Origin of the sequence: Corallococcus sp. bb12-1, assembly GCF_026626765.1 — a bacterium.
GTDB lineage: Bacteria > Myxococcota > Myxococcia > Myxococcales > Myxococcaceae > Corallococcus > Corallococcus terminator.
In genome coordinates, this window is record NZ_JAPNJZ010000036.1 from 1 (window position 1) to 115343 (window position 115343).

The window sequence follows — 115343 nt, forward strand, 5'->3', positions numbered from 1 at the left end:
GTCTTGCCGAAGACGTTGAGGAGGACGGCACGCTGCAGGCGCTCGCGGTACGCGTCGTCTTCCTCGGCGTGGTACTTCGGCAGGTAGGTGCGCCCCGCCTCGCGCATGGCAGTGGTGCCGCCCAGGAGGGCGAGGACGAGGGCCCACGCGGGCTGCATGTTCCGGTAGGCGCTGCTGGGGGTGCTGACGTCGGCGGTGGCGCTCATCCGGACACCTCACCGGGCGTGGCCGGCACCATGCGGCGGATGGAGTCCTCACCGCGCACCACGGTGAAGAGGCTCGCCACCACGTGGCCCTGCATGGCGGACGGGCCGGACAGCAGCAGGTGCACGAGGTACCCGTCGGAGACGTAGAGGGCCGGTGCGCTCGCGGCCGGCATGGGGCAGGCCATCACCGGTAGCTCCTCACCTGGAAGGTGGGCGTGCCGTCACCCAGCATCAGCTCCGTCAGCGCCCACACTGCCGCGTCCATGCGGTTGGGGCTCCACGTCGACTCGCCCGGCACCCACGTCGTCTGCTCGTCCTCCAGGGCGGCGAGGCGGCCGACGTGGTGGGCCATCCCGCGCTCGTAGAGGGCCGCCACCGGCTCCGCGCGCTTCGCCTTGCCACGCGAGGCCGTCACCACCTTCACGTTGACGTGCTTCCGCGTCTCGCGCGCCTTGCTGCGGATGGTGGTTTCCACCATGTCGCCGCCGTAGTTCTTCTCGCCGACAATGGCGTCCGCGCTCTCCTTCTCGTAGACGGCCAGGGACTTCGCGGCCCAGCCCTCGGCGGAGTACTTCCCGCTGGAGTCCAGCCACACGTAGGCGTGGCCGTTGCTGGCCTTGCCTGCGCAGATGATGCCCACCTCGTCGTTGGCCGGGCCGTCGCCACCGGCCGGGTCCACCGCCACCACCACGCGCACCATGGGCAGCGGGTTGCCCTCCGCGTCCTTGGGCTTCTCGGAGACGCGGGTGTTGTCCAACACCTCCTGCGTCCACAGCGCGCCCACCGCGGCGGCCTTGAAGGCCTCCTCCACCGTCGCCGGGTACTCGCGGCGGAAGTCGTGGATGCCCTTCTCGTAGACGGAAATCTTCGCCCGGCGCCAGGCGAGCTGCTCGTCGTCCAGATCGAAGCCGTGGGCCGTACGGCAGAGGTCCGCGTACCGCACCTCCTCGCTGGTGCGCTCGAAGCCCTCTGGCACCTGGCGCCGGTACTCTTCCTGCCAGAACCACGGCACGAAGATGAGCTCGAAGTCGTTCTCCCCCTTCCGCGCCGCCTCGCACAGGTGGTGGAAGAGGCCGTGGGGCCCGTCGCTGGTGCTCTCCAGGATGATTTCTGTGCCGCGCGCGGTGGGCACGCCCTCCAGCACGCCGCGCATGTGCGTCTCGGCGTTCGGCCAGAAGGCGACTTCCGAGCCGTGGAAGTACTGGATGGTGCTGCTGCGCCCCGTCCCCTTCGCCCCTGCGGTGCCCACCTTGTAGCCGGAGGAGAGCTTGTCGAAGAGGAGCTCCTTCGCGTTGGAGGCGCTCGTCGAGGGCTTCACCAGGGCCGGCACGTGGTCGTGGTACCGCTTCGCCATGTCGAAGAGGTTCACCGTCGCCGCGTCCTCGTGCGTGAGGATGTAGGCGCGCACGCCCTTCAGGTGGCTCACCTTCCAGTAGAAGCGGGCCTCCACGTACGTGCTGCACCCCTGCTGGCGCCCCTTCAGGACGATGGCCCGCACGAAGCCCCGGCGCTTCAGCTGCGCCTCCAGCTTCTCGTGGATGTACAGCTGGGCGCGGTTGAGCTTCAGGCACGGCAGATCGCCGCCCGTCACCTCCTTGGTGCGAATCTTCAGACACCGCGAGGCGTAGTGCGGGAAGTCGTCCTTCAGCCGCTGGCGGATGGCCTTCTCCCGCGGGGAGAGGGGCGCTGGCTTCGCGCCCTGGTGAGCGGCCGCAGCGGGCGCGCGGCGTCGGGCCGTGGCGCTCATTCCAGTGCCCCCAGCGCGTCCTCGTGCTGGTGCTGGACGACGGCCTCCACCTTGTCGACGAAGAGGCGCAGGTGCTTGCCCAGCAGCTCCAGGGACTTCGGCTTGTCCCAGAGCTTCACCTTCGCCACGGTGCCGATGGCGGCCCCGTCCACGGCGAGCTGCTCCACCTCGATGCTGGAGATGGCCCTACGCAGGTGGGCGGGCATCTCCTTCAGCGGCAGCAGGGCACCGTCCTGGTTGAAGGCGTCGCCGATGTCCGTCCGGGCGATGAGGAGCAGCTCACGGAGGACGTCGTCCGCCTTCACCTCGACGCGCTCGGCCCGGGCGGCCTTGGCGGCATCCACCACCGCCCGGACCTTGGGATTCGTTAGCAACTTCGAGGCCGTCACCTCGGCGCCGCGCTCGGAGTAGCCGGCGCGCATGGCGGCCTGCTTCCCGTTCAGGTCGACCAGGTACTCCTGCGCGAAGCGCTCCTGCTTCGGCGTCAGCGCCTGGGCGCGCGACTCACCCGCCGGCTTCTTCCGGCTGGGGCGCGAGCTGGGCTTCCGAGGAGGCGTGCTTCCCACGGCACCGAGTCTCCGGTGTCGCGTGGACAACGTCCGGCGCGGGCGCGGGGCGTCGGCCCTTCTTCATCAGCACCGGGGGCTCTTCCCCGGCCCCACCACGGAGAAACCGTGTCCCACATTCCGCGCTACTGCCCCGCCTGCCGCACCCACAACCCCGCCGATGAGCGCCACTGGTGCCCCGGGCTCGATGAGCTGCGCCGGCGCGCCGAGCGTCTCAAGTCCTGCGAGCACACCAACGCGTCGCCGCGCCCGGGCCGCAAGGAGTGGTACTGCCCCGACTGCGACTACCTGGGCCCGCGCCCTGACGGAGCCGCTTGGCCCGGCTGAAGCTGCTCAGCCCTCGCGGTTCGCGTCGTCGGACCAGAGCGGGAGCTGCGCCCCTGCCTCCACCCTCCGTTGCTGGGGGCGAGGGATGGGGGCCGGCGCGGGCTGCTCCCGCTGCACGTACGCCTGGGCCGCCTTCCGGAGCCGGTCCTGGGCGCGGGAGAACTCCTCCTCGCCCCCGTCGTCCGCCTCGGCGTAGGCCAGGGCCGCGGCCGTCAGCCGCTCCCAGGGCGTGGCGTAGGGCTCGCGCAGGGGCTCCGACATGGGCTGCTTGCGCCGCTGCCGCATGAGGTGCCCGAAACACCGTCGGTGCCGGGGCGCAGCGTCACGGGTACATCCGTCTTCGCAGCACAGGACTGGTGGGCGACAGGAGGCCATGGATGCCTCTACTGTGCCGCAGTCCAGGGCAGCCTGCGAGAGAAGCACAAGGAGCGATTGGGGTGTGCATCAAGGCGGTACGCGATGCGAGGGGTCGCCTCCCCATGCCTCGCGGCTACTGGCACTCCTCCCGTCTTGTCGTCAGGAAGCCCGTGAAAGCGCGGCGCGCGGCCTGTGCCCGTTGCTAGAGTTGATTCCCACACCTGATTTGGGGGGTACCTGGATGATCTGGAAGCGAATCACGAGGGCGGGAAAGCCGATTCCCAAGGGTCTCGATCCGCGATACCCGGAGCTGCTCGTCGTGCAGGTCAATCTCAGCGAGACGCCGCCACCCGAATGGCAGAAATACTTCCTCGACAGCGTGAATGTCCCCTTCACCTCCAACCAGCGAAACCATGAGCTGTTCGGCACAGAGGTGACGCTCTATCCCCGAGACCACGAGCTTGAGGCGTACGTTCGAAACGTCGATGAGCGAATCCAGGCGTCCAACACGCTCTATGAGCAGGTGAACCTTCCCCGAGTTCTGGCTGAGGAAGAACGACGGAAGCGCGAGGAGGCGGAGCAGAAGCGTCGCTTGGACGAGGCTCGGGAGCGCGCGAGCAAGCTGTAGACGCCTGGGTCACCCCAACCCTGCGGGGTCTACGAGCGAGTCGCTGTGGATAACCTGGGTGCCGACGGCCACTCCGTTCACAGTGAGTTGCTCCTCCTTAATGGAGGCGATGGCCTGGCACAGGGCCACGGACATCGCCTTCAGCGGGCGCAGGGCGCCGTGCTCGTCGAAGGCCTCGGCCAGGTCGGGGAGCGGCCGATGCGCAGCAACTTCAACTCGCTGCTATGGCCTACCCCACCTCGCCAGGGGCGGCAGGCGCAGGGCGCTGTCCCCGGGCGTCCTCGGTGCGCGCCTGGCCCAGTTCGGCTTCGGTGAGCCAGGCCTCCACCGTCTTGCGGTGCAGGCCTCAGGCGCTCCGCGATGTCTGCAGTGAGCAGGTTGGGGTTCGCTTCTCAGATGGCGATGGCGCGCTGTCTCTTCGCCTCGCGCCGCCCCTTCGTCAGGCACGGCATGGGGCCTCCCCTCCCCGCGCGGAATGTCCCCGGCAGCGGGTATGGGTGGTGGCCCGAGCGGTGCTTTCGCTGATGCTCCTGGACTCCGCGGGCCCGACCACTGGCGCGGCTGGCCCGCTTCCCCTCTACCTCCGACGGGTGCGCCCGGCCACTCGGGCGCACCGGCGCCGTCCCCATGCCTCACGGCGTATGCGACCATGCGCCGTTCCTCTGCGCCGAGAGCCACCACGTGACGAAGAAGCTCCACTCTCCCCTTCGAGCTGTCCCGCCCAGCGGATTACCAGCTGACACGCCCAAAGCGGCGCTCCAGCGCCAACGAGACGGGGCCCAACGGGCCATCACCCAACTTCGTGAGGCACTGCGCCACGCGGAAGAAGCCCAGCACCTCTTCGACGAGGCCCGCCGCACTGTGGAGCAGATGCAGCTCCCGGGTGTAGAACTGATGGAGCATCCCAACGGCCCCGAAGCAGGAGAGCGCCCGTGGCTTGGCGCCCTCGCCCTCCCCTACAAAACGTGGTGGGACAGGGAGGAGCGACGCCGAACCCTCCGCGAGGACATCCGGAAGCTCAAGTTCGCCCTGCACCGGTTCATGCGGAGGCAGCCTCCAGCTGACCTCCTATGACGGCGGCCCGCTCGCCAGCCACCGCCCGTGGCAGCGTCACCCCGGCTCGCGGCGCCAGCTTCCTCAACCCCGCGTAGGTGAGCCTGGGGAAGCGCTCCAGGACGGCGCTGTGGTGCACCCCCTCGCAGAGCAGTTCCAGCGCCTTCGCCCGCTGCTGGCGCCGGAGCTGGGCGGGCATCAGCCCCTCCGGACGGTCCGGGCCGAGGTCTCGCGGATCCGCACCCTCGCCCTCTGGCAGCGGTGGCTTGCGACAGCAGGCCATGCTCCTTCACCGTGCCTCATCCCGGGCCCGTCCGCACGGAACGCGTCGATGAGAACCCCGTGACAGCGGCAGCCATGTCAGCCCTGACGGGTAGGCTCTTTTCGCACCACAAACGCCACATCACTACACAGGAGGAAGCAACATGGCCGAGTCGACCATCGAAGAGACCGCCGCCAGGAACTGCGTGCACAAGCGCTTCAGCAAGGAGCGCATCATGGGGTCTCACACCGGAGACTACGAGTGCGACCACTGCGATAAGACCTTCTCCCTCGCCGAGAAGACGAGGATCGAGGAGGCCCATAAGCAGAACCAGAAGTAGCCGTCATCACGACGCACAGACACTACGACCGCCAGCCCGCTTAGCGCTGGCGGTCCCGGTTCTGGTCTGAACGTCCGCGGGGCATGTCTTGCGACCCCGACTACTCAGGCGGCGTCAGGGTTTGTTCATGTAGAGCCTGTAGGCGCCGAACAGGAGGTTGAACAGCACGGATGCCGTGCCAAGCCCCCAGTAGAGCAGCGCCCTCAAGTTCGGGTCGTCCATGGACGCACCCTTCCCTTTCTGCCGGAAGAGAGCTTCGACACGACGATTGCGAGTCGTGGAATGCCGAAGTACCTCTGCCGACGTTTGCTGATCGATTTGCTGCGATTTCAACGGATGCCGTCGTCGCTCTTTCTTCATCATGTACTCCTTGGTCATGTACTCCTTGGTCATGTACTCCTTGGTCATGCAGTACTTCTTCATGCAGTCCTTCTTGATTTAGTTCTACAGACGCGCGACTGTTGTCGTGCGAGTCGTGGAGTGCCGAAGCACCTCCGCGAGAAAGGGCGTCCACCTGGCAGGGTGGGTGCCCTTTCTTTTTGGCTGGCTACGACCTCCGCGACAGAATTCACCGTATGAGGGGTCCCAATCGTAGTCAACCTCGTGGGATTACCTTCCAAATCGGCACCAAGCTCAGAGGGAAAAAGGGCCAAATACATACGAAACCCCCTTATGAGCGGACTGGACCTAGCGAAGCTTTTGGGATGGGTCCTTGTAACCGCCTGAATTTACGAGTCAGTGCCCGCACGCAGCCGCTGAGCATCATGTGGAGCGTGTTGCGACGGACGCCCATCTCCGTGTGTACAGCATCACGTTGCCCTCTGCGCAGCAGCCTGTGGGCGAACTCGGCCAAGCACCGGGCCTTGCAAGCATCCTCGCCCCCTGGCCCGTGCAGGGGCACGCCGTCCTCGGCGTTCCGGCGCATCCAGGACGTCACCACCTCCAGCGGCAACAGGGATTACTCCGGCACGCGGCAAGCCACGACCTACCTCCCCTCCCGCTTCGCATCAGGTGGGTCTGGGAAGAACGGCAGATCCTTGTAGGCGTGCCCGTCGCGAATCTCCTGGATGCTCCTCCGGTCGCAGCCGTACAGCCGTGCTAGGTGGGCGACGGTTTAGCCGGCGGCGAGCGCCTCGCGGATGCGTCTCACCTCCTCGCGCAGGTCTCCCTTCCTGCACGTCACGGCCGCCTTTTGGCCGGCCCTGCCGGCGTGGCCAGTGCAGCGAGTCCGCGCTGCGCCGGCATCCGGGATGCCTTCGGCTTCTTCGGCCCCGCCTTCCTGAGCGCGCGGGGAGCGGCGGGCGCTGGAGGCACTGGGGGCGGAGGCGGCGCCAGTGCGTCCTGGGCGCGGACGGCTGCGGCGAGCGGGTCATCCCCCCAGGACAGCTCTACCAGTACGGAGGGCATACCCTGGGCCTGGGCGTACACCCAGCGCACCAGAGGCGAGGCATCATCCAGGCGTAGTTGCCGCGCCACCTCGTCGCGGATGCTCTTGAGGGCGGCGGGCAGGTTGTCCCCGCCATCGAGCTGACCCGGGGACACGCGCGTGAGGCGCACCACCAGCAGTGCGGGCCCGCTCCAGCCAGGCCACAGCAGGTGGGTGGCGTCACGCTGCCCCTTGGCGCGCTTATGCGTCTCCATGTGGTGCTCGCGGCGGTTGGTGATGTTGACGGTGCGCACGGGCACCTCGAACCGGATGCAGCTCACGTCCGGACCTCCTGCACGAGCTGCCCGTCCCGGCCCAGGATGAGCACGCGGCTTGGCCAACCCTCGTCGCGGCAGAGCGACACCATGTGCGCCGTCCCCTTCCCTAGGCTCGGGTCCGTGTGCGCGGCCACCCAGCCTACCCGGTGGCCCTCGGCGGCGAGCGCGCGGAGGGCATCGCGCATCGTCTCGTTGCGCCGTGGGCCGGCGCTGGCGCCCACGTGCTTCCAGTCCGCAGGGAAGCGCTCCACGTCGTGGACCTTGAACCAGGGCCACTCCAGGTGGGCCGCCACCTCCCAGAGCCGGTCCGCACCGAAGGCCTCGGGCTCGTCCGTCTTCCGCGCGTCGCCAGCCCCGTGGATGAGCCGCGTCCCGGGGTGCACCGCGAAGCGCCGCATGTACTCGCGCAGCACCGGCAGGTGCGCGAGGGTGAGTCCGCTGCTGCCGCAGGCCAGGAGCACCGTCATGCCGTCCCCGCTTCCTCGATGGCGATCAACCCAGCCCGGGTAAGCGTCCGCAAGAGGGGCGGCGGCACCGCGGCGAGCGCCTGCACCATGGCGACACGCGCGTGGCCTTCGGGGACAGGGGCGTCCCAGGCCAGCTTCCCGTGGCGGGCGGACAGGCCCTCCTCCACGGCGTAGAGCTTCTCCGCGTACGCCTTCGCCTTGCTCACCCGGAGCGCTGCCGCAACGGAGAGGAGCGCGTGGGCGAAGACGCGCGGGTCATTCCGGGCGATGTCGAGGGGAGCGCTCACGAGTGGACCTCCAGGGTGACTCGAATACGCCACAGCCCTGACGCGCCCCGCTTCTGGGCCAGGAGGGGCGCGAGCACGAGCGCCTTCCACTCCTCCGACGACACCCAGCCCCCGGAGTCGCCCGCGTTGACGTCGTAGACGACGAGGGCCGGGCCGGTGCGCTTCAGGCCCACCCAGTGCGTGTGGCGGTACTGGGCGCGCTCCGGCGCGGTGTCCCAGGTGCCGCGGAACTGGACGAACGCCAGGCCCAGCAGGTCGCCGGCCGGGAAGCCCTGGTGGACTTCGAAGCGCCGGGCGTTCGCCACCAGTGCGGCCTGCATCACCGTCGGCGTCGTCCAGGGCTTCGGGAAGTGCGGCCGCAGGCCCATGACGGGGACGCCGAGCACCGCAGCGAGGGCGCCCGGGCCGCAGTTGGCGCCCCAGGAGGCATGGGCTTCCAGCAGATCCGCCGGGGTGAAGAGCGAAGGGCAGCTCATCGCCGGCCGCCCTTCCCCGCCCACAGCTCCTCGCCCGCGCGGGAGAGGCTGGGCTTCTTCCCGCCCACCTGGAGGACGAAGGCGGACTCCTTCAGCCGGCGCTCCAGCCGTCCCGGCTTCGCCCGCTCCGCGTCCAGGTCCTTGCCGCGGTGACGCGGGCAGTGGAGCCACCCGGGCTCGGCCTCCGTCTCGCACCGGACACCTCCTGGCAGCGCGACGTCGCAGCGGGAGGGCCGCCAGCCGTCGAAGCGGGCCAGGAAGTCCCAGCGGCCCAGGTGGGTGGTGATGACGGTGCGGCGCTTCTCCCGGTACCGGGCGTCCAGCACGTCGTGGAGCAGGCCCAGGGACACGTCCCCCGCCCGCTCCGAGCCCAGGTCGTCCAGTACCAGCAGGTGGGTGCGGCGCAGGTCCTCCAGGCGCTCGCGGCCGGCGGAGGTGAAGGCCTCCATGCCTGCCAGCTCCGCCGCGGGTACGAAGAGGGCTGGGGGCACCTGCCGCCCGCCCCCGGCCTGCTGGCCCCAGGGGTAGTGGCGCGCGAAGTCAGCCAGGGCCACCACCGCCGCCTGTGTCTTCCCCGCGTCCGGCGGGCCCATAAGGAGGAGCCACGGGTACGGCGCGGGCCCGAGCCGGGCCTCCGGGTGGTGGGCGTCCGGCGGCAGCAGCGGGCGCGGCTGGGCGAGCCACTCGCGGGCGGCGCGCAGCGTGGGGCGCTCCTCGTCCAACTGGCGTAGGGGCTGGATGTGCCGGGTGCCCACACCCATCCGCGCGAGGTGCGCGGGCACGTCCACGTGGGCCTGCTCCTCCCGGCCCTCCCGCGCGCGGCGCAGCTGGCACTCGTATTCGGCGGCCTCGCGCAGGCGCCACATGTCCCACCACGTGTGGGCGTGCTCCACGCCGCGGTGCGCGCCCGGGCAATCCGGCGGGCACAGGACGAGGTCGCGGCCAGCGGTGGCCAACTCCCTGTCCTGGGCGCGCCGGGCGAGCGCGGCCGCGCGCACCGTCTCGCGCAGGCTGGTGTGCATGGGGGCTTCGGGGGACTCGGCTTCGGGGCGGCAAAGGGACATGAGGCCTCAGAAGGGCTGGGGGTACTCCTCGGGTGGGGAAGCAGGGGCGGGGCCGGCGGAGGCGCGACGCCCGGGTGGGCCGGTGCCGGCGCGCGCCTCGGGCTGGGCATTGGCCTCCCAGCGCTGGACGAGGTCCGCCAGGGTGTCGCAGCGCTGCCGGAAGGTGGCCGTCAGGCCGTGGCGCCAGCGGCGCAGCACCTCCGGCACCCCGCCCTGCCCGGCCAGCGACAGCAGCGTGCGCGACGCCGTGTCGTCCCGGCCTGGACGCCACGTGTAGGCAGCGCCCTTCACCTCGCGGAAGAGGCGGTCCACGCCGTCCTGCAGCGGCTCCACGGGCGCGTCGGCCTCCGGGGGCAGCTCGAAGGGAAGCGGCTCCGGCGCGGCGGCGGGCACCGGGGCGGGCGGAGCCAACGGCGGGGGCAGCCCCGGGGGCGCCTCAACTTCCCGGAGACGCACGCCCGCGTGGCCCAGGACTACGAGCGTCTGCCGCACCAACTCGAGGGCGCCCTCCGCCAGCCAGGCGGGCGCGTAGCGGTCGGCGCACGCGAGCACCAGGTGGCCGTCCTCTATCGCCTCCGGGCTCACGCGCAGGCGCAGCTGCCCGACGATGTGGTGTCGGCCGTCGGAGCCCAGCATGTCCAGCACCTGCCGCCACGCGCGCGCCGCGGGCGCCTCCGGAAGCATTTCCTGGGAGGGCGGAGCATCCCCGCCTGCGGACGGCAGTGGCTCCACGCTCCACGCGCCGGAGAGGAGCTGCTCGGCCACCTCGTAGCCGGCGTGCGTCTGGCCCTTCAGCACGTACACGAGGCACGCGCGCTGGCGGCTTCCCAGTTCGCCACGGCACACCGGGGAGCGCGGCACCCGGGCGAACACCTCCCGCCACTCCTCCAGCGGACGGCGCTCCAGGGCAGCCAGGGCATCCGCCAGGAGCACCCGGGACGTGCGCTCCCGCCAGGGCTCAAAGCCATGGGGGGCGGCCAGCTCGTTCCACGCCGCGCGCAGCGCCTGCACCAGAGCCGGCAGGGTGTCCGGCGTGCGGTGGTCACGCAAGCCAGCGGCGGCAGCGTCACGCAGGGCCGTAACGCTGGGCTGCGTGACGGCGGGGGCCCTCGTGCCCCTTTCTTCCCTGGCAGAGGGAGAAGGAGGAGAAGACTTCTTCTCCAGCGTCACGCTGCCTTCCAGCGTCACGGCGTTACGGTCACGCTGCCGAATCCGCCAGTCACGCTGCCGGGCTGCTGCAAGTTCCCGTTTTCTCTCCTCCCTCCCCTTCTCCCCCTCCTCCTGCGTAACGCTGGCCGTCACGCTGTCACGCTGGGGCGTCACGCTGGCCAGCGTTACGGGCTGCGTGACGGAGGTGTCCACCGGGCGCGCCGGGCGAGAGGGCGCCTCCATGGGGCGGGCCGCTAGGACGCTGGCGAGGACGCGCTCGTACGCGGCGCGCTCGCCCTCCGCGAAGGCTTCTGCGCGGATGCGCCCCTCGCGCTCGCGGGCCACCTCGGCGCGCAGGGCGTCCAGCTCGTCGTGGAGGGACGTCGGGTCGAAGGTGTGGGCGCAGCAGTCCCCTGCGGGCTCGCGGCGGTAGGTGGGCGCGTCGTCGGAGGCACCGTCACGTGCCGGCGCTGGTGTACCGGGTGGCCGAGCGCGGGGAAGTACCTGCTGGGCGTCCTCCACGGTGACGAGCTGGCCGGACAGCAGCCGCACCATGCCGGCAGGCGCGGGCGCGACTTCGTCCGGCTTGGGGGAGGAAGGCGCGGGGCTGGAGCGGCCGCGCTTCCCCGGCTGAGCGGGGCGGGGCTTCGCGCCGGTGCCCTCGGTAGGCTGGGGGCAGGTGCTCATGGCGCGCTCACCTGCTGCCCGCAGGCATGCGGCGGGCAGGTTGGTGCGGTGCAGCGCCAGGCACGGCAGCCCGGGCACTTCGTCATTGCCCTCTCGCACGTGCACTTCCGGAGGACGCGGGCCTTCAACGTGGCGGCCTCGCGCCCTCCGTGGCTCGCGGCGAGCGCCTCGTAGACGCGCCAGCGCGCCTCGCGGCTCTGGGCGACGGCGGCGAAGCCCAGACGCACCTGGGCCAGCACCAACGCCGGGAGCTCCCACAGCGTGTCCGCGGGCCCGGGCGTGCAGGCCACCGGCTCGGGCAGGGCCACCACGTCCTCCAGCCACAGGCCCACCGGCCCGACGTGCCACCGCGACTCGCGCGCGGTGTCAGGCCACAACAGGGAGACAGCGGAGAGGCGGCCCACCGCCACCACCGCGCACATCGGCAGGTCCTCGGCGCGCGGCGCGCCAACGCCGGGGCCGCCCGCCATCCAAGAGGCGTCGTCCTGCGAGTACTTCGCCGCCGCGCAGACGGCGATGTAGCAGCCCAGCACTCCCGGGGGCGGGGGGCGCTGGAGATTGAGCACGGGAGCGTTGCGGACCTCCACGGCCCAGGCCCACGGTTGAGGCGCCGTCACACCGAAGAGGCGGGCCCGCGTGGGTGCGTCGCAAGCGCTCACGCCGCCCTCCGGTTCTTCAGGAAGGACTCGGCCAGCTTCCGCACACGGCCCTCGTCCGTCTCCAGGCGCTCCATGAAGCTGGCCTGCGGGTCGCGCACGCCCTCCATCTGGTCGCGCTTGATGCCCAGCACGTCCGCCACCACCGGGTCCGAGCCGGAGTCCGACGTCAGGAAGTAGGCCATGACAGGGTCCGGCTGCCCGTCGCGGTGGACGCGGCCGATGGCCTGCTCATGGACGCCGGGGCTCCAGTCCAGCTCGCCGAATACCACCGTGCGGCAGCAGTGCTGGAGGCCGTCGAGCCCCGCCCCCGCGCGCAGCGACATGATGAGGATGGGCGTCTGCCCGGACTTGAAGCGCTGGGCCTGCTCCTCCTTCTGCGTCGGACTCTCCTGCCCGGTGAAGATGGCCGGCGAGTACTCCGCGAGGCGCTCCCGCCAGAGGGCGTAGACTTCGTGGTGCCAGCCGTACAGCAGCACCCGCTCGCCGTTCTCCACCAGCATGCGGACGAACTCCGCGACGAAGGGCGCCTTCGCGATGCCGGTGGCCTGGCGCAGCCGCCAGGACAACTCCCCCGAGGCCTGCATCCGCTCCTCGGGCTTCACCCCGCCCTGCGCGAGGATGATGCGGGCGAGTTCCGCCGCCTTGTCCTGCACCTCGTCGAGGACCTTGGTGTCCGACTCCACCGTGTGGATGTCGCGGGTGAGGGACGGCAGCTCCCGCCCGACGTCCTGCCGCGTGCGGCGCAGCATGAGGCCCGCGTCGCGCAGGTACGTGCCGAAGGCGCGCGGGTCCTTGAAGTTGAGCTTGTCGTCCACGCCGGTGCACCACTCCCGGCTGAACTCCTCGCGCGTCCCCAGCACCCCGGGCTTCAGGGCTTCGAGGACGTGAAACATCTCCCCGCCGTAGTTGTAGATGGGGGTGGCGGACAGGCCGATGGCGAAGGGCACGCGCTCGGCCAGGTAGTGCGCGGCCTTGTACTTCTCCGACTCCGGCCCGCGCCGCAGCTCCTGGCACTCGTCGAAGACGACGGCGCGCACGCCCGCGGAGACGAGCGTGTCCGCCCAGCCGGAAAGCTTGTGGTAGTTGAGGATGAGGACGTCGGGCCAGGGCAGCTTCTGCCCGCCACGCCCCCGGGTGACGTCCTCCGGCGTGGCGCGCTTCGCCACGTGGACGCGCAGGCGCGGGAGGAAGCGCGCCAGCTCGCGCTGCCACTGCCGGGGCAGGTGCGTCAGCGTCACCACCACCGCCGGCAGGGTGCGCTTGTCCGTGAAGCCCGTCAGCGCGGACGCCGTCTTGCCCAGGCCCACGTCGTCGGCCAGCAGCAGCCGCTGCAGGCGCAGCCACATGTCCGCGGCGCGGCGCTGGTAGTCGCGCGGCGGCACATTCATCTCGAAGTCCGGCGCCTGGTACTCAGCGGACAGCAGGTTGACTACCTGCTCCTCGCGCCGGGCGTGCTCGCGCGCACCGCGCCGGAGGAAAGCCTTCGCCTCCTGGCCCACCACCTCTAGCGGGTACCTCTCCAGGAACCACTCCAGCTCCCGGGCCGTCTCCTCGGTGGCCGCCAGCAGCACCTCCCCGACGTCGCTCTTGTTGACGCGCTCGAAGATGCGCTTCAGCCGCACGGCCACGTGGGGCTCCGCCTGCACCACCCACGCGGGCCTCTCCCCTCCCCGGTTGCCCAGCTTCCGCGCCTCCAGGCGCACCGTGCCGAACGTCTTCACAGCAGGCCTCCCCTCAACACGGCGACGCGCACGGGCTTGCCCTGCATGAGCGCGGGCAGGCAGTCGTGGCGGGCGCGGGTGGTGATGAGCGGGAGGGCGTGGACTTCCTCCCGCTCCGCGTAGCGCAGCAACTGGCGGGTGACTTCCGACAGGCCCCCGTCCACCTTCACTTCGAGGCCCACGTGGGCCTCCGTCAGCAGGAAGTCGATGCGGCCCGCTTCGCCCAGCGTCACCTCCCGCTGGAAGGCGATGCCGGCTTCCGTCAGCACCTGGGCGAGCGCGCCTTGAAGCAGGGCCTCACCGGCGCAGCGGAACCGGTGGCGGGTGACGAGGGCGCGGACCTGGTCCAGCACCGCGAGGGTGTCCGTGGGCGCGCTCATGCCGCGTACCCCTCGCGGCCCGGGCGGAACCAGAAGTCGCTCACGAGGGACCAGCCGTGGCCCAGCTTCGACTTCAGCGCGGCGCGCAGCTGCTCCTCCTGCCACACGAGCGCGCCGCCCGCGGGGATGCCGTCGCCCACCATGCTGCGCACCCGCGCGTCCGAGGAGGAGACAAACTCCAGGGGCCGGCCGTGCACCACGGGCGGCAGGCCCTGAAGCACCGCCAGCTCCAGCGTCGTCAGCGGCCGGTGCCAGCAGCCCGACAGCGGGGAGAGGATGGCCGGCGCCAGCAGGCCCTTCGGCGGCTCCCACCCCTCGGCGAGGAGCGCGAGGGCCAGGTGGATGCTGATGACGGCGCGGGGTGCCGGGCGCGGATCCGCGATGCTCGCCGGCCCGTTGTCGAGCTGCATGCTGCCCGTCACCGTTCGGGCGGGCTCGCCCCACTCCAACACGCCGTAGAAGCCGTTGCGGCAGTTGACGCCCACGCCCAGCGCTTCGAGGGCTGCGGCCGCACGCGAGTCCGCGAGGGCCGCCGGGGTGTTGCTGCCGCTCACCGCCGCAGAGCCGGAGACGGTGGGCGCCGGCTCGCGCTCGTCCAGCACCCCGAAGAGCCCCGGGCGCCCGGCGTAGGTGCCGGAGCCCTTCGCCGTCTGGCCCAGGCCGACGAGCTCCAGGACGCGCTGGTCGGCCACGGCGGGCGCGCCGCTGCCCGGGCGCGTGGCGGCCGTCACCGTGCCCGCCGGCTGGGCCCAGCCGCCCACCGCGTACTTGTTCCGGTGGCGCAGGGGGTTGTCAGTCCCCATGGCGATGCCGTCCAGGGCGCGCGGGTCCGCCACCGAGACGGGCATGCTGCCTCCGGAGACGTACGGCATGCCGATGACGGTACCGGCGGGCTTCTCCCATTCGATGACGCCGCACGTCCCGGCCCGGCCGTCCGCGCGCAGCGCCAGGGCGTCCAGCGGGCGCGCATCGGCAACCACGGCGGCACCAGCCTGGACGTCCGTGGTGCCCGTCACCGTCTTCCCCGGGCTGCCCCAATCCTGCACCCGGTACTGGTCGGTGAAGCGCTCGCCGCGGGCGTGGGTGAGCGCCACGCCCTCCAGCACCCGCGCGTCAGCGACGGCGGCCCCACCGTTCTGATGCTTGGCCACACCACGCACGGTAGGGCTGGGCTTGTCCCAGGCCGTGACTCCCGAGGCACCTGGGCGTGGAGAGTGCCCGAGCGCGAGCCCTGCCAGCCCGCGTGGGTCTTCCACTGCGCACATGCCCGCCCCACCAGGGCCGGACACCGTCGGCGCTGGCTCGCCCCACGCCTGGACGGGGTGCCGGCGGTGCACCTCGCGGCGCTGCTGGCCGGCAGCCACGGGGTTGCCTAGCTCCTGCTCCACCCTCTCGCGGAACGGGGCCGTGTCCATGCCCGTCGGCCACAGCCCGCGCGCCTCCAGCCAGGCCACCACGCCCCCGCGCGGCGGCAGGTCGCGCCAGTCCCCACCCGGCGGCACCAGCGCCAGGCGGACCGCGTTCAGCCACTCGATGCGCGGCAGCTTGTGGTGCTTGCCCGCGGCCGGGTCATCCGGCCAGGGCAGAGGCCCGAGCACCTCGCCCACGCCGCGCAGGCGCTTCTTCGAGGGCATCCCCACCGGCACCGGGCAGCGCTTCGCGTCGCGCCAGCAGATGGTCAACCGCTGGCGCTTCTGGGCGAGCCCCGCTTCCTCGCCCAGGTCGTGCTCCACCACCGACACCTCGTAGCCCGCGCGGCGGCCCAGGCGGACGACCTCCGCCAGGTTCTCCGGGCAGCGGTGCCGGTACGCGGGCACGTTCTCGATGACGACCATCACCGGCCTCGCGTCGCCCTTCCACGCCGCCAGCACCTTGCGCGAGGCCTTCACCGCGAGCCGGTTCATGTCCTGGTACTTCTTCGTGGCGGCGCGCTCCTTCGAGGTGAGCCGGCTCGCGCCCTTGCATGGGGGGCTCCACTTCATGAAGTACGGCGCCGTCTCCCCGAAGAAGGCGCGCAGCTCACGCGGACGCATCCGGCCGATGTCCGCGCAGAGGGAGCGCGCCCCGCTGAGCTTCGTGAACGTGTCGCAGCGCTCCTGCTCGAAGTCGACGCCGCCCACGTTGCGGACGGTGGCGCGGTGGCCGTCCACCACCACCTCGGCGCAGTCCGCGCCGTACGCGCCGACGCCCGCCCCACAGAAGAGGTACCCGACGGTGAACTCGTGCTCCTGTTGAATGCAACTGCTCATGGACGAACCCGGAGGACGACGGCAGCGCCAAGCGCCGCGAAGAGGGAGAGGAAGGAGAGGAGGAGGACGCCTACGCGCAGCTCAGCGCGGGCGAGGAGGTAGCCAGCGAGGGCGCCAGCCAGGAGGAGGCGAGCGGGGCTCACGGCAAGACCTCCCCGTAGACCTGCGGCCGCAGGTGCCCGGCGAGGTACAGCGGGTGCCTGGGCTCCCCGGCGGCGGTGAGCGCGAGGGCGTGCACCGGGCGGTACCGGCGCAGCAGGGCCAGCACGGCGGGGGCGCGCTGGGGCACCAAGCGGTGCGCCCCCCATGCCCCGACGACGAGGGCAGCCTCGCTCGCGGCGCGCTCCAGGGCCGCGTCGTTGAGCGGGCCCACCGCGTCCTTCGCCGGCATCAGGTCCGCCGGGTCGGTGGCGCGCAGCGCGAAGAGGTTGCAGAGCGTGAGCGCGCCAAAGCCCCACGCCTGGGCGAAGCCCACGCAGCGGCGCAGCGTCGGGTCATCCTGCTGGCCGTCGGCGATGGACGGATTGAGCATGACGAAGAGGACGCGCGGCGCATTCTCGTCCGTGGTCCAGCGGCGCCAGAGGCGGTACCGGTACAGGCCACACTCGCTCAGCTCGGCGCCAGCATCCAGGTAGCGAGGCGTCATGAGATGCCCTCCCCGCTGCCCGGCAACGGGAACATCAGCCGGGCCACCTGCTCCAGCTTCGCCACGTCCTCTGCGGAGAGCCCGTGCGCGTGGATGAAGCTCACCAACGGCTGGGACAGCGCGTCTTCACCCGCGCGGGGTTCCGACACCAGATCCGCCACCGTCGTGCCAAGGGCACGAGCGAGGGCCTCCAGCATGGGCAGGCGGGGGTGCCGCTCGCCGCGCTCCACCATTGAGACGAAGGACACGCTGATGCCCGCCACCTCGGCCAGTTCCTCCTGCGTCATGCCCCGGCCACCGCGCGACTGCGCGCGCAGCTGCCGCACGCGCGGGCCCACCAACGAGTTGGCGGCGCTCATCGCGACACCTCGACCCGGCGGAACTCCACGCGCCAGCACCAGGGGTTGGCGTCCCAGGACTCGGGGCCGTTGAGCGAGCGCCAGAGCGAGGCGAACGACTCCCGGGCCGTCAGGTGGTAGGAGACGCTCTCGAAGGGTGGGGAGGGCTCGTAGTTGAGCCATCCACACGACTCCGGATGGCGCTCCACGCCCTCCGCTTGCGCGTCCTCCTCGGTGATGTCGTGCAGCCGCTCGACGCGCACGCTCCCCACTTCCAGCGTCAGGCGCGAGGCCCAGCGGGGCATGAAGAGCGGCGTGACGTTGCCGCGCTCCGCCGCCCGCGGCATGGTCCACTCGTTGGGGACGTCGCGGTCCGCGAAGAAGCGCTCAGCGCCATCGGCGCGGTAGGTGATGGAGACGTCCCCACAGTCGCAGGCGTCCATCCCGTGCGAGTGGGCTACGCAAGGACGCCACGCCTCCTTCACCCAGAGCCGCTCCCCGGGCTGCCCGTAGGGGCATCGCAGGCCCATCTTCTCCGCGACGGTCAGGTGCCCCACCGTGCCGCAGGGGACGTGCAGACCGTTGTCGGGACGGAACTCCCACACCGTTCCGCCATCGTGCGGCGCGTTCGGTGCCGGCTGGGGCTTGAGCAGCCTCCGCGTGACCGTCTTCCGGCCGTCCAGCAGCGCGCGGACCATGTCGGCAGAGAAGAGGATGGGCCGCTCTCGGACGGCGGACGCGCTCACCACAGAGGCCGCGCTACCCACGGGACACCTCCGGCATCTCGTCCCAGGTGCGCCCATCGAGGACCCGGCCAGCGGCCTTCTTTCCCAGCGCGAAGAGCGTGTGGACCTCACCACCCACGGGCAGCGGCTCCGTGGGGAAGGCCACCTCCGGCACCCGGCACTGGCGCGTGCTGTCGGGCGGCATGCCCTCGGGCACCGTCTCGTACAGCGCATCCGCCTCCTGCTCCGTCATCGCGCAGTAGGGCTTCCACGCGCCCCACTGCTTGAAGAAGAAGCACGTACCGGCGGCGACGCACTGGTCGCGCAGCCGCCGCGCCCAGACGGGGTGCATGGGCCGTGCACCAGGGCCGGACTCACCGCCGCCAACGACCCAGGCGATGCCCCATGCCCACCGGCCACCTTCGTGCGGGATGCGCGGGTCGGGGTGTTGGAGTTGTTCCCCACGGTTCGTGTGGAGGGTCGGCTTGAGGTATTGCGACAGTTCCAGCGGGCCCAGGAGCGGTTCACACGACAGCCACCGCACCGCCGCGGGCGTGCGCAGCAACTCCGGGATGCGCTCGTCCGCGCGCTGCTGGTCCTCCACTGACACGCCCAGCCACACGTTAGGCAGCGGCCAGCGCAGTTCGCCGGGCTCCAGCTCGAGCCCGCGCCGCGTGGCCTCCATCGACGCGATGGACAGCACGAGCCCCTTGAAGTCCTCGCTGCCCACGGTGCGCGCCATGACGGCTGCGCGCTTCGTCAGGACCTGGAAGGTGTGCCGGCGCGCGAGCGCCATCGCCGCGAACACCCGGGCGATGTCCTTCACCTGGAGCGACTCGTGGAAGAGGTCGCTCATGCTGTTGACGAAGACGCGCCGGGGCTTCCGCCAGCGGAGCGGCTCGGCCAGCTTCTCCGCGTCGAGCACCACCTTGCCCGTCCACCGCGGGCCAGCTGGAGTGCTCTTCACCAAGTTCTCGTAGGGCTGGCCCGGGCCGGCGAGCCGGATGGCCATGCGCTCCGCGTAGCAGCCACCCTTGCGGTTGCCGGAGGTGCCGCCACCGCAACCGGGAGAGACGCGGGAGCAGCCACGCGTTGGGTTCCACACAACGTCCGTCCACTCGATGCTCGTGTCACCCATGGCGCTGCACCTCGTGCTTCGTGGAGAGACCGCCGGGCAGGACGCGCAGCTCGGGCCGGCCGGTGGTGGGCGTGGGGCGGGACTGGTGGCGCTCCAGCAGGTTCAGGAGCGCGGTCGCAGCGCGGATCAGCGCGGTGGCGCAGAGGACGCCAAGGGCCCGGAGGACGTCACGCATGGCACGCCCCCTCTCCCCCTGAGAACGCGTCCACCAGCGCGGCCTTCGCGCGCTCGTGGAGGGACCACTCCCGCTTCAGCGCCTTCCGCCAGAGGCGCCAGCAGAGCTTGTCCTTGCAGGTGGCGACGGGCCGGTCCTGCAGCTCGTTGAGGACCTCGCGCCGCGTGCGCGGCGCCCAGCACACCGCGCAGCGCGCCTTCAGGCTGGCCTCCGGCACGTCCCCGGGGCCCGGCGGCGTCTCGCGGAAGAGCCGCGTGCGCAGCAGCCCGCGCTCGTGAGGGGGGCAGTCGCGCAGCAGGGCGCGGACGTGCTCGCGGCGCTGCTCCGGCGTGGGCAGGCGGCTACCCATGGGGCACCTCCGCGAGCTCCGGGTGCGCACGGAGGTACGCCTCGGCCACGGCCTCGCCCGACGCGGTGAGGCAGGAGGAGCGGTGCACGAACGGGGTGCGCGTCAGCAGCCGGGCCTGCTCCAGCCTGTCGAAGTAGTCGTAAGCGGCCGCGGTGTTCGACCAGCCGAAGCGCTCACACAGGTCGCGCGCGGTCGGCGCGATGCCGTTGCGCTGCCTGTAGACATGGACGTAGGCCAGCACCTCCCGCTGGCGCTGCGTCGGGGAGCCCCCGGAGGGGCCATGCTCGGGAGGGGGACGAGGGCAGCTCATGCGGCACCAGCCTTTCGGGTGCGCCGATGGGGTTTGGCCGCGCGGCGCGCGCGGTAGAGGGCACCCAGGTGCGTCGCGAGCTGGGCCACCTCCTTGGGGGTGTTCTGCACGTCCTTCCAGCGCCGGGCGCCGGAGGGGAAAGCCCACTCTCCGGACGTCCAGGCACAGGCATCCGCGACCAGCGACAGCTCGCCCTCGAAGTCACGCTGCGTGGGCGAGGCGTTGCCCTCCTGCGCGAGGAACTGGCAGGCGGCGTCCATGAGCAGACTCAGCGCGCGCACTCCGGCGCCGTGGGACAGGCGCGACTCCTTCGGCTGCCGCGCCCACGCGTCCGGCCAGGTGCTGGCGACGGCGGCCCACCACAGGGAGACGCGCGCCACCATGGCGTCCACGCCTTCACCGGCACGCTCCATGTCGAAGAGGGCGCCGTCGGCCAGGCTGTCCTCCAGCGCCTGCATCATCGACGTGTCCTTGATGACGGCTGTGTGCCCCCCCTTGCCCTCCTTCCCCTTCGCCGCCGGGCACGTCTGGGTGATGAGGAGACCCTTGAGGCTGCTGCCCTCGTCCAGGTTGAGCCGCGCGACGAGCTGCGCCGGCAGGCGCTTGCGCTCCAACGCAGCGGGAAGAGCACCGTGCGTCGACGGGAGCAGTTCGTGGATGAGTCCCTTGGGCAGCGGCTTCGTGGAGTTGACCAGGATGAACTGCTCCGCCTGCTGGCCCACGTCGTCGGTGATGAAGCCGGTGCACGCCAACGGGAAGGACTCCACCGCCGCGTCGCGCACGGCGGCCAGGCGCTGCTGGCCGTCTACGATGAAGCCCGGGGCGTCCGGCGCGTCCGGCCCCACCGCGCGCGGGATGATGAGGTGTCCGTGCCGAGCGCCCCCGGTGGCCTCGGACAGCGGCTCGAAGCGCGCGCGCGAGTCGAAGGCGAACACCACCGCGTTCGGCACCAGTGCCGCAGCGCTCTCCATGTACGAGCGGATGGCAGCCACATGGGACAGCACCTCGGGGCGCTGGTAGCCCTCCAGCACGCCCGCGCGCCGCCGCACGCGTGACACCGTGGCGAATGCTGGCACCTGCTTCCCGTCCACGGCGAAGAGGTAGAGGCGACGCCCTGCCGTCTGCTCCACCTCCAGGGCGGGGAGGCGAAGCGGAGCACGGGCGGCAGCGCGCACGCGCCGCGCTTCGCAGAGGATGCGCAGCCGGGCACCCTGGCCAGCGCCCTTGAGGGGCTCCTTCACCGTCCAGCCCGCGAGCGACGACTCGGCGAGCGCGTCGTGCAGCGGCTCCGCGTACGAGCGGCCAGCGTAGACGAGGACGTCCACGGCGCCCGCCGGGTAGAGCCGCGTCAGGGACTCCAGGAGGAGGCGTCCCCAGGCGGCGGAATAGTCCCGGCCCTGCCCGCGGAAGGTGAAGTCGTAGGGCTCCACCCGCGCGGCCAGCGGCAGCAGCCCGTGCAGTGCGGACACCACGTACACGTGGCTCGTGGTGGCCTCCGCCTCCGCGAAGTGCGCGCGGAACAGCGGGCCCGTGTAGAGGTCCCGCGCGGGCGCGGGGTGCGTCAGCTTCGCCTTGCCGCAGCCCACCAGGGCCACCTGGATGGGAGCGCTCATCGCGTGGGCCTCCGGGTGATGACGGTGTTGCAGCTCGCCGCGAGCGCGCGGAGCCGCCGCTCCAGGTCGTCGGCATTGAGCCAGGCCGCACGCCGGTCCGGATCCCAGACGCTGACAACGGGCCCGCTGCGGTCGCACAGCGTCACGCGGACGCCAGGGCCACTCCCAAGCGAGGTGCGCGTCATCACCGCGGGGTGGCTGGTGGTGGTGCTCACGCAGCACCTCGCACCGTCTCCGGGGCATCCCCGGCCACGCGCGCCACGAGGGCGGTGCAGTTGTCGCGGCTTCCGCTGGCGAGCGCGGCGTGCACCAGGGCCTCGGCGGCCACCTGGGCGGAGGCTGCGTCCTCCAACACCGCAGCGAGTTGCGCGTGCGACAGCGTGTCGTGCACGCCGTCGGTGGAGAGGAGGAACACGTCCCCGGGGAGCACCGTCGTCGCCAGCACGTCCGGCTCCGCGTCGTCGCCCAGGCCGAACGCGCCCAGGTAGCGGACGAGGACGTGCCGGTGGATGCGGTGATCCTGGGTGAGCTGCGTCAGGCGGCCCGCACGCAGCAGGTACACCCGCGAGTCGCCCACGTGCGCCACCACCGCCACGCCCGACGCCGCCAACAGCACCATGGTGAGCGTCGTGCTGCCGTTGTAGTGGCGGGCCACTTGGTCCCGCACCACCTCCGACGCAGCCTCGGCAACGGCCGCGCGCGCCACGTGCCCCAGCTCCGTGGCGGACGAGGCGCTTGCCTCCAGCACGGCCACACGCAGCACCGTCGCGACCGCCGCCTGGGCGGACTTGTCGCTACCCTCGTGCGAGCCCACGCCGTCCGCGACGGCGGCCACCAGCCCCCCGCCGTCCACACGATGCCCGACGGCGTCCTGCTGGTAGTCCCGCAGCCCCTTCTCGGAGCATGAGCCCACGTCGAAGGCGGGGCTCATCGGCCACCGCCCTTCTTGCCGCGCCGAGCCTTGGCGTTCGGCGCGGTGGACGAGGGGTTCTTCGCGGCGACCGCCTGCGTTGGCAGCCGGCAGAACGCGTCGCAGAACGCCTCGTACGCGTAGTTCCCCTTCCCTGTTGAGGATCCAGAAACGACCCATCCACCGGGGACGCGCTGGAAGTGCAACGTGAAGTTGTCGGGAAGACGGGACTGCTTGGGTGTCGCCGCTTTGCGGTTGGATGGCATGACGTGCTTCTCCTGGTCGCGCCCGGAGGTGCGGCCGGAATGAATGGGTTCGGGGCTACGGGTGGGCGGTGCCGGCCGCGCGGTGGAGTGCGCCAACGGCGAGATGGGCGGGGTTGACGCTGCGGGCAGCAGGGGCTGCAGGTCCTGCTACGACTTGGCTGGGAAGAGCCGTCGCGCCACGCGCCACAAGGCCACGGCAGCGCTACTGAGGGCTCGCCCTCATGGCATCCAGGCACGCGGTGCAGTGCGTCCAGGGATGGGGGCCATGTCCGGCCTGCATGTGGAGGTAGTTAGCGAGCCGCTCCAAGACGTCCACAGCGGCGAACGCGGCGGCCTTGGCCGCATCGCGCTCTGCTCGCCCGGAGCCCCTCGTCATGATGCCCAGTGACTGCCGGATGACATGGGCCGGCCCGACGGGCCCGGAACTCCCATCGGACTCCCACGCCGCTGACCCACCCCCCGTCACCTCACGGTCGTTGCGAGGTGATTTCGCCCTGATATAAGGGGCTTGCAGCGCTTCGACCCCGTAGCTCAGTTGGATAGAGCGGCGGTTTCCTAAACCGCAGGCCACAGGTTCGATTCCTGTCGGGGTCGCTGTCCACCCCCCCCGGACCCACTGAGGAAATCAGGGGTCCGGGGGGAGCGGACACTCAAGCTGTAGGGCCGTGGGAGTTCTGGCGGGGTTTCGTCTCCCGGCCGTCTCCCCGAAAACCTTCACCCGCACTTTCCACCGCACGGTTGGCGGGTGGACGGCGCGACCACCGGCAGTGGGCTCTACGCCTACAAGGCGTTCCGCGACGCCTTGGTGAGCCTCGCGGAACAGGACGTCGCCGCCACCGGGCAGGCATCCACGCCGCCGGATGCATCCAGTCAGAAGAGAGGTGCCCGGTGAAGGCCCGCCGGCAACGACTCCTCACCACGCCCTCCTCCCGCTGCGCCGCCCACCTCACCAGGCACCTGCCGTGCGTCTGTCCATGTCAGGGCAGGAGGGCATCGGGCGCCGACCTTCGGCAAGACCGACGGTCGGGCGCGGACCGGACCGATGGGGCCATCCACTCCGGGCTCATCGAAACTCCGGGGATTCTTGGAGTGGTTCTTGCCCTCATTCGAGGGGGCAAAACCGGAAACGTTCCTCAGAGTCGAGGAGCGCTCAGGCTGCGCGTCGGAGCGCGACGCAACCCGCCTCCAGCCGGCGTGCGGCGGCCTCGCAGTAGCGCTCCTCCCGTTCCACTTCCACGGCCCGGCGACCGAGCTGCTGCGCCGCCGGTGCCATGACACACCAGGACGCCCTGCCCGCCCTGAATGATTCAATCAGCCATCAACGACCAATCACAATCCGAACGTCCATGAGCGTGCCCCGATTCGTATAGTGTTTCCCACCATCATGCGCCCTCTACACATCACCACCCCCCTGCTCCCGCACGACGCGCTCTCAGCTGCGCTCGGCAAGGCCGTACTCCTCAAGATGGAGAGCCTGCAGCCTTCCGGTTCTTTCAAGCTGCGCGGCATCGGAAGGCTTTGCCAGCGGGCGGTGGAGACCGGCGCGCGACAGTTCATCTGTCCCTCCGGTGGCAATGCCGGCTTCGCCGCAGCGGTTGCCGGGCGTGCCCTGGGAGTGCCCACCACCATCCTGGTCCCCCATTCGACACCGGAGTCGGTGCGTCGGCGGATTGCCGCACTCGACGCGGCGGTGGTCGTGCACGGCTCCGTCTGGGACGAGGCCAACGAAGAGGCCCTGCGCCGATGTGGCACCGGGGAAGCCGTCTACGTGCCGCCGTTCGACCACCCGGACATCTGGGACGGCAACGCCACGCTTATCGACGAGGCGGTGGCCCAGGCCGAGGATGGCTTCGACGTGGTGGTCTGCGCGGTAGGAGGCGGCGGACTCATGTGCGGGGTGCTGGAGGGGCTACACCGCAACAAGCTGGCGCACGTGCCGGTCATCGCCGTGGAGACCGAGGGTGCCGCTTCACTGCACGCCGCTGTGAACGCCGGCAAGCTCGTCACCCTGCCGGCCATTACCTCCATCGCCACCACGCTTGGCGCCAAGCGCGTGGCACCCGCGGCCTTCGAATGGACGCGCCGCCACCCGGTCCACAGCGTGACCGTGAGCGATACGCAGGCGCTCGATGCGTGCCTGCAGTTCGCCGATGACCTGCGCATCCTCGTCGAACCCGCCTGTGGCGCCGCGCTCGCGGTTGCGTACCAGGGGCTCGACGTACTGACCCCCTATCGCCGGCCCCTCCTCGTGGTTTGCGGCGGGATTGCAGTGGACCTGACGAAGCTCGTGGCGTGGCGCGAGGAGCAGGCCTCCCGCCGAGCGATTGCCAAGGATGTGCCGGCGGGCCCCTGAACTGCATGGCGAGCAGCACGGCGCAGATGGACTTCTTCACGGCGCCGCGCCCCGGACTTGCCCTCCTCCAGCACCTGCTTCACCACCCGGGCTTTGAACTCCGGCGCGTACTCCCTGCGCTCTCTTCTCGGCATCGTCGTGGACATCCTCCGGTGTCCACAAACCCGGCTCTCCCGCCCTTTGATCTTGCCCGGGCTGCTCCCGCTACGGACGCACGGCCGCCAGGATGTAGCGGGGCAGCAGCTCTTCCCGGAATGTCTTCCAGATGTTGAACTGGCCGTAGTTGCCCCCTGTGAACATCACCGTGAGCTCCAGCTCCGGGATGACCATGACGTACTGGCCGCCGTTGCCGCCCGCCTCATACTCCGCGTAGACGCGCTCACCGACACGCACTTCGTGGCGCCACCACGCATACCCGTAGGTCCGGTCCGGGCTCATGACGGAGTGGCGCGCCACGGAACGCTCGACCCAGCGCTTGCTGACCACGCGTCTTCCATTCCACACGCCGCCCGCGAGATAGAGCTGGCCCAGCTTCAGCGCGTCGCGAGGGCGCGCGTAGAGGCCACCGCCCAGGTACGCCTCACCATCGGGCATCAGGTTCATCGCATAGCGACGGAACTGGAGGGGCGCGGCCACGGTGCGCTCGAAGTGCTCGGGCAGCCACGTCCCCGTCGCGTTGCGCACCATGCCGCCCACCAGGTTGATGCCCGCCGAGCAGTACACCGCCTCCGCGCCTCCTGGCGCCCGCCCCATGGGCAGGTCCAGCGTGTACGTGTACCAATCCATCTCCTGGTCCTGGAGGCGGTTCTCGCTGCCCGGGGAGTCGTCGTTGTTGTCGTCGCAGTCGAGCCCCGACGTCATCGTCATCAGGTGCTCCAGCGTGAGCTGTGACTTGCGCGGGTCCATGGGCGCGGCGCTCTTGTAGGTGGGGAACAGCGAGTAGACGGGCGTCTGCGGTGACAGCTTCGCGCCCTGCTCCATCGCCGTGCCCACCAGCACCGGCGCCAGCGTCTTGGACGCGGAGCGCAGGTCATGCAGGCGCTCCTTGTCGAAGCCTTGGAAGTACTCCTCCACGACGAGCTTGCCCTTCCGGGAGATGAGCAGGCCCTGGATGAGCGGCCCCGGCGTGGGGCCCGGCTCCGTGTCGAGGATGCGCTGCACCAGGGCGGCAATGGGCGCCAGGTCCATGCCCACGTCCGCGAGGGACGCCGTCGCCCAGCCGTCCTGCTCCGCGAGGGGCTGACGGTAGGCGTAGGGCCCCGACGCGGGCGTGCGCGAATAGAGCCCCACGGCCTGGTTCCGCTCCCGCTTCGTGAAATGGATGGGTCCCAGGAAGAGGATGGGCACCGTCAGCCGACCGAAGCGCTCGTCCAGGGTGCCCTCGAGGGTCGTCGGCCCCCGGGGGTCCACCAGCTTCACGGCGCTGCCCGTCATGGAGACGTTGAAGGCGAATTGCCGACCGAAGCCCTTCTCCGGGTCTCTCAAGTACGCGCCGAGGGAGCCATCCGGCCGCGCATGCACGACCAGGTAGAGCGTGAGCCGGTCCGCCCACGGAGTCACCGTGCCCCGCCACACGCCCTTACGCACTGCGCGCAGCTCCACTGGCGTGGCGTACTGCACGCCACCAACGACGACACGGGGCTGCACCCAGTGGCCCCGGACGAGCTTCCCATCGGCGCTCGGCGTTCCACGAAACGTCCCCTGCCCTCCCGGCAGGCTCAGCGTGAGCGTGTTCTTCTCCAGCCGCCCGGCGCCCTCGAAGCCGGCGATGTTCGCCCGCCACACGTCGCCCTCCTTGAACACCGTGAGCTCGCCCTGGACCTCGGGGCCGTAGGCGGCCTCCCCCACCCAGACGCCCACCAGCCGCTTCGCGGCGTCCTCCGGGGACGGGATGGGAGCATCCGCCGCGTGGGCGAAAGAGGAGACCCAGAGCAGGGCCAGCAGAGCTCCCAGCGGGACGTGGGACGTGGGGGACATGGTGGGAGTTCCTGGTGGAGGAGCGAGGGGGGTCGCCGCGTCCTCGCCCTACGGGGAGCCCTGGAGATCATTGCCACCCACCTGCACGAATCCTCGAGGAAGCGGACCGCGGCACGAAGCCCGGTGCGGGGGGAGCGCTGCTGCGCCGCGAGGGGCTGTAGTCCTCGCGTGGCTACGTCAGCCCCGTCGAGTTCGAGAAGGCCGCCTCACAGGTGCCGTTGGCTGCGTAACCCACCTGTCCACGAAGCCCGGGCAAGCTCAGTCCTCCACGCCACGGTGTCAGTGCACCTCCGCCTGATACGCAGCGACGCCCAAGTGAGCACATCTTGCACTTCAGGAGCGCGCTGAGTACCGCCAGGTCCAGACGTGAGTCGCAGCGAGCCATGGGACCGCCTGGAGCCTGCCCTGTGGAGAAGCGCTGGCACGCCAGACAAGGACAAGACAGTCGTCCATCGTAGGAGAACAGCCATGTACGCGACGGCCATTCGGATCCCGGTCTTCGGGGAAGCGGAATCCAAAACCATCATTGGTGGCCTCACCCGGATCCGCGAAGAGATGCGGCCGGAATTCGTGCCAGGCCTCATCCAGGCCCTGCTGTTCCGTGATGAGGGCAAGGGCGCCATGCTCATGACCTTCTGGCGCACCCGGCTGGACATGGACGAATTCATGCAGACACCCGCCGGAAAGTCCTCCTCCGAAGCCATGACCCGGCTCCTCACCCAGCAGGGCGTGCAGCTTGAGTCCTATTACGCGACATGGCAGGCCGTTTCGGGCGAACCGATGCCTGCCGCTTCGATGCGCCGTTAGCGAGCGGACAGGAGAGCCGAATGAGCAGCGTACTCAAGGGCGAGTGGAGCGGCGTCCTCAGCGACGCCGAGGGATTTCAGGCCAGGGCCACCCTGGTCCTGGACGGCGACACATCCATCCAGGGAACGGTCAGCTATACCCTCATCGGGACACACGAGCCCGGTCCCGAACAGCGGGGCACGGTCCAGGGCAAATCGGCCGGCGACCAGGTCCAACTGGAGCTGAAGCTGGAAGGCAGGGGCGCCGTGCAGTTCCGCGGCGAGGTGGCGAAGGTGAAGCATCACGCCAGGGCCGCGCTGCTGGGCACCTATCACGTCGCTGGAACCCAGGACGAGCCGGTGTCAGCCGGCGTCGCCATCTTCTGGCAGTACGCCAGCGAGAACCGGGGGGGCTGATGGCGACATTCAAAACTCACACCGAAGGAGGAAGCTGGACGGGCGGCGGCACCGAGGTCCCGAACTGCAACACCGCTCAGCAGGCAGTCCTCAACACCGCCATGCTCCGCATCGCGCGGGTGCTGGGAGGCTGGAACCTGCCGTGCCTGATCGCTGTTCGTGATCGGCTCCAGGACCGGCTGAACTGCAGCCTGGTGATCGACTGCCCCGGCTGCACGAACCTGGACGGGTTCACCGACAGCATCGGGTCGGCCAACGTCTCGCTGTGCAACACGGCGCTGGGGGGCACCCAGGCGCGCGCGACCGCCGTGCTGTTCCACGAAATGGTCCACTCGGTCGGAGGCACCGAGCTCGATGCCGAGGCGCTGGAGAACCACTTCTTCGGTGGCAATGGAGCCACGTTCCCGACCAGCGATGACTTTCCAAAATTCCGCGGGGAAGGAGGGGCGTTCGTCATATGGGACGAGGCGACCGGCAACGTCTTCGAGCGGTGCGTCGAGGGAGGCTCGTGGAACAGCTCGCCGACAATCACCCAGGGCGCGCAGCTCAACGTGAACTTCCCGGCGCCCCCCTCCACGGGCGGTGGCGGCGGCAGTTGGATCTAGCGGCCGACTACTTCGCGCGGCACCAGAGCGCCGATGGATACTGGCGTGACTTCCAGACCCTCGCGGGTGAGAGCACCGAGTGGGTGACGGGCTACTGCGCGGCGATTCTCGCGCACCTGCGGCTGGCACCCGAGCCGCTGGAGCGTGCGACCCGGGCCCTGGTGGGCAGCGCCCGGCGGAATGGCGGCTGGGGTTACCATGCCGGTGTCCCCACCGACGCGGACTCCACCGCCTACGTGCTTCACTTCCTGGGAACGCGCCTTCCCCACCATGCCGTGGTGACGTCCGGCCTGGACTCGCTGGTTCGCGCGCAGGCCCCCGCCACCGGCGGCGTGCCGACGTACTGCTCGGCGGCGCCCATCCGCCAGTTCATGGGCCTGCCCGACCACTTTGAAATCCAGGGTTGGTGCTCGCCGCACGTCGAAGTCACGGCCGCGGCGGGGCTGGCCTTCGCGCAATCCTCCAATCATGCCGCGCATGCCAGCCGGGCCTGGAGCTTCCTGGCGTCCCGGCAGCGCGGCGACGGCCTGTGGCACTCCTATTGGTGGAATACGCCTTTGTACCCTACGAGCCTGGCGTGCCGGCTGGGGCTCGCCCTGGGCGCGATTCCAGCCGTGCGGCGCGCGGCGGCCAGCGTGGCCGCGTGGCAGGCCCGGGAGGGTGGCTTTGGCCTGCGAGCAGGTGACCCTCCCTGCCCGTTCGCCACGGCGCTGGCCGTCCAGGTCCTCCGGTCCGCCGGGGCCCACGATGGAGCGCTCGCGCGGGGATGCAGGTGGCTCGCGGACCATCAGCAGCCCGATGGGGCTTGGGACAGCGAGCCGGTGCTGTGCATCCCGCACCCCGAGCGGCTCGAGCCAGGCCCCGGAGATCCCTGGCGTGTCGACGCGCTGGGAACCGGCGTGGTGCTCCGAGATCAGCATCGCCTGTACACGACCGCGACGTGCGTTGCCGCGCTGGGAACGGAGCCGGTCGCATGACGGTCGCACCGGACGATGAGCGCGCCACGGCGTATGTCTCCCGCCTGCGAGCAGCGCTGTCGGCCGAACTCCGCCCAAGCGGGCTCCTGCTCGACCCCGGCCGCTACACCCGGCTCCGGCAGGACCTCATGGTGGACGGGGGTCGACTGTGGCACGACCTGACACTCCGGACCGACCCTCACGTGAACCTGGACACGCTCTATCGCGGCCTTCCCGCCGCGGGCGTGTCGCCACTGGCGCTGCCACGGGTGCTGGGGTTCGGCTACGCGCAGGGCCTGGCCCTGTCCGAGTGGCTGCTGGGCACGCCGGACGCCGCAGCGGCGACGCGCGCAGCCTGGTTCAACTTCGGCATCGTCCTGTTCGACGCGGTGTGCGACCACCTGCCTGCCGAAGCGCGACAGCTTTCGGACCTGATGGGCCCCGGCGGGATGGAGCAGCTCCTGTGCGGCCGCCGCCCTGAATTCCAGCCGGCGGAGCACGTCATCGTCCGGTTCCTGCAGGGCATCGTGCTCCGCTACTTCACCGAGTTGGAGCTGGGCTCGGCGAGCGCGGCGTTCCGCCAGGAGTTCGCCACGGCGATACAGCGGATGCATGAGGCGGAGACCTGGCTCACGCTCCGCGCCACCGAGCCCACGTCCCTGGCCCGCCTGTGGGCGAGGCTCCGCGCCAAGAGCGCGCTGCCGATGTGGACCATGGCCCTGACATGTGCCCGCCATGATGACGGAGCATGGAACAGATTGATGGCGGAGCGGGCTTCGGTGCTGGCCGCCGGGCGGGCGCTGTGGATTCTAGACGACCTGATCGATGCCCATGAGGACCGTCAGGCCGGCGCCTGGAGCCGTCCATGGCTGCTGCTGCGCCGCGAGTCCGGCAGCGACGCGAGGGACTGGGCCCGGCTGCTCGCGAGCGGGATCATCGAGGCAGAAGCACGCCAGCTCAAGCGGGCGTTGCTCCGTGCCCCGGCCGCGATGCGCGAGGTGCTGCAGGCCACCGTCCACTCCTGGCTGTGCACCCTCCCCGAAAGCGCATGATGCGGAGCTCAACCCTGCGTCGCAGCCTGGGGTGAGCCAGCCCGGATAAGGAACCTGGGGCTACGCATGCACCCGGGGCCGCTTGGGCCAGTAGACGTGGAACGTCGCCCCCGCACCGGGCTCCGATTCCACCGCCACCCGCCCTCCCCGCGTCTCAACGATCTTCTTCACCACCGAGAGCCCGATCCCCGTCCCCTCCACCTTGTCGCGCGCCTCCAGCGTCTGGAAGATGCCCCAGATGCGCTCGTGGAAGCGGGGGTCGATCCCCGGCCCGTTGTCCTTCAGCGTGAAGTCGTAGAAGGCATCCGCGTCCGCGCAGGCAATCTCGATCCTCGCGTCCACCCGGCCCGCATGCTTGAGCGCGTTGCTCATCAGGTTCAGGAACACCTGCTGCAACGGCACCCGCTCCACCTGGAGCGTGGGCATCCCGGCTCCAATCACGATGCTCGCTTCGGGATGCGGCGCGAGCAGGTCCCGGCTCTCCACGAGCAGCCCCCCCACGTCCACCGTCTCCACCTTCTCCCGGGTCCGGCTGACGCGCGAATAGCTCAGGATGCCGTTGATCAGCGCCTCCAGCCGGTGCACCCGTCCCCGGAGCAACCCCATCTGCTGGCGAGTCTCGTCGCTCATCTTGTCCGCCATCCCCTCCTCGATCCACTCCGACAGGCTCGCGATGCCTCGCAGCGGCGCCTTGAGATCGTGGGACGCGACATAGGCGAACTGATCCAGATCCTGGTTCGTCGCCTCCAACTCCTGGGTGAGCCGCTCCGACCGCTGGCGCGCGTGGACCTGCTCGGTCACCTCGAAGGAGATGACGGAGATGCCTTCAATGGTTCCTGACGGGTCGTAGATGGGCTGGTAGATGAAGTTGAAGAAGTAGTCCTGGACCTGCTCTGTACGACGCAGCGGCACCTGGAGCTCGTTGCCGAAGAACGGCTCACCCGTGGCGTACACCCGGTCCAGCAACGGAACGATGACCTCCTTCAACTCCGGCAGCGCTTCACGCAGGGGCTTGCCCACGACGTCCCGATCGCCGACGAGCTCGATGTAGCGCGGGTTCGCGAACTCGAAGACATGGTCGGTCCCCCGCAGCACGCAGATGCCCGCCGGGGCCTGCTGGAAGAGTATCTCCAGCCGCGAGCGCTGCCGTTCGGCCTCCGCGAGCGCCGCCTGCTCGCGGGCCAGCAACCGCGTCCGCTCCTCGAACACCCGCGCGCTGGAGAGCGTCGTCGCGACATGGCCTGCCGCCAGTTCGAAGAAGTCCCGGTACGCGTCATCCAGCGAACGCCGCGGGTTGACCCCCATCACCAGGAAGCCCTGCAGCGTGCTCTCCCCTGAACGGAACAGCGGGAGCACGACCGCCTCCCGGGACGGCTCGGGCCACGCACCTCCGGGCCAGGGGACCTGCGCGTCCGGAAGGTTCACGCGGACGGGACGCTGCGTGCGGACAATCTCAGCGAAGGGCCAGGCGTTCCTCTCCCCCATCCCGAGCTGCTCGGCGCCCGCCGAGAACCCCGTGGAGGCCGCCAGCCGGACTCCGGTGTCGCCGGGCCCCAGCTCGTACAGCAGCGCGAACGACACGTCCGCGACGCCTCCCGCGAGCGACTTCATCACATGCGCACTGGCCTCGTGCACCGTGGCCGTGGCCGTCTGCGCGCCCAGGTCGCGCAGGAGCCGGAGCCGCCGCTCGCTGAGCAGACGCGGGGTCGTCTCCGCGCAGGCGCAGAAGATGCCGCCCACCGTGCCGTCCTCGTTCCAGAGCGGCGCGTAGGAGAACGTGAAGTAGGTCTCCTCCAGATATCCGTTGCGCCACATCATCAACGGGAAGTCTTCCGACCACGTCGCCTTGCCGGTGGCGCGGACGCCTTCGAGCATCGGGCCGATGACGTCCCAGATCTCTCCCCAGCACTCCCATCCGGGTCGCCCCAGGAACTGCGGGTGCTTGTGCGCGCCGAGGAAGGGGCGGTACGCGTCGTTGTAGAGGCGCGCGAACTGCGGTCCCCACCAGATTTCGATGGGGTGCCTGGACGACAGGCAGATGCTGACCGCCGTGCGCAGGCTCTGGGGCCACTGATCCACCGGCCCCACCGGGCAGCTCGCCCAGTCGAACTCCCGCATGCGCCGCGCCATCTCTCCGTCCCCGGCGAGGAAGGGTGCATCCTGGAGGGAGCTTCCGTCCGCGGGGGCGCTGCCTTGATTCACGTCTCGCATGGCACCGCTCAGGGCATCTCCACCAGGGTCCAGTACTTGTTGAGCGTGGCCATCACCTCCACGAAGCTCAGGAACGTCACCGGCTTGAGCAGATAGCCAGCGACGTTGAGATCGTAGGCGTCGATCTTGTCGCGCTCGTTGGCGGAGGTGGTGAGCACCACCACCGACGTCGTCCTCAACTGGGGATCCGCTCGCAGGGCGCGCAGGAACTCAATGCCGTTCATCTTCGGCAGGTTGAGATCCAACAGCACCAGCCGGCGTCCCTCGGGCACCGTCCCGTTGCGCAGCGCCTCCAGCCCTTCCAAACCGTTGGAGGCCACGTAGAGCGGGTTGGCGATGTGGTTCTTGCTGAAGGCACGGCGGACGTTCATCACGTCCACCTCGTCGTCCTCGATGAGCAGGATGTTCAGGGTCTTGTCGCTCTTGTCGCCAACCATGGGAGCGGTCATCCGGATCCTTGAGCTTGTGAGGGCCACGTCTCAAACGCCGCCCTTCTAGCGTTCACATTCCTGCTCCTGGCAACGGATGGGTGCCCCGTGTTCCCTTCCCGACACGCGACAGGACGCCTGCCCGGTCCCACTCCAAGCCAGCACGGCAGGCCTCTGTTCTCCAACCAACCGGAGCCCTGAATGAAGCCCGCAGCGCCGGCCCAGGCTCTGCCTCTACTGGGCACCCCTCTTCATGGACGACACCCAGAAGCCGAAGGAAGTCCTCATCGCCGAAGTCCACGCGCTCCGCGAAGCCTTGCGAAGGAACAACGCCGACCTCGATCAATTCGCGTACGTGGCCAGCCACGACCTCAAAGCCCCCCTGCGAGGCATCGCCAACCTGTCGCAGTGGATCGAGGAGGATCTGGGCCCCCGGCTCGGGGAAGAGTCGCGCCGGCAATTGGAGTTGCTGCGCGGGCGGGTGCACCGGATGGAGTCCATGCTCGAAGGGCTGCTCGAATACAGCCGCGCGGGCCGCGCCTCGCACGCCCCCGAACCCGTGGACGTTGGCGCCCTGGTCCACACCGTGATGGCGCGGCTTCCGGGTGGCGACACCGCGCGGCTCGAAGTCGGCCCCGGCATGCCGACCCTCCTCACCGAGCACCTTCCGCTTCAGCAGGTATTCATGAACCTTCTTTCCAACGCCTTGAAACATGCCCATGGCAAGGACCTCCGGGTGCGCGTCGAGGCGCGAGACACGCAGGGCTTCCACCACTTCTCGGTGGCGGACAACGGTCCTGGCATCGCGTCCGCGTACCACGAGAAGATCTTCGCCCCCTTCCAGACGCTCGTCGCGCGCGACAAGGTCGAAGGCTCCGGCATGGGCCTGTGCGTGGTGAAGAAGCTGGTGGAAGGCCGGGGCGGTCGGGTGTGGGTCGAATCCTCCGAGGGCGCGATCTTCCACTTCACCTGGCCCCGGAACGAAGCGGGGCGCTCGTGAGTAATGCTCCAGCGCCTTCGCGCCCCGTGGACGGTCCGGACACGGAGGAACGCCTCAAGCTGTTGCTCGTCGACGACGACGAGGTCGACCGGCTCATGGTCCAGCGGCTCCTGCGTCAGGGAGGCATCGCCGCGGAGGTGGTGGAAGCCACCAGTGGCGCGGAAGCGCTCGCGCACCTGGGTGGACAGTCCTTCGACATCATCCTCCTGGACTTCCTGCTGCCTGGAGAAGATGGGCTCCAGGTCCTGCGGGAGCTGGGGCGGCGCGGGCCGCGCTCCCCCATCATCGTGCTCACGGGCCAGGGGAACGAACAGACCGCCGTGGACCTGATGAAGGCGGGCGCCTCCGACTACCTGTCGAAGACGAAGCTGACCGCCGAACACCTGGGACAGAGCCTGCGTCAGTCGATGCGGCTGCACCTGGCGGAGCAGCAGCACCGGGCGCTCGCGGAGGCGCTTCCGCAGATCGTCTGGACCGCCGGCCCCGACGGTCGCCCCGACTACTTCAACCAGCGCTGGTACGACTACACCGGCCTGCGCGCCAGGCAGTCACGGGAGGAGACGTCGAAGGAGCGCCATGTGGCTCGCGAAGTGCTCCACCTGGACGACATCCCCCGCTGTCTTGGACGGTGGAGCGAGTGCCGCCAGTCGGGAACGCCCTTCGAATGCGAGGGCCGCATCCGCCGCCATGCGGACGGCGCGTACCGCTGGCACCTCATCCAGGCCCTGCCCCTGCGCAATGCCCACGGTCGCCTCATCCAGTGGCTGGGCACGTGCACGGACATCGATGATCAGAAGCGCGCGGCGGAGACGCTCAGCTTCATGGCGGAGGCGAGCACCATGCTCACCGCCTCGCTGGAGATGTCCGCCACCCTGGAGCAACTCGCCGCGCTGATCCTCCCCCGGCTGGGAGACTGGTGCGCTGTCTACCTCCTGGAGGATGACGCCCCCGTACGCCAGGCGATGGTGGCCCACGCCGACCCCTCGCGGGTGCCACTCCTGCGGGAGCAGCACCGCGCGTTCCCTCCGCCCGCCAACGCCCTCCGAGGCATCTCCCAGGTGCTGCGCACGGGCGAGGCCGAGCTGGAGCCCGAGCTCACCGACGAGCACCTCCAGGAGGCCCTGGGCTCCGTGGAGGCCCTGGGCTCCGACGGACAGCTCCGGCCGGGTTCATGGCTCGTGGTTCCGCTCTGGGCCCAGCGGAGGGTGTTCGGCGTGCTCCAGGTGTGCGCATCGCGCTCGGGTCGCCGTTACACCGCGCGCGACCTGGAGCTGGTGCAGGAGCTGGGGCGGCGGGCGGAGATCGCCATCGACAACGCCCGGCTGTTCGAGATGGCCAAGGCCGAGCATCTGGTCGCCGAACAGGCCAACCGCGCCAAGGACGAGTTCCTCGCCGCCGTCTCCCACGAGCTGCGCACGCCGCTGATGGCCATGCTGGGCTGGACGCGGATGCTGCGCTCCGGACAACTGGCGCCGGAGAAGCACGCGCGGGCCCTGGAAGCGGTGGAGCGCAACACGCAGGTGCAGACCCAGCTCATCGAGGACCTGCTCGACGTGTCGCGGATCATCACCGGCAAGCTGCGGCTGGAGATCCAGGCGGTGAAGCCCTGCGACTGCATCGAAGCCGCGCTGGATTCGGTGCGCCACGCGGCCGAGGCGAAGGGTGTGGCGCTGCAGTTCGACCGGCCACCGGACATCGGCTCCATCCACGGGGATGCGGACCGGATCCAACAGATGGTCTGGAACCTGCTCTCCAACGCCATCAAGTTCACGCCCAAGGGCGGACAGGTCACCGTGCGCCTGCGCCGGGAGGAAGGCACCGTCCGCATCGACGTGGAGGACACCGGCCAGGGCATTCCCCAGGCCTATCTGTCGCAGATCTTCGAGCGGTTCTGGCAGGTCGATGGAAGCTCCACGCGCAAGCACGGGGGCCTGGGCCTGGGGTTGGCCATCGTGCGGCACCTCACCGACCTGCATGGAGGCGTCATCGAGGCCTTCAGCGAGGGAGAAGGCCAGGGCACGCGCTTCACCCTGACCCTGCCCCTGGCGAAGACCGCGACCGGGATGATGGAGCTGCCCGTGCCGGCCACGGCGCGCCTGGACGTTCCGCACCTGCCGATGACGGTCCTGCAAGGCCTCCAGGTGCTGGTGGTGGACGACGAACCCGATGCGCGGGAGCTGCTCTCCGTGGTGCTGGAGAGCCGTGGGGCGCTGGTCGTCACCGCGGCCAGTGCCCGGGAGGGCTTCGACAAGCTGCGGCTCTTCCGCCCCCAGGTGGTGCTCTCCGACATCGGGATGCCTGGCGAGGATGGCTATTCCTTCATCCGCCGGCTGCGCGCGCTGCCCGAGGATCAGGGAGGACACACGCCGGCCATCGCGCTCACGGCCTTCGCCCGGATGGAGGACCGCACCCGGGCGCTGCTCGCGGGCTTCCAGATGCATGTGCCCAAGCCCATCGATCCCGCGGAGCTGGTGAGCGTGCTGGCCACGGTCACCGGCCGCGATCCCCGCGAGGAAGCGCGCAGGCGGGGCACCTCCGCCTGAGCGATTGAGCCGTCTGTCCGGCACCGGGCTCGCCATGTCGGTGGCGAGCCCGGCCCTCCGCGCTACTTCGGCGCGGCTTCTTCCAGGGCCTCCGCGATGCGCTTGCGGAGCTCCTCCGCCAGGAGCGTGACCTGGGGGGCCCGGAGGATCGAGTAGTGGTCGCCCTCCAGTTCGAGCAGCGTCACGCCCCCCAGGCCCAGGGCGGCCCATCCGCGATCCCGGCCGAGCGGCGCGGCATCCACGCTCCGGCTGGCGCGGAACACGGTGATGCGGCCCTCGTGCGGAGTGGGGGTGTACTGAAGGGTCGCCTTGCGGTTGAGCTCGAAGACGCGCATCAGGAGGCGGAAGTCCTTCAGCTCCACGTCCGGCGTCACCGCTCCGGCCTTCTTCGCCTCGTCCAGCAGTCGCGCCAGGAGCGCGTCGTTCGAAGGCGGGTCGCCGGCCCCAGGGGCCTCCTCGAAGAGCGCCGCCAGCTCCTGGTTGATCTGCTCGCCTTCCGTGCCCGTGCCGCCGGTCTGGCTCACGGAGCCCGGATCCAGCAGCGCCAGCAGCGCCACGGTCTGTCCCGCCGCTCGCAGTTGGCGGGCCATCTCGTACGCGACGGCTCCACCCATGGACCAACCCGCGAGCAGGTAGGGCCCTTCGGGCTGCTGCGTGCGCACGGCTTCGACGTAGGTGGTCGCCATCGCCTCGATGGTTTTCAGCGGCTCCTGCTCTCCTTCGACGCCGAGGGAGCGCAGGCCGTAGAACGGCTGATCCCGTCCCAGTTGCCGCGACAGCTCCACGTAGCCGAGGACGTTGCCGCCGGCCGGGTGGACGCAGAACAACGGAGGACGGCTGCCTTCCGGCTGGATGGGCACCAGCGGCGACAGCGACGGAGCAGCGTCGTGACGCAGGAGTGCCGCCAGTCGCTCCACCGTCGGACTCAGGAAGAGCGCCGCCAGCGGCAGGCCCTTGCCCAGACGCTTGCGGATCGCCGTCATCAACCGGACCGCCAGGAGTGAGTGGCCTCCCAGTTCGAAGAAGTCCGCATCGACGCTGATCGGCTGCATCCCCAGCAGGTCCTCCCAGATCGACACCAACTGCAACTCCGTCGTGTCACGGGGCGCGATGACCTTGCCTGTGACGCTCGTTCCCACCGCGGGCATCGGCAGGGCCTTGCGGTCCACCTTCCCGTTCGCGTTGAGCGGCAGCGCCTCCAGCACCACGAACGCCGACGGCACCATGTACTCCGGCAACCGCCCCTTCAGCTCGCTTCGCAGCGTCGCCACGTCCACGCGATGGTTCGGTTGAGGCACCACGTACGCCACCAGCCGCTTGTCTCCCGGTGCATCCTCACGCACCACCACCACCACGTCGCGGATGGAAGGCTGCGCTCCCAGCGCTGCTTCCACTTCTCCCAGCTCGATGCGGAAGCCTCGCACCTTCACCTGGAAGTCCATTCGTCCCAGGTACTCCAGCGTCCCGTCTCGGCCCCACCGCACCTTGTCTCCCGTGCGGTACAGCCTCGCTCCTGCCTTCTCGCTGAAGCCGTCCGGCACGAAGCGCTCCGCCGTCAACCCCGGCTGGCCCAGGTAGCCTCGCGCAAGGCCCTCGCCTCCCAGGTACAGCTCGCCCGGCACTCCCACCGGCACCGGCCGCCCCTTCCCGTCCAGCACGTACGCCTGCGTGCCTTCCAGCGGCCGGCCAATCCTCGGCTCCGTCTTCGCCCCGCGCTCCACTCGCGCGTGCGTCGAGTACGTCGTGTCTTCCGTCGGGCCGTAGAGGTTGTTGACTTCCTTCACCTGCGGCAGCGCGTACAGCGCCTGCACCAGTCGGTTCGGCAGCGCTTCACCCGCCAGGTTCACCGTCGCAACCGTCGACGGGATGCCTCCGCTTCTCACCAGCTCCGCCACCGCCGACGGCACCGTGTTCAGCAACGTCACCCGGTGCGCTTCCTTCAACCCCGCCAGCGCCAGCGCGTTCTGCGCCACCACCACCGTCCCGCCACTCACCAACGGCGCGAAGACTTCGAACACCGACAAGTCGAAGTTCAGCGACGTCGCCGCCAGCACTCCCTTCAACTGCTCCGCATTGAACGTCCCCGTCGCCCACTTCAGGAACGCCACCGCGCTCGCGTGCGTCACCGCCACGCCCTTCGGACGGCCCGTGCTTCCTGACGTGTACAGCACGTACGCCAGCTGCTGCGCCGCTCCCGTGTTGCCCAGGCTCTCCACCGGGTAGCCGTTCAGCACCGGTGCGTCCGTGTCCAACCTCACGCGCTGGCCCGTGTACTCCGGTAGCACGTCCTCCAGGCCCGCCTGCGTCACCACCACTGGCGCGCCTGTCCCCTCCAGCATGTAGGCCAGTCGCTCCTTCGGGTACGTCGCGTCCAGCGGCACGTACGACGCTCCCGCCTTCAGCACCCCCAGCAGCGCCACCACCATCGCTTCCGTGCGCTCCACGCACACGCCCACCCGGCTCTCCTCGCCCACTCCCAACGTCCGCAGGTGACGCGCCAACTGGTTCGCTCGCGCTTCCACCTGCGCGTACGTCAGCTCCGCTCCCGCGTGCACCACCGCCACCGCGCCCGGCGTCTTCGCCACTTGCGCCGCGAAGAGGCTGTGGATCGTTTCCGCTTCCTCACGCTCCGGAGCCACCGGACCCGCGAACTGCTTCAGCACCTGCTGCCGCTCCTGCGCCTCCAGCAGCGGTACGTCCCAGATGCTCGCATCCGCGTCCTTCGCGATGCCTTCCAGCAGCACCGTCAGGTGCCCCAGCATCCGTTGGGCCGTCTCCGCGTCGTACAGGCCGGTGTTGTATTCGAGCGACGTCGCGAGGCCGCGGCCTGTCTCCGCCATGGCCAGCGACAACTCGAACTTCGCGGCTCCGCTCCCGGTATCGACTTCGCGCAAGGCCAGCGATTCGTTACCGGACGAGCCTCCCTCCTGCCCGTTCGCGTTGTTCTGGAGCGTGAACATCACCTGGAACAGCGGTGAGCGGCTCAGGTCGCGCTCCGGATTCAACTCCTCCACCAGCTTCTCGAACGGCACCTCCTGGTGCGCGTACGCGCCCAGCGTCGTCTCCTTCACCTGACGCAGCACCTGCCGGAAGCTCGCGCCCTCCTCCAGCTTCGTGCGCAGCACCAGCGTGTTCACGAAGAAGCCGATGAGCCCTTCCAGCTCCGTGCGGTTACGACCCGCGATGGGCGTTCCCACGCTGATGTCCTGCTGACCGCTGTAGCGCGCCAGCACCACCTGCCATGCCGCCAGCAACACCATGAAGGACGTCGCTCCTTCCTGACGGGCCAGCGTCGACACGGCCTCCTCCAGCGACCTCGGCAACATCACCGCCGCGTTCGCGCCCACGAAGGTCTGCACGGCAGGCCTCGGATGATCCGTCGGCAGCTCGATGGCCCGTGGTGCGCCTTCCAGTTGCTGACGCCACCAGGAGAGCTGCGTCTCCAGCACGTCGCCCTGCAGCCATCCGCGCTGCCAGGACGCGTAGTCCGCGTACTGCACCTCCAGCTCCGGCAACGGCGAGGGACGGCCCTCCGCGTACGCGGCGTAGAGCGCGGCCACTTCGCGCACCAGCACCCGCATCGACCAGCCGTCCGACACGATGTGGTGCATCACCAGCACAACCACGTGCTCCTCCTCCGACACGGAGAGCAGCGCCGCGCGGAAGAGCGGGCCCTGGCTCAAGTCGAAGGGACGCGCGGCTTCGGCTTCCGCGAAGCGACGTGCCTCCGCCCTTCGCTCCTCGGCCCCTTGCGCGGAGAGCGGGATGCGCTTCAGCGTCTCCGTCGCCCGTGGCGTGATGACCTGGATCGGTTCGCCTTCGATCCCCTGGAACGTGGTCCGCAGGGCTTCGTGCCGACGCACCAACTCCGTGAACGTGCGCTCCAGTGCCGACACGTCCAGCCGCCCCGTCAGCCGGACCGCCGACGGCAGGTTGTAGAGCGCGCTGCCCGGCTGCAGTTGATCCAGGAACCACAGGCGCTGCTGCGCGAAGGACAACGGTTCGCGGCCCGTGCGCGGACGGGCAACCAGCGGGGGCTGCTTCGTGCCCTTTCCTCCCGCCACCTCCGAGTCGATCCGCTCCGCCAACGCATGCAACACGGGCGCTTCGAAGAGGGCCCTCAGCGGCACCTCCACCCCGAAGGCCGTGCGGAGACGTGACACCACCTGCGTCGCCAGCAACGAGTGTCCACCCAACTCGAAGAAGTCGTCCCGAGCGCCCACCTGTCGCACGCCCAGGACCTGCGCCCAGAGGGCCGCCAGCACTTCCTCCGTCGCCGTGCTCGGCGCCTCGTACCGGCCTGCCTGCGACAGACCCACCTCCGGGGCCGGGAGGGCCTTGCGGTCCACCTTGCCGTTGACGTTGAGCGGCAGCGCTTCCAGCACCACCAGCGCCGACGGCACCAGGTACTCCGGCAACCGCTGCTTCAGCGCCGCGCGCAGCGCCTGCGACTCCACCGCTTCGCCCGGCTTCGCCACCACGTACGCCACCAGCCGCTTGCCCGTCGCGGCGTCTTCCCGCACCACCGCCACGGCCTCGCGGACTCCGGCCTGCGCCACCAGCGCCGCTTCCACTTCGCCCAGTTCGATGCGGTAGCCCCGCACCTTCACCTGGAAGTCCAACCGGCCCAGGTACTCCAGCGTTCCGTCCTCCCGCCAGCGGGCCTTGTCGCCCGTGCGGTACAGCCTCGCCCCCGCACGGCCGCTCAGCCCGTCCGGGATGAAGCGCTCCGCCGTCAGGTCCGCGCGGCCCAGGTATCCCCGCGCCAGGCCCTCTCCGCCCACCAGCAGTTCGCCCGCCACGCCCACCGGGACCGCGCGGCCGGCTTCGTCCACCACGTACACGTCCGTGTTCGCGATGGGCCGACCGAGCGGCACCACCTCCACCGCCTCGCGCGGCGTCTCCCACGCCACGCAGTCGATGCACGCTTCCGTCGGGCCGTACTGGTGCACCAGCGTCGCGCCCAGCTTCTTCATGAAGCGCCGGTGCAGCCCCGCTCCCAACGCTTCACCGCCGCAGAAGACGTACCGCAGGCCCGCGCAACCCTCCACGCCCGCCGTGTCCAGGAAGGCACCCAGGGGCGCCGGCCCGAAGTGCACGTGCGTCACGCCGTGCTCCGCCACCGTCTTCACCAGGTACTCCGTGTCGCGCTGGCCTCCCGGCTTCGCGAGCACCAGCCGCGCTCCACTCACCAGCGGGGCCCAGACCTCCCACACCGAGATGTCGAAGCTGCTGGAGGCCTTCGCCAGGAACGCGTCGCCTCCCGCCATCGGGAAGCGCTCCTGCCGCCAGTGCAGGTGGTTGACGACGGCGCGGTGTCCCACGCCCACGCCCTTCGGCTTGCCGGTGCTGCCCGACGTGTAGATGACGTACGCCAGGGCTTCGGCATCCCGGGCTTCGTCGCGGGCGAGGCCCTGCACGGAGGCCACGGAGGAGAGCGCTTCCTCCACGTGGACCACGCGCGCGGACGTCGCGGGCAGCTCATGCGCCCGCGCCGCGTGCGCCAGCACCAACGTCGCGCCGCTGTCCTCCAGCATGAAGCCCAGCCGCTCCGCCGGATACTCCACGTCCAGCGGCACCCAGGCGCCTCCCGCCTTCAGCGTGGCCACCTGCGCCACCACCAGCGCCGCGGAACGCTCCAGCGCCAGGCCCACCTTCACCTCCGGGCCCACGCCCCAGGCGCGCAGCTTCGCCGCCAGTGTTTCAGCGGCTTCGTCCAATTGCCGGTAGCTGAGCGTCCCTTCTTCGCTGACGAGCGCCACTGCCCCTGGCGTCTTCCGCGCCTGCGCTTCGAAGAGGCCGTGCAGCGTCGCCTCCCGTGGGAAGAGCGCCTGCGTCTGGTTCCACTCCATCAGCACCCGCTGCGCCTCGGCGCCTCGCAGCAGGACCCCCTCCTCGATGCGGGTGTCGGGACGGACCGTCACTTCTTCCAGGAGGGCGCCCAGGTGCTTGAGCAACCGCTTCGCGGTCCCTTCCTCGAAGAGGTCCGTGTTGTACGTCAGCGTCGCCGCGAGTCCCTGGCCCGTCTCCGACATGGACAGCGTCAGGTCGAACTTCGCCGTCGATCCTTCCGTCTCCACCGCGCGCAGGGTCAGCCCGCCCGGCAGGGACTGGCCTTCGCCCACCGGCGCGGTGTTCAGCGTGAAGGACACCTGGAACAGCGGCGTACGGCTCAGGTCGCGCTCCGGCTTCAGCTCCTCCACCAGCTTTTCGAACGGCACCTCCTGGTGCGCGTACGCGCCCAGCGTCATCTCACGCACCTGGGCCAGCACCTGCCGGAAGGACTGCTGCCCCTGCACCTTCGTGCGCAGGACCAGCGTATTGACGAAGAAGCCGATGAGGCCCTCCAGCTCCGTCTGGTTGCGACCCGCGATGGGCGTTCCCACGCTGATGTCCTGCTGCCCGCTGTAGCGCGCCAGTACCACCTGCCAGGCCGCCAGCAGGAGCATGAAGGACGTGACGCCCTCCCGCTGTGCCAGCGCCTTCACCTGCTCCTCCAGCGAGCGCGGCAGGGCCACCGAGTGGTTCGCGCCCCGGAAGCGCTGCACCGCCGGACGCGGCTTGTCCGTCGGCAGCTCCAACGCGGGCGGCGCGCCTTCCAGTTGCTGACGCCACCAGCCGAGCTGCGCCTCCAGCACCTCGCCCTTCAGCCATCCCCGCTGCCACGTCGAGTAGTCCGCGTACTGCACCGGCAGCTCCGGCAGCGGAGACACGTGGCCTTGCGTGAAGGCGCCGTAGAGAGCGCCCACTTCCTTCACCAACACGCCCATCGACCAGCCATCCGACACTACATGGTGCATCACCAGCACCAGGACGTGCTCGGTGGCGCTCAGTCGCAGCAGCTTCGCTCGGAAGAGCGGGCTCTGGCTCAGGTCGAACGGACGCTGGGACTCCCACTGCGCCCGACGCTGGGCTTCGGCTTCGCGCTCGGTGGCGGGCAGCGTTTCGAGGTCCACCGACTCCAGCACCGACTTCGACGACGGCGCGACCACCTGCGCGGGCTGACCGTCACGCACCTGGAAGGTCGTGCGCAGGGATTCGTGACGCCGCACCAGTTCATCGAAGGTGCGACGCAGGGCCTCCACATCCAACGGCCCCGACAGCCGGACGGCCGCGGGCAAGTTGTAGAAGGCACTGCCCGGCTGGAGCTGATCCAGGAACCACAGGCGCTGCTGCGCGAAGGACAGCGGCTCCTCTCCCGTGCGCTCCTGCTTCACGAGCGCGGGCATCGTCGCGCGACGACCCGACTGCTGAGCCGACTCCACCTTCTGGGCCAGCTCCGCGACGGTGGGGGCTTCGAAGAGGGCTCGCAGCGGCAGCTCGACGTTGAACGCCGTGCGGATGCGCGACACCGCCTGCGTCGCCAGCAGCGAGTGCCCACCCAGTTCGAAGAAGCTGTCCTGGATGCCCACCTGCTTCACGCCCAGCACCGCTTCCCACAGCGAGGCGAGCACCTGCTCCGTCTGGCTGCGCGGCGCCACGTAGACGTGCGCGCGCTCCGCTCCGGCCTCCGGCTTCGGCAGGGCCTTGCGGTCCACCTTCCCGTTCGCGTTGAGCGGCAGGGCCTCCAGCACCACGAACGCCGACGGCACCATGTACTCCGGCAACCGGCCCTTCAGGGCGCTTCGCAGACTCGCCGCGTCCGCCGTGTGGCCCGACTGCGCCACCACGTACGCCACCAGCCGCTTGTCTCCCGGTGCATCCTCTCGCACCACCACCACCACGTCGCGCACTTGCGGCTGCGCTCCCAGCGCTGCTTCCACTTCTCCCAGCTCGATGCGGAAGCCTCGCACCTTCACCTGGAAGTCCATTCGTCCCAGGTACTCAAGGCTGCCGTCCCGGCCCCACCGCACCTTGTCTCCCGTGCGGTACAGCCTCGCTCCTGCCTTCTCGCTGAAGCCGTCCGGTACGAAGCGCTCCGCCGTCAACCCAGGCTGCCCCAGGTAGCCTCGCGCAAGGCCCTCTCCGCCCAGGTACAGCTCGCCCGGCACTCCCACCGGCACCGGCTGCCCCTTCGCGTCCAGCACGTACGCCTGCGTGCCTTCCAGCGGGCGTCCAATCCTCGGCTCCGTCTTCGCTCCGCGCTCCACTCGCGCGTGCGTCGAGTACGTCGTGTCTTCCGTCGGGCCGTAGAGGTTGTTGACTTCCTTCACCTGCGGCAGCGCGTACAGCGCCTGCACCAGCCGGTTCGGCAGCGCCTCTCCGGCCAGGTTCACCGTCGCAACCGTCGACGGGATTCCTCCGCTTCTCACCAGCTCCGCCACCGCCGACGGCACCGTGTTCAGCAACGTCACCCGGTGCGCTTCCTTCAACCCCGCCAGCGCCAGCGCGTTCTGCGCCACCACCACCGTCCCGCCACTCACCAACGGCGCGAAGACTTCGAACACCGACAAGTCGAAGTTCAGCGACGTCGCCGCCAGCACTCCCTTCAACTGCTCCGCATTGAACGTCCCCGTCGCCCACTTCAGGAACGCCACCGCGCTCGCGTGCGTCACCGCCACGCCCTTCGGACGGCCCGTGCTTCCTGACGTGTACAGCACGTACGCCAGCTGCTGCGCCGCTCCCGTGTTGCCCAGGCTCTCCACCGGGTAGCCGTTCAGCACCGGTGCGTCCGTGTCCAACCTCACGCGCTGGCCCGTGTACTCCGGTAGCACGTCCTCCAGGCCCGCCTGCGTCACCACCACTGGCGCGCCTGTCCCCTCCAGCATGTAGGCCAGTCGCTCCTTCGGGTACGTCGCGTCCAGCGGCACGTACGACGCCCCCGCCTTCAGCACGCCCAGCAGCGCCACCACCATCGCTTCCGTGCGCTCCACGCACACGCCCACCCGGCTCTCCTCGCCCACTCCCAACGTCCGCAGGTGACGCGCCAACTGGTTCGCTCGCGCTTCCACCTGCGCGTATGTCAGGTGCGTTCCCTCGTGCACCACCGCCACCGCGCCCGGCGTCTTCTCTGCCTGCGCCGCGAAGAGACCGTGGAGGGTTTCCGCGGCCTCTCGCTCCGGAGCCACCGGGCCCGCGAACTGCTTCAGCACCTGCTGACGCTCCTGCGCCTCCAGCAGCGGCAGGTCCCAGATGCTGGCATCCGCGTCCTTCGCGATGCCTTCCAGCAGTACGCCCAGGTGCCCGAGCAACCGCTGTGCGGTCTCCGCGTCGTACAGGTCGGTGTTGTACTCGAGCGATGCCGACAGGCCTCGGCCCGTTTCCGTCATCCCCAGCGTCAGGTCGAACTTCGCCGTGGTTCCTTCCGTATCCACGGGACGCAACTCGAGCCCGGACGGAAGCGTCTCGCCCGCTCGGGTCGACACGTTCTGCAAGGTGAACATCACCTGGAAGAGCGGCGTGCGGCTCAGGTCGCGCTCCGGCTTCAGCTCCTCCACCAGCTTTTCGAACGGCACCTCCTGGTGCGCGTACGCGCCCAGCGTCGTCTCTCGCACCTGGCGCAGCACCTGACGGAAGCTCGCGCCCTCCTCCAGCTTCGTGCGCAGCACCAGCGTGTTCACGAAGAAGCCGATGAGGCCTTCCAGCTCCGTCCGGTTGCGGCCCGCGATGGGCGTTCCCACGCTGATGTCCTGCTGCCCGCTGTAGCGCGCCAGCAGCACCTGCCATGCCGCCAGCAGCACCATGAAGGGCGTCGCGCCCTCCTGGCGTGCCAGGGACTTGACGGCCTCCTCCAGCGCCTTCGGGAGCACATGGGACGCATTGGCGCCGTGGAAGGTCTGGACCGCGGGCCTCGTCCGGTCCGTCGGCAACTCCAGCGCGTGCGGCGCGCCTTCCAGTTGCTGACGCCACCAGCCGAGCTGCGCCTCCAGCACCTCGCCCTTCAGCCACCCACGCTGCCACGCCGCGTAGTCCGCGTACTGCACTTCCAGCTCCGGCAGCGGTGACGCGCGGCCCTCCGCGTACGCGCTGTAGAGCGCGGCCACTTCGCGCACCAGCACGTCCATCGACCAGCCGTCCGACACGATGTGGTGCATCGCCAGCACCAGCACGTGCTCCGACGCCGCCAACCGCACCAGCGTCACTCGGAAGAGCGGGCCCTGGCTCAGGTCGAACGGACGAAGAACCTCGGTGCTCACCTGCTTGCGGAGTTCCGTCTCACGCAGGGCTTCCGGTACGCCGTCCAGCACCGTGAGGTTCCAGGCCACTGCCGGGTCTGGAGCGATCTCCTGGAAGGGCTGGCCGTCATGCACCCGGAACGTCGTGCGCAGGGACTCGTGACGCCGCACGAGTTCATTGAACGTGCGATGGAGTGCCCCCACATCCAGTGCGCCGGAAAGACGCACCACCATGGGGAGGTTGTAGGAGGTCCCCCCAGGCTGGAGCTGATCCAGCAACCAGAGGCGCTGCTGGGCGAAGGACAACGGCTCCCGCCCCGTCCGCGCCACGGCTTCCAACGTCGGCGCCGTCAACGCCTGTCCCGCGTTCCGGGCCGCTTCGACCTTGAGGGCCAGCCCGGCCACTGTCGGAGCCTCGAAGAGGGCTCGCAGCGGCAGCTCGACGTTGAACGCCGTGCGGATGCGTGACATCGCCTGCGTCGCCAGCAGGGAGTGCCCACCCAGTTCGAAGAAGCTGTCCTGGATGCCCACCTGCTTCACGCCGAGCAATCGCGCCCACAGGAGCGTGAGCACTTCCTCGGTCTCCGTGCGCGGCGCCACGTACTCATGGCTGCGTTCCGCGCCGGCCTCCGGCTTCGGCAGCGCCTTGCGGTCCACCTTCCCGCTCGCGTTGAGCGGCAGCGCCTCCAGCACCACGAACGCCGACGGCACCATGTACTCCGGCAATCGGCCCTTCAGCGCGCTTCGCAGACTCGCCGCGTCCGCCGTGTGGCCCGACTGCGCCACCACGTACGCCACCAGCCGCTTGTCTCCCGGCGCGTCCTCACGCACCACCACCACCACGTCGCGGATGGCGGGCTGCGCTCCCAGCGCTGCTTCCACTTCTCCCAGCTCGATGCGGAAGCCTCGCACCTTCACCTGGAAGTCCATTCGTCCCAGGTACTCCAGCGTCCCGTCTCGGCCCCACCGCACCTTGTCGCCCGTGCGGTACAGCCTCGCTCCTGCCTCCTCGCTGAATCCGTCCGGCACGAAGCGTTCCGCCGTCAGCCCGGGCTGGCCCAGGTAGCCTCGCGCAAGGCCCTCGCCTCCCAGGTACAGCTCGCCCGGCACTCCCACCGGCACCGGCTGCCCCTTCCCGTCCAGCACGTACGTCCTCACGTTGTGCAGCGGCACACCCACCGTCGGCTGCGTGCCTCGCTCCACCGCGAACGCCGTCGCGTCCACCGTGCACTCCGTCGGGCCGTACACGTTGAAGGTGCGCGTTCCCTTCGCGGACCCCAGCACCTCCCACATCGCCGCGTCGATGGCCTCACCGCCCGAAACCACCAGCGCAGGCGCGCCCTCTCCTTCCAGCAGGCCCTCCACCAGCAGCAGCTTCAGCAGCGACGGCGTGCAGTCCAGCGCCACCACGGCGTTGCTCCGCTGCCACGCCACCAGCGCTTGCGCGTCCTTGCGCGTCGCTTCCGGCACGATGCACAGGCGGTGGCCGTCCAGCAGTTGCACCCACTGCTGCACCGACGCGTCGAATACCAACGGCGCGTTGAGGCTCACCCGCGAGCCCGCGGGCAGCCCCTGGTACACCGTCCGCTTCAGTCCTTCCTGCAGGTTGAGCACCGAGCCGTGGCGCACCATCACGCCCTTCGGCTGGCCCGTGCTTCCTGACGTGTACAGCACGTACGCCAGTTGCTCCGCCCCGCTCGTGTTGCCCAAGCCCTCTTCCGGATACGTGGCCAACAGGCTCGCGTCCGTGTCCAGCCGCACGCGCTGGCCGCTGACTTCCGGCAGCACGTCTTCCAGGCCCGCCTGTGTCACCACCACCCGCGCGCCCGTGGCCTCCAGCATGTAGGCCAGTCGTTCCTTCGGGTACATCCCATCCATCGGCACGTATGCCGCCCCGGCCTTCAGCACGCCCAGCACCGCCACCACCAACTCCACCGAGCGCTCCACGCACACGCCCACCCGGCTCTCCTCACCCACCCCCAGCGTCCTCAGGTGACGCGCCAGTTGGTTCGCACGCGCCTCCACCTGCGCGTACGTCAGCCGCGTCCCTTCGTGCTCCACCGCCACCGCGTCCGGCGTCCGCTTCACCTGCTCCGCGAAGCGTCCGTGAATCGTCTCCGTGCCCCCGGACACTTCAGGGGCCACCGTGCCCACGAAGCGCTTCAGCACCTGCTGACGCTCTTCGGCTGCCAGCAGCGGCAGGTCCCAGATGCTCGTCTCCGCGTCCTGCGTGAGCCCAACCAGCAACGTCCCGAAGTGCCCCAGCAGTCGCTGCGCCGTCTCCGCGTCGTACAGGTCCGTGTTGTATTCGAGCGACGCCGCGAACCCCTGGCCCGTCTCCGACATCGCCAGGGTCAGGTCGAACTTCGCCGTCGCACCGTCCGTCTCCTCGGGGCGCACCGACAGGCCGGCGCCTGAGGGCAGGGCTTCCTCTGAACCCCTGGCGCTGTTCTGGAGCGTGAACATCATCTGGAACAGCGGCGAGCGGCTCAGGTCGCGTTCCGGCTTCAGCTCTTCCACCAGCTTCTCGAACGGCACCTCCTGGTGCGCATACGCACCCAGCGTCGTCTCCTTCACCTGACGAAGCACCTGACGGAACGAAGGGCTGCCTTCCAGACGCGCGCGGATCACCAGCGTGTTCACGAAGAAGCCGATGAGTCCTTCCAGCTCCGTGCGGTTACGGCCCGCGATGGGCGTTCCCACGCTGATGTCCTGCTGACCGCTGTAGCGCGCCAGCAGCACCTGCCATGCCGCCAGCAGCACCATGAAGGACGTCGCTCCTTCCTCGCGCGCCAGGACCGACACCGCATCTTCCAGCGACTTCGGCAACACCACCGAAGCAAGCGCCCCCCGCACCGACTGGATCGCGGGCCTTGGCCGGTCCGTCGGCAGTTCGAGGTTCCTCGGAGCCCCCGACAACTGCTGCCGCCACCAGTGGAGCTGCGCATCCAGCGCATCATCTCGCAGCCATCCCCGCTGCCAAGCCGCGTAGTCCGCGTACTGCACCGGCAGTTCGGGCAGCGGTGACGCTCGGCCTTCGGCATACGCGCTGTAGAGCGCGACCACCTCACGCACGAGCACCCGCATCGACCAACCGTCGGAGACCGCGTGGTGCATGACGAGCACCAGCACGTGCTCCTCTTCCGACACCGTGAGCAGGGTCGCGCGGAAGAGCGGGCCCTGGCTCAAATCGAAGGGACGCGCGGCTTCCTTCTCCACGAAGCGCCGCACTTCGGCCTGCCGTGCATTGACGAGACGCAGCGTCCCCGTGGCCATCGACGTGATGACCTGGACCGGTTCGCCTTCGCGGACCTGGAACGTGGTCCGCAGGGCCTCATGCCGACGCACCAACTCTTCGAAGGTACGCTCCAGCGCCGGCACGTCCAGCCGGCCCGACAGCCGGAGGGCGGTAGGCAGGTTGTATTGGGCGCTGCCCGGCTGGAGCTGATTCAGGAACCACAGGCGCTGCTGAGCGAAGGAGAGCGGCTCTGCTCCCGTCCTCGCCACGGGCACCAGGGCCGGAACACGGGACCCCGTGGTGTCGTCGGCCGCGCGTACCGCTTCATCCACCTTCCGCGCGAGGCGGGACACCGTGGGTGCCTCGAAGAGCGCACGCAGGGGCAGCTCCACACCGAACGCAGAACGCAGGCGCGACATCGCCTGGGTGGCCAGCAACGAGTGCCCACCCAGCTCGAAGAAGCTGTCCTCCGCCCCCACCTGGGGCACGCCCAGGACCTGGGCCCAGAGGCTCGCGAGCAACACCTCCGTCGGGGTGCTCGGGGCCACGTGTTGGCCCGTCCGGGACACGGACGCCTCGGGTGCCGGCAACGCGCGCCGGTCCACCTTGCCGCTGGTGTTGAGCGGCAGGGCCTCCAGCACCACGAACGCCGACGGCACCATGTACTCCGGCAACTGTTCGCGCAGGAAGGCGTGGAGCACGGACGGCTCCGTCGCCGTGGCGCCTTCGCTGACGACGTACGCCACCAGCCGCTTGCCACCCCGGGCTTCGTCGCGCACGACCACCACGCACTCGCGCACCGTGGGGTGCAGGGCGAGCGCCTGTTCGATCTCTCCGGGCTCGATGCGGAAGCCACGGACCTTGAGCTGATCATCCGCGCGACCCAGGAACTCCAACGTCCCTTCAGCCAGCCAGCGCACCCGGTCGCCGGTCCGGTACAGCCGGGCTCCAGGCTCGGAGGTGAACGGATCCGGGATGAAGCGCTCCGCCGTCAACGCGGGCCGGCGCAGGTATCCGCGCGAGACGCCCGCGCCCGCGACGTACAGCTCGCCCCCGACTCCGATGGGAACCGGTCGCAAACGGGCATCCAGCACGTAGGCCCGCATGTTGGTGATGGGCTGACCAATGGGCGGCGCCTGCGTCGACGCACGCACCACGGCCGAGGTGGAGACCACCGTGCCTTCCGTGGGGCCGTAGTGATTGACGACCTGGAACGGCAGGCCTTCAACGTCCACGCGGTGCAGCCGGTCTCCGCCCGTCAGCAGCGTCCGGAGCGCGGTGGTGCCGGGCCACTCGCGGGCGACCACCGCCTCCGCGAGCACCGTGGGCAGGAACGCGACGGTGATGCGCCGTTCGGTCAGCCAGTGCACCAGCTCGGAGGGCGCGGTGCGCACCTCTTCCGGCGGCAGGTGCAGGCTCGCGCCCGCGGCGAGCGTGGGCCAGATCTCCCAGACGGACGCGTCGAAGGCCAGGCCCGCGAGCTGCGTCGTGCGGTCCGCCTCCGTCACACCGTAGGCGCGCTGATGCCACGTCACCAGGTTGCCCAGGCTCGCGTGTTCCACCTCCACGCCCTTCGGCCGGCCCGTGCTTCCCGAGGTGTAGATGACGTACGCGAGCTGTCCTCCCACCGCCGGGGCCAGCGCCCCGGCCTCCGGGGCCACGAGGGTCTCCCAGTCCGAGTCCAGGCACAGCACGTGCGCCGGGCCTTCCGGCAACGCGTCCCGCAGGGAACGCTGCGAGAGCACCACCGGCATCCGAGCGTCTTCAAGCAGGTACGCGAGTCGCTCGCGGGGATGGGCCGGATCCAACGGGACGTAGGCACCACCCGCCTTGAGCACGGCCAACATGCCCACGACCATCTCGGGCGAGCGCTCCACGCACAGGCCCACGCGGACCTCCGCGCCCACGCCCAAGGCACGCAGGTGCCGGGCGAGCCGGTTCGACCGCGCCTCCAGCTCCCCGTACGTCAGCTTCACGCCCGTGGCCGACTCGACCGCCAACGCCCCGGGCGCCCGCGCGGCCTGGGCCGCGACACGCTCGTGCACGGCACCGTCCGCGGGAAACGCGACGTGGGTGTCGTTCCAGCGCAGCAGGACCTGCTCGCGCTCGGCCGCATCCAGCAGCGGCACGTCCCAGACGTCCGCATCCGCGTCCTTCGCGAGGCCGTCCAGCAAGAGCCCCAGGTGCTTCAACATCCGCTCCGCCGTCGTCGGGTCGAAGAGGTCCGTGTTGAATTCGAGCGACGCGAAGAGGCCTGAAGGCTCATCCATCATGGAAAGCGTCAGGTCGAACTTCGCCGTGTCCCCAGGCGTTTCGAGCGAGCGCAGCGACAGGCCGCCTTCGGAAGCCGGGGCCTCCGATGTTCCCGCCTCCGCGTTCTGGAGCGTGAACATCACCTGGAACAGCGGCGTACGGCTCAGGTCGCGCTCCGGCTTCAGCTCCTCCACCAGCTTCTCGAACGGCACCTCCTGGTGCGCGTACGCCCCCAGCGTCGTCTCCTTCACCTGACGAAGCACCTGCCGGAACGACGGGCTGCCTTCCAGACGCGCGCGGATCACCAGCGTGTTCACGAAGAAGCCGATGAGTCCTTCCAGCTCCGTGCGGTTGCGGCCCGCGATGGGCGTCCCCACGCTGATGTCCTGCTGTCCGCTGTAGCGCGCCAGCAGCACCTGCCATGCCGCCAGCAGCACCATGAAGGGCGTCGCGCCCTCCTGGCGTGCCAGGGACTTGAGCTGCGCTCCAAGCTCCTTGGGCCATTGCGCCGAGCGATGGGCACCCCGGAACGTCTGCACTCCGGCCCTCGGCCGGTCCGTGGGCAGCTCCAACGCATGAGGGGCGCCCGCGAGCTGCGCCCGCCACCAGGACAGCTGCGACTCCAGGACGTCGCCCTTGAGCCACCCGCGCTGCCAGGCCGCGTAGTCCGCGTACTGCACCGCCAGCTCCGGCAAGGGAGATGGACGGCCCTGCGAGAAGGCCGTGTAGAGCGCCTGCACCTCACGCACGAGGACGCCCGTGGACCAGCCGTCCGACACGATGTGGTGCATCACCAGCACCAGCACGTGGTCCTGTTCGGACAGGCGCAACAACGTGACGCGGAGCAGGGAGTCCCGCCCCAGGTCGAACGGCCGCCGCGCTTCCAGTTCGACACGACGCCGCATGTCGGCTTCGCGCTGCGTGGCGTCCACCGCGTCGAGCGCCACGACTTCCCACGGCAGGTCGCGCGTGGAGTCGATGTGCTGGACGGGCTGTCCGTCTCGCACCTGGAATGTCGTGCGCAGGGCTTCATGCCGACGCACCAGCTCCTGGAACGTGCGCTGCAAGGCGCCGATGTCCAGCGCGCCCGTCAGCCGCACCGTCGCGGGCAGGTTGTACGACGCGCTCCCAGGCTGGAGCTGATCCAGCAGCCAGAGGCGCTGCTGCGCGAAGGACAACGGCTCCGAGCCCGTGCGGACGGAGGCCACCAGCTTCGGGGCGGTCAGGCCAGTGTTCGTGGCCAGCACCGCTTCGACCTTGAGGGCCAGTTCCGCGATGGTGGGGGCTTCGAAGAGGGCTCGCAGCGGCAGCTCGACGTTGAACGCCGTGCGGATGCGCGACACCGCCTGCGTCGCCAGCAGTGAGTGGCCTCCCAGTTCGAAGAAGCTGTCCTGGATGCCCACCTGCTTCACGCCCAGCACCGCTTCCCACAGCGAGGCGAGCACCTGCTCCGTCTGGCTGCGCGGCGCCACGTAGACGTGCGCGCGCTCCGCTCCGGCCTCCGGCTTCGGCAGGGCCTTGCGGTCCACCTTCCCGTTCGCGTTGAGCGGCAGTGCCTCCAGCACCACGAAGGCCGACGGCACCATGTACTCCGGCAGCCGGCCCTTCAGGGCGCTTCGCAGACTCGCCGCGTCCGCCGTGTGGCCCGACTGCGCCACCACGTACGCCACCAGCCGCTTGTCTCCCGGTGCATCCTCTCGCGCCACCACCACCACGTCGCGCACTTGCGGCTGCGCTCCCAGCGCTGCTTCCACTTCTCCCAGCTCGATGCGGAAGCCTCGCACCTTCACCTGGAAGTCCATTCGTCCCAGGTACTCAAGGCTGCCATTCAGGCCCCACCGCACCTTGTCGCCCGTGCGGTACAGCCTCGCTCCCGCCTTCTCGCTGAAGCCGTCCGGTACGAAGCGCTCCGCCGTCAACCCCGGCTGCCCCAGGTAGCCGCGCGCAAGGCCCTCTCCGCCCAGGTACAGCTCGCCCGGCACTCCCACCGGCACCGGCTGCCCCTTCCCGTCCAGCACGTACGCCTGCGTGCCTTCCAGCGGCCGGCCAATCCTCGGCTCTGTCTTCGCTCCGCGCTCCACCCGCGCGTGCGTCGAGTACGTCGTGTCTTCCGTCGGGCCGTAGAGGTTGTTGACCTCCTTCACCTGCGGCAGCGCGTACAGCGCCTGCACCAGCCGGTTCGGCAGCGCCTCTCCGGCCAGGTTCACCGTCGCAACCGTCGACGGAATGCCTCCGCTTCTCACCAGCTCCGCCACCGCAGACGGCACCGTGTTCAGCAGCGTCACCCGGTGCGCTTCCTTCAGCCCCGCCAGCGCCAGCGCGTTCTGCGCCACCACCACCGTGCCGCCGCTCACCAACGGCGCGAAGACTTCGAACACCGACAAGTCGAAGTTCAGCGACGTCGCCGCCAGCACTCCCTTCAACTGCTCCGCCTTGAATGTCCCCGTCGCCCACTTCAGGAACGCCACCGTGCTCGCGTGCGTCACCGCCACGCCCTTCGGTCGGCCCGTGCTTCCTGACGTGTACAGCACGTACGCCAACTGGCTGGGGACGCTGCTCGCGTTGCCCAGGCCCGCTTCCGAGTACGTGGCCAGCAGGCCCGCATCCGTGTCGAGCCGCACGCGCTGGCCCGCGTACTCCGGCAGCACGTCCTCCAGGCCCGCCTGCGTCACCACCACTGGCGCGCCTGTCCCCTCCAGCATGTAGGCCAGTCGTTCCTTCGGGTACGTCGCGTCCAGCGGCACGTACGACGCCCCCGCCTTCAGCACGCCCAGCAGCGCCACCACCATCGCTTCCGTGCGCTCCACGCACACGCCTACCCGGCTCTCCTCCCCCACCCCCAACGTCCTCAGGTGACGCGCCAGCTGGTTCGCTCGCGCTTCCACCTGCGCGTACGTCAGCTCCGCTCCCGCGTGCACCACCGCCACCGCGCCCGGCGTCTTCGCCGCTTGCGACGCGAAGAGGCCGTGGATCGTTTCCGCGGCCTCACGCTCTGGAGCCACCGGACCCGCGAACTGCTTCAGCACCTGCTGCCGCTCCTGGGCCTCCAGCAGCGACAGGTCCCAGATGCTCGCCTCCGCGTCCTGCGTGAGCCCATCCAGCAACGTCCCGAAGTGCCCCAGCAGTCGCTGCGCCGTCTCCGCGTCGTACAGGTCCGTGTTGTATTCGAGCGACGCCGCGAGACCCTGCTCCGTCTCCGCCATCCCCAGCGTCAGATCGAACTTGGCCGTCGACCCTTCCGTCTCCAGCGATCGCAGCGCCAGCCCTTCGTTCGGACGCACCTCTCCCGTGTTCGGCGAGACCGTCTGCATCGTGAACATCACCTGGAAGAGCGGCGTGCGGCTCAGGTCGCGCTCGGGACGCAGCTCTTCCACCAGCTTCTCGAACGGCACTTCCTGGTGCGCGTACGCACCCAGCGTCGTCTCGCGCACCTGACGCAGCACCTGACGGAAGCTCGCGCCCTCACCCAGCTTCGTGCGCAGCACCAGCGTGTTCACGAAGAAGCCGATGAGCCCTTCCAGCTCCGTGCGGTTGCGGCCCGCGATGGGCGTTCCCACGCTGATGTCCTGCTGACCGCTGTAACGGGCCAGCAGCACCTGCCACGCCGCCAGCAGCACCATGAAGGACGTGGCGCCCTCCTGACGTGCCAGCGCCTTCAGCGTTTCGTTCAGCGCCTTCGGCAGCAGCAGGGACGCGTTGGCGCCATGGAAGCGCTGCACCGCCGGACGCGGCCGATCCGTCGGCAGCTCCAGCGCATGCGGGGCGCCCGCCAACTGCTGACGCCACCAGAAGAGCTGCGCCTCCAGCACGTCGCCCTTCAGCCACCCACGCTGCCACGCCGCGTAGTCCGCGTACTGCACCGCCAGCTCCGGCAGCGGCGAAGAGCGGCCTTCAGCGTACGCGCTGTAGAGCGCGCCCACTTCGCGCACCAGCACGTCCATCGACCAGCCGTCGGACACGATGTGGTGCATCACCAGCACCAGCACGTGCTCCGTTTCCGTCAGCCGCAGCAGCTTCGCGCGGAAGAGCGGGCCCTGGCTCAAGTCGAACGGATGCAGGGCTTCCGCGCTCACCCGACTCCGGAGTTCCTTCTCGCGCTGGCCTTCCGGCAGGCCGTCCAGCGCCGTGAAGCTCCAGGCCACTGCCTGGGACGAAGCAATCACCTGGAAGGGCTGGCCGTCGTGCACCTGGAACGACGTGCGCAGGGACTCGTGGCGCCGCACCAGTTCGTCGAAGGTGCGACGCAGGGCCTCCACGTCCACGGTGCCACTCATCCGCACCGCCATCGGGAGGTTGTACGACGCGCTCCCGGGCTGGAGCTGATCCAGCAGCCAGAGGCGCTGCTGCGCGAAGGACAACGGCTCGCGCCCCGTCCGCGCCACGGCTTCCAGCTTCGGCACCGTCAACGCCTGTCCCGTGCTCCGTGCCGCCTCGACCTTGAGGGCCAGCTCCGCGACCGTGGGGGCTTCGAAGAGGGCTCGCAGCGGCAGCTCGACGTTGAACGCCGTGCGGATGCGCGACACCGCCTGCGTCGCCAGCAGTGAGTGGCCTCCCAGTTCGAAGAAGCTGTCCTGGATGCCCACCTGCTTCACGCCCAGCACCGCTTCCCACAGCGAGGCGAGCACCTGCTCCGTCTGGCTGCGCGGCGCCACGTAGACGTGCGTGCGCTCCGCTCCGGCCTCCGGCTTCGGCAGGGCCTTGCGGTCCACCTTCCCGTTCGCGTTGAGCGGCAGCGCTTCCAGCACCACGAAGGCCGACGGCACCATGTACTCCGGCAACCGCCCCTTCAGCTCACTTCGCAGCGTCGCCACGTCCACGCGATGGTTCGGTTGAGGCACCACGTACGCCACCAGCCGCTTGTCTCCCGGCGCGTCCTCACGCACCACCACCACCACGTCGCGGATGGAAGGCTGCGCTCCCAGCGCTGCTTCCACTTCTCCCAGCTCGATGCGGAAGCCTCGCACCTTCACCTGGAAGTCCATTCGTCCCAGGTACTCCAGCGTCCCGTCCCGGCCCCACCGCACCTTGTCGCCCGTGCGGTACAGCCGCGCTCCTGCCTTCTCGCTGAATCCGTCCGGCACGAAGCGTTCCGCCGTCAGCCCGGGCTGCCCAAGGTAGCCTCGCGCAAGGCCCTCTCCGCCCAGGTACAGCTCGCCCGGCACTCCCACGGGTACCGGCTGCCCCTTCGCGTCCAGCACGTACGCCTGCGTGCCTTCCAGCGGCCGTCCAATCCTTGGCTCCGTCTTCGCTCCGCGCTCCACTCGCGCGTGCGTCGAGTACGTCGTGTCTTCCGTCGGGCCGTAGAGGTTGTTGACTTCCTTCACCTGCGGCAGTGCGTACAGCGCCTGCACCAGTCGGTTCGGCAGTGCTTCGCCCGCGAGGTTCACCGTCTCCACCGACGACGGAATGCCTCCGCTTCTCACCAGCTCCGCCACCGCAGACGGCACCGTGTTCAGCAGCGTCACCCGTCCGGCTTCCTTCAGCCCCGCCAGCGCCAGCGCGTTCTGTGCCACCACCACCGTCCCGCCACTCACCAACGGCGCGAAGACTTCGAACACCGACAAGTCGAAGTTCAGCGACGTCGCCGCCAGCACTCCCTTCAACTGCTCCGCATTGAACGTCCCCGTCGCCCACTTCAGGAACGCCACCGCGCTCGCGTGCGTCACCGCCACGCCCTTCGGTCGGCCCGTGCTTCCTGACGTGTACAGCACGTACGCCAACTGCCCAGCCGCTCCCGCGTTGCCCAGGCTCTCCACCGGGTAGCCGTTCAGCACCGGCGCGTCCGTGTCCAACCTCACGCGCTGGCCCGTGTACTCCGGCAGCACGTCCTCCAGGCCTGCCTGCGTCACCACCACTGGCGCGCCCGTTCCCTCCAGCATGTAGGCCAGTCGTTCCTTCGGGTACGTCGCGTCCAGCGGCACGTACGACGCTCCCGCCTTCAGCACGCCCAGCAGCGCCACCACCATCGCTTCCGTGCGCTCTACGCACACGCCCACCCGGCTCTCCTCCCCCACTCCCAACGTCCTCAGGTGACGCGCCAACTGGTTCGCCCGCGCTTCCACCTGCGCGTACGTCAGCTCCGCTCCCGCGTGCACCACCGCCACCGCGCCCGGCGTCTTCGCCACTTGCGCAGCGAAGAGGCCATGAATCGTCTGCGCACCACCCACCGGGGCGTCACGATCAAGGGCCGATACGCCCGCGAAGTGCTTCAGCACCTGCTGGCGCTCTTCGGTTGCCAGCAACGGCAGGTCCCAGACGCTCGCGTCCGTGTCGTTCGCGATGCCGTCCAGCAGCACGCCCAGGTGACCCAACAGTCGCTGCGCCGTCTCCGCGTCGTACAGGTCTGTGTTGTATTCGAGCGACGCCGCGAGGCCCTGCTCCGTCTCCACCATCCCCAGCGTCAGATCGAACTTCGCCGTCGCCCCTTCCGTCTCCAGCGACCGCAGCGCCAGCCCTTCGTTCGGACGCACCTCTCCCGTGTTTGGCGAGACCGTCTGCATCGTGAACATCACCTGGAAGAGCGGCGTGCGGCTCAAGTCACGCTCGGGACGCAGCTCTTCCACCAGCTTCTCGAACGGCACCTCCTGGTGCGCGTACGCGCCCAACGTCGCCTCGCGCACCTGGCGCAGCACCTGACGAAAGCTCGCGCGCTCTCCCAGCTTCGTGCGCAGCACCAGCGTGTTCACGAAGAAGCCGATGAGCCCTTCCAGCTCCGTGCGGTTGCGGCCCGCGATGGGCGTTCCCACGCTGATGTCCTGCTGTCCGCTGTACCGGGCAAGCAGCACCTGCCATGCCGCCAGCAGCACCATGAAGGACGTGGCGCCCTCCTGACGTGCCAGCGCCTTCAGCGTTTCGTTCAGCGCCTTCGGCAGCATCAGGGACGCGTTGGCGCCATGGAAGCGCTGCACCGCCGGACGCGACCGATCCGTTGGCAGCTCCAGCGCATGCGGGGCGCCTTCCAACTGCTGACGCCACCAACCGAGTTGCGCCTCCAGTACCTCACCCTTCAGCCAGCCACGCTGCCACGCCGCGTAGTCCGCGTACTGCACTGCCAGATCCGGCAGCGGTGACACGCGGCCCGCCGCGTAGGCGCTGTAGAGCGCCGAGACTTCGCGCACCAACACGTCCATCGACCAGCCGTCGGACACGATGTGGTGCATCACCAGCACCAGCACGTGTTCGGTGGCACTCAGCCGCACCAGCGTCGCGCGGAAGAGCGGGCCCTGGCTCAAGTCGAACGGACGCAGGGCCTCCGCGCCCACCTGCTTTCGGAGGGCCCCCTCGCGCTGTGATTCCGGCAGGCTGTCCAGGGCCGTGAAGCTCCAGGTCGCTTTCTGGAACGGAGCGACCACCTGGAAGGGCTGACCGTCATGCACCTGGAACGACGTGCGCAGGGCTTCGTGACGGCGCACGAGTTCGTCGAAGGTGCGACGCAGGGCCTCCACGTCCACGGTGCCACTCATCCGCACCGCCATCGGGAGGTTGTACGACGCGCCTCCCGGCTGGAGCTGATCCAGCAGCCAGAGGCGTTGCTGCGCGAAGGACAACAGCTCCCGTCCCGTCCGCGGCAGGGCTTCCAACCGGGGAGCAACCAAGGCGAGTCCCGCGCTCCGGGCTGCATCCACCTTGAGGGCCAGTTCCGCGACCGTGGGGGCCTCGAAGAGGGCTCGCAGCGGCAGCTCGACGTTGAACGCCGTGCGGATGCGCGACACCGCCTGCGTCGCCAACAGCGAGTGGCCTCCCAGTTCGAAGAAGCTGTCCTGGACTCCCACCTGCTTCACGCCCAGCACCGCCTCCCACAGCGAGGCGAGCACCTGCTCCGTCTGGCTGCGCGGCGCCACGTAGACGTGCGCGCGCTCCGCTCCGGCCTCCGGCTTCGGCAGGGCCTTGCGGTCCACCTTCCCGTTCGCGTTGAGCGGCAGCGCCTCCAGCACCACGAAGGCCGACGGCACCATGTACTCCGGCAACCGCCCCTTCAGCTCACTTCGCAGCGTCGCCACGTCCACGCGATGGTTCGGTTGAGGCACCACGTACGCCACCAGCCGCTTGTCTCCCGGCGCGTCCTCACGCACCACCACCACCACGTCGCGGATGGAAGGCTGCGCCCCCAGCGCTGCTTCCACTTCTCCCAGCTCGATGCGGAAGCCTCGCACCTTCACCTGGAAGTCCATTCGCCCCAGGTACTCCAGCGTCCCGTCTCGGCCCCACCGCACCTTGTCGCCCGTGCGGTACAGCCGCGCTCCTGCCTTCTCGCTGAATCCGTCCGGCACGAAGCGTTCCGCCGTCAGCCCGGGCTGCCCAAGGTAGCCTCGCGCAAGGCCCTCTCCGCCCAGGTACAGCTCGCCCGGCACTCCCACGGGTACCGGCTGCCCCTTCGCGTCCAGCACGTACGCCTGCGTGCCTTCCAGCGGCCGTCCAATCCTTGGCTCCGTCTTCGCTCCGCGCTCCACTCGCGCGTGCGTCGAGTACGTCGTGTCTTCCGTCGGGCCGTAGAGGTTGTTGACTTCCTTCACCTGCGGCAGTGCGTACAGCGCCTGCACCAGTCGGTTCGGCAGTGCTTCGCCCGCGAGGTTCACCGTCTCCACCGACGACGGAATGCCTCCGCTTCTCACCAGCTCCGCCACCGCAGACGGCACCGTGTTCAGCAACGTCACCCGGTGCGCTTCCTTCAACGAGGCCAGCGCCAGCGCGTTCTGCGCCACCACCACCGTGCCGCCACTCACCAACGGCGCGAAGACTTCGAACACCGACAAGTCGAAGTTCAGCGACGTCGCAGCAAGCACTCCCTTCAACTGCTCCGCTTTGAACGTCCCAATCGCCCACTTCAGGAATGCCGCCGCGCTCGCGTGCGTCACCGCCACGCCCTTCGGTCGGCCCGTGCTTCCTGACGTGTACAGCACGTACGCCAACTGACTGGGGACGCTGCTCGCGTTCAAGGGCGAGGCGACGTATCCGCCCAGCACCTTGGCATCCGTGTCGAGTCGCACGCGCTGGCCCGTGTACTCCGGCAGCACGTCCTCCAGGCCTGCCTGCGTCACCACCACTGGCGCGCCCGTCCCCTCCAGCATGTAGGCCAGTCGCTCCTTCGGGTACGTCGCGTCCAGCGGCACGTACGACGCCCCCACCTTCAGCACCCCCAGCAGTGCCACCACCATCGCTTCCGTGCGCTCCACGCACACGCCCACCCGGCTCTCCTCTCCCACTCCCAACGTCCGAAGGTGACGCGCCAACTGGTTCGCACGCGCTTCCACCTGCGCGTACGTCAGCTCAGCACCCTCGTGCACCACCGCCACTGCTGCCGGCGTCTTCGCCGCTTGCGCCGCGAAGAGGCCATGGAGGGTTTCCGCGGCCTCACGCTCCGGAGCCACCGGACCCGCGAACTGCTTCAGCACCTGCTGGCGCTCCTGCGCCTCCAGCAGCGACAGGTCCCAGACGCTCGCATCCGCAGTCCTCGTGATGGCGCCCAGCAACGTCCCGAGATGCCCCAACAGCCGCTGTGCTGTCTCCGCGTCGTAGAGGTCCGTGTTGTACTCAAGCGACGCCGCGAGGCCTCGGCCCGTCTCCGCCATTCCCAGCGTCAGGTCGAACTTCGCCGTGGTGCCTTCTGTCTCCACGGCGCTCAGCACCAGCCCACCCGGCAGCGCTTCTCCCGAGCCGCCCGGCGTGTTCTGCATCGTGAACATCACCTGGAAGAGCGGCGTGCGGCTCAGGTCACGCTCCGGCTTCAGCTCCTCCACCAGCTTCTCGAACGGCACTTCCTGGTGCGCGTACGCACCCAACGTCGTCTCGCGCACCTGGCGCAGCACCTGCCGGAAGCTCGCGCCCTCACCCAGCTTCGTGCGCAGCACCAGCGTGTTCACGAAGAAGCCGATGAGCCCTTCCAGCTCCGTCCGGTTTCGTCCCGCGATGGGCGTCCCCACGCTGATGTCCTGCTGCCCGCTGTAGCGCGCCAGCAGCACCTGCCACGCCGTCAGCAGCACCATGAAGGGCGTCGCACCCTCCTGGCGCGCCAGCGCCGCCACGCCCTCCTCCAGCGCTCGCGGCCACTGGATTGCGGCCCTCGCGCCCCGGAAGCTCTGCGTCGCCGGACGCGGCCGGTCCGTCGGCAGCTCCAGCGCGTGCGGCGCGCCCTCCAACTGCTGGCGCCACCAGGAGAGCTGGCCTTCCAGCACGGCGCCCTTCAACCAGCCACGCTGCCACGCCGCGTAGTCCGCGTACTGCACTTCCAGCTCCGGCAACGGCGAGGAGCGGCCTTCGGCGTACGCGCTGTAGAGCGCGGCCACTTCGCGCACCAGCACGTCCATTGACCAGCCGTCCGACACGATGTGGTGCATCACCAGCACCAGCACGTGTTCGGTGGCACTCAGCCGCGCCAGCTTCGCGCGGAAGAGCGGACCCCGGCTCAAGTCGAACGGACGGCTCGTCTCTTCTTTCGCGAACCGGCTGACTTCGGCCGTCTGCTCCTCGGCCGTCCCACCTGTCATCGAAATCACTTCCAGGGCCGACGCGACGCTGGAAGCGATGACCTGGACTGGCTGGCTCTCCCGAGTTTCGAAGGTCGTCCGCAGCGCCTCGTGCCGACGCACCAGCTCCGCGAACGTTTGCTCCAGCGCCGCCACATCCAGACGCCCCGACAGCTTCACCGCGGACGCCATGTTGTAGGAGGCACTGCCCGGCTGGAGCTGGTCCAGGAACCACAAGCGCTGCTGCGCGAACGACAGCGGCAAGTCGCTCGCGGTGCGCTCCACCGCCACGAGCTTCGGCACCACGGCTTCCTGCCCCGCCCGCTGCGCCGCCTCAATCCGCAGCGCGAGCTTGGAGACGGTGGACGCCTCGAAGAGCGCACGCAGCGGCAACTCCACCCCGAAGGCGCTTCGCACCCGCGACATCGCCTGCGTCGCCAAGAGCGAGTGTCCGCCCAAATCGAAGAAGTTGTCCTCCGCCCCCACCCTCCCCACTCCCAGCACCTGCGCCCACACCTGCGCCAGCAACTCCTCCGTCGGCGTCCTCGGCGCCACGTAGCTCGCCGTCTCCTGCGCCCCGTCCGGCGTCGGCAGCGCCTTGCGGTCCACCTTCCCATTCGGCGTCAGCGGCAGCGCCTCCAGCACCACGAAGGCCGCCGGTACCATGTACTCCGGCAACCGCTCCCTCACGAAGTCTCGCAGCTGCGCGCTGTCCGTGCCCTCCGGCGCCACCACGTACGCGATGAGGCGTCGCGGCTCCTCTCGCAGCAGCACCACCGCCGTGCGCACCGCCGGGTGCTTGCCCAGCACCGATTCGATTTCGCCCAACTCCACCCGGAAGCCGCGCAGCTTCACCTGCGTGTCCGCTCGGCCCAGGAACTCCAGGTTCCCGTCCGCCAGGTACCGCGCTCTGTCTCCCGAGCGGTACAGCCGTGAGCCCGGTGCCCCGTACGGGTCCGGCACGAAGCGCTCCGCCGTCAACTCCGGGCGGTGGATGTACCCACGCGTCACGCCTTCGCCGCCGATGTACAGCTCGCTCGCCACTCCCGACGCCACCGGCTTCAACGCCCCGTCCAGCACGTACATCCGCACGTTCGCGAACGGCCGCCCAATCGGCACCAGCCGGTTGTCTCCCGCTCCCAGTGCGTTGCTTTCGAACCACGTGCTGTCGATGGTCGTTTCGCTGATGCCGTAGGAGTTGATGAGCCGCGTGGACTCGCCAATCACTCCTCGGATGCGCCGGTACTCATTCACGTACCAGGCGTCCGAGCCCGCGATGAGCACCTTCATCTTCTCCAGCCGCTGACCCGTCTCCTCCAGGTGCTGCAACAACCCTCGCAGCACCGCCGGGACGAATTCCGCGCAGTCCACGCGCTCCGCTTCCATCAGCGCATGCAGCTTCGCCGGCTCCAGCAGCCACTCGCGCGGGCTCAGCACCAGCTTCCCGCCCGAGCACAGCGCTCGCGACAAGTCCCCTCCGAAGACGTCGAAGGAGAAGCTCGCCATCTGCAGGTGGCTTTCGACTCCCTCCCTCAGTCCGTAGCTTCGCTCCCACCCCAGGTACGCGTTCGCCCAGCTGCGGTGCGACACCATCACGCCCTTTGGCGTCCCCGTGCTCCCCGACGTGAAGACGACGTACGCCAGGTTCTCCGGCTGCGTCGTCCGTGCGGGCGCTTCGGTGGGCAGGCCCGCCCGTGCGGGGGCCTCCGCGTCCAGCAGGTAGCGCCGCAGGCCCGGCGCCTCCACCGTCCCCTCCAGCGACTGCTGCGTCAGCAACAGTGACATGCGCGACTCGCTCACCATCAGCGCCAGTCGGTCCGCCGGGTACGACGGGTCCAACGGCACGTACGCGCCTCCCGCCTTGAGGATGCCCAGCAGCGCCACCAGCAGCCTCGGCGTGCGCTCCAGGCACACGCCCACCAGCACCTCCGGGCCCACGCCCTGGCTTCTCAGGTGGTGCGCCAGCTGGTTCGCCTGCGCTTCCAGTTCCCCGTACGTCAGCGCGGCTTCTCCCGGTGCCACCACCGCCTGCGCTTCCGGCCTCAGGCGTGCCTGCTCCGCGAAGCGCTCAGCAATCCCCTGCTCCGCCGGCAGCGCCACGTCGGTGTCGTTCCACTCCACCAGCACCTGACGTCGCTCTGCTTCGCCCAGCATCGGCAGGTCCAGCACTCGCGCGTCCGGATTCGCCGCGATGCCCTCCAGCAGCACGCTGAAGTGCACCAGCATCCGCTGCGCCGTCGCCGCGTCGAACAGGTCGGTGTTGTACTCAAGCGACGCGGACAGACCCTGGCCTCGGTCTCCCATGTCCAGCGACAACTCGAACTTGGCGGTGTCGCCCTCGGCGTCCACCGGTTGCAGCCTCAGTCCGGTCGGGAGCTGGGCCACGGGCAGGGGCGCGTTCTGGAGCGAGAACATCACCTGGAAGAGCGACGAACGACTCATGTCGCGCTCGGGCTTGAGCTCCTCCACCAGCTTCTCGAACGGCACCTCCTGGTGCGCGTACGCTCCCAACGCCACTTCCCGCACCTGACGCAGGACCTGACGGAAGCTGGCGTCCCCCGCGATCTGGGTGCGCAACACGAGCGTGTTGATGAAGAAGCCGATGAGGCCTTCCAGCTCCGTCCGGTTGCGGCCCGCGATGGGCGTGCCCACGCTGATGTCGTCCTGCCCGCTGTAGCGCGACAGCAGCACCTGCCATGCGGCCAGCAGCGTCATGAAGGGCGTCGCGCCTTCTTCGCGGCTCAGCGCCCAGAGGGCATCGCGCAGCGACAGGGGCATCGTCACGGAGCAAGTGCTGCCCCGGAACGTCTGCACCGCCGGACGCGGACGATCCGTCGGCAGCTCCAGCGCGTGCGGTGCTCCACCCAGGTGCCGCTTCCAGTAGGCGAGCTGCGCCTCCAGCACCTCACCCTGCAACCAATCGCGCTGCCACGCCGCGTAGTCCGCGTACTGGACCGCCAGCTCCGGCAACGGCGACGGCTGCCCCGTGCTGTACGCGCCGTAGAGAGACGCCACCTCGCGCACCAGCACGCCTCGCGACCAACCGTCGGAGACGATGTGGTGCACCGACAGCAGGAGCACGTGCTCCACTTCCGTCAGCCGGATCAGCGTCACCCGGAAGAGCGGGCCCTGCTCCAGGTTGAACGGACGCCGGACCTCTTGCTCCGCCAGGGCCTGTGCACGGGCTTCGCCGTCCACTTCGCCCGACAGGTCCACCCACGTCAGGGGCACTTCGCTCGCGGGTGCCACCACCTGCACCGGGCTGCCTGACAGCGCGCGGAAGGTCGTGCGCAGGGACTCGTGACGGCGCACCAGTTCGCCGAACGTGCGGCGCAGCGCGCCCACGTCCAGTTCACCCGACAGCCTCACGGCCGTCGGGATGTTGTAGGAGGTTCCGCCCGGCTCCAACTGCTCCAGGAACCACAGGCGTTGCTGCGCGAACGACAACGGCAGCGCGTCCGTGCGAGCCACCGGCACCAGCGCTGGCATCCGCACCCCGCCGCCCGAGTGGACCGCGAGGTCGATGCGCGCGGCCAGCCGCTCCAGCACCGCGTCCTCGAACAACGCACGCAGCGGCAGCTCCACCTGGAACGTCTGGCGGATGCGGGAGATGGCCTGCGTCGCCAGCAACGAGTGCCCGCCCAGCTCGAAGAAGCTGTCGCCCAAGCCCACCTGCTTCGCGCCCAGCAACTCACTCCAGATGCTCGCGAGCTGCTGCTCGGTGGGCGTGCGCGGCGCCGTGAAGCCTCGCGCTTCGCCTTCCAGTTGCTCCGGCTTCGGCAGGGCCTTGCGGTCCACCTTGCCGTTCGCGTTGAGCGGCAACGCCTCCAGCACCACCAGCGCGGACGGCACCATGTACTCCGGCAGCCGCCCCTTCAGCTCGCTTCGCAGCGCCGTGACTTCCACCGTGTGGCCTGGCTTCGCCACCACGTACCCCACCAGCCGCTTGTCCCCGGGCACGTCCTCACGCGCCACCACCACCGCCTCGCGCACGCCCTCGCATCCGCTCAGCCCCGCCTCCACCTCGCCCAACTCCACCCGGTAGCCGCGCACCTTCAACTGGAAGTCCACGCGCCCCAGGAACTCCAACTTCCCGTCCTCCCGCTGCCGGACCTTGTCTCCCGTCCGGTACAGCCGCGCTCCCGCCTCCTCACCGAAGCCGTCCGGCACGTACCGCTCCGCCGTCAACTCCGGGCGGCCCACGTAACCGCGCGTCACCACTGCCCCGCCTACGTACAGCTCTCCCGCTACCCCTCGCGGCACCGGACGCCCGCTCGCGTCCAGCACGTACATGCGGGCGTTCCCAATCGGCCGCCCCAGCGCCAGCGTCGCCGCCCCTTCGTCCCACGTCCCTTCGAAGGGATTCGTCAGCACGCCGACCGTCGTCTCCGTCGGGCCGTAGTGGTTGAACACCGCGCACTCCGGTGCCAACCGCCGCACCGTCTCCACCAGCGTCTTGTCCGACGCCTCGCCGCCCACCACCAGTCGCTTCAGCGGCAGCACCTGCTTCGCATTCGGCCCGCTCAGCAGCGCCCTCAGGTGCGAGGGCACCACCTTCAATCCCTCCACCCGGTGCTCCTGCATGTACGCGCCCAACGCCTCCGCGTCCGACGCCACGTCCTTGCCCACCAGGTGCAGCGTCCCGCCTCCGCACAGCATCGGGAACACCGCCGTGTGTCCAAGGTCCGCCGCCAGCGTCGTCACCGACGCGAAGCTCATTCCTTCCGTCAGCCGCAACCGGCCCCGAATCGTCTCCACGTAGTTGGCCAACTGCCGGTGCTCCACCACCACGCCCTTTGGACGCCCCGTACTGCCCGACGTGAAGATGGCGTACACCGGGTTCTCACCCCGCACACCCGACTCCACACGCTCGGTGCTCCCGCCCGCCTCTTCCACCGCTTCGACGAGGACGGTGGTGCACCCCAGCCCCGCCACGTCCTGCGCGTACGCACGCTGCGTCACCACCACACGCAGGCTTGCGTCCTCCGCAATCGCCTTCACTCGCGCCGCAGGGAAGGACGTGTCCATCGGCACGTACCCGCCGCCCGCCTTGAGGATGCCCAGCATCCCCACGATGGACTCCACCGTGCGCTCCACGTACAGCCCCACCAGCACCTCGGGGCCTACGCCTTCCTTCACCAGCGCTCGCGCCAGCCGGTTCGCCTTCGCGTCCAGCTCCGCGTACGTCAGCTGCTTCCCGTCAGCGACCACCGCCACCGCTCCGGGCACTCGCTCCACCTGCGCCTCGAACCGCGCGGAGATGCTCTCGGACGGCACCGCTTCCGCCGTCTGGTTCCACGTCTTCAACACCTGCTGACGCTCGCCATCCCCCATCAGCGACAGCGCCCCCACGGACACGTCCGGGTTCGCCGCGATGCCTTCCAGCAGCACCCGCAGGTGCCCCATCATCCGCTCCACCGTCGTCCGCTCGAACAGGTCGGCGCGGTAGTCGCTGACGCACACCAGCCCCAGGCCGGTGTCCTTGAAGGACAGCGTCAGGTCGAGCTTCGCCGCGCCTTCATCCTTACCCAGCGAGCGCAGCTTGAGCCCCGGCAGTTCGATGGACGCCGCGGGCGTGTTCTGGAGCGACAGCTTCACCTGGAACACGGGCGCGTGGCCCAGGCTGCGCTCCGGGTTGATTGCCTTCACCAGCTCCTCGAACGGCAGGTCCTGGTGCGCGTACGCCCCCAACGCCGTGTCCTTCACGCGACGCAGCAGCGTCCGGAACGTCGGGGCGTCGTCCAGCCGCGTGCGCATGGCGAGCTGGTTGACGAAGAAGCCGATGAGGCCCTCCGTCTCCGCATGGTTGCGGTTCGCGATGTCCGTGCCCACCACGATGTCCGTCTGTCCGCTGTAGCGCGACAGCAGCACCTGGAAGCCCGCGAGCAGCGTCATATACAGCGTCGCGCCCTCCTGCTGGCTGAGCGCCTGGAGCTTCTCCGACAGCTCCTTCGGGAACTCCGTCGGCACCGTCCCCGCGCGGTGGGCCCGCACCGTCGGGCGGCTCCAATCCGTGGGCAGCTCCAACAGGCGCGGCGTCTCCCTCAACTGCTCGCGCCAGTACGACAGCTGCGCTTCCAGCGCGTCACCCTTCAGCCAGCCACGCTGCCAGGCCGCGTAGTCCGCGTACTGCACCGACAGCTCCGGCAGCGGCGAAGGCCGGCCCGCGTGGAACGCCTCGTACAGGGCGGCAATCTCCCGCATGAAGATGCCCATGGACCAACCGTCGGAGACGATGTGGTGCATGGTCAGCAACAACACGTGCCGGTGCGCGTCCTGACGCAGCAACGTGGCACGCACCAACGGACCGCGTGACAACACGAACGGACGGCGCGACTCCTCCAGCGCGCGCTGCTCCAACTGGGCTCCCGCCTCCTCCGGCGTCAGCGTCCCCAGGTCCACCACTTCCAGCGCGACGTCGGGCACGCCGGAGATGACCTGCACCGGCTCGCCCGCGTGCACACCGAACGCCGTGCGCAGGGACTCATGGCGACGGAGGATCTCCTGGAACGCGCGGCCCAGCGCAGGCACGTCCAGCGCGCCCTCCAGGCTCACCGTCAACGGGATGTTGTACGCGAGGCTCCCCGGCTCCAACTGGTCCAGGAACCACAGGCGCTGCTGCGCGAACGACAACGGCAGCGGCTGCTCGCGCGACACCGGCACCAGCGGCGGCACCTCGGGTCCCGAGGCCTCCACGTGCGCGGACAGCCACGCCGCCAGGGCGGCCACGTTGGGCATCTCGAAGAACGCCCGCACGGGCAGGTCCACGCGGAACGCCTGCCGGATGCGCGACACGGCCTGCGTCGCCAGCAGCGAGTGGCCGCCCAGTTCGAAGAAGTCCGCCGTCCGCCCCACGCGCTCCAGGCCCAACAGCTCTGCCCAGATGCCCGCGAGCGTCGTCTCCACGCCCGGACGGGGCGCGGCCTCCTCCGGCTCCGCCGCCAGCCGCTGCAGGTCGGGCCGGGGCAGCGCCTTGCGGTCCACCTTGCCGTTGGGCGTCAGCGGCAGCGCGTCCAGCGACACGACCACCGACGGCACCATGTACTCCGGCAGCCGCTCCTTGACGAACCGGCGCAGCGCCTCCGCGTCGACCGTCTCCTCCTCCTGCGGCACCACGTAGGCCACGAGGCGCTTCTGGCCGGGCACGTCCTCGCGCGCCACCACCACCACGTCCCGCACGGTGGAGTCCTGGCCGAGCACCGCTTCGATTTCACCCAGCTCGATGCGGAAGCCGCGCAGCTTCACCTGGTGGTCCGCGCGTCCCGCGAACTCCAGCTGGCCGTCCGCGCGGTAGCGCACCACGTCGCCCGTCCGGTAGAGCCTGCCTCCCGGTTCGCCACCGAAGGCGTCCGGCACGAAGCGCTCGGCCGTCAGGTCCGGACGCTCCAGGTAGCCACGCCCCACGCCCACGCCGCCGATGAACAGCTCACCCAGCACGCCCATGGGCACCGGCTGCCCGGTCCCGTCCAACACATACAGCCGGGTGTTCGGGTACGGCCGACCGATGCCGGGCCGCCCCTCACCCGGCGCGCACTCGGCGCTCGTCGCCGTGACGCTGATCTCCGTGGGGCCGTAGCAGTTGACGAACCGGCGTCCGACGCCCCAGCGCTCCACCAGCTCGGACGGCAGTGCCTCCGCGCCGGAGATGATCGTCTGGAGCTCCGGCAGCGACTCCTGCGGCAGGGCCGCGAGCACCGGCGGCAGGAGCACGGAGGTGGTGATGTGCTGGTCGCGCAGGAGCGCGGTCAGCTCCGGTCCCGGCAACAGTGCGTCGCGGGACACGAGCACCAGCGTGCCTCCGCCCGCGAGCGTGCCGAAGATCTCCAGCACGGACGCGTCGAACCCGAACGCGGTGAACTGGAGGACGCGCCGGCCCGGCTGGATGTCGAAGTCTCCCACCGTGCGGAGGATCGTGTTGCGGATGCCCCGGTGCTCCACCAGCACGCCCTTGGGGCGGCCCGTCGAACCGGAGGTGAAGATGACGTAGGCCGCGTTGCGCGCGTCCGTCAGCGACGGGGGATTCTCCTTCGACTTGCGCGCGATGACCGCCGCTTCCGCGTCCACCGACAGGAGCCACTCGCCGCGCGAGGGCACCTCATCCGCCAGCGTGTCCTGCGTCACCACCACCGGGACCCGGGCGTCCTCCAACATCGCGCCCAGTCGCTCGGAGGGATAGGACGGGTCGAGCGGCACGTACGCGCCGCCCGCCTTGAGCACGCCGAGCAACGCCACCACCAGCTCCAGCGAACGCTCCAGGCACACGCCCACGCGCGTCTCCGCGCGCACGCCCAGGCCGCGCAGGTGCCACGCGAGCTGATTGGCCCGCGCGTTGAGTTCGCGGTACGTCAGCGCTTCGCCCTGGAACTCCACGGCCACCGCGTCCGGCGTGCGCTCCACCTGGGCCTCGACGAGGCCGTGCAGCCCACCGTCCTCGGGCAGCGAGAGCGCGGTGTCGTTCCAGTCCTCCAACAGCGTGCGGCGCTCCTCGACGGACAGCACGGCGAGCGAGGAGACGCGCGTCGCGGGCTCGGCGACCGCGGACTCCAGCAGGGCGCGCAGCCGCGTGGACATGCGATCCATGGTGGCCGCGTCGAACAGGTCGGTGCTGTAGACCCACTGGCACGACAGGCCCTGCGGCGTCTCCGTGATGGAGAGCGTCAGGTCCAGGTTCGACGAAACGGACTCGGCGCCCGAGGCGCGGAAGGTCAGCCCCGGCAGGTCCAGCGCGGACGTGGGCGTGTTCTGCAGGATGAGCTTCACCTGGAACAGCGGCGCGTGCGCGAGGCTGCGCTCCGGGTTGAGCGCCTTCACCAGCTCCTCGAACGGCAGGTCCTGGTGCGCGTACGCCCCCAGCGCAGTGTCCTTCACTCGACCCAGCAGGGTGAGGAAGGTCGGGTCGTCCTCCAGCCGAGCGCGCAGGGCGAGCTGGTTGATGAAGAAGCCGATGAGCCCTTCGGTCTCCGCGTGGTGGCGGTTGGCGATGTCCGCGCCCACCACGATGTCCGTCTGGCCACTGTGCCGCGCCAGCAACACCTGGAAGCCCGCGAGCAGCGTCATGAACAGCGTCGCGCCCTCGCGCTGGCCCAGCGTGCGCAGAGCCAGCGTCAGACGCTCCGGGAGCATCCGGTGGAGGATGGCGCTGCGCGTGCCCTGCACCGCCGGACGCGGCCGGTCCGTGGGCAGTTCCAACAGGCGCGGGGCGCCTCCCAGTTGTCCGCGCCAGAAGGAGAGCTGCGCCTCCAGCGCGTCGCCCTTCAGCCAGCCACGCTGCCAGGCCGCGTAGTCCGCGTACTGCACCGGCAGCACCGGCAGCGTCGAGGGCTGGCCCGTGCGGAACGACTCGTAGAGGGACGTCACCTCGCGCACGAGGACGCCCATGGACCAGCCGTCGGAGATGATGTGGTGCTTGGCCAGCAGGAGCAGGTGCTGCCGCTCGCCCAACTGGAGCAACGTGGCCCGGAACAGCGGCCCCCGGCCCAGGTCGAAGGGCCAACGCGACTCCACGCCCGCGACGCGCCGAGCCTCCAGCTCGCGCTCGCCCTCCTCCAGCACGCGCAGGTCCACCCGCGCGAGCACCTGCTCCGGCACGGGCGCGATGCGCTGCACCGGATCCTGGCCCACGGCCTGGAACGTCGTGCGCAGCGACTCATGCCGCCGCACCAGCTCCTGGAAGGCGCGCTCCAGCGAGGCCACGTCCAGCGTGCCCTCCAGCCGCAGGGCGGTGAACATGTTGAAGGCCGTGGAGCCGGGCTCCAGCTGATCCAGGAACCACAGGCGCTGCTGCGCGAACGACAGCGGCAGCGGCCCCGTGCGCGCCACGGGCAGGAGGGGTGGCGCCTTCGCGCCCAGCGCGGCGGCATCCACCTTCAGCGCCAGCTCCGCGACCGTGGGCGCCTCGAAGAGGGCCCGCAGCGGCAACTGCACGCCCAGCGAGGAGCGGATGCGCGAGATGGCCTGCGTCGCCAGCAGCGAGTGACCACCCAGCTCGAAGAAGTTGTCGCGCGTGCCGACGCGGCCGACGCCCAGCACCTGGGCCCAGTCCCCCGCGAGCACCTCCTCCGTCGGCGTCCGGGGCGCCACATACGTGCCCGAGACTTCCACTCCCGCCTCGCGCGGCTCCGGCAGCGCCTTGCGGTCCACCTTGCCGTTGGCCGTGAGCGGCAGCGCCGGCAAGACGACGAAGGCCGACGGCACCATGTACTCCGGCACCGCGTCCTTCAGCGTCGAGCGCACGCTCGCGACGTCCAGCCCCTCGCCCACGACGTACGCCACCAGCCGCTTGTTCCCGGCGCCCTCGCCGCGCGCCACCACCACGCACTCGCGCACGCCCTCGCAGCGTCCCAGCGCCGCTTCCACTTCGGCCAGTTCCACGCGGAAGCCGCGCACCTTCACCTGCGTGTCGCCGCGGCCCAGGAACTCCAGCACGCCGTCCGCACGCCACCGCGCCAGGTCGCCCGTGCGGTACATGCGGCTGCCCGGAGGACCGTAGGGGTTCGGCAGGAAGGCCGCCGCCGTCAGCTCCGGCCGGCCCAGGTAGCCACGCGCCAGGCCATCGCCCGCCGCGTACAGCTCCGCCGCCACGCCCACGGGCACCGGCTGCCACTGCCCGTCCAGCACGTACACCTGCGTGTTGCCGATGGGCCGACCAATGGGCACCGTCGCGCCCACGTCCTCCACCGTCTCCATGCGGTGGCAGCTCGTGAAGAGCGTGCCTTCCGTCGGCCCGTAGCAGGCCGTCACCGTCACGCCCAGCACCTCCAGCGCGCGCTTCACGTGCGGCGCCGACACCACGTCGCCACCCGTCAGGAGCTGCTTCACCCCTCGCAACCCCTCCAGGTTGCCCTCCACCATCTGCGTGAAGAGACCCGCCGTCAGGTGCAGCACCGTGACGCCGTGGCGTTTGAGCACGCCCTCCATCTCCTTCACGTCGCCCACCGGCACCGGCGGGTACACCACCAGCCGCGCGCCGTTCAGCAGCGCGCCCCAGATCTCCAGCGTCGACGCGTCGAAGGACACCGGCGCCACGAGCAGCAGCGTGTCGTCCTCGCCCAGCCGCGCGTAGTTGGGGTCGAGCACCGTGCGCAGCACGCCCGCATGCTCCGTGCACACGCCCTTGGGCTTGCCCGTGGAGCCCGACGTGAAGTCCACGTAGGCCAGGTTGCCTCCGCCCACGCCGCTCACCACCGGGTGCGTGGGCTGCCGCGACAGCGACTCGCGCTCCTCCTCCACGCACACCACGTCCAGCCCGTCGGTGGGCAGGCGCGCGCCCAGCTCGCGCGTCGTCACCAGCACGCGGGGACCGGCCTCCGCCAGCATGAACGCCAGTCGGTCGCGCGGGTAGTCCGCTTCCAACGGCACGTAGGCGCCGCCGGCCTTGAGGATGCCCAGCAGCGCCACCACCAGCTCCACGCCGCGCTCCAGGCACAGCGCCACCCGCGACTCCGGGCCCACGCCCCGCGAGCGCAGCAGGTGCGCGAGCTGGTTGGCCCGCGCGTCCAGCTGGGCGTACGTCAGCTTCTCATCCGCCGTCTCCAACGCCACCGCGTCCGGACGACGCGCCACCTGCGCGGCGAAGACGTCCCCGATGCTCGCCTCGCGGGGGTACGCCGCGGCCGTCTGGTTCCACTGCACCAGCACCCGCCGCTGCTCCTCCGCCGACAGCACGCCCACCTGCCACACGCGCCCGGACTCCACCGCCACCAGTCCCTCCACCGCGCGCTGCCACTGGCCCAGCAGCCGCTCGATGGTCGCCGTGTCGAAGCGCGGTGTGTCGAACGCCAGCTTCAGCAGCAGCTCGCGGCTGGGGCTGGAGGACGCGGTCAACGGGAAGTTGCTGCGCTCACGGCCCTGGACGTCCCGCACCTCCAGCACGCTGGCGCGCTGGCTCAGCGTGGAGTCGATGGGGAAGTTCTCGAAGACGAAGAGGCTCTGGAACAGAGGCGTGCCGCGCGGCATCTGGCTGAAGCCCTGCACCCGCACCAGCGGGCTGTGCTCGTACTGCCGTCGCTCCAACTGCCGCTCCTGGAGCTGGCGCAGCCATGGCACCACCTGCTCGTTCGCGGGGACGGGCACACGCACCGGCAGCGTGTTGATGAACATGCCCGTCATCCGTTCGACACCCGGAAGATCCGACGGGCGTCCGGACACGGTGGCGCCCAGCATCACCTCCGGCTCGCCGCTGTGCCGCGCGAGCACCAACGCCCACGCTGCCTGCACCAGCGTGTTCAACGTGAGCTGGTGTCGCTTGACGAAGGCATCCACCAGCGTGGTGGAGGCCGAGGACAGGCGGAGGGACTTCTCCGCGGACTCCTGCGCATGCGTCTTCGCCTGGGCCGCGCGCTCGTCGTACGGAAGCGGCGTGGGGGCGTGGAGGCCGGCGAGATCGCGCTTCCAGAATGCCTCCATCCGGGCCGTGTCCTGCCGCTGGAGCCACGCGATGAACTCGCGGTACGCAACGGGGCGCTCCTGGGGCACCGCCTGTCCCTGGTCCAGGGCCCGGTAGATCCCGAACAGCTCCTGGATGAGGAGCGACATGCTCCAGCCGTCCAGCAGCAGGTGGTGGATGCTCCACAGGCAGCGCAGCACGTTGTCATCCAGCCGGATGACCGTCAGCCGCAGCAGCGGCGCGCGTGCCACGTCGAAGCCCCGCGCGCGATCCTCCACCTGGTACTGCTCGAACAGCTCCTGCTGCTCGACGGACGACAGGCCGCGCCAGTCCAGCTCCCGCCAGGGCAACGCGGCCGTCGCGTGTACCACCTGCAACGGCTCCGCCAGCCCGTCCCACACGAACGACGTGCGCAGCACGGCGTTGCGCTCCACCAGCAGCTCCCACGCGCGGCGCATCACCGGCAGGTTGACGGTGCCGTGGAAGCTCCACGCCATCTGCTCGCAGTACATGCCCGAGCCGGGCTCCAGGAGCGCGTGGAAGAGCATGCCCTGCTGGAGCGGGGACAGCGGATACACGTCCTCCAGGTCCGGGGCATCGCCCTGGAGGCGCGCGAGTCCCGGCGCGTCCAGCTTCGCCAGCGAGAAGTCCGAGGGCGTGAAACGCCGGGCGTCCTGCGTGTCGCGGTTCGTGATGAGGGTGCGCAGCGCGGTGAGGAACGACTCCGCCAGCGCCTCCACGGTGGCGCGCGCATGCACCTGGGTGCTGTACATCCAGGACAGCTCCAACCGGCCGTTGATGACCAGTCCGGTCAGCTCCAGCAGCGAGGTGCGCAGACCGCCCTCGCCCTGCCCGGGGCCCGAGGGCTCCCGGGCGAGTCCGAACATCGACTCCCCAGCGGCCATCGCGTCGAACTGCCCCAGGTAGTTGAAGACCACCTGCGCTGGGGGCACGGCCCGCAGCTTCGCGGCGTCCTCGCTGTCACGCAGGTAGCGCAGGATCCCGTAGCCCAGGCCCTTGTTCGGCAGGCGCCGCAGCGTGTCCCGCACGGCGCGCAGTCCGTCGCCCGGAGTGCCCGTCGCCGGCGCCTCCAGCAGCACCGGATACATCGACGTGAACCAGCCCACGGTGCGGGAGATGTCCGCGTCCGCGAACAGCTCTTCGCGGCCGTGGCCCTCCAGATTGATGCGCACGCGGTCCTGGCCCGACCATCGCGTAAGCGCTTGCGTCAGCGCCGCCAGGAGCACGTCGTTGATGTGCGCCCGATACGCGGCCGGCACCTCCTGCAACAGGGTGCGCGTGTCCTCCACCTCCAGCACCGCGCGAACGCTGTTCGCCGACGCGAGCGTGTTGGGCCCGTCGAAGTCCACCGGCAGGGACGCGACCTGCTGGGTCCCGCCCAGCCAGAACGCCAGCTCCGACGCCATCTCCGGACCGTGCGCGTGGGCCTGAAGCTTGCGCGCCCACTCCTGGTAGGAGGTCGTCTTCGGCGGCAGCGCCACGGGCACGCCGCGACGAAGCTGCTGGTACGCCGTGTTCAGGTCCTCCAGCAGCACGCGCCACGACACGCCGTCCACCGCGAGGTGGTGCACCACCAGCAGCAGGCGCTCCGTGTGGCCCTCGCCGCGCTCGAACAACATCGCGCGCAGCAGCAGCCCTTCGTCCAGCCGCAGGCTCTGGTGCAGTTGCGTCGCGGAGGCCTGGATGGCGCGCCGCTGCGCTTCATCGTCGCCCGCGAAGCGCGAGACGTCCATGCGCCGCAGGGACACCGGCTGCTCCAGGCCCGCGTTCTCCTGCAACCAGCCCGCCTCACCGCGCACGAAGCGCAGGCGCAAGGCGTCGTGATGCTCCACCAGCCGGGCCAAGGCCCGCTCCAGCAGCCCGGCGTCCACGCGCTGCCGCGCTTCGATCATCACCGCCTGGTTGAAGTGGTGCGGCTGGGCGATTTCGTGCTCGAAGAACCAGCCCTGCACGGGAGTGAGCGGCACCGGGCCCCGCACGAGGCCCTGCTCGGCCTGGGACGCGAGCGCGGCCGTGACCACGCGGGCCAGCTCCGCCACCGTCTGGTGCTGGAAGAGCTGCTTCGCCAACAGGCGCAGTCCGGCCTGGTTGGCGCGCGAGATGATCTGGATGCTGATGATGGAGTCGCCACCCAGGGCGAAGAAGTTGTCGTGGATGCCCACCTTCTCCACGCCCAGCACCGACGCCCAGATGCCCGCGAGCGTGCGCTCCTCCGGCGTCCGGGGCGCGACGAAGGCCTTGTCGGACTCCGCCCGCTCACCCTGCGGCGCGGGCAGGGCCTTGCGGTCCACCTTGCCGTTGGCGTTGAGCGGCAGCGACTTCAGCATCACGAACGCCGCCGGGACCATGTACTCCGGCAGCAGCTCCTTCAACGCCGCGCGCAGAGCGTCCACCGTGGGGCGCGTTTCTTCCGCGCCGCCCACGTAGGCCACCAGCCGCTTGATGCCCGGCGTCTCTTCACTCACCACCACCACGCTCTCGCTCACGCCTTCGCACCGGCTGAGCGCCGCCTCGACTTCGCCCAGTTCGATGCGGAAGCCGCGCACCTTCACCTGGAAGTCCATGCGGCCCTGGTACTCCAGGCTGCCGTCGCGGCCCCACCGCACCTTGTCGCCCGTGCGGTACAGCCGCGCTCCCGGCTTCTGGCTGAACGCATCCGGCACGAAGCGCTCCGCCGTCAACCCGGGCTGGCCCAGGTAGCCTCGCGCAAGGCCCTCGCCACCCAGGTACAGCTCTCCCGGCACTCCCACCGGCACCGGCTGGCCCTTCGCGTCCAGCACGTACGCTTGCGAGCCTTCCAGCGGACGGCCAATCCTCGGCTCCGTCGTCGCCCCGCGCTCCACTCGCGCGTGCGTCGAGTACGTCGTGTCCTCCGTCGGGCCGTAGAGGTTGTTGACCTCCTTCACCTGTGGCAGCGCGTACAGCGACTGCACCAGCCGGTTCGGCAGCGCCTCACCCGCCAGGTTCACCGTCGCAACCGTGGCCGGGATGCCTCCGCTTCTCACCAGCTCCGCCACCGCCGACGGCACCGTGTTCAGCAGCGTCACCCGTCCGGCTTCCTTCAGCTCCGGCAAGGCCAGCGCGTTCTGCGCGACCACCACCGTGCCGCCACTCACCAGTGGCGCGAAGACCTCGAACACCGACAGGTCGAAGTTCAGCGACGTCGCCGCCAGGACGCCCTTCAACTGATCCGACGTGAAGGTGGCCGTCGCCCACTTCAGGAACGCCACGGCGCTCGCATGCGTCACCGCCACGCCCTTCGGACGGCCCGTGCTTCCTGACGTGTACAGCACGTACGCCAACTGGCTGGGGTCGCTGTCCGCCTTCAACGAAGAGGTGTCTTGAGCGGCCAGGACAGCCGCGTCCGCGTCCCACCGCACGCGCTTTCCCGCGTACTCCGGCAGCACATCCTCCACGCCCGCCTGCGTCACCACCACCGGAGCGCCCGTGCCCTCCAGCATGTAGGCCAGTCGGTCCTTCGGGTACGTCGCGTCCAGCGGCACATACGCAGCCCCCGCCTTCAGCACGCCCAGCAGCGCCACCACCATGGCTTCCGTGCGCTCCACGCACACGCCCACCCGGCTCTCTTCCCCCACGCCCAGCGTCTTCAGGTGACGCGCGAGCTGATTCGCTCGCGCCTCCACCTGCGCGTACGTCAGCAGCGCCCCTTCGTGCACCACCGCCACCGCGTCCGGCGTCCTCGCCGCCTGCGCCGCGAAGAGGCCGTGGATCGTCTCCGCGGTCTCCGGCGCGCGAGCCGTCGTGCCCGCGAAGTGCGTCAGCACCTGCTGGCGCTCTTCCGCCTTCAGCAGCGGCAGGTCCAACACACGCGTGTCCGCGTCCCTGGCGATGCCCTCCAGCATCACCTCCAGGTGCCCCGCCATCCGCGCCACCGTCTCCGCGTCGAACAGGTCGGTGTTGTATTCAATCGACCCGGAGAACCCCGCCGGCGTGTCCGACAGCGACAGCGTCAATTCGAACTTCGTCGTCCGCGACTCCACCCACAGCGTGCGCAGCGCCACTTCCGGCAGCACCAGCTCCGACACCGGCGCGTTCTGCATGCTGAACATCACCTGGAACAGCGGCGAGTGGCTGAGCGAGCGCACCGGCTGGAGCAGGTCCACCAGCTTCTCGAATGGCACCTCTTGATGCGCGAACGCGCCCAGCGCCCGCTCCCGCACCTGCGCGAGCACCTGCCGGAAGGTCATCTCCGGCGTCACCCGAGCGCGCAGCACCAGGGTGTTGACGAAGAAGCCGATGAGGCCTTCCAGCTCCGCCCGGTTGCGGCCCGCGATGGGCGTGCCCACGCGGATGTCGTCCTGACCGGTGTAGCGCGCGAGCAGCACCTGCCACGCCGCCAGCAGCGTCATGAAGGGCGTCGCGCCCTCCTTCTGTCCCAGCGCCTTGATGGCTTCGGACACTTCGCGAGGCAGATCCACGAAGTGCTTCGCGCCGCGCGAGCTCTGGACCGCCGGACGCGGCCGGTCCGTAGGCAGGGCAATCACGTCCGGCGCACCGGAGAGCTGCTCCTTCCACCACTTGAGCTGCGCGTCCAGCGTCTCACCCTGGAGCCACTCGCGCTGCCACGCCGCGTAGTCCGCGTACTGGAGCGTCAGCGGGGGCAGCGGCGACGGACGGCCGTGGAGGAACGCGTCGTAGAGCGCGGCCAGCTCGCGGATGACGACGCCCATGGACCAGCCGTCGGAGATGGCGTGGTGCATGGTCACGAGCAGGACGTGCTCATGCTCCTGGGTGCGCAGCAGCGACGCGCGCACCAGCGGGCCCCGCGTCAGGTGGAACGGGCGCAGCGATTCCTCGCGCATGTGCCGGTGCAGCTCGTCCTGGAGGGCGGCACCGGACAGGGTGCGCAGGTCCACCACGTCCAGCGTCAGCGGCGACGGCGGCGCGATGACCTGGACGGGTGCCCCTTCCGTGGTGCGGAAGGTGGTGCGCAGCGATTCGTGGCGCTCCTGGAGGGCGGTGAAGGCCCGCTCCAGCGCGTCCCGCTTCAGCTCGCCCTTCAGCTCGACGGCCAGGGGGATGTTGTAGAGCGTGCTCTCCGGCTCCAGCTGATCCAGGAACCACAGGCGCTGCTGGGCGAAGGACAGCGGCAGCGGCGAACCGTCCCTGGGGCGAGAGGCGATGACCGGCGCGCGCGCGGGCTTGCCCTGCTGGGCCTGCTGCTGACGCAGCTGCTTGAGCAGGAGGGCACGCTTCTCGGGGGACAGGGCTGCGATGCGCTTGTCGGCGTCACTGCTCATTGCTGGAAACCTTCTTGCTGTCGTCCTGGGGGAGCACTTCGTCAGAGGAAAGGAGCGCCTCCGCCTCTTCGGCGGACAGGTTCTCCAACTCCCCCATGAGTCGTTCGAGTTCCGCGGGATCTGCTTGCGCGGCCTGGGCCTGCACGATGTGGACGGCGAGGTTCTCCACCGTCGGGGACTCGAAGATGTCCCGGAGCGGCAGCTCCACGTCGAACGTCGTGCGGATGCGCGAGATGAGCTGGGTGCCCAGGAGGGAGTGGCCTCCCAGCTCGAAGAAGTCGTCGTGGACGCCCACCTGCTTGACGCCGAGCAGCTCCGCCCAGATGGCGGCCAGCTCCTCCTCCAGCGCGTCACGCGGCGCGACGTAGACTTTTTCCAATTCGGGCCGCTCGGAGTCCGGTGCCGGCAGCGCCTGGCGATCCAGCTTGCCGTTGGGCGTGAGCGGCAGCGCCAGGAGCGAAACGAACGCCGAAGGCACCATGTACTCGGGCAGGCGCGCGAGGAGCGCGTCCTTCAGCACGCGCAGGTCCAGCACCTCGCCCTCGCGCGGCACGGTGTAGCCCACCAGCCGGGGGTTGCCGGGCACGTCCTCGCGCAGGAGGACGACGGTGGCTTCCACGGCGGGATGGTCCGCGATGGCCGCTTCCACCTCGCCCAGCTCAATGCGGTAGCCGCGCAGCTTGAGCTGGTGGTCGATGCGGCCCAGGAACTCAATGTCCCCGGACGGCAGGTAGCGCACCAGGTCGCCCGTCGCATAGAGCCGGCCGCCCGCGTCGGGACCGAAGGCATCCGGCACGAAGCGCTCCGCCGTCAGGTCCGCGCGGTGCAGGTAGCCCCGCGCCAGGCCCACGCCGCCCACGTGCAACTGGCCGGGGATGCCCACGGGCACCGGCTGCCCCTGGTCGTCCAGCACGTACACCCGCACGTTCGGCAGCGGCGTGCCGATGGTGGGCCGCTCCGGATCCACGTTCGCCCGGACGGTGGCGCACACCGTCACCTCGGTGGGGCCATAGGCGTTGAGGAAGCGCCGGCCGGGAGACCAGCGGCGCACCAGCTCCGCGGAGCACGCCTCGCCCGCGGCGGCCACGGACGTGAGCGCCGGCAGGTCCTCGGCGGGGAGCTGCGCCAGCACCGACGGCGTCAAGGTCACCGTGGTGATGCCGCGCGACTTCAGCAGGCCGTGCAGTGGCGAACCGGGCATCAGCTCCTCGCGCGGCGTCAGGTGCAGGGCCGCGCCAGCGAGCAGCGCGGAGAACGTCTCCCACACCGACGCGTCGAAGCCGAACGCCGCGAACTGGAGGACGCGGCTTGACGGCGTGATGCCCAGGGCCGCGATGGCCGCCGTGGCCGTGTTGCACAAGCCACGGTGATGCAACAGCGTCCCCTTGGGCCGGCCCGTCGAACCCGACGTGTAGATGACGTACGCCAGGTGCTCCGGCTCCAGCTTCACCGGCGGCGGCGTCACGGGATGTTTCGCGATGCGCGCCGCATCCGAATCCAGGCACACCAGCAACTCACCCTGCGACGGCAATTCATCCGCCAACGCGTCCTGCGTGACGATGACCGGCACCGCCGCGTCCGCCAGCATGTAGGCCAGGCGATCGCTCGGGTAGGAGGGGTCCAGGGGCAGGTACGCCGCGCCCGCCTTGAGGATGCCCAGGATGCCCACCACCATGTCGAGCGAGCGTTCCACGCACAGTCCTACCCGCGACTCCAACCCCACGCCGCTCTGCTTCAGGTGCCACGCGAGCTGATTGGCCTTCGCGTCGAGCTGCGCGTACGTCAGCGACTCCGCGCCGAACACCGCCGCCAGGGCCTGGGGCGTGCGCGCGGCCTGCGCCTCGAACAGGGCGGTGGCCGTCGGGCCCGGCAGCTCGGCCGTGCGCGTGTCGTTCCACGTCTCCAGCAGTGTGTGGCGCTCTTCACGGGTGAGCAGCGACAGCGAGGACAGGCGGCGGGAAGGCTCGCGCGTCAGGCCCTCCAGTACCTGTTGGAAGTGCTTCGCCATCCGGGCGATGGTCGCCGTGTCGAACAGGTCGGTGGCGAACTCCCAGACGCAGGCGAGCCCCTGGGGCGTCTCCTGCACCGCGACGGTCAGATCCAGCTTGGCGCGGGTGGCCTCCTGGCCCACCTGGGTGAGCTTCAGGCCGGGCAGCTCCAGCCGCGACGCGGGGGTGTTCTGGAGCACCAGCTTCACCTGGAACAGCGGGGCCTGCCCCAGGCTGCGCTTGGGGTTGAGCTCCTTCACCAGCTCCTCGAAGGGCAGGTCCTGGTGCGCGTAGGAGGACAGCGCCGTCTCCCGCGCACGGCCAAGCAGCTCGCGCACGGTGGGGTCGCCGCCCAGGTTGCCGCGAAGGACGAGCTGGTTGACGAAGAAGCCGATGAGCCCTTCGGTCTCCGCGCGGTTGCGGTTGGCGATGTCCGTGCCCACCACGATGTCCGTACGACGCGTGTAGCGCGACAGCACCACCTGGAAGCCCGCGAGCAGCGCCATGAAGAGCGTGACGCCCTCGCGGCGGCACAGGGCCTGGAGGTCCGCCATCACCGAGGGCGACACCAGCGCCTGGAGCTGCTCACCGTCGTGGGACTGCACGGTGGGCCGGGGCCTGTCCGTGGGCAGGTCCACCGTCTGGGGTGCGCCGTCCAGCTCCTTGCGCCACCACGCGAGCTGACGGGCCATGGCGCCCTGCTCCATCCACTGGCGCTGCCAGGCCGCGTAGTCCGCGTACTGGAGGGCCAGTTCGGGAAGCGGTGACGGCTGGCCCAGGCGGAAGGCCTCGTAGAGGGCCACGACTTCGCGCACGAGCACGGCCATGGACCAGCCGTCAGAGACGATGTGGTGCATGGTCAGCAGCAGCAGGTGCTCCTGTTCGGCGAGCTTCAGCAACGTCACGCGCAGCAGCGGCCCCTTCGAGAGATCGAAGGGACGCTTCGCCTCATCCTGGGCCCGCTGGAAGGCCTCCGCCTCGCGGGTGGACTCGGGCAGTGAGCCCAGATCCTGCGTGGGCAACGGGACTTCCGGCACCGGCAGGATGACGTGGAGCGGACGGCCCTCCTCGGAGCGAAAGACGGTGCGCAGCGATTCATGGCGGCGGAACAGCTCCGCGAACGCCCGCTCCAGCGCGGCCACGTCGAGCGTGCCCTGGAGCCGGAGCGCCGCGGGCACGTTGTGGAACGAGCCCTGCGGCTCCAGCTGATCCAGGAACCACAGCCGCTGCTGCGCGAACGACAGCGGCAGCGCGTCCGTGCGAGGCACGGCCACCAGGGGCGGGACGCGAGGGCCTTCGGCGTCCTTCGCCTTGGCCTCCAGCAGGCGAGGCAGGAGCCCCGCGACGGTGGGCGCCTCGAAGAGGTCCCGCAGGGGCAGCTCCACCTGGAACACGTCCCGTGCGCGCGACACCGCCTGCGTCGCCCGAAGCGAGTGTCCGCCCAGCGCGAAGAAGTCGTCATGGACGCCCACCTTCTCCACGCCCAGCACCTGCGCGAAGAGTCCGGCGAGCAGCTCCTCCTCCGGCGTGCGGGGCGCCACGAAGTTCGAGTCCTCACCCGGGCGAGCAGCCTCCGGCGCGGGCAGGGCCTTGCGGTCCACCTTGCCCGTCACCGCCACGGGCAGCGCGTCCAGCACCACGAAGGCGACCGGGACCAGGTAGTCCGGCAGCGTCCTGCGCAGCGCGGTCCGCAGCGACGCGGCGTCCACCGAGGCACCGGCCTTTGGCACCACGTAGCCCACGAGCCGCTTGTCTCCGGGCACATCCTCGCGCGCGAGCACCACGCCCGCGGCCACGTCCGGAAGGGCCGTGAGCACGGACTCGATTTCGCCCAGCTCGATGCGGAAGCCGCGCACCTTCACCTGGTCGTCCTGGCGGCCCAGGTACTCCAAGGCTCCGTCGGCGCGGCGGCGCACGCTGTCGCCGGTGCGGTACAGGCGGGCACCCGGTTCGGGGCTGAACGGATCCGGCACGAAACGCTCGGCGGTCAGGTCCGGCCGGCCCAGGTAGCCGCGACCCACGCCGTCGCCTCCGACGAAGAGTTCACCCACCGCGCCCAGCGGCGCGAGCCGGCCCGCCGCGTCCAGCACGTACAGGCGCGTGTTGGCGATGGGATGACCGATGGGCACGGGGCCCGTGCGCGGTTCGTCCTCGCGGACCTCGTGGATGCAGCAGCCCACGACCGTCTCGGTGGGGCCGTATTCGTTGATGAGCCGCGTGCCCGGCGCGTACCGCCGCCAGTGCTCCAACGCCTCGTAGCCCAGGGCCTCGCCGCCAATGACGAAGGCGCGAGCACGGCCGGGGGCGTCCTGCTCACCCAGCTGCGCTTCCAGCAGGCGCAGGTGCGCGGGCGTCAGCTTCACGAGGCTGTGGTCGGCCTGACGGCGCAGGGCCTCGCCCAAGCCCTCCACCGCGCCCACGGCCTCATCCACCAGCACGGCGGGACGGCCCGCGGCGAGCGGCGCCAGCAGGCTCGTCACCGTGAGGTCGAAGGAGAACGACGAGTGCACCGGCGCACCCTGCCCGTCCGCCACGCGGTACGCGTCCAGGGTCCAGACGAGGTAGTTGACGACGCCCCCGTGCGTCACCATCACGCCCTTGGGGCGGCCCGTGCTGCCGGACGTGTAGATGACGTACGCGAGCGCCTCCGGCCGCGCCTCCACATCCGGGCGCGTGGTGGGCTGGGATGCGAGCACGGCTTCCAGCGCGTCCAGGTGGACCACCGGGGCGCTCACGCCGGGCAGGCGCGCTTCCAAGGCCCGGTGCGTGAGCAGCGCGGAGAGGCCGGCGTCGCGGGCCATGTAGTCCAGACGGTCCTCGGGATAGGTCGGATCCAGCGGCACGTAGGCGCCACCGGCCTTGAGCACGGCCAGCAGGCCGACAACGAGCTCGGGACCGCGCTCCAGGCAGAGGCCCACGCGAGACTCCGGGCCCACGCCCAGCGTGCGCAGGTGGTGCGCCAGTTGGTTCGCGCGCGCGTCCAGTGCGCCGGCCGTCATGCGGCCCGTGTTCCAGCGCAGCGCCTCCGCGTCGGGTGCCTGCGCGGCCCGGGCCTCGAAGAGCTGCTGCACCGCGAGCGTGCGCGGGTACTCCGTGCGCGTCACGTTCCAGGTGTCGCGCAGCGCGTGCGTCTCTTCCTCGGACAAGAGCGTTACGTCAGCGAGCCGCTGTCCGGTCCGCGCGACCAGTCCCTCCAGCGCCCGGCGCCACTGGCCGAGCAGGGCCTTCGCCGTCGCCTCGTCGAAGCGCGGCGTCTCATGGGCGAGCTTGAGAAACAGCTCACGGCCGGGGGCGGCCACCGCGGTGAGCGGGTAGTTCGTCCGCTCGAAGGCATGGAAGTCGCGCACGTCCAGTTGGCGGGCCTGCGTGTCCACCGTGGTGTCGACGGGGTAGTTCTCGAAGACGAGCAGCGTCTCGAAGAGGGGCGTTCCCCGGGGCACTTCGCTCCAGCCCTGCACCTGCACGAGCGGGCTGTGCTCGTGGTTGCGCAGCTCCACCTGCTGCGACTGGAAGCGCTGGAGCCAGGAGACGACGTCCGCCTGTTCCTCCAAGCGGGCGCGCGCGGGCAGCGTGTTGATGAACATGCCCAGCATCGAGTCGACGCCTGACAGCTCCGAGGGACGTCCCGCGACGGTCACGCCGAAGACGACATCGGATGTGTTCGCGTGGCGCGCGAGCACCAGGGCCCACGCGGCCTGCACCAGGGTGTTGAGGGTGAGCTGGTGCCGGCGCGCGAAGCCCTGGAGCGCCTCGGTGGTGTCGGTCGGCAGGAGCACCGCCTGCTCCGACAGACCTCCGGTGGCAATCGTGCGAGACGCCACGCCCGCCGGAAGCGGCGTGGCGGCGGAGAAGCCCGCCAGGGTGTCGCGCCAGAAGGTCTCCGTGCGCGCCAGATCCTGACGCTGGAGCCAGGCGATGTACTCGCGATACGCCGGGCCCTTCACGAGGGCCGGGGCGTTGCCTTTTACCAGCGCGGCGTAACGGGTGAAGACCGCCTGGCGCAGGAGCGCCGAGCTCCAGCCGTCCGTCAGCAGGTGGTGGAAGCTCCACACCAGCCGGTACGCGTGTTCCTCCGTGCGGATCAGCGCCAGCCGCATCAGGGGCGCATGGGACAACTCGAACCCGAGCGCCTTGTCCTCCGCGAGGAAGGTCTCCAGACGCGCCTGCTGTTCGGCGGCGGGCAGCCCGCGCCAGTCGAGCTCCGTCCACGGCAGCGTCACGCGCGCATGCACGGCCTGGAGCGGGGCTTCCAGCCCCTGCCAGAAGAAGGACGTGCGCAGCACCGGATGGTTCGCGAGGACGTCCTCCCAGGCCTGCCGGAGGGCTCCAAGGTCCAACGCGGAGTGGAAGCTCCAGGAGCGCTGCTCGAAGTACGCACCCGACGCCGACTCAAGCAGCGTGTGGAAGAGCATGCCCTGCTGCATGGGCGACAGGGGGTACAGGTCCTCCAGGTCGGGCACCGCCGCCATCACGCGCTCCAGCGCGGAGGCGTCCACCCGGGCGAGCGGGAAGTCCGTGGGCGTGCGGCGGGCCGCATCCTCCGACGCACGGGTCGAGATGAGCGTGCGCAGCGCGGCCACGAAGTCGCGGGCCAGGGACTCAATGGTGGTCTGGGAGTAGAGGTTCTCGCTGTAGCCCCAGCTCAGTTGGAGCTGTCCGTCCAGCACCAGTCCACTGACGTCCAGGACGTGGCGGCGAGGTGCACGCGGACTGCGCACCGGGCCGCTGCCTTCACGGGCGATGCGGAAGGCACTGTCCCCTGCTCCGGACGCGACGCCGTCGAACTGCCCCAGGTAGTTGAAGGACACCTGCGCGGGAGGCGCGGCGCGCAGGGCTTCCACCGTCGCGTCGTCGCCCAGGAAGCGCAAGAGCCCGTAGCCCAGGCCATTGCCCGGCAGGCGCCGCAGGGTGTCGCGGACCGCGCGCAGGCCGTCGCCGGGGCTGCCGGACACCGGCACCTCCAACAGCACGGGATACACTGCGGTGAACCACCCCACCGTGCGGGAGATGTCCGCGTCCGCGAACAGCTCCTCGCGGCCGTGGCCTTCCAGGTTGACGCGCACGCGGGGCTGCCCCGTCCAGCGCGCCATCGACTGGACCAGCGCGGCGAGCAGCACGTCGTTGATCTGCGCGCGCCATGCACCGGGCACTTCCTGCAACAACAGCCGCGTCTCCTCCACGTCGAGCGACAGCGACACGCTGCGCGTCGAGCCCACGACGTTCTCACCCCCGGCCCGATCCACGGGGAGCGGCGCGACGCTCCGACTGCCCTCCAGCCAGAAGGCACGCTCGGCCAACACCTCCGGGGTGTGGGCATGGGCTTCCAGCTTGCGGGCCCACGTCTGGAAGGAAGTCGTCTTCGCGGGCAGCCGGACCGGACGGCCCGAGTCGAGCTGCTGGTAGGCCGTCTCCAGGTCCTCCAGCAACACACGCCAGGACACGCCGTCCACCGCGAGGTGGTGCACCGCCAGCAGCAGGCGCGCCGTGTGGCCCTCTCCGCGCTCGATCAACATCGCGCGCAGCAGCAGACCTTCCTCCAGCACCTGGCTCGCCTGAACCTGGGTGGCGGCCTCCTGAAGGGCCAATGCCTTCGCGGCTTCATCCAGCGCGGAGAGGTCGAGTCGCCGAAGCGTCAGGGGCTGTTCCAGGCCCGCGTTCTCCTGCGACCAGCCCGTGGCCTCGCGGGTGAAGCGCAGGCGCAGGGCGTCGTGGTGCGCGACGAGGTGGCGGAGCGCCTGCTCCAGGAGCGCGGCGTCCACCGGACGGCGGACCTCGATCATCAACGACTGGTTGAGGTGATGCGGGTCCACGACGTCTTCTTCGAAGAGCCGGCGCTGGATGGGCGTGAGCGGGATGGAGCCACGGACCTCGCCCTGCTCCGCGACGACGAGCTGAGCGGTCGTGGCGACGCCCGCCAGTGCGGCGATCGTCTGGTGCTGGAAGAGCTGCCGGGTGGTGATACGCAGTCCGGCCTGTGAGGCACGCGCGACGATCTGGAGGCTGATGATGGAGTCGCCGCCCAGGTCGAAGAAGTTGGCGTGGATGCCAACGTGATCAAGGCGCAGTACCTGGGCCCAGATGCGCTCCAGGGTCTGTTCGGTGGACGTGCGCGGCGCGACGTAGTCCCGTGCATCCGCTTCCGTGCGCTCCGGCTTCGGCAGGGCCTTGCGGTCCACCTTGCCGTTCGCGTTGAGCGGCAGCCCCTCCAGCACCACCAGCGCCGAGGGCACCATGTACTCCGGCAGACGCCCCTTCAGCTCACTTCGCAGCGCCGTGACTTCCACCGTGTGGCCTGGCTTCACCACCACGTACCCCACCAGCCGCTTGTCCCCGGGCACGTCCTCACGCGCCACCACCACCGCCTCGCGCACGCCCTCGCATCCGCTCAGCCCCGCCTCCACCTCGCCCAACTCCACCCGGTACCCGCGCACCTTCAACTGGAAGTCCACGCGCCCCAGGAACTCCAGCTTCCCGTCCTCCCGCTGCCGGACCTTGTCCCCCGTCCGGTACAGCCGCGCTCCCGCCTCCTCACCGAAGCCGTCCGGCACGTACCGCTCCGCCGTCAGCTCCGGGCGGCCCACGTACCCGCGCGTCACCACTGCCCCGCCTACGTACAGCTCTCCCGCCACCCCTCGCGGCACCGGACGCCCGCTCGCGTCCAGTACGTACATTCGGGCATTCCCAATCGGCCGCCCCAGCGCCAGCGTCGCCGCCCCTTCGTCCCACGTCCCTTCGACGGGATTCGTCAGCACGCCGACCGTCGTCTCCGTCGGGCCGTAGTGGTTGAACACCGCGCACTCCGGCGCCAGCCGCTGCACCGTCTCCACCAGCGCCCTGTCGGACGCCTCGCCACCCACCACCAGTCGCTTCAGCGGCAGCACCTGCTTCGCATTCGGCCCGCTCAGCAGCGCTCTCAGGTGCGAGGGCACCACCTTCAACCCCTCCACCCGGTGCGCCTGCATGTATGCGCCCAACGCTTCCGCGTCCGACGCCACGTCCTTCCCCACCAGGTGCAGCGTCCCGCCTCCGCACAACATCGGGAACACCGCCGTGTGCCCAAGGTCCGCCGCCAGCGTCGTCACCGACGCGAAGCTCATTCCTTCCGTCAGCCGCAGCCGGCCCCGAATCGTCTCCACGTAGTTGGCCAGCTGCCGGTGCTCCACCACCACGCCCTTCGGACGCCCCGTACTGCCCGACGTGAAGATGGCGTACACCGGGTTCTCACCCCGCACGCCCGACTCCACACGCTCGGTGCTCCCGCCCGCCTCTTCCACCGCTTCCACGAGGATGGTGGTGCACCCCAGCCCCGCCACGTCCTCTGCGTACGCACGCTGCGTCACCACCACCCGCAGGCTTGCGTCCTCCGCAATCGCCTTCACTCGCGCCGCAGGGAAGGACGTGTCCATCGGCACGTACCCGCCGCCCGCCTTGAGGATGCCCAGCATCCCCACGATGGATTCCACCGTGCGCTCCACGTACAGCCCCACCAGCACTTCGGGGCCCACGCCTTCCTTCACCAACGCTCGCGCCAGCCGGTTCGCCTTCGCGTCCAGCTCCGCGTACGTCAACTGCTTCCCGTCAGCGACCACCGCCACCGCTCCGGGCACTCGCTCTACCTGCGCCTCGAACCGCGCGGCGATGCTTTCCGACGGCACCGCTTCGGCCGTCTGGTTCCACGTCTCCAGCACCAGCAGACGCTCGGCGGCATCCAGCAGTGGCAGCGCTCCCACGGACACGTCCGGGTCGGCCGCGATGCCTTCCAGCAGCACCCGCAGGTGCTCCACCATCCGCTCCACCGTCGAGCGCTCGAACAGCTCCGTGCTGTACGCGAGCGCACCGCGGAAGCCCTCGTCCGACGCGGCGAGCGACAGGCTCAGCTCGAACTTCGTGTGCTCGCCGTCGACGGGCTCCGGGCTCAGCGTGAGGTCTGGCAGGGCCAGCCTCGTATCGACTTCCGTGTTGAGCACGAGCATCGCCTGGAACAGCGGCGTGCGGCCCAGGTCGCGCTCCGGACGCAGCGCCTCCACCAGTCGTTCGAACGGCACCTGCTGGTGCGCGAACGCCCCCAGCGTCGTCTCCCGCACCCGCCCCAGTACCTGCCGGAAGCTGTCGGCCGGAGCCAACCGCGTGCGCAGCACCAGCGTGTTGAGGAACAGGCCGATGAGCCCTTCCACTTCCGCCCGCGTCCGACCTGCGACAGGCGTGCCCACGCTGATGTCGTTCTGCCCGCTGTAGCGCGACAACAGCACCTGCCACGCCGCCAGCACCACCATGAAGGGCGTCGCACCCTCGCGGCGCCCCAGCGCCTTCAGCGCGTCCGACAGCGGCTTCGACAGCTGCACCGGCACCGAGCTTCCCCGGGACGTCGACGTCGCGGGGCGCACCTTGTCCGTCGACAACTCCAGCGCGGCCGGGGCTCCGTCCAGTTCGCGCCGCCACCAGCCGACCTGCTCCTCCAGCGCTTCGCCCTGCAGCCAGTCGCGCTGCCACGCCGCGTAGTCCGCGTACTGCAACGGCAGCTCGGGCAGCGGTGAAGACCGGCCCGCGCTGAAGGCCGCGTAGAGCGCGCCCAGCTCGCGCACCAGCACGCCCGCGGACCAGCCGTCGGAGACGATGTGGTGCAGCACCAGCACCAGCCGATGCTGCCGCTCCCCGGTGCGCAGCAACGTCGCGCGCAGGAGCGGTCCCTGGCCCAGCTTGAAGGGACGCAGCGCTTCGGCATGGGCCTGCCGCCGTGCCTCTTCCTCACGCTCAGCGTCGGGACGGTCGCGGAGGTCCACCCGCACCAGTCCCACCTTGAGTTCGGCGGCGATGCGCTGGAAGGACCGCCCTTCCGCGTCGGCGTGGAAGGTGGTCCGCAGGCCCTCATGGCGCTGGATCAGCGCGTCGAACGCGCGCTCCAGCGCATCCGCGTCGAGCGTGCCCTCCAGGCGGATGGCATTCGGGATGTTGTAGAGCGGGCTGTCCGGCTCCAACTGCTCCAGGAAGTACATCCGCTGTTGCGCGAACGACAGGGGCAGCGAATCCGTGCGCGGCACCCGCGTGAGCGCCGGAGCCGGGCGCGTGTCACCGGCCCATGCATCCACCTTGAGCGCCAGCTTCTCCACCGTGGGCGCGTCGAACAACTCACGCAGCGGCAACTCCACGCCGAAGAGGCCGAACACGCGTGCCACCACGCGCGTCGCCAGCAGCGAGTGGCCGCCCAGCTCGAAGAAGTCGTCCCGAGGCCCCACCCGCTCCACGCCCAGCACCTGCGCGAAGAGACCGGCCAGCAGCTCCTCGGTCGGCGTGCGAAGCCAGCCGAGATCCGAGTCCTTGCGCGACTCGCCCTCCGGCTTCGGCAGGGCCTTGCGGTCCACCTTCCCGTTCGCGTTGAGCGGCAGGGCCTCCAGCACCACGAACGCCGACGGCACCATGTACTCCGGCAACCGGCCCTTCAGCTCGCTTCGCAGACTCGTCGCGTCCGCCGTGTGGCCCGACTGCGCCACCACGTACGCCACCAGCCGCTTGTCTCCCGGTGCGTCCTCACGCACCACCACCACCGCGTCGCGCACTTGCGGCTGCGCTCCCAGCGCTGCTTCCACTTCTCCCAGCTCAATGCGGAAGCCTCGCACCTTCACCTGGAAGTCCATTCGCCCCAGGTACTCCAGCGTCCCGTCTCGGCCCCACCGCACCTTGTCGCCCGTGCGGTACAGCCTCGCTCCCGCCTCCTCGCTGAATCCGTCCGGCACGAAGCGTTCCGCCGTCAGCCCGGGCTGGCCCAGGTAGCCTCGCGCAAGGCCCTCTCCGCCCAGGTATAGCTCGCCCGGCACTCCCACCGGCACCGGCTGCCCCTTCGCGTCCAGCACGTACGCCTGCGTGCCTTCCAGCGGACGTCCAATCCTCGGCTCCGTCTTCGCTCCGCGCTCCACTCGCGCGTGCGTCGAGTACGTCGTGTCTTCCGTCGGGCCGTAGAGGTTGTTGACCTCCTTCACCTGCGGCAGCGCGTACAGCGCCTGCACCAGCCGGTTCGGCAGCGCTTCGCCCGCGAGGTTCACCGTCGCAACCGTCGACGGGATTCCTCCGCTTCTCACCAACTCCGCCACCGCCGACGGCACCGTGTTCAGCAACGTCACCCGGTGCGCTTCCTTCAACGAGGCCAGCGCCAGCGCGTTCTGCGCCACCACCACCGTGCCGCCGCTCACCAACGGCGCGAAGACTTCGAACACCGACAAGTCAAAGTTCAGCGACGTCGCAGCAAGCACTCCCTTCAATTGCTCCGCTTTGAACGTCCCCGTCGCCCACTTCAGGAACGCCACCGCGCTCGCGTGCGTCACCGCCACGCCCTTCGGTCGGCCCGTGCTTCCTGACGTGTACAGCACGTACGCCAACTGGCTGGGGACGCTGCTCGCGTTGCCCAGACCCGCTTCCGAGTACGTGGCCAACAGACTCGCGTCCGTGTCGAGCCGCACGCGCTGGCCCGTGTACTCCGGTAGCACGTCCTCCAACCCCGCCTGCGTCACCACCACTGGCGCGCCTGTCCCCTCCAGCATGTAGGCCAGTCGTTCCTTCGGGTACGTCGCGTCCAGCGGCACGTACGACGCCCCCGCCTTCAGCACCCCCAGCAGTGCCACCAACATCGCTTCCGTGCGCTCCACGCACACGCCCACCCGGCTCTCTTCCCCCACACCCAGCGTCATCAGGTGACGCGCCAACTGGTTCGCTCGCGCTTCCACCTGCGCGTACGTCAGCTCCGCACCCTCGTGCACCACCGCCACCGCGCCCGGCGTCTTCGCCACTTGCGCCGCGAAGAGGCCGTGGATCGTTTCCGCGGCCTCACGCTCCGGAGCCACCGGGCCCGCGAACTGCTTCAGCACCTGCTGACGCTCCTGGGCCTCCAGCAGCGGCAGGTCCCAAACGCTCGCATCCGCAGTCCTCGTGATGGCGCCCAGCAACGTCCCGAAATGCCCCAACAGCCGCTGTGCTGTCTCCGCGTCGTAGAGGTCCGTGTTGTACTCAAGCGACGCCGCGAGGCCTCGGCCCGTCTCCGCCATTCCCAGCGTCAGGTCGAACTTCGCCGTGGTGCCTTCTGTCTCCACCGCGCTCAGCACCAGCCCGCCCGGCAGCGCTTCTCCCGAGCCGCCCGGCGTGTTCTGCATCGTGAACATCACCTGGAAGAGCGGCGTGCGGCTCAGATCGCGCTCCGGCTTCAGCTCCTCCACCAGCTTCTCGAACGGCACTTCCTGGTGCGCGTACGCCCCCAACGTCGTCTCGCGCACCTGGCGCAGCACCTGACGGAAGCTCGCGCCCTCCTCCAGCTTCGTGCGCAGCACCAGCGTGTTCACGAAGAAGCCGATGAGTCCTTCCAGCTCCGTCCGGTTGCGGCCCGCGATGGGCGTCCCCACGCTGATGTCCTGCTGCCCGCTGTAGCGCGCCAGCAGCACCTGCCACGCCGTCAGCAGCACCATGAAGGGCGTCGCACCCTCCTGGCGTGCCAGCGCCGCCACGCCCTCCTCCAGCGCTCGCGGCCACTGGATTGCGGCCCTCGCGCCCCGGAAGCTCTGCGTCGCCGGACGCGGCCGGTCCGTCGGCAGCTCCAGCGCGTGCGGCGCGCCCTCCAACTGCTGGCGCCACCAGGAGAGCTGGCCTTCCAGCACGGCGCCCTTCAACCAGCCACGCTGCCACGCCGCGTAGTCCGCGTACTGCACTTCCAGCTCCGGCAACGGCGAGGAGCGGCCTTCGGCGTACGCGCTGTAGAGCGCGGCCACTTCGCGCACCAGCACGTCCATTGACCAGCCGTCCGACACGATGTGGTGCATCACCAGCACCAGCACGTGTTCGGTGGCACTCAGCCGCGCCAGCTTCGCGCGGAAGAGCGGACCCCGGCTCAAGTCGAACGGACGGCTCGTCTCTTCTTTCGCGAACCGGCTGACTTCGGCCGTCTGCTCCTCGGCCGTCCCACCTGTCATCGAAATCACTTCCAGGGCCGACGCGACGCTGGAAGCGATGACCTGGACTGGCTGGCTCTCCCGAGTTTCGAAGGTCGTCCGCAGCGCCTCGTGCCGACGCACCAGCTCCGCGAACGTGTGCTCCAGTGCCGCCACATCCAGACGCCCCGACAGCTTCACCGCGGACGCCATGTTGTAGGAGGCGCTGCCCGGCTGCAGCTGGTCCAGGAACCACAACCGCTGCTGCGCGAACGACAGCGGCAAGTCGCTCGCGGTGCGCTCCACCGCCACGAGCTTCGGCACCACGGCTTCCTGCCCCGCCCGCTGCGCCGCCTCAATCCGCAGCGAGAGCTTCGAGACGGTGGACGCCTCGAAGAGGGCCCGCAGCGGCAACTCCACCCCGAAGGCGCTTCGCACCCGCGACATCGCCTGCGTCGCCAAGAGCGAGTGCCCGCCCAAATCGAAGAAGTTGTCCTCCGCCCCCACCCTCCCCACTCCCAGCACCTGAGCCCACACCTGCGCCAGCAACTCCTCCGTCGGCGTCCTCGGCGCCACGTGGCTCGCCGTCTCCTGCGCCCCGTCCGGCGTCGGCAGCGCCTTGCGGTCCACCTTCCCATTCGGCGTCAGCGGCAGCGCCTCCAGCACCACGAAGGCCGCCGGTACCATGTACTCCGGCAACCGCTCCCTCACGAAGTCTCGCAGCTGCGCGCTGTCCGTGCCCTCCGGCGCCACCACGTACGCGATGAGGCGTCGCGGCTCCTCTCGCAGCAACACCACCGCCGTGCGCACCGCCGGGTGCTTGCCCAGCACCGATTCGATTTCGCCCAACTCCACCCGGAAGCCACGCAGCTTCACCTGCGTGTCCGCCCGGCCCAGGAACTCCAGGTTCCCGTCCCCCAGGTACCGCGCCCTGTCTCCCGAGCGGTACAGCCGGGAGCCCGGTGCCCCGTACGGGTCCGGCACGAAGCGCTCCGCCGTCAACTCCGGGCGGTGGATGTACCCGCGCGTCACGCCCTCGCCGCCGATGTACAGCTCGCTCGCCACTCCCGACGCCACTGGCTTCAACGCCCCGTCCAGCACGTACATCCGCACGTTCGCGAAGGGACGCCCAATCGGCACCAGCCGGTTGTCTCCCGCTCCCAGCGCGTCACTCTCGAACCACGTGCTGTCGATGGTCGTTTCGCTGATGCCGTACGAGTTGATGAGGCGCGTGGAGGCTCCAATCACTCCTCGGATGCGCCGGTACTCATTCACGTACCAGGCGTCCGAGCCCGCGATGAGCACCTTCATCTTCTCCAGCCGCTGCCCCGTCTCCTCCAGGTGCTGCAGCAGCCCTCGCAGCACCGCCGGCACGAACTCCGCGCAGTCGACGCCTTCCGCCTCCATCAACCCGTGCAGCTTCCCAGGCTCCAGCAGCCACTCGCGCGGGCTCAGCACCAGCTTCCCGCCCGAGCACAGCGCCCGCGACAAGTCCCCTCCGAAGACGTCGAAGGAGAAGCTCGCCATCTGCAGGTGGCTTTGGACTCCCTCCTTCAGTCCGTAGCTTCGCTCCCACCCCAGGTACGCATTCGCCCAGCTGCGGTGCGACACCATCACGCCCTTCGGCGTCCCCGTGCTCCCCGACGTGAAGACGACGTACGCCAGGTTCTCCGGCTGCGCCGTCCGCGCGGGCGCTTCGGTGGGCAGGCCCGCCCGTGCGGGGGCCTCCGCGTCCAGCAGGTAGCGCCGCAGGCCCGGCGCCTCCACCGTCCCCTCCAGCGACTGCTGCGTCAGCAACAGTGACATGCGTGACTCGGACACCATCAGCGCCAGTCGGTCCGCCGGGTACGACGGGTCCAACGGCACGTACGCGCCTCCCGCCTTGAGGATGCCCAGCAGCGCCACCAGCAACCTCGGCGTGCGCTCCAGGCACACGCCCACCAGCACCTCCGGGCCCACGCCCTGGCTTCTCAGGTGGTGCGCCAACTGGTTCGCCTGCGCCTCAAGCTCGCCGTACGTCAGCGCGGCTTCTCCCGGTGCCACCACCGCCTGCGCTTCCGGCCTCAGGCGTGCCTGCTCCGCGAAGCGCTCGGCAATCCCCTGCTCCGCCGGCAGCGCCACGTCGGTGTCATTCCACTCCACCAGCACCCGACGCCGCTCCGCCTCCCCCAGCATCGGCAGGTCCAACACTCGCGCGTCCGGGTTCGCCGCGATGCCCTCCAGCAGCACGCTGAAGTGCGTCAGCATCCGCTGCGCCGTCGCCGCGTCGAACAGGTCGGTGCTGTATTCGAGCGCCGCCGTGAGGCCCTGGCCCGTCTCCGCCATGTCCAGGGACAGCTCGAACTTGGCGGTGCTGCCTTCGGTCTCCAGCGCTCGCAGGGACAGCCCGGAGCCGGTCGTCGGCGCGGAGGACGGCGCCCCGCTCACGACGGAGAACATCACCTGGAACAGTGGCGAGCGGCTCAGGTTGCGCTCGGGCTTGAGCTCCTCCACCAGCTTCTCGAACGGCACGTCCTGATGCGCGAACGCGCCCAGGGTCGTCTCACGCACCTGCTTGAGCAGGTCCCGGAACGTGGGGTTGCCTTCCAGGTTCGCTCGCAGCACCAGCGTGTTGACGAAGAAGCCAATGAGCCCTTCCAGCTCCGCGCGATTGCGGCCCGCGATGGGAGAGCCGACGATCACGTCCTGCTGCCCGCTGTAGCGCGACAGCAGCACCTGCCACGCGGCGAGCAGCACCATGAACGGCGTGGCGCCCTCCTTCTGTCCCAGCGCCTTCAGCGCGGCTTCCACCTCGCGCGGGTAGTGGGCGGTCACCACCGCGCCGTTGACCGAGGGCATCGCCGGAATCGGCCGATCCGTGGGCAACTCGATGGCCTGCGTGGCCCCTTGCAACTGCTTGCGCCAGTACGCCAGCTGCGCATCCAGCACCGGCCCCTGGAGCCATTCACGCTGCCAGGCCGCGTAGTCCACGTACTGGATCGCCAGCTCCGGCAGCGGCGACGGCTGCCCCTGGCTGAACGCCCCGTAGAGCGCCAGGAACTCCCGCAGGAAGATGCCGCGCGACCAACCGTCGGAGATGACGTGGTGCAACGTCAGGAGCAACACGTGCTCCGTCGCGGTGAGCTTGAGCAGCATCGCGCGCAGCAGCGGCCCCACGGACAGCGTGAAGGGCTGCTGCACGTCGCGGAACACGCGCAGTCGGGCCTCGGCCTCGCGCGCTTCCGCGGGCAGGGACTGGAGGTCCACCTGGAGCAACGCCAGGGGCTCGGGCGGCGCGATGACCTGCACCGCTCCGCCTTCCTCTGAGCGCAGCGTCGTGCGCAGGACCTCGTGACGGCGCACGAGCTCGTCCAGGCAGCGCTGGAGGGCCGGCACGTCCAGGGAACCGTCCAGGCGGACCGCGATCGGGATGTTGTACTGCGGGTTCTGCGGCTCGAATTGATCGAGGAACCACAGCCGCTGCTGGGCGAACGACAGGGGGAAGGACGCCGCGCTCCTGGGACGCGCCACCAGGGTCGCCGCCGGATTGGCCGCGCTCTTCTGGCGCAGCTTCCGCATCAGCAGGTCCTGCTTCTCGGGCGACAGGGAGGAGAAACGCTTCGACGAGTCACTCATTGGAGTTCTTCCTGCCGTTCGCCAGTTCCGCGTCCAGGAGGGCCTGAGCCTCGTCACCGGACATCTCTTCCATCTCCGCCATCAACAGCGCCAGCTCCTCGGGATCCACCTGCGAGGCCTGGGCCTGCATCACCAACACCGCGAGCGTCTCCACCGTCGGCGACTCGAACAGCTCGCGCAGTGGCAGCTCCACCTGGAACGTCTGGCGGATGCGGGAGACGGCCTGCGTCGCCAACAACGAGTGGCCACCCAGTTCGAAGAAGCCGTCGTGGATGCCCACGCGCTTCACGTTCAACAGCTCCGAGAAGATGTTCGCGAGCTGCTGCTCCAGCTCACTCCGCGGAGCGATGAACTCCCGAGCACGGGGTTCGGAATCCGCATCCGGCGCGGGCAGGGCCTTGCGGTCCACCTTGCCGTTCGCGTTGAGCGGCAACGCCTCCAGCACCACCAGCGCGGACGGCACCATGTACTCCGGCAGCCGCCCCTTCAGCTCGCTTCGCAGCGCCGTGACGTCCAGCGCGTGGCCCGCCTTCGCCACCACGTACCCCACCAGCCGCTTGTCCCCGGGCACGTCCTCCCGCGCCACCACCACCGCCTCGCGCACGCCCTCGCATCCGTTCAGCCCCGCCTCCACCTCGCCCAACTCCACCCGGTAGCCGCGCACCTTCAACTGGAAGTCCACGCGCCCCAGGAACTCCAACTTCCCGTCCTCCCGCTGCCGGACCTTGTCTCCTGTCCGGTACAGCCGCGCTCCCGCCTCCTCACCGAAGCCGTCCGGCACGTACCGCTCCGCCGTCAGCTCCGGGCGGCCCACGTAACCGCGCGTCACCACTGCCCCGCCTACGTACAGCTCTCCCGCCACCCCTCGCGGCACCGGACGCCCGCTCCCGTCCAGCACGTACATGCGGGCATTCCCAATCGGCCGTCCCAGCGCCAGCGTCGCCGCCCCTTCGTCCCACCTTCCTTCGACGGGATTCGTCAGCACGCCGACTGTCGTCTCCGTCGGGCCGTAGTGGTTGAACACCGCGCACTCCGGCGCCAGCCGCCGCACCGTCTCCACCAGCGCACGGTCCGACGCCTCGCCGCCCACCACCAGTCGCTTCAGCGGCAGCACCTGCTTCGCATTCGGCCCGCTCAGCAGCGCCCTCAGGTGCGAGGGCACCACCTTCAACCCCTCCACCCGGTGCGCCTGCATGTATGCGCCCAACGCCTCCGCGTCCGACGCCACGTCCTTGCCCACCAGGTGCAGCGTCCCGCCTCCGCACAACATCGGGAACACCGCCGTGTGCCCAAGGTCCGCCGCCAGCGTCGTCACCGACGCGAAGCTCATTCCTTCCGTCAGCCGCAGCCGGCCCCGAATCGTCTCCACGTAGTTGGCCAACTGCCGGTGCTCCACCACCACGCCCTTCGGACGCCCCGTACTGCCCGACGTGAAGATGGCGTACACCGGGTTCTCACCTCGCACGCCTGACTCCACGCGCGTCGTGTCCGCGGGCACGTCCTCCACGATCAGCGTCTGGCAGCCCAGGTTCGCCACCGCGTTCGCGTACGTCCGCTGCGTCACCACCACCCGCAGGCTTGCGTCCTCCGCGATCGCCTTCACTCGCGCCGTCGGGAACGACGTGTCCATCGGCACGTACCCGCCGCCCGCCTTGAGGATGCCCAGCAGGCCCACGACGGACTCCACCGTGCGCTCCACGTACAGGCCCACCAACGCCTCGGGACCGACGCCCAGCGCTCGCAGCCGCTTCGCCACCCCATTCGCGCGTGCGTCCAGCTCCGCGTACGTGAGCTGACGGCCGTCCGCCACCACCGCCACCGCCGACGGCACCCGCTTCGCCTGCGCCTCGAACTGCGTGTGGATGCACTCCGACGACACCACCTCCGCCGTCTGGTTCCACTCCCGCAACACCTGCTGCCGTTCACCCTGCCCCATCAAAGGCAGTGCACTCACGGACAAGCCCGGGTCTACCGCGATGCCCGCCAGTAGCACCCCGAGGTGCTCCACCATCCGCTCCACCGTCGAGCGTTCGAACAGGTCCGTGCTGTACGTCAACGCGCCCTGGAATCCCTCCGGCGCATCGCTCAGCGACAGGTTCAGCTCGAACTTGGCCAGCTGGTTCTCGAGCTCCAGCCGGCGCAACGTCAGGTCGCGCAGCGTCAACTGGATGTCGACCTCGGTGTTGAGCACGAGCATCGCCTGGAACAGCGGCGTGCGGCCCAGGTCGCGCTCCGGGCGCAGTGCATCCACCAACCGCTCGAAGGGCACCTGCTGGTGCGCGAACGCTCCCAGCGTCGTCTCCTTCACCCGCCCGAGCACCTGCCGGAAGCTGTCGGCCGGTGACACGCGCGTGCGCAGCACCAGCGTGTTGAGGAACAGGCCGATGAGCCCTTCCACCTCCGACTGGGTCCGACCCGCGACTGGCGTTCCCACGCTGATGTCGTCCTGCCCGCTGTAGCGCGACAACAACACCTGCCAGGCCGCCAGCAACACCATGAACGGCGTCGCGCCCTCGCGGCGCCCCAGCGCCCGCAGGGCATCGCTCAGCTCCTTCGACCAGCGCACGGACACGGAGCCGCCCAGCGTCGTGGGCTTCGAGGGACGCACCTTGTCCGTCGGCAGCTCCAGCGCGGCCGGTGCGCCTTCCAGCTCGCGCCGCCACCAGCCGACCTGCTCCTCCAGCGCCTCGCCCTGCAACCACGCCCGCTGCCACACGGCGTAGTCCGCGTACTGCAACGGCAGTTCGGGCAGGACGGCTTCACGCTGCTCGATGCGCGCCGCGTAGAGGGCGACCAACTCCCGCACCAGCACGCCCGCGGACCAGCCGTCGGACACGATGTGGTGCATCGACAGGAGCAACAGGTGCTCGGTGTCTCCGGTGCGCAACAACGTCACGCGCAGGAGCGGCCCGCGGGTCAGGTCGAAGGGCTTCTGGGCCACTTCCCGGGCCAGACGCCACGCTTCCTGCTCACGACCGTTCCGCAGGTCCACCACCGCCAACGGGAAGGCCGGTGCGGTGTCGATGCGCTGGAAGGGCTTTCCGTCCTCCGCGTGGAACGTCGTCCGCAAGCCTTCGTGCCGGTGGATGAGCGCGTTGAACGCGTACTCCAGCGCGGCCACGTCCAGGGGCCCCTCCAGCTTCAGGAGGCTGGGGATGTTGTAGAGCGCTCCCTGGGGCTCCAGCTGCTCCAGGAACCACAACCGCTGCTGCGCGAAGGACAGCGGCAGCGGGCCGTTGCGCAACGCGGGTTTCAGCGGGGGCACCCCGGGTGACGCCTTCGCACGCGCGGCCTCCACCCGCAGGGCGAGCGCCTCCACGGTGGGCGCCTCGAACAACGCACGCAGCGGCAGCTCCACTCCGAGCGCGGCGCGGATGCGCGAGATAGCCTGGGTCGCCAGCAGCGAGTGCCCTCCCAGCTCCAGGAAGTCGTCGTGGATGCCGACCTGGGCCACACCGAGCAGCTCGCGCCAGGTCGCGGCCAGCGTCTCCTCCACCGGCGTGCGGGGCGCGACGAAGGTCGGCCCCTGCTCCGCTCGCACCGCGTCCGGCGCGGGCAGGGCCTTGCGGTCCACCTTGCCGTTCGGGGTGAGCGGCATCGCGTCCAGGACGACGAACACGGACGGCACCATGTGCTCCGGCAGCTTCTCTTCGGTGTAGCGCCGCAAGGCGCCCACCTCCACCGCCTCGTCCTCCTGGGCCACGACGTAGGCCACGAGCCGCCGGTCCCCGGGCACGTCCTGCCGCGCGAGCACCACGGCCTCGCGCACCGAACCCGCGCCCGCCAGCACCGCTTCGATTTCGCCCAGCTCGATGCGGAAGCCGCGCACCTTGACCTGATGGTCCGTGCGGCCGACGAACTCCAGCGCTCCGTCCGCGCGGTAGCGAACGAGGTCTCCTGTCCGGTACAGGCGTGCTCCCGGCTCCGCGCTGAACGGATCCGGCACGAAGCGCTCCGCCGTCTGCTCCGGCCGGCCCAGGTAGCCCCGGCCCACGCCCGCGCCACCGATGTACAGCTCGCCCGCGATGCCCACGGGCACCGGAGCGCGCGTCGCGTCCAGCACGTAGGCGCGCACGTTCGGGTAGGGACGACCGATGGGCGGCGTCCCGGAGCCCGGCTCGCAGACCGCGCTCGTCACCGTGATGCTCGCCTCGGTGGGACCGTAGGAGTTCACGAAGCGGCGGCCCTGCGCCCAGCGATCCATCAACTCCGCCGAGCACGCCTCCGCGCCCGTCACCACCGTCTGGAGCGTGGGGAAGTCCTCGGGGGACAGCACCGCCAGCGTGGAGGGCAACAGCACGGAGGTCGTGATGCTCCGCTCGCGCATCAGCCGCGCGAGTTCGGGGCCGGGCTGGAGGGCCTCACGAGGCGCCAGCACCAGGGTCCCGCCGCCCGCGAGCGTGGAGAAGATCTCCAGCAGCGACACGTCGAAGCTCATCGACACGAACTGGAGCGTGCGCGTACCGGGGCGCACGTCGAAGTCCCGCACGGCTCGAACCAGCGTGTTGACGATGCCCCGGTGTTCGACGAGGGCGCCCTTCGGCTGACCGGTGCTGCCCGACGTGTAGATGACGTACGCCAGGTGACGGCCGCCCGTGGAGGCGGACAGGTTTCCGGAGTCCTGGCGAGCGAGGAGCGCGGCGTCGGAGTCCACGCAGAGCAACTGCTCGCCTCGCGACGGCAGCTCGTCCGCGATCGCCTCACGGGTGACGAGCACCGGCACCCGCGAGTCCTCCAGCAAGAACGCCAGCCGGTGGGAGGGATAGTCGGGATCCATGGGCACGTACGCCCCGCCCGCCTTGAGGATGCCCAGCAGCGCCATCAGCAGTTCGGGGGAGCGCTCCAGGCACACGCCCACGCGAACCTCCGGCCCCACGCCCAGGCTGCGCAGGTGACGGGCGAGCTGGTTGGCGCGCGTGTTCAGGTCGCGGTACGTCCAGCGCGTGTCGCCCAGCTCCACGGCGATGCCGTCCGGCGTACGCTCCGCCTGCGACTCGAAGAGGCCGTGCAACGACGCCTCCGCTTCCAGGGGCGCGGTGGTGGTGTTCCAGTCCTTCAGCACCTGGTGCCGCTCGTCCCCCGTGAGGAGGGAGAGCTCGGAGACGCGGGATTCGGGGGACGCGACCGCGATGCCCTCCAGCACCGTGCGCCAGTGGCCCATCAGTCGGGTGATGGCCTCCGCGTCGAAGCGCGACAACTGGAACGACAGGCGCAGGCCCAGCTTCTCCCCGGGCAGGACCGCGGGGGCCAGCGGCAGGGTCAGTCGCTCGCGGCCTTCGAAGTCGCGCACGTCGAGGCCCCGGGCGCGCTCCTTGATGGACGCGTCGATGGGGTAGTTCTCCACGACGACGAGGCTTTCGAAGAGCGGCTGGCCTCGGGGCAGCTCGCTCCAGCCCTGCACCTGGACCAGCGGGCAGTGCTCATGTGCGCTCAGGGCCACCTGCTGCGTCTGGATGCCGCGCAGCCAGGACACCAGCGTGTCCTCCGGCGCGAGCCGCACGCGCAGCGGCAGGGAGTTGATGAACAGGCCCATCATCCCCTCCACCCCCGGAAGCTCCGAGGGACGGCCGGAGACGGTGGTGCCGAAGACGACGTCCTGCTCACCGCTGTAGCGGCTCAAGAGCAGCGCCCACGCGCCCTGCACCACGGAGCCCAGCGTGAGCTGGTGGCGACGCGCGAAGGACTCCAGGGCAACGGTGGTCTCCACCGGGAGGGCGATCTCCTGCGAGCCGTGCCGGTGGACAGCCTCGCTGTCGTTGATGCCCGCGCCCCGGTCCAGGGGCAACGGCGTGGGAGCAGTGAAGCCCGCGAGCCGCTCGCGCCAGAAGGACTGGGAGCGGGCCGGCTCCTGCCGACCCAACCATTCGATGTAGTCCCGGAACGCGGTCCGCGCGGTCGCCAGCGGAGGCTGCTCGCGGGTGAACGCGTCGTAGAAGCCGAACAGGTCCTGCATCACCAGACCCAGGCTCCAACCGTCGAGCACGGTGTGGTGGAAGCTCCAGACGAGTCGGTGGACGTGCGCGTCCAGCCGCAACAGTGCCACCCGCATGAGCGGCCCCGCCACGAGGTCGAAGCCCCGGGCCCGGTCCTCCTCCAGGAAGGTCTCCAGTTGCTGTCGCTGCGCCTCTTCCGTCTGGCCGCGCCAGTCGAGTTCCTGCCACGGCAGGGAGGCTTGCCGCCGCACCACCTGCAACGGCGCCTCCAGCCCTTCCCAGAGGAACGTCGTGCGCAGCACCGCGTGCCGCGCCACCAGCTCTTCCCACGCACGCTTGAGCGCCCGCGCGTCCACTTGGGCATGGAAGGCCCAGGAGAGCTGCTCGAAGTACACGCCCGACTTCGGCGCCAGCAGCGCGTGGAAGAGCATGCCCTGCTGCATCGGCGACAGCGGGTAGATGTCCTCGAAGCCCTCCACCTTCGCCTGCACCTGCGCAAGCGTCCGCGCGTCCAGCTTCGCCAACGGGAAGTCCGACGGCGTGTACCTCGCCGCGTCCTCCGTCCGACGCCCCGCCACCAGCGTCCGCAGCGCTTCCGTGTACGCCCGCGCCAGCCCTTCCACCGTCGCACGCGTGTGCAGCGCCTCGCTGTACGTCCACGTCACTTCCAGCCGGCCTCCCACCACCAGCCCATTCACCTCCAGCACGTGCCCGCGCTGCCCGCCCTCTCCCATCGCAGGGCCCGACGACTCCTTCGCCAGACTGAAGCCTCCAGCCCCTGTCGCCAGCGCGTCGAACTGCCCCAGGTAGTTGAAGGCCACCTCCGCCTTCGGGGCCTCCTTCAGCTTCGCCACCACCGCAGCCGGGCCCTGGTAGCGCAGCAGGCCGTAGCCCACGCCCTTGCCCGGCACCTGCCGCAGCGTGTCCCTCACCGCTCGCAGCGCGTCTCCAGAAGTGCCTGCTTCCGGCACCTCCAGCACCACCGGGTACAGCGACGTGAACCACCCCACCGTCCGTGTCACGTCCACGTCCGCGAAGAGCTCCTCGCGGCCGTGCCCTTCCACGTCCACCCGCACCCGCCCCTGCCCCGTCCACCGCGTCAGCACGCTCGCAAGGGCCGACACCAGCACTTCGTTCACCGTCGCCCGGTAGGCACCAGGCACTTCCTGCAACAGCACCCGCGTCTCTTCCACCTCCAACCCCTCCACCACGCCACGCGCGGACGCCACGCTGTTCTCGCCCGCAGTGTCCACCGGCAGCGCGGGCACTTCACTCGGCTGCGCGAGCCACCACGCCGCTTCCTTCTCCAGCTCCGGCCCGCGCGCGTACGCCTCCAGCTTGCGCGCCCACGCCTGGAATGACGTCGTCTTCGCCGGCAGCTCCACCGCGCGGCCTTCACGCCGCTGCGCGTACACCGTGCCCAGGTCCTCCAGCAGCACGCGCCACGACACGCCGTCCACCGCCAGGTGGTGCACCACCAGCAACAACCGCGACGTCCGGCCCGCTCCGCGCTCCATCAGCAGCGCGCGCAGCAACAGGCCCTCATCGAGCCGGAGCCCTGACTGGAACTCCTTCGCGGCGGCCGACATCGCGTCCCGCTGCGCGTCTTCGTCCCCCGCGAGCGACGACAGGTCGAGCCGCTGCAACAAGGCCCCGTGTCCGATGCCCGCGTTGTGCTGCGTCCAACCGGAGTCGCCGCGCACGAAGCGCATCCGCAGCGCGTCGTGGTGAGCCACCAGCGCCCGCAGCGCTTCCTCCAGCCGCTCCGCCTCCACCCCTTCCTTCGCCTCCAGCAGCACCGCCTGGTTGAAGTGGTGCGCCTGCGGCAGCTCCTTCTCGAAGAACCACCGCTGGATCGGCGTCAGCGACACCTCTCCTTCCACCACCCCCTGCTCCCCCACCGTCCCGCGGACCGACTCCACCACCTTCGCCAGCTGCTCCACCGTCGGGTGCTGGAACAACTGCTTCGGCGTCACCTTCAGCCCCGCCTGCCCCGCCTTCGCCACCACCTGGATGCTCAGGATGGAGTCCCCGCCCAGCGCGAAGAAGTTCTCGCGCACCCCCACCCGCTCCACTCCCAGCACCCGCGCCCACACTCCCGCAAGCGTCGCTTCCGTCGGGGTGTTCGGTGCGTCGTAGACGTCGTTCGCGGACCCCGCCTGCTCCGGCGCGGGCAGGGCCTTGCGGTCCACCTTGCCGTTGGGGGTCAACGGCAGCGCGTCCAGCAGCACGAAGGCCGCGGGCACCATGTACTCGGGCAACCTCGCCTTCAGCTCCGCGCGCAGCCCCTCCGCCGTCACTCCCGCGCCAGACTGACCCACGACGTACGCCACCAATCGGCGGTGGCCCGGCGTGTCCTCGCGCACCACCACCGCGCTCTCGCGCACGTCCGCGCGTTGGCCCAGCGCCGCTTCGACTTCGCCCAGCTCGATGCGGAAGCCGCGCACCTTCACCTGCGAGTCCAGACGGCTCAGGAAGACCACGGCCCCATCCGGCGACTGCTTCACCTGATCGCCGGTGCGGTACAGCCTGGCCCCCGGCCGGGCGCTGAACGGGTGCGGCACGAACTTCTCCGCCGTCAGCGCCGGCCTGCCCAGGTAGCCCAGCGCCAGACCGTCGCCACCGATGTACAGCTCGCCCGGAACGCCGACGGGCACGGGCTGCCACCGCGAATCCAGGACGTACAGCTCCGTGTTGGACAGGGCCTTTCCAATGGGCACGGTGAGCGCGTCCGAGGCAACCTCCGTCACCTCGTGCCACGTGGCGAACGTGGTGCTCTCCGTCGGCCCGTAGACGTGCATCAGCTTGCGTGGAGCTCCCTGTGTGAGCGCCGTGCGCATCGCTCCCGGATCCACCGCCTCACCGCCCACGTGGAGCTGGCGCACCGTCTTGAACGTGTCAGCCGAATACGCCACCAGTTGGTTGAAGAGCGCGGTGGTGACGAAGAGCACGCTGATGCGCTCGGCACGCAGGAACGCCGCGAACGCCGCGGGCGACAGCGCCACGTCCCGCGTCATGCCCACCAGCCGGCCGCCGTGCAGCAGCACGCCCCACACCTCGAAGGTCGCCGCGTCGAACGACGCGTTCGACACCTGCGCGATGCGGTCCTCCGCCGTCAGCTGGATGAAGTTCGTCTCCACCAACAGGCGCACCACCGCTCGGTGCGGCACCCACACGCCCTTGGGCGTTCCCGTGCTGCCCGACGTGTAGATGACATACGCCGGGTCCTCCGCTTCCCCGCCGCTCTCTGGCGCGTGCGTCGGCTCCGCGTCCAGCGAGCCGTCATCCAGGACCACCGTCCGTGCCGCGCCCGCTGGCAGCGTGGCCATCAGGGACGTCTGCGTCACCGACACCTCGACGCCCGCGTCCTGCACCATGAAGGCAAGGCGCTCCACCGGGTAGCTCGCGTCCAACGGCACGTACGCGGCCCCGGCCTTCAGGATGCCCAGCATCCCCTCCACCATCCCCACGCCCCGCTCCACGCACAAACCCACCCGTGAGCCCCGCCCCACGCCCAGCTTCATCAGCCGGTGCGCGAGCTGGTTCGCCCGCGTCTCTACCTGACGGTACGTCCGCTGTTCCCCCGCGAAGTCCAGCGCCACCGCATCCGGTGTCCGCCCCACCTGCGCAGTCACCAGCGTGTGGACGCACTGCTCCCTTGGGTACGCCGTGCGCGTCGCGTTCCACGCCACCACCTGCCGCTGGCGCTCCTGCGCCGTCAGCAGCTCCAGCCGCCCCACCTTCGCGTCCGGGTTCGCGGTGATGGCCGTCAGCAGCACCTCCAGGTGCCCCGCCATCCGCTCCACCGTCGCCGCGTCGAACAGGTCGGTGTTGTACTCAATCGATCCGGAGAACCCTGCCGGCGTGTCCGACAGCGACAGCGTCAGCTCGTATTTGGCCGTGCGGTCATCCGGGGGAATGGGACGCAGGGCGAGTCCGGGCAGCCGCTGTTCTGACAACACGTCCTGCTGGAGCGCGAACATCACCTGGAACAACGGTGAACGGCGCAGGTCCCGCTCCGGGCTCAGTGCGTCCACCAGCTTCTCGAACGGCACCTCCTGATGCGAGAAGGCGCCGAGCGTCGTCTCGCGCACCTGCGTCAGCACGTCGCGGAAGGTGGGCTCGCCGTCGAACCGCGTCCGCAGCACCAGCGTGTTGACGAAGAAGCCGATCAGCCCTTCCAGCTCCGTGCGATCGCGCCCTGCGACGGGCGTGCCCACGCTGATGTCGTCCTGCCCGCTGTAGCGCGACAGGAGCACCTGCCATGCGGCCAGCAGCAGCATGAACGACGTCACGCCCTCGCTCCGCCCCAGGCTCCGCAGCGAGTCGGACAGCGCGGCGGGCAACGCGAGGGGCAGGCGTGCGCCCCGGAAGGACTGGACCGCCGGGCGGGGCCGGTCGGTCATCAGCTCCAGCGCGGGCGGTGCGCCTTCCAACTGCCGCGTCCACCACCGCAGCTGCGTCTCCAGCGCGTCCCCCTGCAACCAGCCCCGCTGCCATGCCGCGTAGTCCGCGTACTGGACCGGCAGCGCTGGCAGGGAGGGCGTCTGGGCCGCACGGAAGGACGCGTAGAGCGCGGTCAGTTCGCGCACCAGGACGCCCATGGACCAGCCGTCGGAGACGATGTGGTGCATCGTCAGCAGCAGTTCGTGCTGCTGCTCCGAGAGCCTCACCAGCGTCGTCCGCAGAAGGGGGCCTCGCGCGAGGTCGAACGGGCGACGGGCTTCCTCGCCCGCGATCCGCCGGGCCTCCACCTCTCGCTCCGCTTCGGGCAGCGCGGACAGGTCCAGGTGCGCGAGGGGCAGCTCTACCTCCGGCGACACGAGCTGGGCGGGGTGACCGTCCTCCGCGCGGATGAGGGTCCGCAGCGTTTCGTGACGACGGATGAGTTGCTGGAGGCCTCGCTCCAGCGCGGACACGTCCAGCGTGCCCTCCAGCCGGACTGCGGCGGGGATGTTGTAGGAGGCGCTTCCGGGCTCGAACTGATCGATGAACCACAGGCGCTGCTGCGCGAAGGACAGCGGCGCCGCGCCTTCCCAGTGCCTGGCGACCAGCGGCGGCCGACCCTCCGACGTTTCGCCACGCCGGGCATCGTCGATCCGCGTGGCCATCCGCGCGACGGTGGGCGCTTCGAAGAGGGCCCGCAGCGGCAGCTCCACGCCGAAGGCGGTGCGGATGCGCGAGATGGCCTGCGTCGCCAGCAGCGAGTGGCCACCCAGCTCGAAGAAGTTGTCCTGCGTCCCCACCCGCCCGATGCCCAGCACCTGCGCCCAAGCGCCCGCCAGCACCTCCTCCGTCGGGGTCCTCGGCGCCACGTACGTGCCCGAGACCTCCACCCCCGCCTCTTGCGGCTCCGGCAGCGCCTTGCGAGCCACCTTGCCGTTGGCGGTGAGCGGCAGCGCCGGCAGGACCACGAAGGCCGACGGCACCATGTACTCCGGCACCGCGTCCTTCAGCGCCGAGCGCACGCTCGCGATGTCCAGGCCCTCGCCCACCACGTACGCCACCAGCCGCTTGTTCCCGGCGCCTTCGCCGCGCGCCACAACCACGCCCTCGCGCACGCCTTCGCAGCGGCCCAGCGCGGCCTCCACTTCCGCCAGCTCCACGCGGAAGCCCCGCACCTTCACCTGCGTGTCGCCTCGACCCAGGAACTCCAGCACGCCGTCCGCGCGCCACCGCGCGAGGTCGCCCGTGCGGTACATGCGGCTGCCCGCCCGTCCGAACGGGTTGGGCAGGAAGACCTCCGCCGTCAGTTCCGGTCGGCCCAGGTAGCCACGCGCGAGGCCGTCACCGGCCGCGTACAGCTCTCCCGCCACGCCCGCTGGCACCGGCTGCCACTGCCCGTCCAGCACGTACACCTGCGTGTCACCAATGGGGCGGCCGATGGGCACCGTCGTGCCCACGTCCTCCACCGCCTCCATGCGGTGGCTGCTCGTGAAGAGCGTGCCTTCCGTCGGCCCGTAGCAGGCCGTCACCGTCACGCCCAACACCTCCAGCGCGCGCTTCACGTGCGGCGCCGACACCACGTCGCCACCTGTCAGGAGCTGCTTCACCCCTCGCAACCCTTCCAGGTTGCCCTCCACCATCTGCGTGAAGAGGCCCGCCGTCAGGTGCAGCACCGTGACGCCATGGCGCTTCAGCACGCCTTCCATCTCCTTCACGTCACCCACTGGCACCGGCGGATAGACCACCAGCCGCGCCCCGTTGAGCAACGGACCCCACACCTCCAGCGTCGATGCGTCGAAGGACACCGGCGCCACGAGCAGGAACGTGTCGTCCTCGCCCAGTCGCGCGTAGTTGGCGTCCAGCACCGTGCGCAGCACGCTCGAATGTTCCGTGCACACGCCCTTCGGCGTGCCCGTGCTGCCCGACGTGAAGTCCACGTACGCGAGGTTTCCGCCCCCCACGCCACTGTCCGGCGTGTGCGTCGGTTGGAGGGACAGGGCTTCGCCCATCTCATCCACGCGCACGACGTCCAGGCCTTCCAGCGGCAGCCGCTCACCCAGCACGCGCGTGGTCACCAGCACTCGCGGGCCCGCTGCCGCGAGCATGAAGGCCAGTCGTTCGCGCGGGTAGTCCGCTTCCAGCGGCACGTACGCACCGCCTGCCTTGAGGATGCCCAGCAGCGCCACCACCAGCTCCACGCCGCGCTCCAGGCACAGCGCCACCCGCGACTCCGCCCTCACCCCTCGCGCACGCAGCAGGTGCGCGAGCTGATTGGCCCTCGCGTCCAGTTGCGCGTACGTCAGCTTCGCGTCCGCCGTCTCCAGCGCCACCGCGTCCGGGCGCCGCGCCACCTGCGCCGAGAAGATGTCTCCGATGCTTGCCTCGCGGGGATACCCGGAGGCGGTCTGGTTCCAATCCACCAGGAGGCGCTGCTTCTCCTCGGCGGACAGCATGCCCACCTCCCACACCCGTCCCGACTCCTCCGCCGCCGCCAGTCCCTCCACGGCCCGCTGCCACTGCCCCAGCAGCCGCTCGATGCCTTCCGCGTCGAAGCGCGGCATGTCGTACGCCAGCTTCAGCATCAGCTCACGACCCGGAATGACCGAGGCCGTCAGCGGATAGTTGCTGCGCTCGACGCCCCGCACGTCGCGAACGCCGAGCGGATTGCCCTGCGCCGCGAGCGACACGTCCAGGGGGTAGTTCTCGAAGACGAAGAGGCTCTGGAACAGCGGCGTCCCGCGCGGCACCTGGCTGAAGCCCTGCACCCGCACCAGCGAGTCATGCTCGTACGGACGGGACTCCGTGGAGCGGGCCTGCAGGTGTCGCAGCCACGAGGTCACGGAGGCGTCGGCCGACACGCGCATGCGCACCGGCACGGTGTTGATGAAGAGGCCGGCGGCGTCCTCCGCCCCTGGCAGCTCCGTGGGCCGTCCCGACACCGTGACGCCGAAGACGACGTCCTCGTCGCCACCATGGCGCGACAACACCAGCGCCCACGCCGCCTGCACCAACGTGTTCAGCGTGAGCTGCTGGCGCCGGGCGAAGGACTGGAGCGCGGCGGTGGACCGTGCCGACAGGTGGAGCGAACGCTCGCCATGCCCTTCCGGCACGGGCGTGGAGGTTCCGGATTGCGTGTCGCGCGGAAGCAGGGTCGGGGCGTGGATGCCCTCAAGCTCCGTCCGCCAGAACGCCTCCGACCGGGCCGCGTCCTGCCGCAGTAGCCACGCGACGTAGTCCCGGTAGTCGATACCCGAGGGCCCCTTCGGAAGCACCCGACCCTGGACCCGCGCCTGATAGAGCGCGAAGACCTGCTTGAGCAGCAGGGCCATGCTCCAGCCGTCGATGACGGTGTGATGGAAGCTCCAGATGAACCGGTGGACGTTCGTGTCCAGCCGCACCAGCGCGATGCGCAGCAACGGACCTTCCGCGAGGTCGAAGCCCCGGGCCCGGTCCTCCTCCAGGAAGGTCTCCAGTTGCTGTCGCTGCGCCTCTTCCGTCTGGCCGCGCCAGTCGAGTTCCCGCCACGGCAACACCACCTGCCGGCGCACCACCTGCAACGGCGCCTCCAGCCCTTCCCAGAGGAACGTCGTGCGCAGCACCGCGTGCCGCGCCACCAGCTCGTCCCACGTGCGCCGCAGCGCCTGCGTATCCAGGGGCGCGTGGAAGGCCCAGGAGAGCTGCTCGAAGTACACGCCCGACTTCGGCGCCAGCAGCGCGTGGAAGAGCATGCCCTGCTGCATCGGCGACAGCGGGTAGATGTCCTCGAAGCCCTCCACCTTCGCCTGCACCTGCGCAAGCGTCCGCGCGTCCAGCTTCGCCAACGGGAAGTCCGACGGCGTGTACCTCGCCGCGTCCTCCGTCCGACGGCCCGCCACCAGCGTCCGCAGCGCTTCCGTGTACGCCCGCGCCAGCCCCTCCACCGTCGCACGCGTGTGCAGCGCTTCGCTGTACGTCCACGTCACTTCCAGCCGGCCCCCCACCACCAGCCCATTCACCTCCAGCACGTGCCCGCGCTGCCCGCCCTCTCCCATCGCAGGGCCCGACGATTCCTTCGCCAGACTGAAGCCTCCAGCCCCCGTCGCCAGCGCGTCGAACTGCCCCAGGTAGTTGAAGGCCACCTCCGCCCTCGGGGCCTCCTTCAGCTTCGCCACCACCGCGGCGGGGCCCTGGTAGCGCAGCAGGCCGTAGCCCACGCCCTTGCCCGGCACCTGCCGCAGCGTGTCCCTCACCGCTCGCAGTGCGTCGCCTGACGTGCCTGCTTCCGGCACCTCCAGCACCACCGGGTACAGCGACGTGAACCACCCCACCGTCCGCGTCACATCCGCGTCCGCGAAGAGCTCCTCGCGGCCGTGGCCCTCCACGTCCACCCGCACCCGCCCCTGCCCCGTCCACCGCGTCAGCACGCTCGCAAGGGCCGACACCAGCACTTCGTTCACCGTCGCCCGGTATGCACCAGGGACTTCCTGCAACAGCGCCCGCGTCTCTTCCGCCTCCAACCCCTCCACCACTCCACGCGCGGACGCCACGCTGTTCTCGCCCGCCGTGTCCACCGGCAGCGCGGGCACTTCACTCGCCTGCGCAAGCCACCACGCCGCTTCCTTCTCCAGCTCCGGCCCGCGCGCGTACGCCTCCAGCTTGCGCGCCCACGACTGGAAGGACGTCGTCTTCGCTGGCAGCTCCACCGCGCGACCTTCACGCCGCTGCGCGTACGCCGTACCCAGGTCCTCCAGCAGCACGCGCCACGACACGCCGTCCACCACCAGGTGGTGCACCACCAGCAGCAGCCGCGACGTCCGGCCCGCTCCGCGCTCCATCAGCAGCGCGCGCAGCAACAGGCCCTCTCGCAGATCGATGCTCGACTGGGTCCGCGCCACCGCCTCCGCGAGCGCCCGGTCCTGATCCGCCTCGGACAACGCGGACACGTCCACCTGCTCCAACACCAGCGCCTTCTCCAGGCCGGCGTTGTGCTGCGTCCAACCGGAGTCGCCGCGCACGTAGCGCATCCGCAGCGCGTCGTGGTGCGCCACCAGCGCCCGCAGCGCCTCCTCCAGCCGCTCCGCCTCCACCCCTTCCTTCGCCTCCAGCAGCACCGCCTGGTTGAAGTGGTGCGCCTGCGGCAATTCCTTCTCGAAGAACCATCGCTGGATCGGCGTCAGCGACACCTCTCCTTCCACCAACCCCTGCTCGCCCACCGTCCCGCGGACCGACTCCACCACCTTCGCCAACTGCTCCACCGTCGGGTGCTGGAACAACTGCTTCGGCGTGACCTTCAGCCCTGCCTGCCCCGCCTTCGCCACCACCTGGATGCTCAGGATGGAGTCCCCGCCCAGCGCGAAGAAATTCTCGCGCACCCCTACCCGCTCCACGCCCAGCACCCGCGCCCACACTCCCGCCAGTGTCTCCTCGGTCTGAGTCCTCGGAGCCTCATAGGACTCGCTGGCCTCCGTGCCCGCCTCTGGCGCGGGCAGGGCCTTGCGGTCCACCTTGCCGTTCGATGACAGGGGCAGCGCGTCCAGCAGCACGAAGGCAGCAGGCACCATGTACTCTGGCAGCCTTGCCTTCAGCTCCGCGCGCAGTCCTTCCACCGAGACCCGCGCGTCCGACTGCCCCACGACGTACGCCACCAGCCGCTTGATGCCCGGCGCGTCCTCGCGCACCACCACCACGCTCTCGCGCACGCCCTCGCACTGGCCCAGCGCCGACTCGACTTCGCCCAGCTCGATGCGGAAGCCACGCACCTTCACCTGGAAGTCCAGGCGGCCCAGGTACTCGATGCTCCCGTCGGCCAGGATGCGGGCCTGATCTCCCGTGCGGTACAGCCGCGTCCCCGCGGGCCCGTGCGGATCGGGCACGAAGCGCTCCGCCGTCAGCGACGGACGCCCCAGGTAGCCGCGGCCCACCTGCACACCGCCGATGTACAGCTCACCCGCGAGCCCCACCGGCACCGGCTCCAGGGCCTCGTCCAGGATGAGGATCCGCGTGTTCGCCACCGGCCGCCCGATGGGCACGCTGCGCCGTCCGTCGTCGCGCTCGCAGGCCCAGAAGGTCACGTCCACCGCGGCCTCGGTGGGGCCGTAGAGGTTGTGCAGCGGCACGCCCAGCCGCTCCAGGCAGCGGTCCTTCAGCTCCAGCGGCAGCGCTTCACCACTGCACACCACCCGCCGGAGCGCCGTGCACCGCTCCAGCCCCGGCTCCTCCAGGAACACCTGGAGCATCGACGGCACGAAGTGCAGCGTCGTGACGCCCTCGCGCGCCATCACGTCCACCAGATAGGCGGCGTCCTGATGGCCTCCGGGCCGCGCGACCAGCAGCCTGGCTCCGGTCATCAGCGGCCAGAAGAACTCCCACACCGACACGTCGAAGCTGAAGGGCGTCTTCTGCAACACGACGTCCCGGGGCTCCAACCCGTAGGCCTCCTGCATCCAGAGCAGCCGGTTGCAGATGCCCGCGTGGGTGTTCATCGCGCCCTTCGGGCGACCCGTGCTGCCCGACGTGTAGATGACGTACGCCAGATGCTCCGGCCCGACACCCGACACCACCGGCTCCGGGGACGACCGCTCTACCTGGGACCAATCCGAGTCCAGGCACACCACGGGCGTGCTCCCCACGGAGAGGGCGTCCACCAGATGCCGCTGCGTGAGCAGCACCGCCAC

The 115343-nt window shown here is 70.2% G+C and carries 46 protein-coding genes and 1 tRNA gene (1 of these 47 running past the window's edge); 12 read left to right on the forward strand and 35 right to left on the reverse strand.

Features of this window, described 5'->3' with window-relative positions; translation table 11 throughout:
• The 4 genes from OV208_RS40035 to OV208_RS40050 form a co-directional block, all read right to left on the reverse strand.
• On the reverse strand, nucleotides 1-206 hold a 206-nt coding region (locus OV208_RS40035; RefSeq protein ID WP_267579247.1), incomplete at its 3' end, for a hypothetical protein.
• A complete protein-coding gene (locus OV208_RS40040; protein ID WP_267579248.1) occupies nucleotides 203-391 on the reverse strand; it encodes a hypothetical protein in 189 nt (62 codons plus the stop codon). The genes OV208_RS40040 and OV208_RS40035, both read right to left, overlap by 4 nt.
• Nucleotides 391-1953, reverse strand: a complete 1563-nt coding sequence (locus OV208_RS40045; RefSeq protein WP_267579249.1) for a hypothetical protein — start codon at nucleotides 1951-1953, stop codon at nucleotides 391-393. Before OV208_RS40045 ends, OV208_RS40040 begins: the two co-directional genes overlap by 1 nt.
• Nucleotides 1950-2519: a terminase small subunit gene (locus OV208_RS40050; RefSeq protein ID WP_267579250.1), complete on the reverse strand. Its 570-nt coding sequence runs from the start codon at nucleotides 2517-2519 to the stop codon at nucleotides 1950-1952. Before OV208_RS40050 ends, OV208_RS40045 begins: the two co-directional genes overlap by 4 nt.
• Nucleotides 2520-2627: 108 nt before the next feature.
• Here OV208_RS40050 and OV208_RS40055 point away from each other — a divergent pair, with 108 nt between their 5' ends.
• Complete coding sequence (locus tag OV208_RS40055; RefSeq protein WP_267579251.1) at nucleotides 2628-2846, forward strand: hypothetical protein; 219 nt, start codon at nucleotides 2628-2630, stop codon at nucleotides 2844-2846.
• Nucleotides 2847-2852: 6 nt separating this feature from the next.
• Here the strand turns inward: OV208_RS40055 and OV208_RS40060 are convergent, their stop codons facing one another.
• Nucleotides 2853-3131: a hypothetical protein gene (locus tag OV208_RS40060; protein WP_267579252.1), complete on the reverse strand. Its 279-nt coding sequence runs from the start codon at nucleotides 3129-3131 to the stop codon at nucleotides 2853-2855.
• A gap of 313 nt (nucleotides 3132-3444) precedes the next feature.
• Between OV208_RS40060 and OV208_RS40065 the strand changes: the two genes are divergently transcribed.
• Nucleotides 3445-3831, forward strand: coding sequence for a hypothetical protein (locus tag OV208_RS40065; RefSeq protein WP_267579253.1), 387 nt, complete (start codon nucleotides 3445-3447; stop codon nucleotides 3829-3831).
• A 729-nt stretch (nucleotides 3832-4560) separates the two neighbouring features.
• Here the strand turns inward: OV208_RS40065 and OV208_RS40070 are convergent.
• Both OV208_RS40070 and OV208_RS40075 read right to left on the reverse strand, forming a co-directional pair.
• On the reverse strand, nucleotides 4561-4734 hold the full coding sequence (locus tag OV208_RS40070) for a hypothetical protein (RefSeq protein WP_267579254.1): 174 nt from the start codon (nucleotides 4732-4734) through the stop codon (nucleotides 4561-4563).
• 136 nt (nucleotides 4735-4870) lie between these two features.
• On the reverse strand, nucleotides 4871-5167 hold the full coding sequence (locus tag OV208_RS40075) for a hypothetical protein (RefSeq protein WP_267579255.1): 297 nt from the start codon (nucleotides 5165-5167) through the stop codon (nucleotides 4871-4873).
• A 142-nt stretch (nucleotides 5168-5309) separates the two neighbouring features.
• On the opposite strand from OV208_RS40075, the gene OV208_RS40080 reads away from it, so the two are divergent.
• Nucleotides 5310-5486: a hypothetical protein gene (locus OV208_RS40080; RefSeq protein WP_267579256.1), complete on the forward strand. Its 177-nt coding sequence runs from the start codon at nucleotides 5310-5312 to the stop codon at nucleotides 5484-5486.
• Nucleotides 5487-5600: 114 nt separating this feature from the next.
• Here the strand turns inward: OV208_RS40080 and OV208_RS40085 are convergent, their stop codons facing one another.
• The 22 genes from OV208_RS40085 to OV208_RS40190 all read right to left on the reverse strand — a co-directional run bounded on the left by OV208_RS40085 (nucleotide 5601) and on the right by OV208_RS40190 (nucleotide 22799).
• Nucleotides 5601-5909, reverse strand: coding sequence for a hypothetical protein (locus tag OV208_RS40085; protein ID WP_267579257.1), 309 nt, complete (start codon nucleotides 5907-5909; stop codon nucleotides 5601-5603).
• Nucleotides 5910-6665: 756 nt separating this feature from the next.
• Nucleotides 6666-7193, reverse strand: a complete 528-nt coding sequence (locus OV208_RS40090; protein WP_267579258.1) for a hypothetical protein — start codon at nucleotides 7191-7193, stop codon at nucleotides 6666-6668.
• On the reverse strand, nucleotides 7190-7657 hold the full coding sequence (locus tag OV208_RS40095) for a hypothetical protein (protein ID WP_267579259.1): 468 nt from the start codon (nucleotides 7655-7657) through the stop codon (nucleotides 7190-7192). Before OV208_RS40095 ends, OV208_RS40090 begins: the two co-directional genes overlap by 4 nt.
• On the reverse strand, nucleotides 7654-7944 hold the full coding sequence (locus OV208_RS40100) for a hypothetical protein (protein ID WP_267579260.1): 291 nt from the start codon (nucleotides 7942-7944) through the stop codon (nucleotides 7654-7656). The genes OV208_RS40095 and OV208_RS40100 overlap by 4 nt, the downstream gene beginning before the upstream one ends.
• Nucleotides 7941-8420 carry a hypothetical protein gene (locus OV208_RS40105; protein WP_267579261.1) on the reverse strand — a complete coding sequence of 160 codons (480 nt, stop codon included), beginning with the start codon at nucleotides 8418-8420 and terminating at the stop codon, nucleotides 7941-7943. Before OV208_RS40105 ends, OV208_RS40100 begins: the two co-directional genes overlap by 4 nt.
• Entirely contained in the window at nucleotides 8417-9484 is a 1068-nt protein-coding gene (locus tag OV208_RS40110) for a hypothetical protein (RefSeq protein WP_267579262.1), read from the reverse strand. The genes OV208_RS40105 and OV208_RS40110 overlap by 4 nt, the downstream gene beginning before the upstream one ends.
• Before the next feature lie 6 nt (nucleotides 9485-9490).
• Nucleotides 9491-11320 (reverse strand): hypothetical protein, encoded by a 1830-nt coding sequence (locus tag OV208_RS40115; protein WP_267579263.1) that lies wholly within the window; start codon nucleotides 11318-11320, stop codon nucleotides 9491-9493.
• Complete coding sequence (locus OV208_RS40120; protein ID WP_267579264.1) at nucleotides 11317-11979, reverse strand: hypothetical protein; 663 nt, start codon at nucleotides 11977-11979, stop codon at nucleotides 11317-11319. Before OV208_RS40120 ends, OV208_RS40115 begins: the two co-directional genes overlap by 4 nt.
• Complete coding sequence (locus OV208_RS40125; protein WP_267579265.1) at nucleotides 11976-13700, reverse strand: DEAD/DEAH box helicase; 1725 nt, start codon at nucleotides 13698-13700, stop codon at nucleotides 11976-11978. Before OV208_RS40125 ends, OV208_RS40120 begins: the two co-directional genes overlap by 4 nt.
• On the reverse strand, nucleotides 13697-14080 hold the full coding sequence (locus tag OV208_RS40130; RefSeq protein ID WP_267579266.1) for a hypothetical protein: 384 nt from the start codon (nucleotides 14078-14080) through the stop codon (nucleotides 13697-13699). The genes OV208_RS40125 and OV208_RS40130 overlap by 4 nt, the downstream gene beginning before the upstream one ends.
• On the reverse strand, nucleotides 14077-16329 hold the full coding sequence (locus OV208_RS40135; protein WP_267579267.1) for a DNA cytosine methyltransferase: 2253 nt from the start codon (nucleotides 16327-16329) through the stop codon (nucleotides 14077-14079). The genes OV208_RS40130 and OV208_RS40135 overlap by 4 nt, the downstream gene beginning before the upstream one ends.
• 139 nt (nucleotides 16330-16468) lie before the next feature.
• Nucleotides 16469-16975, reverse strand: coding sequence for a DUF1643 domain-containing protein (locus OV208_RS40140; RefSeq protein WP_267579268.1), 507 nt, complete (start codon nucleotides 16973-16975; stop codon nucleotides 16469-16471).
• Nucleotides 16972-17334, reverse strand: coding sequence for a helix-turn-helix domain-containing protein (locus tag OV208_RS40145; protein WP_267579269.1), 363 nt, complete (start codon nucleotides 17332-17334; stop codon nucleotides 16972-16974). The genes OV208_RS40140 and OV208_RS40145 overlap by 4 nt, the downstream gene beginning before the upstream one ends.
• Nucleotides 17331-18080 carry a hypothetical protein gene (locus OV208_RS40150; protein WP_267579270.1) on the reverse strand — a complete coding sequence of 250 codons (750 nt, stop codon included), beginning with the start codon at nucleotides 18078-18080 and terminating at the stop codon, nucleotides 17331-17333. Before OV208_RS40150 ends, OV208_RS40145 begins: the two co-directional genes overlap by 4 nt.
• Nucleotides 18073-19176 (reverse strand): DUF5131 family protein, encoded by a 1104-nt coding sequence (locus OV208_RS40155; protein ID WP_267579271.1) that lies wholly within the window; start codon nucleotides 19174-19176, stop codon nucleotides 18073-18075. The genes OV208_RS40150 and OV208_RS40155 overlap by 8 nt, the downstream gene beginning before the upstream one ends.
• Nucleotides 19169-19351 (reverse strand): hypothetical protein, encoded by a 183-nt coding sequence (locus OV208_RS40160; RefSeq protein WP_267579272.1) that lies wholly within the window; start codon nucleotides 19349-19351, stop codon nucleotides 19169-19171. The genes OV208_RS40155 and OV208_RS40160 overlap by 8 nt, the downstream gene beginning before the upstream one ends.
• Nucleotides 19344-19700, reverse strand: a complete 357-nt coding sequence (locus OV208_RS40165; protein ID WP_267579273.1) for a hypothetical protein — start codon at nucleotides 19698-19700, stop codon at nucleotides 19344-19346. Before OV208_RS40165 ends, OV208_RS40160 begins: the two co-directional genes overlap by 8 nt.
• Nucleotides 19693-20010, reverse strand: coding sequence for a LexA family protein (locus tag OV208_RS40170; RefSeq protein ID WP_267579274.1), 318 nt, complete (start codon nucleotides 20008-20010; stop codon nucleotides 19693-19695). The genes OV208_RS40165 and OV208_RS40170 overlap by 8 nt, the downstream gene beginning before the upstream one ends.
• Entirely contained in the window at nucleotides 20007-21623 is a 1617-nt protein-coding gene (dbpB, locus tag OV208_RS40175; protein WP_267579275.1) for a DGQHR domain-containing protein DpdB, read from the reverse strand. The genes OV208_RS40170 and dbpB overlap by 4 nt, the downstream gene beginning before the upstream one ends.
• The gene (locus tag OV208_RS40180) at nucleotides 21620-21838 is read right to left on the reverse strand and encodes a hypothetical protein (protein ID WP_267579276.1); all 219 of its coding nucleotides are present in this window, start codon (nucleotides 21836-21838) and stop codon (nucleotides 21620-21622) included. The genes dbpB and OV208_RS40180 overlap by 4 nt, the downstream gene beginning before the upstream one ends.
• The gene (locus OV208_RS40185) at nucleotides 21835-22554 is read right to left on the reverse strand and encodes a PP2C family protein-serine/threonine phosphatase (RefSeq protein ID WP_267579277.1); all 720 of its coding nucleotides are present in this window, start codon (nucleotides 22552-22554) and stop codon (nucleotides 21835-21837) included. The genes OV208_RS40180 and OV208_RS40185 overlap by 4 nt, the downstream gene beginning before the upstream one ends.
• Nucleotides 22551-22799 carry a hypothetical protein gene (locus tag OV208_RS40190; RefSeq protein ID WP_267579278.1) on the reverse strand — a complete coding sequence of 83 codons (249 nt, stop codon included), beginning with the start codon at nucleotides 22797-22799 and terminating at the stop codon, nucleotides 22551-22553. The genes OV208_RS40185 and OV208_RS40190 overlap by 4 nt, the downstream gene beginning before the upstream one ends.
• 520 nt (nucleotides 22800-23319) lie before the next feature.
• On the opposite strand from OV208_RS40190, the gene OV208_RS40195 reads away from it, so the two are divergent.
• Together OV208_RS40195 and OV208_RS40200 are read left to right on the forward strand one after the other, a co-directional pair.
• Nucleotides 23320-23393, forward strand: a tRNA-Arg gene (locus OV208_RS40195).
• Nucleotides 23394-24168: 775 nt separating this feature from the next.
• Nucleotides 24169-25152, forward strand: a complete 984-nt coding sequence (locus OV208_RS40200; protein ID WP_267579279.1) for a pyridoxal-phosphate dependent enzyme — start codon at nucleotides 24169-24171, stop codon at nucleotides 25150-25152.
• A 204-nt stretch (nucleotides 25153-25356) separates the two neighbouring features.
• Here the strand turns inward: OV208_RS40200 and OV208_RS40205 are convergent, their stop codons facing one another.
• Nucleotides 25357-27129 (reverse strand): serine hydrolase domain-containing protein, encoded by a 1773-nt coding sequence (locus OV208_RS40205; protein ID WP_267579280.1) that lies wholly within the window; start codon nucleotides 27127-27129, stop codon nucleotides 25357-25359.
• Between the two features lie 468 nt (nucleotides 27130-27597).
• On the opposite strand from OV208_RS40205, the gene OV208_RS40210 reads away from it, so the two are divergent.
• The 5 genes from OV208_RS40210 to OV208_RS40230 are packed head-to-tail and all read left to right on the forward strand — an operon-like array spanning nucleotide 27598 to nucleotide 30944.
• On the forward strand, nucleotides 27598-27936 hold the full coding sequence (locus OV208_RS40210) for a hypothetical protein (protein WP_267579281.1): 339 nt from the start codon (nucleotides 27598-27600) through the stop codon (nucleotides 27934-27936).
• A 20-nt stretch (nucleotides 27937-27956) separates the two neighbouring features.
• Nucleotides 27957-28331 carry a hypothetical protein gene (locus tag OV208_RS40215; protein WP_267579282.1) on the forward strand — a complete coding sequence of 125 codons (375 nt, stop codon included), beginning with the start codon at nucleotides 27957-27959 and terminating at the stop codon, nucleotides 28329-28331.
• Complete coding sequence (locus OV208_RS40220) at nucleotides 28331-28936, forward strand: hypothetical protein (RefSeq protein ID WP_267579283.1); 606 nt, start codon at nucleotides 28331-28333, stop codon at nucleotides 28934-28936. The genes OV208_RS40215 and OV208_RS40220 overlap by 1 nt, the downstream gene beginning before the upstream one ends.
• Complete coding sequence (locus OV208_RS40225; protein WP_267579284.1) at nucleotides 28927-29913, forward strand: hypothetical protein; 987 nt, start codon at nucleotides 28927-28929, stop codon at nucleotides 29911-29913. Before OV208_RS40220 ends, OV208_RS40225 begins: the two co-directional genes overlap by 10 nt.
• On the forward strand, nucleotides 29910-30944 hold the full coding sequence (locus OV208_RS40230; RefSeq protein ID WP_267579285.1) for a hypothetical protein: 1035 nt from the start codon (nucleotides 29910-29912) through the stop codon (nucleotides 30942-30944). Before OV208_RS40225 ends, OV208_RS40230 begins: the two co-directional genes overlap by 4 nt.
• Nucleotides 30945-31004: 60 nt before the next feature.
• Here the strand turns inward: OV208_RS40230 and OV208_RS40235 are convergent, their stop codons facing one another.
• Both OV208_RS40235 and OV208_RS40240 read right to left on the reverse strand, forming a co-directional pair.
• Complete coding sequence (locus OV208_RS40235; protein WP_267579286.1) at nucleotides 31005-33155, reverse strand: sensor histidine kinase; 2151 nt, start codon at nucleotides 33153-33155, stop codon at nucleotides 31005-31007.
• An 8-nt stretch (nucleotides 33156-33163) separates the two neighbouring features.
• Complete coding sequence (locus tag OV208_RS40240; protein WP_244238205.1) at nucleotides 33164-33604, reverse strand: response regulator; 441 nt, start codon at nucleotides 33602-33604, stop codon at nucleotides 33164-33166.
• Nucleotides 33605-33836: 232 nt separating this feature from the next.
• On the opposite strand from OV208_RS40240, the gene OV208_RS40245 reads away from it, so the two are divergent.
• Nucleotides 33837-34583, forward strand: coding sequence for a sensor histidine kinase (locus OV208_RS40245; protein ID WP_267579287.1), 747 nt, complete (start codon nucleotides 33837-33839; stop codon nucleotides 34581-34583).
• Nucleotides 34580-37126 carry a response regulator gene (locus OV208_RS40250; RefSeq protein ID WP_267579288.1) on the forward strand — a complete coding sequence of 849 codons (2547 nt, stop codon included), beginning with the start codon at nucleotides 34580-34582 and terminating at the stop codon, nucleotides 37124-37126. The genes OV208_RS40245 and OV208_RS40250 overlap by 4 nt, the downstream gene beginning before the upstream one ends.
• 62 nt (nucleotides 37127-37188) lie before the next feature.
• Here the strand turns inward: OV208_RS40250 and OV208_RS40255 are convergent, their stop codons facing one another.
• The 3 genes in view from OV208_RS40255 to OV208_RS40265 are tightly spaced (each overlapping or abutting the next) and all read right to left on the reverse strand, a layout consistent with a single transcriptional unit that may run on beyond the window.
• Nucleotides 37189-80802 carry a non-ribosomal peptide synthase/polyketide synthase gene (locus OV208_RS40255; protein ID WP_267579289.1) on the reverse strand — a complete coding sequence of 14538 codons (43614 nt, stop codon included), beginning with the start codon at nucleotides 80800-80802 and terminating at the stop codon, nucleotides 37189-37191.
• Nucleotides 80792-98311, reverse strand: coding sequence for a non-ribosomal peptide synthetase (locus tag OV208_RS40260; protein WP_267579290.1), 17520 nt, complete (start codon nucleotides 98309-98311; stop codon nucleotides 80792-80794). Before OV208_RS40260 ends, OV208_RS40255 begins: the two co-directional genes overlap by 11 nt.
• A protein-coding gene (locus OV208_RS40265; protein WP_267579291.1) for a non-ribosomal peptide synthase/polyketide synthase crosses the window boundary here: on the reverse strand, nucleotides 98304-115343 show its 3' portion. It continues 7014 nt past the right edge of the window; the window shows 17040 of its 24054 coding nt (coding positions 7015-24054); its start codon lies off the right edge, out of view; it ends in the stop codon at nucleotides 98304-98306. Before OV208_RS40265 ends, OV208_RS40260 begins: the two co-directional genes overlap by 8 nt.

Bases quoted from the DNA above. Each gene is read 5' to 3' on its own strand.
- OV208_RS40080 (WP_267579256.1), top strand. From the start codon at position 5,310: ATGGCCGAGTCGACCATCGAAGAGACCGCCGCCAGGAACTGCGTGCAC.
- OV208_RS40095 (WP_267579259.1), bottom strand. From the start codon at position 7,657: ATGACGGTGCTCCTGGCCTGCGGCAGCAGCGGACTCACCCTCGCGCAC.
- OV208_RS40040 (WP_267579248.1), bottom strand. From the start codon at position 391: ATGGCCTGCCCCATGCCGGCCGCGAGCGCACCGGCCCTCTACGTCTCC.
- OV208_RS40060 (WP_267579252.1), bottom strand. From the start codon at position 3,131: ATGCGGCAGCGGCGCAAGCAGCCCATGTCGGAGCCCCTGCGCGAGCCC.
- OV208_RS40245 (WP_267579287.1), top strand. From the start codon at position 33,837: ATGGACGACACCCAGAAGCCGAAGGAAGTCCTCATCGCCGAAGTCCAC.
- OV208_RS40235 (WP_267579286.1), bottom strand. From the start codon at position 33,155: ATGCGAGACGTGAATCAAGGCAGCGCCCCCGCGGACGGAAGCTCCCTC.
- OV208_RS40260 (WP_267579290.1), bottom strand. From the start codon at position 98,311: ATGAGTGACTCGTCGAAGCGTTTCTCCTCCCTGTCGCCCGAGAAGCAG.
- OV208_RS40075 (WP_267579255.1), bottom strand. From the start codon at position 5,167: ATGGCCTGCTGTCGCAAGCCACCGCTGCCAGAGGGCGAGGGTGCGGAT.
- OV208_RS40205 (WP_267579280.1), bottom strand. From the start codon at position 27,129: ATGTCCCCCACGTCCCACGTCCCGCTGGGAGCTCTGCTGGCCCTGCTC.
- OV208_RS40115 (WP_267579263.1), bottom strand. From the start codon at position 11,320: ATGAGCACCTGCCCCCAGCCTACCGAGGGCACCGGCGCGAAGCCCCGC.
- OV208_RS40220 (WP_267579283.1), top strand. From the start codon at position 28,331: ATGGCGACATTCAAAACTCACACCGAAGGAGGAAGCTGGACGGGCGGC.
- OV208_RS40070 (WP_267579254.1), bottom strand. From the start codon at position 4,734: ATGCTCCATCAGTTCTACACCCGGGAGCTGCATCTGCTCCACAGTGCG.
- OV208_RS40140 (WP_267579268.1), bottom strand. From the start codon at position 16,975: ATGACGCCTCGCTACCTGGATGCTGGCGCCGAGCTGAGCGAGTGTGGC.
- OV208_RS40210 (WP_267579281.1), top strand. From the start codon at position 27,598: ATGTACGCGACGGCCATTCGGATCCCGGTCTTCGGGGAAGCGGAATCC.
- dbpB (WP_267579275.1), bottom strand. From the start codon at position 21,623: ATGAGCGCTCCCATCCAGGTGGCCCTGGTGGGCTGCGGCAAGGCGAAG.
- OV208_RS40165 (WP_267579273.1), bottom strand. From the start codon at position 19,700: ATGGGTAGCCGCCTGCCCACGCCGGAGCAGCGCCGCGAGCACGTCCGC.
- OV208_RS40135 (WP_267579267.1), bottom strand. From the start codon at position 16,329: ATGAGCAGTTGCATTCAACAGGAGCACGAGTTCACCGTCGGGTACCTC.
- OV208_RS40255 (WP_267579289.1), bottom strand. From the start codon at position 80,802: ATGAGCAGTGACGCCGACAAGCGCATCGCAGCCCTGTCCCCCGAGAAG.
- OV208_RS40190 (WP_267579278.1), bottom strand. From the start codon at position 22,799: ATGCCATCCAACCGCAAAGCGGCGACACCCAAGCAGTCCCGTCTTCCC.
- OV208_RS40185 (WP_267579277.1), bottom strand. From the start codon at position 22,554: ATGAGCCCCGCCTTCGACGTGGGCTCATGCTCCGAGAAGGGGCTGCGG.
- OV208_RS40145 (WP_267579269.1), bottom strand. From the start codon at position 17,334: ATGAGCGCCGCCAACTCGTTGGTGGGCCCGCGCGTGCGGCAGCTGCGC.
- OV208_RS40105 (WP_267579261.1), bottom strand. From the start codon at position 8,420: ATGAGCTGCCCTTCGCTCTTCACCCCGGCGGATCTGCTGGAAGCCCAT.
- OV208_RS40085 (WP_267579257.1), bottom strand. From the start codon at position 5,909: ATGAAGAAGTACTGCATGACCAAGGAGTACATGACCAAGGAGTACATG.
- OV208_RS40160 (WP_267579272.1), bottom strand. From the start codon at position 19,351: ATGCGTGACGTCCTCCGGGCCCTTGGCGTCCTCTGCGCCACCGCGCTG.
- OV208_RS40170 (WP_267579274.1), bottom strand. From the start codon at position 20,010: ATGAGCTGCCCTCGTCCCCCTCCCGAGCATGGCCCCTCCGGGGGCTCC.
- OV208_RS40110 (WP_267579262.1), bottom strand. From the start codon at position 9,484: ATGTCCCTTTGCCGCCCCGAAGCCGAGTCCCCCGAAGCCCCCATGCAC.
- OV208_RS40155 (WP_267579271.1), bottom strand. From the start codon at position 19,176: ATGGGTGACACGAGCATCGAGTGGACGGACGTTGTGTGGAACCCAACG.
- OV208_RS40230 (WP_267579285.1), top strand. From the start codon at position 29,910: ATGACGGTCGCACCGGACGATGAGCGCGCCACGGCGTATGTCTCCCGC.
- OV208_RS40065 (WP_267579253.1), top strand. From the start codon at position 3,445: ATGATCTGGAAGCGAATCACGAGGGCGGGAAAGCCGATTCCCAAGGGT.
- OV208_RS40130 (WP_267579266.1), bottom strand. From the start codon at position 14,080: ATGAGCGCGCCCACGGACACCCTCGCGGTGCTGGACCAGGTCCGCGCC.
- OV208_RS40045 (WP_267579249.1), bottom strand. From the start codon at position 1,953: ATGAGCGCCACGGCCCGACGCCGCGCGCCCGCTGCGGCCGCTCACCAG.
- OV208_RS40240 (WP_244238205.1), bottom strand. From the start codon at position 33,604: ATGACCGCTCCCATGGTTGGCGACAAGAGCGACAAGACCCTGAACATC.
- OV208_RS40215 (WP_267579282.1), top strand. From the start codon at position 27,957: ATGAGCAGCGTACTCAAGGGCGAGTGGAGCGGCGTCCTCAGCGACGCC.